This window comes from Psychrobacter sp. SCQQ22 (assembly GCF_015864605.1).
Classification (GTDB): Bacteria; Pseudomonadota; Gammaproteobacteria; order Pseudomonadales; family Moraxellaceae; genus Psychrobacter; species Psychrobacter fozii.
Window position 1 is genome coordinate 57,672 of the sequence record NZ_JADYWZ010000009.1, and the last position, 105,311, is coordinate 162,982.

The window sequence follows — 105,311 nt, forward strand, 5'->3', positions numbered from 1 at the left end:
ATTGGGTACATCTAAATGTTTTTGTGTTTTTAAAATAATAAAAAAGGCTGCGATATAGTATACCGTAACCTTTTTAGAAAATCAGAGTGCTGCTAAATAGTATTTATATTGAATACAATAAAGTAGGTCAATAGCAACTATTTGCTAATCAATTTGCTATTTAACGTTCTAATTATTTGTATCTGGTTATTTGCCCAGTTTGTGCTTGGCAACACCAATCCAATGGTTTGCAAAGTTTTGTGCTTTATAAGCATAAGGCTTGGCTTTGTCCAGATAAGGCTTGCACTCTTCTGGCACCGCTGGAACGATATGCTTGGCAAGCTTATTAAACCACATCATGAGGCTATAGTCGCCCTCGATGCTTAAATTTCCTTCTTGAACCGCTGTCATAAAGGCTGGAAGATTACCTTTGGTCAATAGCTTAACACCAGTCATAGAGTCTTTAAAGTTGATAGTCAGGTCTGCTGCTTTTGCATGACCACTATACTGGTTGAAGCTCCCATTATCAAAGACAAAATAACGAGCGATATCCGCTTCAGTGCTGGCAAGCTCAATCGTGACATTACGATCAGCGAATAGCTTTTGGACAGCGTCATCGTCGCTATCAGCTAGCATAGATAGACGGTAACCGATCACAGCCAATAACACGTCTAAAGGATCAGACTTAATATCTAGAACAGGAATAGTAAACATAATCGAACTCCTAAAAATGAGACGCAAAATAATGCGTACTTTATAACAATTTTTGCGACAAATATATAACTACATTATAAACGATGGATAGGTTGTTATTCTTTAGGAGTTACGTAGAGAGCGTTAAGTATCTTGTAACATTCGATGACGTCAGCATGATTGACTACATTAGTGAAAGCGCGGTTGGTAGTCATCATCGTAGACAGGCGTATGTTCGATATAACGTGCAGCCTCTAACTCACGCTGTAGCTGAACCGATTGACTGACGTCCTCATAACGAAGCGCTCGATACAATACCCAAGCCGCTAGAGGCAGCCAGCTGATACCCATGGCGATGATATAGCTGTGCCAGTCTGATAATTCTGACAGCATCAGCCAACTTGATAGTATGCTGTGGATGACTTCTACGCCTAGCCAATATGCCATACCGCCAAATAGATATAATAGCAGCCAGCGCTGTGACGAGAAGGCGAGTGCCGCTATTATCACTGCCAATAAGCCGTAACCAAGTAAAGCAGCATTGCTCCATGCCGCTATGTCGATAAAAGAAAATATAGTTAGTAACATCATTCATCTCGCTATTCATAAGGTGAATTCCAATAAGACCATTATGAAAGTTTGCGAGGCAAAGCTAAAGAGGGTACAGGCGAGTTTGCGACAACCGATGACGTTTGGTTTTTTAGCGTATTTTGATGATTTTCTATTGCAGATTTGGAGAGTAAGCGCCATAAGGATTGGCGCTTATTTTTAGAGAGGAATAAGATGTTTTTTAATTAATAGCGACTAAACGTTGTTATTAATGATGGTTATTACGCTTGCCCCACCACGATAAAAGCGATACCAACACAGCACCTAATAACATCAACCCCAGTGTGCTGAGCCAATGAGGACCAGTAGGGTAGTGCCATGGCATGACGTTGTTTATTGCTTCGTTATCTAAGGTGTTCAAGATATCTACTTTCCACGGCCATATCTTCATCAAAGAGCCAGCGATAAAGCCGGTGAGTAAGGCTAACGTTGCTTGATAGTAGCGAGCCAATAGCCATTTTAATGCGTGGGTGAACAGTAAAAGTCCAGTGACCATACCAGCCATAAGCGTAAAAATAACCGTAAAGTTGAGGGTATGCACGGCTTCTAATACTGTGTCATAAGCGCCCAATAATAATAGGATAAAGGAACCTGATATACCCGGCAATATCATGGCACAAATCGCGATTGCCCCTGCAAAAAACAAATAAGGCAAGCTTGGCGTGGTGGTGAGTAATGGCAAACTACTGATAACCACGGCACTGACGAGACCGATGCCAAATAAGACAATACGTCCTATGTTCCAACGCTTAATTTCAGTTAATAATATAAATATGGTTGCAACAACCAATCCAAAGAAGAACGACCAAATCAGCAGTGGTTGATTGTCTAGCAAGTACTTAATCATGCCCGCCAAAGTAGCAAAGCTGGTGGCGATACCTAATAACAGGAATAATAAAAATGTCGCATCGACCTGTCGCCACACCGCAAGCAAACCTTTGATACCACCTTCCTTTCGGAATATCTGCCAGAGCTTGGGTCCAATACTGCCAAGTGCATTAATCAATCGCTCATAAATACCAGCAATCAGCGCAATAGTACCGCCAGAGACGCCAGGTACGATATCGGCTGCACCCATGGCCATTCCTTTGATATAGACGCCTAGTAGCTGTTTTGGGTTGTCAGTATTAGTAACACTGCCATCTAATGGTTGCGGTGCTGACGACTCGCTTGGTTTGGATGATTGGGGTGCCGTCATGGACAGTCCTTGATTGATTTAAAATGAGCGTTGAAAGTGAGTGGTAATGGTTAGATTAAAGTTTAGTTAGACTGAAATCATGCTCAGGCAGCAATGTTAACAGTAGTTCTATCAAAGTAGCAGCATCGCTAGATTTTTTCATCAATAAAACATAGAAGCTAGAAGCTAGAAGTATAAAAGCTAGATCAATGACAAAGGCATTAACCTAGCTTTTTACAGTGTTTCTAGTTTTTAGACATTATTTGGTAGGGACAAGCGCTGGATAGCCAAGTGCATAAAGCGTGCCTTCAAGACCAGTCACATTTACCGCGGCATCAGCACGTGCTTGGACGATAGGTTTTGCGTGATAGGCAACCCCTAGATCAGCGATGGCCATCATCGGCAAGTCATTAGCACCGTCACCAATACAGACCACCTGTGACATATCAATGCCTAAGCGCTCTGCCGTGTGTTCGACGATGGCGGCTTTTTTGGCACCATTGACGATAGGTAATTGCACGTGACCTGTCACCATGCCTTCGTCAATATCTAAAAAGTTGGCATGAACTTCGTCAATGCCCAACTGCTCTGCGATATAGCGGGCAAAATAGGTAAATCCGCCTGATACCAATACAGTGTGATAACCCAATGCTTTGAGCGCACTGATCGTGGTGCGTGCGCCTACTGATAAAGTTAAGCGGCTACAAATATCATCCAGTACGTCAATTGGAATGTCTTTTAATAGTGCCACACGTTTGGCAAAAGATTCGTCAAAATCGATCTCACCGCGCATCGCCGATTCAGTGATGGCGGCAACTTCTTCACCGATACCTGCTGTTTTGGCCAGCTCAACGATGACTTCCTGCTCGATTAAGGTGGAGTCCATATCAAAGCAGGCAAGCTTGTGGGTACGTAGCATATGACCAACAGATAAGATATGGCAATCAACGACATTCAAGTTATCCGTACTATCAGCACTGCTCGTACTCTTATACGCTTCAGCCAAATCATGACGCAAGCGTCTGGTCAGCTGGTCATCAATGATGTGAGCGGCAGCGGTTTTTTTGGCGGGGTGCATGAGCGTATCGGTGACTGGTACCAGTAGATAGCGGAATACTTGTGTCTGTGTAAAAGGAAGGCGCTGTGCATTTCCGTCTGTTGGTTCTGTATCAGAGACAGTGATATTCACAAAACTTGCATCGGTATCTTCAGCGACAGTGACTAGATGCCAGTTCGGCTGCTCATCGACCCAAGACTGCACATATTGATGAATATCAAGGGTTGATACTTTGGTCGGTAGTACCACAATTAGCGCAAAAACAGGTAGGGACTGTAGCGCGTCAAAATCCTGTAGATCAGTACCATCAGGTAGGAGCGAGGCAATAGAGTCAACGGCTTGTTGCCATGCTTTGCTGTCTTTTGGTAACGAATAAGATGTATTGTTTGGCATGGCTTAATTGTCCCTTGTATGCTCGTATAAGATTGGGAATAATAGCAGCTTTCCTCGGCAGCGCCTATAGATGACATGCAAAGTATCACGGTTAACTAAAAAGGGCTGTACCAGACAGAAAAGCGTTTGAAATTGAATGTTATTATTATGACAAATTTATAAAGCTGCTAACGCTATAAGGTTTATTATGGTGATATAGTAGATAGGATAAGCGAGTTGCATTTATGATAATGTGTTCAGTCATAACAAGTCTACTATGCGGTCGTTTATCCTATAGTCATTCCACTATAAAAGTATGACAGCGTTAACCTCGCTTGAAGTATCGCATATACATCTACACTCGGTTGCCTTGTACTACTTTTGAATTGAATCGACTATAAGTGATGGTTTACCCAGATATACGTTATAAAGACACGCGTTACAAAAAGATGCCTGCGTTACCGTTTTTTAAAATAGCCAAAAAATGAGCAATAGTCTTGTTTTTTAATTTCTTTTATCCAAAAAAGTTTAACATATCATGACGTATTTAGCGCCGCGGCAAGGGTTGTTTGCCATTATTCTTCTGGTTAGTTTTTGTTTGCAGACTCTATTGTTGGTTATCAGCACCGATCAACAGTTGAGCAACAGTCGTGCGTTAAAAGGCGAGCAGATGGTTGCTCAGCTGATTGATGAGGCAAGGTTGTCTTTAGAGAATAAAGACCGTGTCAGTCTAAGCGTGATTGCCAATCGCTATACCAGCGAGCAAGACGTGACGAAGATATTGATCACAGACAATAACGACGATATCTTGGTGCCAGTCGGCAATGCGCCTATGCAGCAAGGTGATACGATTCGTCAAATTGCTACCAACGGCGATGCTGTGATTGGTAGTGTGGCACTGACATTAAAGGACATTAGCAAAGGTGAAATTATCGCCATGCAATGGCCATTTGTCATCGGTACTATGCTACTGCACTTATTGCTTTGGTTAATTTACGGCTATCTTGCCCGTCCTACCAAAGAGCAAATCAATGCCCTCAGTCGTGATATCCAAGATTTGCACCGTGAGCAATATATGCAAATTGATCAGCGCAGCCGTAACCACGAGCGCCGCACAGCTGACCGTCAAACAGACGATCTCCAAGCCAATGACTCTCAAACAATGGGCAGCTTGGATGAAGGCGGTGCAGAGCATAAACCAGCTGACCTTCGTAAGTTTGATGTAAACAGCGAAGTAAACCAGTATTTAAGAACACAACAGAATCAAAGTTCGGGGAGCGATACCGCTCATTCTAGTACGACTATTGATGGTGCGGCAGATGACCAAGTAGGAAATCTAGCAGCGGAAAGCACGCAAGATGAAATGAGCGGCAGTAGTACTCAGAGATCTAGCAGCGCCTCGCGATTGTCTGCCACACGAGCATTTGACAGCGTAAGAGTACAGATTGTATTCCATGACGAGTTCAATATGCTTGAGCGTCTTGCACCTGCCCAGCGTTTGCCTTATTTGGCATTATGCACTCAGCTATTAAACCAAGCAGCGACCGAGCTACTCAAGCAGCCATTGTTGCTAGGTGTCAGCATGATAAATGAGACTAAGTTCGATGACAGCGGTGCGAGTGTGCTATTAAAAGCTGATAACAGCCATGCCAAAGTGGCGTTAGCAGGCGTGATGCTTGGTAAGTTATATTTAATGCTTAATAAGATTATCCATGACAAGCATATCGAGCTGTCGCGCTTTGCATTACCTGCCAAAGCGGGTGTCAGTGATGATGCACAAAGTGATGCGATGACGCAATTACTGCACAGCGTTGGCAAAAAAGAGCAGATGCTGATCTTGCTACCGAATGCTGGACTCAAGCAAATCAGCCATCATGTACAAGTACAGAGTATCATGCGCCCAACCACCGTTTATGAGCGTGAATGTGCGGTATTCGATGGTGGGAATGATTCAATGATTCAACGCTTGGCTGATGTCCGAAATTCGGTACTGATGATTGAAAATGAAGATGAATCACATATTTAATAGTATCTGTGTAATGATGTTTCATTAACTACAATTGTTTTTGTTTTTATGTACACAATTGTCTGTTATATTGCCTGCATCATTACCTTGGTATTATAGGCGAAATAGGCCATAGTGATAAAAAGCATTGACAACGTTCAGTAGAGACTTTATAAGGCATATATATATTAATGTATTCTTAATACCTTTGCCAAAAATGATAGGAGTTTGTCATGAGTGACGCTGATATTGACAACGATTTTGATGATGATTTCATCGATGATGATGATGCAAAGATGGTGGAAGAGGCTGAGACGAGTGTACGTACGCGCTTAAGCAGTCTTGAAAAACGTCGTCTAATCGATAATTTGTTAGAAGAAAAACGGTTAGCTAAAGAGCTAAAAGACGATTTAGATGACATCGATAACTTCGATGAAGATGGCGATGACTGGGACGATGACGACTTTTAAATTTTAGAATAAAGGTCTCACACAATATAAGAAAATTCAGTCGTTTAAGCCGACTAAAGCCACGTAATAATGGCTTATTATCTAATGGTATTAGGTTGATGATATCTTATTTATCACTTTTCTATGGTTGCCAGCAGCCCATTCTATGCAGTAATTCTGACTTTATAATGGTTGTTTGAATGTTTATTCGAATGACCTTTACCCTCAAATTATCACTGATTTTGCACGTAACTGAACGTTTATTGCGCACTTATTAAGACTGTCGCAATCCACCTTTCAAGGACAATTACACCATGAGTAACCAATTAAGTTTTGACGAATTACTAGACTATATGGACAATCAAGAGAGCCAGTTTGTGCTCGACAGTGTCGCTGCGCATGGTTTTTTGACGGCGACAGTCATCGGTCGTCCATTGCCTAACTGGATGGATGCATTGTTTGAAGGCCACACTAGTGAGATTCCAGAAAACGTGATCGATGGCATCACACGCTGGCGTGATTCGATCATCGCTGAGCTAAAAAACGAGACGCCTATCGAGCTACCGTTTGGTGAAGACGCTGGTGACGAAGAAGTAGCCGTCGACTTTTCAGATGATTCAGACATCGTTGCTTGGTCAATCGGCTTTGTCGATGCGATGTATGGTGATGAAGCCAGTGATTGGTTTGAAGATGAAGAAACCGCAGAAGACGTAGCAGTGTTGACCTTACCAATGATCGTATTGAGCGGTATTGATGACGAAGATCCAGAGCTTGCTGAGATGCGTAAAGATGAAGATAAGCTGGTGCAAATGGCCAATAGCATTGAAGGCAATTTGACTGAGCTGTTTTTGTTGTTTCATACCAACGATTAATATTTTTGTATTTAATAAGCAGTACTATCAATAGCGCTGCTTATTATATTTCATGCAGTTTTACACCTCTTTAACTCACCGATAAGGTCGTAACATGACTGTACAGCTTTCCAATCTTGAGCACTTGCCTAACTATCAAATCACCGAGCGTTTAGATGTGGTGTACGGCAGTACGGTACGCTCAAAGCACGTCGGTAAAGACTTGTTTGCTGGACTAAAAAACATCGTCGGTGGTGAGCTGACCGCTTATACCGAGCTGTTAGAAGAGTCGCGCCAAGAAGCGATAGACCGCATGATTGTCAAGGCAGAGTCTTTGGGTGCTGATGCAGTCGTTGGTTTGCGTTTTTCGACCTCTAGTATCGCACAGGGAGCCTCTGAGCTATTTGTTTATGGTACTGCTGTCAAAGCAATACCGATACCGCAGCAATCACCTCAAAACCCGCCAAGCGATTCTCATTATCAAACGGGTCAATCGCATCACTCAGGTCAACACCCAAGCACGCAAACCCCATCATCAGAACCTACTGATGAGTTGCCACGTTTCAATCCTTTTGGTTAAATAACCGAATCTTAAAGCATTGATGCTTTTGTATGATAAGAGACGTGCCATGAACAACTCCCTTACCCAATTCCTCATCAACTATGCACCGTTTGTTTTATTATTTGCGGCTGGTTGGTTTTTTGGCACGCGTCACGAGCGTCAGCATTTGGCACAGTTGAGCATCGACGAGCAAGCACTCAGTCATATCATTGTGTCAAGTGAGCGCTTTTATCGTCCCAATATTGCGGCTAATAGTCAAGGTGAGCTAGTACTGGGTAGTGTGGTGATTGGTCAAGATTATTTCAAAATGATTATCGCCCGTGTCTTAAGTATCTTTGGTAAAAACCTCACCACCTACGAGACGTTATTAGATCGCGCCCGCCGTGAGGCCATCGTACGGATGCGTACTGAGGCCAATGCCAAAGGTTGTAATCATATTTATGGTCTGCGCCTTGAGGTGACTAACGTCAATCAACTAGGCAGTATGGTAGAAGCTATCGCCTATGGTACGGCAGTCATCAGTACTGACCGTCACTAAAGTCCTGCCAATCTAAGGTATATCCTTAATCTTATCTTCCTTTTTATCCCCAAAATAATCACTTGTCTTAGGGTGTGTCCTCATTTTAAAAATGATGATCAAAATAAGATAAATTGCAGTCAAACGAGGAGAATAGCGCAGATAATATCGGGATATTAACCAGATATTTGACGATGTTTGGCAAAATTTAGCTATTTTTAGCCCATTTAGAGGGCACTCGTTTGAATTGAGGACACGCCCTAGTTATCCTTGCGTTGCTATCAATGTCTAACAAGAAATTATAGAGGGTCGACTATATTATGCTTGAACTTTTCTTCTGGGGCTTCCTGCTACTTTTACAGATTGTTTTTGGGCTATTGATGTTTTATGGTGTGTTTAAAGTGATGCTCTGGTCTAGTCGTACAAAGCTTTCAAAGCGTACTTCAAGCTCATCTTCTGAAGATGACATCAACAACAGTAACAGTAATCATAGCGGATATAGCAGCAATGATTCTTGTGGTGACAGTGGTGGAGATGGCGGCGGGTGTGATTGATTACTTTCTTAGCGGCAAACCTGCTCGTGTTAAGCCTAACAATATAAATAATGGGATACCCTAAAATTTTCTGTACTTTTATATGGCGAATATCCTACGTTTGAATACTGACTGGTGAGTAGTTGAATAAAATAGATAAAACTGCCTTTACAACGATATACTTTATGTTACCGCTCTATTACGATTACTGAATATATGTGAAAGATGGCATGGAATGCTGTCAAGTAATGTTGTCATACAAAACGTTGATGACGTCGATGGCTTTTACCCAAAATCTCAGCAGGATTGGCTGATTAAGCATCACAAAGTTGTCATAAAACTGCCTATGTAAGGGCTCTATCTACAAGGATGTAGTTATGGAAGGTGTGGAGTTAGTCACGTTTGTAAATTCAAAAGTCATTCCCATTGGTATCTTTTTGATCATGATGGGGATGGGTCTGTCCTTAGTTACCAATGACTTTAAAAGAGTCGTCAAATACCCCAAAGCAGTCGCAATAGGCCTAACCAATCAGCTGATCTTCTTACCATTGGTTGGTTTTGCTTTGGCAACCTCGATGTCCCTAGAACCTGAATATGCCGTTGGGGTTATGTTACTGGTGCTTTGTCCTGGCGGCACCACCTCCAACCTATTCACTTATCTGGCCAAAGGTGACGTTGCACTTTCGGTCACCATGACCGCCATTGCAAGCGTCATTACCGTGTTTACCATTCCTATCGTCCTCAGTTTTTCGCTCGTGTACTTCATGGGCGCGGGTAGTGAGTTTCAGTTGCCAGTGGTTAAAACCATGGTCAGCTTGATTGCTCTAACTATCTTACCTGTGAGCGTTGGTATGCTGATCAAACGCTATGCGCCTACGGTTGCAGATAAAACACAGGTCATGGTTTCTCGTTTTGGCGTGATATTCCTGAGCTTCTTGGTTCTATTCTTAAGCTATGTGCAAAAAGACATCATCGTAGAAGCCTTGATAGCCACTGGCCCTGTATCATTGATATTGAACGTGTCAACGATGGCGCTTGGTTATTACACCAGTAAATGGTTTGGTCTGAATCCAGCACAAAGAAGATCGATTACCATGGAAGTCGGTCTGCAGAACAGTACGCTTTCGATGTTTATGGCATTGACACTATTGGCCAATTACAAAATGTCGCTGACGCCAGCTATTTATACGCTAATCATGTTCTTAACCGCAGGTATTATGGTGAGAGTATTCAGTGCGCAACACAATAAGGCGAAGCAAACTGAAATAGACAGTAGTGTGATGGCAGCACGCAGACTTTAAACTTAAGACTATAAATCACTCAATCGTCTTTTAATTGACTGAACCCCATAACTGGCTTGATGTTTCAACGCTTGTTATGGGGTTTTTGCATTTATGGCGACTATATTTCATTACATACAATCTATAGAACATAGCGCAAGACAGGGTTAATAACAGAGCTTAACGATGACGTATATCTACTCTTTCTTTAGCATTGGCTGTCTGCTCTTTTACTTTCTCAATTTCAAACAAGAACGTGCGGTTTTTCAGTACTGCGACAAACACCACGCCACCGACCGTATTGCCCACCAGTACCACTGCCAAGAAGACTAAATAGCGCCATAGGCTGACGGTATTGCCGTACAGTAAGGCAGAAAATACTTCGATATTACCTACGATACTGTGATGTAAACCCAAAAATCCGATACTGCCCGTAATGATGGTAACTAAGACAATGCGGCTCAGGGTATCGCGTGCCGAGGTCACCAGCCATGCCGTCACGCCCATCATCCAACCTGCCAATACTGCGCTACCAAATATCACCCACCACTCAAATCCTAAGACATGCTCGGCATACGCGTCAATGTCGCTGACGCTGAACAACTGCATGTTCAAACCGAGGCCAATCATTAACGCAGCAAATAAACACCCACCCACCACGTTACCAGCGATCACGATGCCCCATAGACGTAGCAACTTAGTTAACGGTTCAATGCCGTTGAGTACTGGTAGACTTAAGAGGGAGGTTTGTTCGGTAAACAATAGCGACTGACCAATGACAACGATAATAAAGCCGATGGGGTAAAGTAACGAGGCGAGTACAAGAGCGTATTCACTGGGTAGTACTCTGCTGAGGAGCGCAAAAGCCGATAAAATCATAAAGAAGCTAATACCAATCTCAAGCCCAGCGGTAAAAGCACTGGTGAATAGCGAGCCAAGCGAGCGCTCAAAGGTTTCTTTGGCGTCCATGACCTGCTCGACTAAGATACTGGCATAGCTTTTTGCATGACTCAAATTGTCATCATTGGCGACTTTTTTGATGGTTTCTTTGTCTTCGTCACTGATTTCTTCTGGCAGATCATTATCTTTGAGGTCTTCAGTGACTTTCGTCTCATTGGCGTTCTCATTATTATTGTCAGTAGCGTAATCCTTAGGACTGCTTTCTTGAGATTCTTTTTGACTGTTTTCTTGATGGTCTTCTTTCTGGCTTCTTTGAAATCCTTCTTTATGACTGTCATCAGCCAAGTGCTCATAATCTGTAGATGAGGTCTGCAAGTCTTTCTGATGTTCAGTATGACTATCAATATCTTGGGGCACGGTAAACTCACTGGTTAAGAGATAATAGTTTTGCTATATAAGAAGTATCGAACGTAGAGACAGAAGCTATATTGAGACAGAAGCTATATTCTATCGTACGACAATCGCTGATTATGTTTAGCATTGAGCCGATTGGTGTTGTTAATTGTTTAATAATTTGCTCAAAAACTGCCTTCAGGCTTTATAAATTGCCTTACCATCTAACAAAATCTGCCTATCTGCGTTAAAATCACTCTATTCATTATTTTTCTAATTTTTATATTCGCTTTAATTCAATTAACTTTGATCACATTCAATCAATAAAAGATAATGCCATTATGAGTAACCACAACCTAACCGCCTCTATCCAAGCGGCCTTAAGCCAACTTGAAAACGCCTATAATCCTGCGGAAGTCGAAGCAGGCATGTATCAGGGCTGGGAAGAAAGCGGCTATTTTCAGCCGACTTTTGACAAAGACGAGTCATTTTCTATCGCGCTACCACCGCCGAACGTCACTGGCTCACTACACATGGGTCATGGTTTTAACAACGCGATCATGGATGCGCTCACCCGTTATCACCGCATGGATGGTGACAATACGCTGTGGCAGCCAGGTACGGATCATGCGGGTATCGCGACTCAAATGGTCGTTGAGCGTCGTTTGGAGGCGCAAGGTATCAAGCGCCGTGATATGACGCGTGAAGACTTCATCGATAAAGTATGGGAATGGAAAGAAGAGTCGGGCGGCAATATCACCAGCCAAATTCGCCGTTTGGGCAGCTCGGTTGATTGGTCGCGTGAGCGCTTTACCATGGATGATGGTCTGTCTAACGCGGTAAAAGAAGTGTTCGTACGCCTGTTCGACGATGGTTTGATTTATCGTGGTAAGCGTTTGGTCAACTGGGATCCTAAGTTCCAAACCGCATTATCTGATTTAGAAGTAGAAAACCACGACGAAAAAGGCAGCTTGTGGCATTTCCGCTATCATTTCACAGATACAGAGCTAACCACTCAAGATGGCAAAAACTATCTGGTCGTCGCAACCACACGTCCTGAAACATTACTCGGTGATACGGCTGTCGCAGTTAATCCTAGCGATGAGCGTTATGCGCATTTAGTCGGCAAAACCATTACCTTGCCAATTACGGGTCGTGTCGTGCCTATCGTCGCTGATGATTATGTCGAAAAAGACTTCGGTACGGGCTGTGTCAAAATCACCCCAGCGCATGATTTTAACGATTATGAGTTGGGTCGTCGTCATAGCTTGCCATTGATTAACATCCTTGATGAGCGCGCTAATATCTTAGCAGCGATGGAAGTTTATCCTGATCTGCAAACGCGTGAGCCAGAGTTGGAAACCACTCCAAGCGAGTATGCAGGACTTGAGCGTTTTGCCGCTCGTAAGTTCCTTGTGGAGCAAGCAGGCGAGCAGGGCTGGCTAGAAGACATCGAAGACTATGCGCTAAAAGCCCCACGTGCTGAGCGTGGCGGTACGATCGTTGAGCCGTGGTTGACCGATCAATGGTATGTCGCTGTTAAAGAGCTTGCCAAGCCTGCGATTGACGCGGTAGAAGACGGTAGCATCGAGTTCGTCCCTGCGCAGTACAAAAACATGTATATGTCGTGGATGACCGATTTGCAAGATTGGTGCATCAGCCGTCAGTTGTGGTGGGGACATCGTATCCCTGCATGGTATGACGATGCGACGGGTGAAATCTATGTGGCCCGTGACGAAGCCGAAGTACGTAGCAAGTACAGTCTCAGCGATGATGTCGTGTTACGCCAAGATAATGACGTGCTCGATACGTGGTTCAGCTCTGGTCTATGGACGTTCAGTACGCTTGACTGGGCAGACGTCAACGCCGATCCACGCGTGATGGATACCTTTCACCCAACCAGCGTGCTCGTGACAGGTTTTGACATTATCTTCTTTTGGGTTGCTCGCATGATCATGATGACCATGCACTTCGTGAAAAACGAAGACGGCACGCCGCAAGTACCGTTTAAGACCGTCTATGTGCATGGTCTGGTACGTGATGGCAATGGTCAAAAAATGTCAAAATCGAAAGGTAACGTCTTAGATCCGATTGACCTAATCGACGGTATTGATCTGGAAGCGCTGGTAGAAAAACGCACCAGCAACATGATGAATCCAAAAGACGCGGCCAAAATCGAAAAGCAAACGCGTAAAGAGTTCCCAGAAGGCATCCCAGCCTTTGGTACGGATGCACTGCGCTTTACCTTTACCTCCCTTGCTAGTACCGGTCGCGATATCAACTTTGATCTAAAGCGTGTCGAGGGCTATCGTAACTTCTGTAATAAAATCTGGAACGCCAGCCGTTTTGTACTCATGAACTGTGTCGATAGCGAAGGTGCTGCCAAGCCTATCGATCAAGCGGCCAACCCTGACGTGTGGGAATTACCAGAAAAATGGATCATGAGTCGTCTGAACTCTACCATTGCCGATATCCATCAGCATTTCGCTCAGTATCGTCTCGATATGGTCAGCCAAGATATCTATGAGTTCATCTGGAATGAGTACTGTGATTGGTATGTTGAGCTTGCCAAAGCCAGTCTGAATGATGACTCGGTGTCTGACGAGCGTAAAGCGCAAATCCGCTATGTGCTACTGCACGTGCTAGAGACGGCGCTACGCTTTAGCCATCCAATCATGCCGTATCTGACCGAGCAAATCTGGCAGACGGTCGCACCGCTACTGGGTCGCAAAAACACCGATAGCATCGTGGTCGCTGACTATCCAAAAACGGATGAGGCACAAATCAGTGAGCAGGTTGAGGCGGATATGGCGTGGCTACAAGAGCTAATCGCTAGCGTCCGTAACATCCGTGGTGAGATGAAACTGGGTAATGCGGTACGTCTGCCAGTGCTACTACAAAATATCTCTGCTGATGAAGATGCGCGTCTGTCACGTATCAAAAACCAGTTCAAAGCGCTTGCCAAAGTCGATAGCTTAACCATCCTAAAAGAAGGTGATGAAGTACCATTGTCATCATCAAGTATGGTCGGTCAGCTACGGGTACTCGTACCGATGAAAGGGCTAATCGATCCAACGGCTGAGCTGGCACGCTTGGGTAAGTCATATGATAAGTTGAAAGGTCAAGCCGAAGGCATCGCTCGTAAGCTAGGTAATGAAGGCTTTGTCAGTAAAGCACCTGCGGAAGTGGTCGATGCTGAGAAGGCGAAACTGGCCGAGCTAGAAGGTCAGTTGACCGCGATGACGGCGCAGATGGAGCAGTTGAAAGCGTTGTAATAAAACTGACTATAACCAGTATAAAGGTCTAGATAATGTGGGGTGAATTTGTCAATAGAGGTAGCATTTTTGCCAATATATGGCATGGCTCCAAAGTTATACTGGTTTTTTGCTTACTATTCTTAATCATATGGAAATTTGCAGGTATGGTAGCAGCGATAGGAACTATTGCTGTTGCTATTATTATGACCATTGTTATTACTTTCGCTTATGAAAAATTATATAAAGATCTTGATAATTTAGAGTAGGGTGCGTTCCATGCACCAATGGTTGGTGATAGTGCTATTATCGGTGCATGGAACGCACCCTACAAAGATACGTGTACTCGTACCGATGAAAGGGCAGTTGACCGCGATGACAGCACAGATGGAAGAGTTAAAGAACCTGTAATTGCTATGACAATAGCTGTATGAATAAAAAACGCCATCACAACTGTGATGGCGTTTTTTATTGTCAGGATGACGTTCAGTAAGATGGCTACCTGATGTACGTAAGATATAGTCAAAGAAATCTAAAATAGCTACAAGGCAGCCGACCGCAGATTGTATATATAGTACCTCTAGGGAGGGTAACACCGTAGCGGTTAGTAGTTCGCTGACGATAGCGTCGTCCAAACGTACACTGTTAAAGAGTAGTAATACCTTAGTAGCCAAATAGGAATGACTCCTCAGCGTTAAGGGGTGTATATTGCATGCTGTTTTTTTTATTTTTTAGTTCACTTTACCCATTTGATTTATTTGAAACATTATTTTGAGGGATATTATGTTAGCTGCTTATCGAGATGATACGTTTTTTCTTAATCGAGCGTTACCTGTACTGGTTGCTTTAGCGGCTATTTATGGGCTGTTGTCGCTGCTGTCTATTCCGATCAATGCTGTGGTGTTGGCCATTGTACTCATGGTTGTATTTTGTCTTATCAAGATTCCTGTTGCGGTATCCTTGGTATCAGCGGCTTTGCTAGGTGGTCTGCATGCACAAATGGCGTTTCCAGATATCTTGCAAGTATTGAATGACAACTTGCTCAGTGGTGCGCAGGTAGGTATGACCTATATCATGGTCGGTGCATTTGCCGTTGCACTGTCGAGGAGTGGTGTGCTTGATTGGGTGGCGCAAAAAATGGCTCGTAGCCTAAATCGTGAAGGTGCTCATGTACGCAAACAGGTCAAATGGATGCTGTTTATACTGTTCATTGTCGCCTCATTACTCTCACAAAACTTGATTCCAGTACATATTGCTTTTATTCCAGTACTTATCCCGCCATTACTTGGATTGATGAATCGTCTACAAATTGACCGTCGTGCCATCGCTTGTATTCTGGCTTGTGGCATCAGTGCGTCTTATCTGTTGTTGCCGTTTGGCTTTGGTGCGATTTATCTCAATGAAATTTTATTAGAAAATTTTAATACGGTGGGTGCGGCATCTGGGTTTGTTGCCACAGCGAGTATGGCGCCTAAAGCGATGTTTTTTCCAGTGATGGGTATTTTGGCTGGCATGCTGGTTGCTGTCTTTATCACGTATCGTAAGCCACGCGCTTATATCGAATCACAAAAACAAGAAATGTCAGCATCTACCGATCAAGAAAATATAGAAATAGGGTTACAGCCTTTACTATTTACTGCATTGGCCGTGATAGTGGTATTGCTGTTCCAAATGTATTTTGATTCTTTGTTTATCGGCGCAATGATAGGGTTTATGATTCTTGGCTTCTCTGGTATTTATCGCTGGCGGGCTCAGGACGATGTCTTTACTCAAGGCGTTCGATTAATGGCTGAAATCGCCGTGATTATTACTGTTGCTTCCAGTTTCGGTGCGGTATTAACGGCCACAGGTGACATCGATCCATTAGTGGCTTCTGCGACTCAGATTTTAGGTGATAATAAGCTGTTCGGTGCTGGGATGATGCTGATCGTGGGCTTGTTTATCACTATTGGTTTTGGTGATTCATTTGCCTCTGTACCGATTCTGGCACCGATTTATATTCCATTATGCGTAGCGCTTGGTTTTTCTCCATTAGCGACACTGGCTATGCTTGGTGCGTCTGCGGCATTGGGTGATGCGGGTTCGCCTGCGTCTACACTCACGCTTGGTGCGACTGCTGGTTTGAATGCTGATGGACAGCATGACCATATTAAAGACAGTGTGATACCGACTTTCTTCCATGCCAATATTGGTATGCTGTTATTTACTTTGGTCGCTGTGGTATGGTTGTTGGGCTAAACTGACTGAGGGTGAAGGGCAGTTGACGGCGCAGATGGAGCAGTTAAAAGCGTTGTAAATAAAGCGTAAATATCTATAGTAATAAAGAACGCTGTCACAATTGTGATGGTGTTTTTTATTGCCTACTGGTTAGTTCTCTAACCAACTCTTAGTTCTGATAAATAACTGAATATTTGTGTATTAATATCTATTATACTGCACATTAAAGCATTATTTCTGAAGAATGAAGTTATACCAGCACAAAATAATTTATTTGGTTTAGACTAATTAACGGTTATGATCTGTATTGCATTAGTTGGCTTCGAAATATTTGTTGATATAAATTAACCGTTATAGTGTAAATATATGAAAAGTATAAGACATTTATGAATACAGACTTTATTAAATCATTGGGTATGAAGTTATTTAAAGGGAGTGAAGATAACCTAACTCTCGATGAATGGAATATTTTCCACACGTATACGAGTTTTTTAGATGTGAAAAATCTAAATCTTGAAGAGCTTGCTATATCGTTAGTTGATAATGATTTTGCACCTTGTGTTTTGCATAAAAATGGCATGACTTGGTTTAAGTCGGATGGCGAAATAATATCCGGAATAACAGTTCTTGGCGGCGATCCTAACCGAGTAGAAGTAAGTTTGATTGGAAAGGACTCTGAGAATAATTTAGGTAAGCTTAGTAGTTACGCTAAAGAGTCTTGGCATCAATCGATACAGTTTAGAATGAATGAACATATAGTTTTTGAAGATAGCTTTTTGACCGACTATATAAGAATCTCAGTAGGTTTGGTTCGAGTATTTTCAAGAGTTGATAAAATCAATTACGATTTATACTTAACGATAAAGTTACATGAAAATGGAGTTATTATTGTTGAGTTTAGGGCAATATCGCCTCAGAAAAAAATTCACTATTCGGATTTCATTAGTTTATATTTAAATCTTGGCCTAATTGAATTTGAGTCTGTTGAAATAAATTCTGCCATAGTTAATTTAAGTGCTAAGGCTTATAACGATTTTTCATTTAAGGCTAAGTTCTATCAAAGATTGAAGATGATCAAAGCAAGTAAGGTACATAATGAAGCTATTCAAGCTAATAAGAAAAATGTAGAAAGTGGCGACTTTACTTTTGATTTAGCTGAATTAACACATTCGAATAATAGTTACGATACTTTAAGTTCGATAGCTCAAACTATGTTCTCTACAATTGGGTATGTAGCAAGTAATCCTAGAACAGGATTAAAGTATTTGTTATTTGGACAGAAAAAACTTATTGAAAATGGTAATTTTTGGACTGGTAGGCCTTATACTTTTATTACTCGTTTTGATGGACAGAGGATGTCAGCTAAAGAGAATATTAATGTTTTTGGAAATAGTTTAGGCTCTATTCTAGTTAGAAGCATTGCGTATGAGGATTCTAATCCTAAGCAGTATCTCTCGAAAGATTATAGGTATTTAGATGACTACTCAATCCTATTGAGTAAGGGGTTTTCGCTGTGTATTTGGTCAAAAAAGGGCGTTGATTCACAAGACGAATGGAATGATACGAATAATGGTAGTTTGATTTATGGACAGCAAGCAATACATGAGTTCTTAGAATATGGATATATAATAAATAGAATGTTGCTCCAGAAAGTGGACAGTTCAAAAGACTTAAAAGCTATTAATAGGCTAAGAAATGAAATACTGGATTTCAAAACTTCTATAAAAGATGCTCCAAAGTATGGTGAAATTCGAGAGTTTGTTGAATCTTCATTAGAAGAGTATGAAGTACCAGATTTGGCTGATCGAATAAATCAAAGACTTGATATCAGGTTAGATGAATTAGGTCGTATATATAGTTCTAACAATAATTTCTCAAACAGGCTAATTGCTATTACTTTCGGCTTGATAGCTTCTTTTTCTTTATCCAATAGACTCGTTGAGCCAAGTTGGGTATATATGGAATTACCATTAAATTCTAACCCAAATCTTCAAAGCTTAATATTTGTCATGCTATCGCTTGTAATATCAATATTGCTCATATTATTAGTTCTATTGGTTAATAACTATGTTGCCAACAGGAACAGTCGAGAGGTCTTAGGAAGACGTTTCCCTTGAATAAAAACTGTCACAGCAAAAACTATGGCGGTTTTTTAATGTCAGTAATTAGTCTATTATCTCTAAAGAAATAACAAGCTAACGTAAGGAACACCATGAACCATCTCACCGTTGGACAACGATCGCCTTTGGGCAACCTTGCTATTGACGACACCGCACCCATCACGCTTAAATTCACTCGGCAAAGCCCGATAGAGATGGACATCAGTTGCTTTGCCTTAGACGCAGCGGGCAAACTGATCAATGATGATTACATGGTGTTTTATAATCAGCCGACTTCTCCATGCGGACAAATCAAGCTCACCCATTACGAGTTGCAGCCAACGGCAAATAAAGGCATCCAAGCCGAGTTTGAGGTCAACTTATCCAAACTGGATGCGAATATAGACAGCTTGTTTTTTGTGTTATCAGCCGACGCGCCGCTGAATCAAATTCAATCGTTAGAGATTGGCATTTGGCAGCAGTCGCAAAAAGCACAGGCAGAATATCAAGCAGCAGACTTTGCCCAGCAGCAAGCCAGTATGCTCATGCAGCTGTATCGTAAAAGTGGCGTGTGGCGAGTATCTAACGTCGCGCAAGGCTTTAATGGTGGGCTTGCCGCCATCGTGCAGCATTTCGGTGGTGATGTAGAAGAGGGAAGCTCGCAAGCAGCCGAGGCAACCGCAGCACCAGTTCAAGCAAAACCATCGCTAGAAAAGGTCATGCTAGATAAAGCCCCAAAGCTCGTCAATCTGGCCAAAAAAGCCACGATATCGCTTGAGAAACGCCAATTGCAGCAATTAACCGCAAAAGTGGCGTTGGTGCTAGATGCCTCAGGCTCAATGAATAGACAGTACAAAAAAGGCCGCGTGCAAGAAGTGGTCAATCGCATATTGCCATTGGCAGTGAGCTTCGATGACGACCAAGCACTAGACTGCTGGGCGTTTGCCCGAGATCCGCAGTATTTGGGTGAGATTGGGCTGAGCAACTATGACGGTTTCATTGACAATGCTCATGGCGGCTGGCGCAAATGGGCACTTGGCCCGCGCATTAACAATGAAGCAGAGGTCATGAAAGCGGTGACGGAGTTTTATCAAAAAGACGGACTGGACGTGCCTGTATACGTGCTATTTATCAGTGATGGCGGGGTGAATGACAATCGCGGTATCACGAGAGTCATGACGGAAGCGGCGAAACTGCCGATATTTTGGCAGTTTGTGGGCTTGGGTGGTCGTGGTTATGGCATCCTAAAAAAACTAGACGATATGGAAGGGCGCGTGATTGATAATTGCGACTTTTTTGAATTAGATGACTTGGATGATATCAGCGAAGAAGCCTTGTATGAAAACATGCTAGAAGAGTTTCCAAGCTGGCTAAAAGAAGCCAAGCAGCTTGGGATAGTGATTGGCGGTAACTAATAACAAATCGATAAATACCTAGATAGGTATCCATAAAGGTAACGTAAGAGATAGGTTTGGCTGTTTATTTACCCACCAATAACCAAACCTACTTATCTATAGCAAAAACCTCGCAAAAATAGTCTTGTATCGCTGTCGGTGATATTGCATGCTTAATGACCTATATAGGTAGCTATTTTATAAAAGAGCAGTAGCTGCTTGCCTTTATCGCCTTACTGTCTAATAACATGACTTCTATGACTCAATCAAAAAAAACGTTTTATCACCGTCCAAAGACCAACCAATCCAAGAGTCCAACAGTGCGCTGGACGTTTCTAACGCTTGGTTGGATATTTTTTGTGTTGGGGATTATTGGGGCATTGTTGCCTGTCATGCCGACCGCGCCTTTTATATTATTGGCAGCAGGCTGCTGGGCGCGTAGCTCGCGGCGCTTTCACTTTTGGCTGATTAATCACAAATATTTTGGTAAGTTTGTTCGTGATTGGGAAAATAATCACGCCGTACCTTTCTATGCTAAGTGTTTGGCAACAATAATGATGACAATATCGACAACGATGTTATTTTATCGTTTGCCTGCTGATATGATGTGGATGGCATGGGTGGTAGCTGCGGTGTGTAGTGGGGTAGCGGTGTATTTGTTCCGATTACCCAATGCCTAAAAAACAGTGCAATTGGGGTCAAAAACAGTGAAAAATCGTCTTTAGTTACACGAAATGTCAGATAAGACTTGCGATATGCAGATATTCTGCTTATAATACGCCCAAGCTTAAGAGCAGTTCTGCACCAAATCATTACCTCGTAGTATTAGTTATAATCCTTCGTTTTAATATTTATCGTTCAGTAGCTATTTGCAAGCGTTACCGGTCACTAGGCCATTAATAAATTAAAAAGTAGGATTATCAATATGTCAGATACTCAAAAAGGTACAGTTAAGTGGTTCAACGAAGCTAAAGGCTTTGGTTTTATCGCTCCAGAAACTGGCGCAGACGTTTTTGCTCATTACAGCGAAATCACTGGTTCAGGCTTCAAAACTTTAGCTGAAGGCCAAGAAGTTGAGTTCACTGTAACTCAAGGTCAAAAAGGCCCACAAGCACATAACATCGTTGCTATCTAATTTGTCTTTATAGACAGATAGATGAATAGATGTAGAAAAGCGAACCTTCGGGTTCGTTTTTTTTCGTCTGTCATTTGTCATTTGATAGGAGCCGTTAAATATCAAATGGCTTTGACATCAAAATATAGAATCAAAAATGCCTACATACTATTTTGATAGTTGTAGGCATTCTTGTTTTTATGGAGTGTAATGAATAATAGGGTACTAAAGCTTAGAGCTAGTGTAGCGCTAAAGAAGTGAATCTATCAGATAGAGCCAATACCAATATTAATCAGACCACCGCCAATGATTAACCAAGCAAACATAATAGCCCCCAAGATAAGCGGCTTAACGCCAGCTTGCTTAATCGCGCTCAGATGAGTCGTCAATCCTAGTGCAAACATAGCCATCGTCAGCAAAACATCATCAAACTTGACCATACTTCGCTCAAAGCTGTCAGACATCGGCACCCATGTGTGCAATACAACGATAAGAATAAAAATAAAGGCGAACCATGGCACGTTGACTTGTTTGATGCGGTCTACAAATGACAATGTCTCGCCATGACTGTCATTGTCACCCTTGGTTAAAGCAAAGGATAAAATCAGTAGAAAAGGGGCGAGCATCATGACGCGTATCATTTTGGTCACGACGGCTGTATTGCCAACTTCAGGATTGATCGCGTTACCTGCGACCACGACTTGCGCCACTTCGTGTATGGTCGAGCCAGTGTAAATGCCGTATTGTTGAGCATTTAGCCAAGGCTGTAACCAGCCAAGATGATACAAAAATGGATAGAGCAGCATCGCAATAGTACCAAAGACGACGACAGTTGCCACAGCGATAGTGACTTTATGAGCTTCTGCTTTGACCACTGGCTCTGCAGCAATGACTGCGGCTGCTCCGCAAATGCTCGCGCCTGAACCAATCAATAGAGTCGTTTTTTTATCGACTTTTAGCCATCTAGTACCCAGCCAATAGGTCAATAGAAAGGTCGATGTCAGTACCAGTGCATCGGTCATAATTGCTGGCATACCCACGCTAGCCACTTGCGTCATCGTCAGTTTAAACCCATAAAACATAATGGCTAAGCGCAAGATTTGACCTTTGGCAAAGCATACACCAGCATTTAGCTGCTCGGCGAAATTAGGGTATACCGTATTGCCCAACAGCATACCGAGCAAAATCGCTAATGTTAAAGAGGATAATCCGACGATGCGCCCGTTCGACCAAGTGTCTAGACCATTATTGAGCCATAAACAAAATAAGCTACCGACCAGCACCACGAGCAATCCTGCTAAGTGCCGATTGCTTGGGAGATAGTTGGTCACTGTTTTGGTTAAGGCATTCATGACAGGTTGTCCTATTGTCATTAATCGAAATAAGCATAAGTTTATGAATGGACAGTATAAGATAAGCTGATTTATAATAAAAACAGATTAATAAGATACAAACTATCGATTTTTTAGGTTAATACTGATGGTTCAAGATTGATAGTAAAAATATTGAGATTGAAACAAGATAGGTATAGCGAATAAAACAGGCTAAAAACTGACATAAGGCGTCATGAACTAATGAAAAAAGCGATGCAGACGCTACCTAAGATTACGCTAAAGCAATTGGCGGTATTTGTGAGTATTTATCAGACAGGCAGCACCAGCCGTGCCGGTGAAGAGCTGCATTTATCACAGTCAGCGGTCAGTAGCGCGCTGACTGAGCTGGAGTCTAGACTACAGATGCCGCTATTTGAGCGCGTTGGACGTCGGCTCAATCAGCATCCTAATGCCCATCCTATTTATGTGCAAGCGCAAGCGATATTGGGACAGTCATTGACGCTTGAGCATTATCATAAGCATCAAGCAGGACAGATACATATTGGCGCGAGTACCACCATAGGCAATTATGTATTGCCACCGCTGCTGGCTAAATTATATAAAGCACTGCCGGATGCGAGTGTGAACACTTATATTGCCAATACTCAAGAAGTGGTCGCTGAGGTTGAGCAACTCAACATCGATATTGCCCTAGTAGAAGGGATGCCGCGCCCGACAGATATGAAGGCCATCGAACAGCGAGAATGGCGAACGGACAAATTAATGATATTTGCTAAGCGTGACAGTCAGTGGCTAGTAGATATAGCATCCTATAATGATGCGGGCGATTGCTACGAGCTTAGTATCGAACAACTGGCACGATTGCCATTACTGGTGCGAGAGAAAGGCTCAGGTACGCGGCAGATCATCGATGAGCAGTTGCTAAAGCATTTACCCGATGCGGACGTCATTATGGCGATTCAACAATCAGAAGCCATCAAGCATATGGTCAGTGTCGATATCGGATTGGGTTGTTTGTCGCAGCATGTGATTGAGCCAGAGCTGGCAGCAGGTACATTGGTACAAGTGAATGTGGTAGGAATTGATCTGTCGCGGACATGGTGGCTAGTCTGGCACAAAGCTCGCCATCAAAGCCCCATTTGGCAGACTTTCATTGATATTTTGACATCAGAGTAAGGGTCAAAGCGTTAAAGACAGACAATAAAAAGCGTTCCATAGTAATTTTCTATGAAACGCTTTATTAGAGGCTATTTTGATACAAGTTATCTAACTTAGTTCTCGTCACTTGATCTTTGTCATATAAGCTATTTTGTGACAGGCTTATCCAGTCTGACCACCAAGCTATCACAAGGCACGTTCGGTAGGATATTATCTGCCGTAGCGCCACTTAACCAAGCGACAATGCCATGGCGTTCGTGACGACCAATGACCAATAAATCCACATCGTGTTTATGGCAGTAATTGACGATACCTTCGCTGTTTGAGATAGCAGTGGTTACCTCAGAATTGACGGCATTTAACTGGTTGCGTTCCAAAAATTCTGCCAATTTAGCGCGGGCTTCTTGGCAACGTTCATCATCAATCTCATCGTATAAGCTTGAGGCGGGCACCAGCTCATAGCCAAAACCAACCATTGTATCTTTGACAATATGTAATACCGATAACTTAGAGCCAGGACGATTATCGACGATACGTTTGGCTTTTTGGGCGACCACGTCAGCATCAGATAATAAGTCGGTAACCAGTAATATATGTTGATAACTCATGAGATTTTCCTCGTAGCAGATAGTCTTAACTATAGCACTACCCATGGCCGCTGTTAAGTAAGCGTTGGCTATCTTTTTCTGAATAATCGATTACTGTGTTACAGGCTGATCAAGCTTTACCACTAGGCTGTCGCAAGGTACGTTTGGTAGTATGTTGTCTGCAGTCGCCCCGACTAACCAAGCGGCAATACCACGTCGCTCGTGGCGTCCGATAATGAGTAAATCGACGGCTTTTTCTTGGCAGTAATTGACGATGCCTTTGCTATTGGATATGGCGGCAGTTACCTCAGCGTCGACTGCACTCAGCTCATTGCGCTCCAAGAACTGTGCTAGATTCGCTCGAGCTTCTTGCCAGTGTTCACCATCGACATCTCCTGATAAGCTAGAGGCAGGAACCAACTCAAACCCAAAGCGTACCATATCATCCTCAACGATATGTAAGACTGTCAGTTTGGCTTCAGGAGAGCCTGCAAGGATGCGTTTGGCTTTTAGTGCAACCTTATCAGCATCGGACAATAAGTCTGTGACCAATAAAACATGTTGGTAGCTCATTAGATGTTCCTATTAATAGTTAACTTCATAGTAACAGTGGCGACTGGCTTTGTTAAGGGTTAAATCCATTATTTAATTGTGGTAATGATTGAGTGCTGTTATATGATTTTGATCACAAAGGTTTTAACCACAAAAGTCCGAGGCAAAAAGGTTTAAGGCAAAAAGGCTTTAATAGAAAAGAGAGTCAACCGAGTGCCGATTTATTTGGAATACTTCAAGCAAGGTTAATGCTGGCACTAGTCTATAGAGAATTGACTGTATTATTGCCAGATGGATGGCTTGACTTATGACAGTGCAAACCCCATCTACTTCCGTTAGGCAAATTCTTTTTAATTTATACGAGCGTATCGCTATCATTTAAAATGATGTATTGATACCTGGCATTAAATTTGAATATTACTCATAGGTTAATCACAATAATACTCACAATATTTTATATGAATAGCATATAAAAACGACCCTACGATAAGTATGACATTCACTATTTATCTATTGTTTACCTTGATTTTATTTGATCGCTACTGGCTAGATTTGGTCATAAATAGCATATTATTCTAAATAAAATAGGGCAATCCATAAGGAAAATTATGACCGACACGTTATTTACTGCTGATCTAACTTTGCATCCTGCATTTGAGCTGCTAGAGCATCGCCATATTGATGCGCTCTCGATGGACGTATTGATAAGCCAACACGTCAAAACAGGCGCCATGCATTATCACTTGGCGCATCCAAGCGACGAAAATGCTTTTTTGGTTGGCTTTCGCACACAGCCGATGGATTCAAAAGGGGAAGCCCATGTGTTAGAGCATGTAGCGCTATGTGGTTCTGAAAAGTTCCCTGTCCGTGATCCGTTTTTCTCAATGATTAAACGTTCGCTCAATACCTTTATGAATGCGATGACCGCCGCTGATTGGACGGCTTATCCATATGCAACACAAAACAAAAACGACTATTTTAACTTGCTTGCTGTCTATCTTGATGCCTCGTTTTTCCCTAATATTCATCCGCTCGATTTTGCCCAAGAAGGCATTCGCGTGGAGCTTGACGAAAATGACAAGCCACAGTTCAAAGGTATTGTCTTTAACGAGATGAAGGGCGCAATGAGCGGTGAGATTGACCAGTTGTATCATACGGTCGCTCATCATTTGTTCCCAACGACGACGTATCACTATAATTCAGGCGGCGATCCTGCGGATATTCCTGATTTGACGCATACTGAACTGGTTGAGTTTCATCAGAGCCATTATCACCCATCAAACAGTGTGATTATGAGCTTTGGTAATATTCCGGTCGCTGAAACGCAAGCCAAAATTCATGACGATGCCTTAACTCAGTTTGAAGCTGGCAAAAAGCACGTATCGCGTCCAGAGCAGCGTTTGTCTGCGCCTGTTAGTGCGGTAGATACTTATACGGCTGACGAAGCAGGCCCTGATCAAACCCATCATGTCGTGGCGTGGTTATTACCATCGATTACTGATCCCAAGCAGCGTTTGGCATTACGTCTATTAGAAGGCGTATTGGTTGAGCATGCTGGCTCGCCGCTGCGTGCCTATCTTGACAGCCATCCACTGGGTAAAGCGCCAAGTCCGCTATTGGGACTTGATGATAGTCATTACGAGATGGTCTTTTATACGGGTCTACGCGGTTCGAACCCTGAGCATGCCGAAGCGGTAGAACAGGGTATTCTTGATTTGCTCACAGAAGTTGCCAGTTCACCAGTCGATGACGAAACCATCGAAACTATTTTGCACCAGATCGAGATTGATCAGCGTCATATCGGCGGTGATAGCATTCCTTACGGTCTGAACTTGATGCTAGAGGGTTTTAGTACGGCGATTCATGATGGTAATCCTATAGATGTGTGGGAAGTTGATGAGCATTTGCAGTGGCTGCGCGAGCAAGTAAAAGATGCGCAATGGCTACCGAATTTAATTAAAACGCATCTGTTAGACAATCAGCATCGTGTCCGCGTCACATTGACACCTGATAGTGAAAAGACCGCCCGTCTTGCTGCTGCTGAGCAGACACGTCTGGATACTATCGAGATGGATTTGACCGCCGATGATAAAGACATCTTGCACAAACAAGCATTGGATTTAGCAGCACGCCAAGCGGCACCTGATGATTTGAGCTTGTTGCCAAAAGTAGGTCTAGAAGACGTACCAACGGACATTAGCTTTAAACAAGGCACGCAAAAGCAGGTAAGTTTAAGTGGGCAAGACAGTACTTTATTTGAATATGAAGCAGGTACCAACGGTATTTATTACTATCAAGTCATCATCCCGTTGACTGATGCGATTGGTAATGCAAACGCAGATGAACTGCCAGTCAATGACGTGATTAATCATCCATTGCTGCCTATCTATTTAAGCCTATTGTCAGAATTAGGTACGGACACGCTCAGTGCTCATGAAATGCAAGCCAAGCAAGCGGCGCATTCATCAGGGGTCACGGCTCGTATCAGCCAACGTACCAATGTTGATGATAGCCAAGCGATTAGCAGTTATTTCGTTGTGGCAACGCGTGCGCTTAACCGTAAGCCTGAAGCGATTGATTTGCTCAAAGAAGTCATGGAGCACAGTATCTTTTCTGAGCATGACCGTATCAAAGAAATCTTGCAGCAGCGTCAAGCAGGTTGGCAGTCAAACCTAGCAGGTTCAGGGCATTCTTATGCCATGCAAACTGCCAGTCGTGGTATGAGTCGCCAAGCACAGCTAGAATATGTTCGCAGCGGTCTGCCAGCTTTGAATGCGTTAAAGGACTTCTTAACGCATGCCAGTATGGATGATGCCCAGTGGAATAAATTGGCTACGAGCTTGATGGATTTACATCAACGCTTGATCAGCTTGCCTAAGCACGCCGTTATCATCTGTGAAGCAGAGCAAGGCGAACGCTTAAGCAGTTTGATTGTCGATAGTTGGAAAGACAGCCAAGCGCCAAAGATTGCCGAGCAGATCCGCAGTTCTGAGAATAGCATTGAAGACAGTATCCCGAGCGAGTTTGCAGATTTGCAACTTAATACAGCGTTAAACGGTGAGAAAGACACGGTCAAAGCACTAGAAAGTGGTGTGGCGCTCGATGTTGAGGATTTGGCTTGGCTAGTACCAACCAACGTCTATCATAATGCCAGTGCTTACACTGTACCTGCTGCCGATCATCCTGATACCGCTGCACTAATGGTATTAGCACCTTACTTACGCAACGGCTATCTACACAGTGCCATTCGTGAGCGTGGTGGTGCTTATGGTGGTGGTGCTGGTTATGATGCCAATGCGTGTGCGTTTAAGTTCTTTAGCTACCGTGATCCACAATGCGCTGAGACCTTTGCTCATTTTGATGCCAGTATCGAATGGTTATTGAATGAACCTCAGACCGATGAGCAGTTGGAAGAAGCTATCTTAGGTATTATCTCAGGTATGGATAAGCCAGGCTCTCCAGCTGGCGAAGCTGTCAAAGCGTGCTTCGCTGATTTACATCATCGCGGTGTCGATTGGCAGCGTAAAATGCGCGCGTCAATATTGGCAGTGACGGTTGCTGATTTACAGCGCGTTGCCAAGCAATATCTGCAAGGCCAGGAGCATGTACGTGCAGTATTAGCGCCTTATGATAAAGAAGAGGCTGTTAAAAATCTTGGCTTTAACGTTTGTAAAATAAAGAGCTAATATCGCTTTTTATATAAGAAATCTTTAAATAAAAGCCAAATTTCGGAATTAAGCATTAAATAAGCAGACAATACTAAATTATTGTCTGCTTTTATTTTGTCTGCAAATAATTTAAGATGGAGAAATTTTGTATTAGTAGTTAATTAATAGGAATCGACTTGGCAAATAAACCCATCATAGAAGTGACTGAGTACACTAAATCTTATAAAAGCTTGTTGGGGTATGCTGTTTTTTATGCATTTAGCTATGTGCTGTTGACGTATGTCTTAAACCAACTCAACTTTATAGTGGGCAGTATGCTCTTAACCGTTGCTATCATTGCTGTGCTAAATATGGCAGTGACGTTTTTATTTCGTAAGCGTCAACATCGAGGGTTGGATAAGGCTGAATGTGGTCGTATTGCCGTTCTCTCTGTGCTGATGATCACAGCTATATCAGCGGTTATGTTTGTACTAAATATGAATGTACTTATAACAAGTATGGACATCAATATCACATGGTCAGACATTCATAATAGTGGTATGCATAAAGTGATGGTAGTGGTGGGAATTATTACCTTAATTATTCATTATGCCGTCATCTTTTATAGTTTGTGGTACATGCAAAGGTTTTGGAAGACATGATAGGTTTTGCAAGGCGATTAAAGTGTTAGGCAATAAAAAGCCGCTATTTCTATTCGAGATAGCGGCTTTTTAACAGAAAGACTGGTCGTTGAGCCGACTTTTAAAAACGTTTGATACTTTGATCTTTACCGATATGATCTTGATGTATAGGGAAGTCAGCATGATCATCGAAATTTTTACGGTCTTCAAAATAGCTTTTTAAAGTGCGACGTATCGCTTCAAAGGCCAGTTTATCCCATGGAATATCTTCTTCAGCAAACAAAGCAGAGTCAAGGCTTTCAGAGCCAATCCCATAAGCACCATCTTTAAGGTCAGCCAAATAAATAGAGTATATTTGCCCGATATCTGGAATATCATATAGGCAATATAAGTGTGGATTGATAACGACCGCTTCAGCCTCTTCATAGCTTTCACGTGCAGCACCCTCTGCCATGGTCTCCCCATTTTCCATAAAACCTGCCGGTAAAGTCCATAAGCCGTATTGAGGCTCAATGGCGCGGCGACATAGCAACACTCGGTTTTTATGTACGACAAGTGAACCACAAATAACCTTTGGGTTCTCGTAATGAATATAGTTGCAGTTTGGGCATACCAAGCGCGGTATATTATCTGTGGGTGGTATCTTTCGTTCTGCTTTATGACCGCATTGGAGACAATAGCTCATATCAACTGCCTTGTATAATGATAGTAGGAATAAAAAATAGATAAGAAAAAGACGTCATTATTTTAAGAATTATCATTCTTATTGTAGGCTGATAGCCCATCTTGTTTTCATTTATGGCCAAACCGTTTATGGTTAAACCATTTATAGCCAAACCGTTTTATATTGGTTAGATCATTGCTTTAACCACTTTTAGCATTTGGCTGTCTTTTATTTAAACTGTTTAGACTTGCCTATAGTCGTCATGCTTCAGTCTAAGATACCACAAATTTTGTTGTACGAGCAGTGCTCGTAAAAACAGCCCGTTTGCTGCTGATTAATTTTGATACGCTTACTCTGTACTTGCGAGTGCACTAGATAAGGAGTCGCGGTCACATAAAGCATGTGCAGTGATAGGGTATACTGCGCTAATATCGTAAAAGAGATAACCTTCTTGTAATGATTATGAATACTGATAAAAATATAGGGCAATTATAATGTTACTTCCCCCACAGTCTGTGAGTTTGGATGAATTTTCAGTCGCTGTGCCAACCTTTATTCGTTATCCCACGCTCAGAAAGCTGGCTGAGCGGGTGCAACGTGAAACTTTAAATACCGTTACTGGTTCAATAATGCCTGACTCTTATCAGGGTTCTCACAGTGCTCGTCTCTTAGACAGTTTGTATCAAACACCGATTGCAGATGCCTCAGTATTGGTAGCCATTACTCATGAGCGTCACCCTAAGTTGCTACTGACGCTTCGGGCTGCGCACATGAACAGTCATGCGGGCGAAGTGTCCTGTGCAGGTGGTAAGCATGAAAGGGGAGACGGTAATAATGTGGTCACTGCTTTACGTGAAGCGTGTGAAGAGACGGCGCTACCGCCTAATAAAGTCCAGCTGCTCGGCCAACTGCCTATTCAGACTTCCAAGAGCGGCATGAGTGTCAGGCCTATCGTTGCGCTCATTGCGCCCGATCTGATATTGGTACCAGAACCTGGCGAAATCTCACGTATTTTTTGGGCGGATTTTGAGTCGTTAGTCACTCAGCCTACTGTAGAATATGCTGTGGAATATGCGATGCAAGATGAAAAAGCGACCATCCTCACGCCCAGCTGGCAAGTGGATGGTGAGACGGTATGGGGTCTGACAGGTCGAGTGATTGCTAGCTTATTAGAGACGGGCTTTGATCGACAGCTTGAATGGTATTACCGTATACAAGACACGCGGTTATAGTCAATCCTCTATAAATTGGCTACGGTATCAGTCTCACTTAGCCTACTAGCTGTAGTACTTTCACTCGCCTTCCTTGTATCCAAATTATATTGAACTGACTATAGTCAGCGAACTGCTAAACCGCTACGGCGTTACCCTGCTTAGATGTACTATTTGTACAATCTGCAGTCGGCTGCCTTGTACCCATTTTAGATTTCTTTGACTATATATTATGAGTATTTATTTATAGTAGTCATCATTTTTCTTTAGCCACCAATTCATATTATCTTGGCGCTTGAATCGGAAGGCTTCTAGTTTTTTAGCAACACTTTGATTGTGCTGGCGTGCGGTATCTAGTGCAAATAAAATAGGCACAGAAGATAAGACGCCAAATCTTATCTTAGATTTCGGTAAATCTAGCCCATCACCGATATCATCACCAACCAACGTACGTGTCACGCTAGCATTGACCATTTCAACGAAGCGTCCACGTCTATTGTCCTCACCCATAAGCTGGCGTGGTAAGTCATGTAGCGCTTTTGCCAGTGGTTGTCCCATCTTAAAATCAAGCTGTTGGATAGAGAGGTAGGTATAGAGCCACTCCCAACAGGCTGCCTCATCTTTTGGCAAGCGATCCAAATCAACGCCCATCCAGTAGCTGGCCAGATTCCATAAATGTAAAATCCCTTCTGCTTCTTCGGTGCTGATACGCGCGCCCAACAGTCGCAGCCCGCGCATAATCAACAACGAAAACTGCAAATGCGTAGCAATCATATCGGTTTGATTGATGGGAATGCCCCAATAGTCAGTATTCCAACTGCCATCAGGATTACGGTGCTGATCTACCTCTGCTATGACGCCAGTGGCCGCATTACCTTTCAGCAGGTTCTGACGTACCAAGGTATGAATTTGACGCACCTTGATAGACTGTCGCCAGCCTTCAGAGCCAATAGCTAGCACTTCATCAATAGGTTTTTGGTCGGTACTCATGCTCGACTGAGGATGTTCAGAGACAGCCAAGATATAAGCATAAGTACGCATCAAACGCGGTAGGGCATCGTGCATCAATGCGCCAGTCTGAATCAGTGGTAAAGACAGGGCAGGGATGCTATAGCCTGCCATCAATGCGACATTACGCAATAGCCAAATAAGCATGAGTGGATAACGGCGATAGGCGACTGCACCAATTTGCGCTAGCTTGGGATCGAACCAACCAGGATGGCTGCCAAACTGCGCTGTTAACGTATTGAATGAGGCGTTTTGTGTAAGGTCACTATCTACTTTTCCATCGATGATTAGTTGCTGTAATGGCTTTGCAAAACGGATACCATCATTAGCCAATGCATCTGCTAGCGGGTCGCCAATGTCGTATCCTGCGACTATTTCATCTAATAAGTCTTGCGAGATGACAAAGTTTTTGGGTAATAAATAGCGTTTGATGCGTTTTAGGACTTGTAGGTCGCTGTGGTCATCTATCGCAGTGGTACGCCCATGACGTAGATAAGACTCTACTGACGGCTGCTTGTGGGGTAAGGTGCTATCAGTTGCTGTTTTATTGATGTCGATTGAATCCATATTTATCAAGTGCCGTTATGGTTAGGCTTTCTCATCACGCCCTAATGTCTATTTTTCTGATTTAATGAGTCCAATTGTCTTTGCGTGTTATCGATACGACGTTTGGCTTGGCGTCGCTCATCAGCGAGTAATAGTAAACGTGCACGTGCCTCTTTTTCATTGGCAAAGCCTAGCATCGCACCACCTTCCAATTTATCGAATTCCTCTTTGTACTCTTCTAACAGTCTTTTATCACTATCTAGTTGGTTCTCTAGATTATAGTACTCTAAACCACGCTGATTGGCTTGTTGTAGCGTACTCGCTATGGCGACTGGACAGACATTATTGAGCTTACGTCCGCGTCTGCCAAGGTTATAGGCGTTATCAGTGATGCAGTATTGTTTGAGCCCTAACTGGCGACCGCGCTCCCATGCTTGATAGTCAGGAGCCACGCTGGCCTTGGCACAGGCTTTGGCATGTGATGCTAAGCGGTCTGATTGATAGCCTGCGACGCCATCATTGTAGCCAATAGCTTGCCAGTCGCCGATGAGGCATTCTTGCTTAGAGAGAGTGGCACATCCTGATAGTAGAGAAATGCTACCGATGATAGCCATACTTGATGAGAGTCGCTGTATAAACCGTCGCATCCTTATCTCCTATAGCGATGTGCCTGAATTTAAATATCCTTAAGTCAGAGCATCCTTAAGCAAAGCATCCTTAAGCCAAAAAACTCTTAAGCTAAAACACTTTGAAGGCTCGGGCAATGAGCCACTTATTTGCTATATCGCTCGTAAGTGGCTTGCCTTATCAATGCGGACGAGTCAAATCAACTGACGTACCACTTACATTGTCTTTTAAGCTGACTTTGAGCATTAAGTAACCTGCCACACCAGAGACGATTGAACCCATGATAATGCCTAAGCGCTCATCGAACAGCGCAGTTTCGCCAGCGAATGCTAAGCCACCGATGAATAAACTCATGGTAAAGCCCACACCGCATAGTAAAGCAGCACCGTAAACCTGCTTATAGTTCATGCCTCTAGGCATCGTTGAGATACCAAGTTTAAAGATTAACCAGCACATGACCATGACACCAACTTGCTTACCGATGAATAGACCAGCAGCGATACCGAGTGGGACAGAGTGGAACAATTCCGCCAATCCTGCACCTTTGAGTGATATGCCTGAGTTGGCAAATGCAAATAATGGCAAGATACCAAAGGCAACGGTATTGTGTAGATCGTGCTCTAACTCCTCAAGCGGTGAATGCTCAGGATCCGTACGGTCAAACATAGGAATAAACAGTGCTAAAACCACACCAGCCAAGGTAGCGTGAATACCAGACTTGAGTACTGCGACCCACATAATTACACCGATGAGTAGATAAGGTGTGATACTAGTGACATTGCGGCGATTGAGAATATATAAGAAAGGCAGACATAACGCTGCTAATGCCAATGACTGTAAGGACAAATCACTGGTATAAAATAAAGCGATAATCAAAATCGCACCGATATCATCAAAGATAGCAATCGATACTAAGAATACTTTTAGGGAGTTGGGAACGCGGTTGCCTAGTAAGCTTAAGATACCAAGCGCAAATGCAATATCTGTGGCCGCAGGAATCGCCCATCCTTTCCAAAACTCAGGCTCATTATAGTTAAAGAGTAGGTAAACGATAGCGGGGGCAATCATGCCGCCCAATGCCGCACCAGCGGGTAGTATGATTTGTTTGACGTTGGATAGCTCGCCAATTAAGACTTCGCGTTTGAGCTCAAGGCCGACTAAGAAAAAGAAAATCGCCATCAGACCGTCGTTGATCCAGTGATGTGCGTCTTTAGCGATAGCAAATTCACCGATTTGGATAGCAACAGGGGCATGAATAAAGCCTTCATACCACGTATTAAGAGGGGAGTTAGCAATAATCATTGCAGCAATCGCAGCCAATGCTAAGACGATACCGCCTGCCGCTTCAAACTCAAAAAACGCCTTAATCCTTCGTATTGCCATATCATCCTCATTTGCTAAATACAATTTACTAAATAGTTCAATAACTTCAAATATCTATCCTACTGCTCTCAACGATATAGTAGCCAGACAAGAACAGTTTCTCATACTCTTATTAATATACACAACAAAATACGTCAATCAAAAGCCATTAGCTCAGCACATTAGTAATAGCGATGCGACAAAGTTGAGGTCATAGATGAAAATATAGCCAGTCGATACATTCTTTAATCAGACTGCTTTTATCTTGCGTATTTGGTAAGTGGTTAGACAAATTTAACAGACTTTGCCATGTTTTTGGTTTTTTTTAGCCCTTTATCTCTATAATGAGCGACATTAGCAAAATCAATAGTTACCCCAAAAGCTACTTCAACAGTAACTTTAATAACAGTATCAATAACAATATTAATAGAAATACTAATAACAGTATTTTAAATCTAACTTCCAAAGCCGATTTTTAGGGCTTTCTTTTTTATTATAAATTTTGCAGGTCAGAGTCATGGACTTATCACTTTCACTAGAAGTCATTTTAATGCTTACGGCTGTGGCAGCGTTGGCAGGGTTTATTGATGCCATCGCGGGCGGCGGCGGTCTACTGACCATACCAGCCATGTTACTTGCTAATATCCCGCCAGTACTCACGCTAGGCACCAATAAGCTACAGGCTGCATCAGGTGCGCTTGCAGCGTCTATTACGATGATTCGAAAAGGTGTCGTAAAGCCGCAACGCATAAAGGTGGGTATTATTGCTGCTTTTATTGGTTCCGTTATCGGTACGATTGCCGTTCAGATGTCGCCACCGGATTTGCTCGAAAAGCTGATTCCGTTTTTGATTGCCGCTATTGGTATCTATACGTTGTTTGCGCCTAGACTGGGTGAGGTAGAAGCGGCACCGCGTATATCCGAAAGTAAATGGCAAAAAATCGTTGCGCCAATCATTGGTTTTTATGATGGTTATATTGGGCCAGGCACAGGCATGTTTTTTGCGCTTGGTAACGTGGCATTGCGCGGTCGTCAGATTATAGAAGCGACAGGTGCCGCAAAAGTATTGAACCTATCTACCAATGTAGGCTCGTTAATCTTCTTTATCATAGGCGGTAATGTCTTGTGGAAAGTGGGGCTGGCGATGATGGTTGGACAAACAATAGGGGCGTACTTTGGCTCTCACATGGTGGTCAAGGGCGGTAGTAAGCTGATTCGTCCGATGATTGTGGTGGTGTGTTTGGCGATGATTACTAAATACGTATTTGGTTAATCTAGGGCGTGTCATCAATTAGCACATTAATGCATTTAGTGGCCTTAAAATGGCTAAATTTTGCTAAACATCGTCAGTAATTTTGTCAATATGTTCATATTAACGGCAATTTCTTCCTTGTTTATCTACAATTTTTCTCATTTTAAGCCTCACAATCTAATTGATGACACGCCCTAGTCAATTCATTGGAAAAGAGTGACAGCATTCGCCTCGCTTGAAGTATGAAATATACATCTGAACTCGGTTGCCTTGTATCTGTTCTAAACTTCTTTGACTATACCTTTCTTAAATTGAGCCAGCTATAGTCAGCGACCAACAAAAAACCCCAGTCTCATAAAGTAGACTGGGGTTTTTTATGGAACAATGATACGGATAGACCGTTAGTCATTACTAGTCTTTTCTAACATCATCGTACTCGCTACCCATGATGCCATCGCTAAAGACTTCTGAGAACTCACGCTCATTGTCTTCATCGATATGACCATCGAACACATCTTTGGCACCAGCATTAGGATCGTTGTAAATGGCTACATCCATTTTACCTTCTGATTTTGCTACGATGGCTGTCACAGCAGCATCACCACCAACGTTCACAGCAGTACGTAGCATGTCTAGGATACGATCCACACCTAAGATTAAGCCAATACCTTCGATAGGTAAGCCAACTTGTGCAAATACCATTGATAGCATAATCAGACCAACACCCGGTACACCAGCGGTACCGACAGAGGCTAATACTGACATCAAGATAACGGTTAGATATTCGGTCACACCCAAATCAATACCATAAATATTGGCAATGAAGATGGTCGCTGTACCCTGCATGATTGCCGTACCATCCATGTTGATGGTGGCACCAAAAGGAACGGTAAACGAGGCAACAGAGTTATTCACACCCATACGCTTAGTAACGGTACGCAAGGTAATAGGAATCGTCGCGTTTGAGCTTGAAGTACTGAATGCAAAAATCTGTACTTCACGCATTTTTGCCAAAAAGGTTTTGATTGATAAACCTGAAGCAACTTTTAGGACAATCATCATGGTGATAAAGAAATGGAACGCCAGTGAGCCGATCAATACAGCCACATAACCAAGCAATGACCAAATCAAATCTAAGCCAAGCTCTGCCATGGCTTTAGTCAATAGTGCAAAGACACCATAAGGTGCTAGGTTCATAATGATAGTCACCATCTTTAAGATGACTTCATTGATGAGCTCTAAACTTTTAACCAAGCCTTTAGCAGGCTTGCCAACCATCAAGATACTGACACCAATCAAAATCGCAAAGAAAATGATGGACAACATATCGCCATTGGCCATCGCGCTGATGGGGTTTGATGGAATAATATTAGAGAATACATCAAGCAAAGGTGGCGCTGATGCGGCTTCAAAGGTAGCATCTGTACCAATGTCCATACCTTTACCAATACCAAACAGGATGCCAAGTCCAATCGCCGTTGCAATAGCAAGTGCGGTGGTGAACATGTAGATCATAAAGGTTTTGGTACCAATACGACCAAGCAGACGAATATCACCAATACCGCACACACCGCAAATCAATGAGATAAGTACTAGCGGTACGACCAACATTTTTAGTGAGTTAACAAATAGCTTGCCAATAATAGCGAGAAAGCCGTTTGTAATATACGTATTAACAAAGCCGCCTTCAGCGTTTAGTCCTGAATAGTTTATAAACAAACCCAGTATGATACCGAGCGCCATGGCAACCATGATCTTGCCCGTCAGTCCCATATTTTTCCACATAACCTCTATCCTTTTGTGTACAACGTCCAATAGCAGGTATGATAATAAATCAATGCGTAAATGATTGCTGTTTTTACACCCGATCTTGCTACGTCTGTAAATTTTGATTGGTCACTTTATGTCAGGCTCTTAAACAATATAAAATAATTGTTAAGGTTACTGCAACATTTTTTTATGATTCAGCCGAGATAAACCTAAGAATAAATAGGTTTATAAGGCTACCCACGATTTTAAGAAAGCAGATAATACTGCTTTTTTCCGCTAATGATAAGCAAAAGTTTTTGTTTGTAACCAAAAAAAAGACTGCCCGAACTGGACAGTCTTTTTAAATTAAACAATAGTCATGTGGTATTTGATATTTTTTATATCTTGAATACGGTCACATTTATAGATTGCCGTGCTTATACATTATCGCTTTCATCACGACGCAGACCATCTTGCCACTTGCTCTCGGATGTAGATGGTTTCTCTACGTTATCCTCTACTTGTGGGGTTTCAGTGCTATCCAGATAATTGGATTTTTGTACGTTGTCATGCGCGATTTCCAAATGGTCAGATTTGTCAGCGCTATCCAAGTTGTTAGAATTTTCAGCATTATATTTATTGAGACGATGATTGTTACTCATGCGTTCGCTTAAATGCGATTCTGCATCGCGGTAACGAGGATCAAGTGCTTCTGTCTCAGGATCGGAGTCTTCAAAGTCGGTCTGCGCCTGTACTTCTTCAACAGTATCCTGCTCAGCAACCATTTCGACATCACCGTCGACCTCATAGCCGTGATTTGGGTTGGCATCACCAGTTGGTTTATCGGTACTAGTAGAAACATCGGCATCAGCAAAAGTGTTCAAGTCATCATCTAGAGCATCGCTATCAGTCACAATACCATTTCTCGCTTGTGCGGCACTTTTTAATTGAGCATAGTCAGTCAGCTGTTGCACAGCATTGTCTAGGCTATGTGGATTGGCGCGTTCTTGCACCTGCGATAGATGTTCATCGAAGACATCGGTCAATAACGAGTCAAAGCGTATGGCATTGTATTGAATGAGCACTTCAGCTTCTTCTTCAGTGATGTCCTCATTTTGACTGGCATGCACAACATGATCTTCGAAGGTAAGTCCTTCAAAACTGTCTTGGTGCTCAGCCTTCTTAAACTTCTGCCATAACGGTTCGATACTGGTCAAGGTCTGATAAGCATGCTCCATACGGCCGGTCACATCGTCTTCTTCGGTCGTGTAGTAGACCATGGTTTTTAGATAATCGCGGAAAGGGTTGGCCTCAAAGTCATCCATGAAGGTATCACCCAATTGGCGTTTGAGTTCATCACTTGGCGGCGTAAAGATACGACCACTTGGGAAAGTCACAAAGCTGACCAATTTGGCTGCCATACGATTTGGGAAATTATCAAAGAATGATAAGAAGGCTTCTTGAATGGTGTACAAGCTGTTTTGCAAGGCAACCTCAGCATGTAAGCGCTCAGACTTTGATTTGGTGCCATGTTCATAAAACTGCAAAATAGCCGTTGCGATGAATAAATGACTATGAATATCGGCTAAGCGACCAGAGAGCATTTCTTTACGTTTTAAGTCGCCAGCCAACAGTCCTAGCGCCATATCGGCTGTTAAGGCAAAGCCCGCGCTTAAGCGGTTAATATGTTTGTAGTAGGGACGGGTAAAGCTGTCTGCAAAATTTGGGGCATTATTGCTACCCCCGACATACCCTGCGACGAAGGCTTTTGCCCCACGATTGAAGGTATAACCCAAATGTCTAAAGAAAAGCGTATCGAATTTTCGAGTCGCCCCTTCTTTATCTTTGCTTTGTAGCAGTTGTAACTCATCAAATAGATACGGATGGCAGCGCATGGCACCTTGACCAAAGATCATCAATGAGCGGGTCAGTATGTTAGCACCCTCAACCGTGATAGAGACCGGAATAGCTTGATACGGCGTCGCCAAAAAGTTACGTGGACCCATCTGTACTGCGCGTCCGCCAACGACATCCATACCATCGTTGATCACACTGCGCATGGTTTCGGTCGCATAGTATTTCGCCATGGCTGTCATAACCGATGGCGTACCACCTTGGTTCAATCCACATGTAACGAGATGTCGGAATGCTTCTAGCATATAAGTATTACTAGCCATACGGCTGGTGGCGTCTTGTACCCCTTCGAACTTGCCAACAGAGATTTTAAACTGCTCACGAACTTTGGCAAATGCACCAACAGACAGATACGTCATCTCACTAGCTGAGGTTGAAAGCGCAGGGAGAGAGATGCCGCGACCAACGCCCAAACATTCCATCAGCATGCGCCAACCGCGACCAGCGTTTTCGACACCGCCGATGATGTAATCTAAGGGAATAAAGACATCTTTACCATCGACTGTACCATTCATAAATGGCGAGCCGATTGGGTTATGACGTGGCCCTGTGATGACGCCTTGATGGCTGGCAGGAATGAGTGCACAGGTAATACCGTAATCGGTTTTTTCAGAATCTCCAAGCAGGCCTTCTGGGTCATGCATTTTGAATGCTAAGCCCACGACTGTGGCGATAGGTGCCAACGTAATCCAGCGCTTTGAGAAGTTCATACGTAGGCCGAGTACTTGCTCGCCTTCATGCATGCCGTAGCAGACTACACCTGTATCAGGAATAGCACCCGCATCTGAGCCTGCTTCAGGACCCGTTAGACCAAAGCAAGGTACTTCCTCACCTTTGGCGAGACCGGGTAACCAGCGTTGTTTTTGCTCATCCGTACCATAGTGCATCAACAGCTCACCAGGGCCGAGCGAGTTTGGCACCATACAGGTCACAGCAGCTGTAGGAGAGCGAGAGGCGATTTTGCTCATGATACGGCTTTGCGCATATGAGCTAAAATCTAGACCACCAAATTCTTTAGGAATAATCAGACCTAAGAAGCCATTGGCTTTAATAAATTGCCACGCCTCAGGCGACAGGTCTTTGTCTTCATGCTGAATTTTCCATTCATCAAGCATGGCGCACAGCACTTCTACTTCATTGTCTATAAAGCTTTGCTCTTCTTCTGACAGTTCTGGATACGGATAATTGGCAAAAGTGTCCCAGTTAGGCGCACCCATAAATAGCTCTTTTTCCCACCAGCTAGTGCCCGCGTCAAGTGCCTCACGTTCGGTATCACTCATGCTCGGCATCGCGCCGCCCAATGCTTTATAGACAGGCTTGGTAATCAGTGATTGACGAAGAGGAGCAACGAGTAGTACCAAGCACAGCAGCGCTATCGGCACACCTAATATAAGTGACCATGGACTGATAACGGCAGTAACGATAACAGTAACAAGGGCAGTAACGCTGCCAGTGACACGTGACAGGGACAACAAAAAGATGGCCAAAACCATGGCTAATTGAATGATGATTGCCAAAATAAATAAGCCAATTGCCATGACTGTCTCCTTTGTAACGCTGAACCAAAAGCGTGAGAAATGTAGGTATAAAAATGTTTGAATCTATATAGTTGTTATTTTTCGGACATTTAGTGGTTTTATAGCTAGGTTAAGCCAGCTACCAATAATTGGCTTTGAAGCCCAATTAGGAAAAGACACATAAAAGATAAAGATAGCCATCAATATGAAACAGTTGTCGGCGACTATCAACGGTTAAAATGCTACGCTGTGTCGATAATATGTATCAAGCTGCATAAAGTATATAGCTAGTGCGACCAAAGACCAAATAAGTCAGATAAAACTACCCAAAAGGTGCCAAACAGCTTTCGGCATAGGATAGAGTATCGTTGCGTCCGACGATGATATGATCGACTAAAGATATGTCTAATAAATCACAGGCCTTTTTTAGCTCATAGGTGAGTAAGTTGTCAGCTGTCGATGGCTTGGAGTCTGTATGAGGATGGTTGTGCGCGATGATTAACTGGCTAGCTGCATGACTTAACGCGTGTCGTAGTACGTGCTTCATACAGACGGAACATGATGAAATACCGCCCGTGAATAGTATCTCAAAATTTAACAGGTTGAGTGCATTGTCCAGACAAAGAACGGCAAAAACTTCACGATGCTCACCGCGCAACTGAGTGCTGATATAATCTTTGACTGCTTGAGAGCGTCCGAGTGCTTGGCCAGTTTTGAGCTGACTATCTAGATAGCGCGTACCCATCTCAAGCGAGGCTAATATCTGTGAGTATTTTGCAGGGCCGATACCATGACAGGCAAGGACGATATCTTGCGGGGCTGCCAATAGTTCTGCCAAGCTACCAAACTGCTCGATCAAATGACGAGCCAGTTCAATCGCTGACTGAGACTTGGTGCCTGTCCGCAAAAATATGGCCAGTATTTCAGCATCAGACAAATGGGCTGCGCCAAACTTCAATAATTTTTCTCGTGGCCTATCATCCTCATGCCAGTCTTTAATCGCCATTGTCACTCCTTGAAAATGGATTGCTGCCAGATATATTTGGTAAATATAGAAATTCTTACCCAACTTATCTCATAATTGTTACTATAAGTGCAATTTTATCTTCCAACTTTTTTATTGTTGCCATGCTTATGTCTAATATTGTGCTTGCTATCACTGGCGGTATCGCCGCTTATAAATCTGCTATATTTGCCCGCTTATTAATCAAAGCGGGCTTTAATGTGCGCGTCATTATGACCACAGGTGCACAGGCCTTTATCACACCGCTGACCCTACAAGCGTTGACTGGTAATGAGGTGCATATCTCACTACTGGATGAGCAAGCAGAAGCAGGGATGGGGCATATTGAATTGGCTAAATGGGCAGATTTAATCGTCATTGCGCCAGCCTCGGCCAATACGCTCGCACGTCTTGCGATGGGTATGGCGGATGATCTGCTAACCACCGTTTGTCTTGCTACCACCGCACCTGTCATTGTCGCCCCTGCGATGAATCAGCAGATGTGGGCGCATCCAGCGGTAAACCTGAATGTGCAAACGCTGGGCGACATGAATTATCATGTGATACAGCCTGCAAGCGGTGAACAGGCTTGTGGTGATGTGGGAGCAGGGCGACTACCTGAGCCTGAGCAGCTATTGGCCGAAGTATTATTATTCAATGCCATGCAAACGACGCCGCAATTGCTGGCAGGCAAAAGAGTGGTCATTACCGCTGGACCGACAGTAGAAGCAATTGATCCAGTTCGTTATTTGTCTAATCACTCTACCGGAAAAATGGGTTTTGCTTTAGCGCGTGCTTGTGTGGCTGCTGGTGCCGAGGTGATTTTGATTACCGGTGGTAAGGTGGCACTGCCTACACCGCTTAAAGTCACGCGCATAGATGTTTTATCTGCGCAAGAGATGCTGACTGCCGCGCAACAATGTGTGGATGGTACACATAGCGAGCTACAATACATATCTGAAGACGAGCATGACCACGACCATGATCATCATGACCACTCACATTCACATGACCACCACGGTGATTGCGATTGTGGGGACGAGCAGGATGTTGTCACGACTAGCACCGATGACAGCGTGAGAGTCGCTGATATCTTTATTGCGACGGCTGCTGTTGCTGATTATCGTACGGAAGAGGCAGCTCCGCAAAAAATCAAAAAAACGCAAGATGCAATGATGCTAAATCTGGTTAAAAATCCTGATATTTTGGCGACTATTTCTCTTGCTCATCCAGAATTGTTTGTCGTTGGTTTTGCAGCAGAGACCCAAGATGTCGAGCACTATGCTCGTGGTAAACTTATTTCCAAAAACTTAGATTTGATTGCTTGCAATGATGTCTCACGGGCTGATATTGGCTTTGCTAGTGACGATAATGCTATGCAGGTGTTCTTTTCAGAGCGTTATGAGAATGATAGCGTCATGCTTGAAAAAGCGAGCAAAGATAAGATTGCTGAGCAATTGGCTAGCATCATCGGTGAAACAGTTTGGCAGCGCCATAATAGCTAAGATATGCGTTCAATCTAAATTAGACAGTATGTGATGCGCCAAAACAAAACTGGCTAAGTCCACATTGAATGGCATTAAGGACAGGTAATATGAAAATATTATCTGTCCTTAGTTGCTTTACTTGACTAAGATTTATTGCGTTTTTATCGCCATTATTGAAATTAGGGCAGGCATTAATGCTGTCGCTATAAATGTAAATATAAAGCCCTGAGTGGTATGAAATATGATGGAAATGGTGGGTAACGATAGCACGCAGATGCTAATACTGACTTTGATTTTTGCAATGGCATCGCTGCTGCATGGTATTAGCGGGCTAGGTGTGACGTTGGTGACAACCACGGCACTTGCGAGTATTTACCCGTTGCCACACGCCATTGTGTTGGTTATTTTTCCCTCTATATTACTCAATGCGATGACTTGGCTATCTGGTGGTGGTCATACGATTTGGCAGAATTTTACTTATTATGGCAGGCGTTATTGGTTATTGGCATTGACCAGCTTACTTGGCAGCATACTGGGTGCCAAATTATTGCTATGGATAGATAGTGCTTATATTTTATTGACACTGGCAGCGGTTATTGCCTTTTATGTCATCAGTAGTTTACTTGGCAAACAAACCCGTCTACCAGATACCAAGCCTGTGCTGATTATGGTTGGTTTTAGCGCTGGCGTTATTGGCGGTGCGACCAATGCCATGTCGACTATCCTTATGATGTATCTACTGTCTGCCAGCGATGATAAAAACACCATCGCGAAAGTCGGCAATATGTGTTATTTTTTGGGTAAAGTTGCCCAGATTATTGTGTTACGTGAACCGATTATGGCGTTGACCAGTGGTGAGTGGCAGCTGATTACTTTACTTAGCGTGATATCTATCGTTACTCTTTTGGTTGGTATTCGCCTGCGTCGTTACTTGCCGCAAGCTCGCTTTCGTCAGCTTATTTTATTGATTGTCACGGTGCTTGGTATTCGTGTGGGCTGGCAGGGGATTACGGCATTTTTGTAGTAGCCAACGTCTTTAAGTTGGCATAGGTGCTGTTTACTTACCAAAGAATATCTGCTGCGCCAGACGAAAAGTATTACAGTGCGCTTCGACCACATCTTCGATATCTTCTGAATAGCCACCACCCATCACGATAGCAACAGGAATGTTGGCGGTTTTTGCTTGCTGCAACACATACTCATCACGCGCTTTACAACCTTCCATCGTCAAACCGAGTTTCCCTAATTTATCAGTGGCCAATACGTCTACCGCAGACTGATAAAAAATCATGTCGGGTGCAAAGTTTTTTATTAGGCGTGGTAGCGTATCCTTTAATATCTGTAAATACTCGGCATCACCTGTATCATTATCTAGCTCAATATCCAAGTCTGATACTTGCTTGCGAAAAGGATAGTTCTTTGCACCATGCATACTAAACACAAAAACACGTGGCTCGTCTGCCATGATGCTAGCGTTGCCATTACCTTGATGCACATCTAAATCAACAACCAAAATCTTTTGCGCCAATCCGCGATCTAATAATAAATTACTAGCAATACAAACATCGTTAAAGACACAAAATCCTTCGCCATGATCTGAAAACGCGTGATGTGTGCCACCTGCGACATTCATTGCTACGCCATATTGCTGTGCATATAATGCGCATTCATAGGTTGCATGAGCAATATAACGACCACGCTCTACCAGCTCGGGTGTCATCTTAAAACCGATGGCACGGGCTTCTTTCCGTGGTAATGTTTGCGTTTTCAATTGATACCAATAGTCATGCGTATGGGTGGTCAAAATCTCGTCTTCACTTAAGCTTGCAGGCGCAAAAAAGTTATCGGTCGTGATCGTCCCTTCGGCCAGTAAGCGCTCAGGAATCATGGTGTACTTCTGCATAGGGAAGCGATGCTTTTCAGGCACTGAGTAACGAAAAATATCAGAGTAGGCAATTTTTAGCATAAGGGCGATGGTTTTCTAAACGGGTGAGTGGATAGTAGGATAATGACTAACGATGGCTCTATTGTACAAACTGCGTGGGTAAAAAGAACGTGCGAGCGTCTGCTTGTTGGTGTAGCTCTGTAAGTAATGTTTGCATGTCTTCTGCAGGATCTTGATTGTTGATCAAATCACTAAATAGTTCATGGGCGACAGTAGTCATAGCAACCACACTTTGTAGTAAGTGTTCGATAAGCGCCTTGTCGATATCAACTGTCTCGACATCGATGGCGGTTTTGTAGCGTATTTCTCCATCATTGACATCCATCTCTAGATTACCAATCATCATGTCATAATTGATTTGAGTGATGAGTAGCATTGCAGCGCTTTGATGACTCTCTGGAATGGAAAATGGCAAAATCCCATAGACGGCCAGCAGTTTATTTTGCTCCTGCCAACGAAATAGATAAGCAGAGATCAGTTGTTTGTGACGCATCGAAAAAGACAAATGATGTGATTGCTGGTCATCATTGGCCTTCGGACGGTGATAAGTATAGTGCCATTTTTTGGTATGAAAATACTGCTTCAGACAGTCGATAATAAGTATGTCAGATTGCTCGGGTTGCTCTTTATCTAAGCTTAAAGCATCAGGTTGTACCTGCTCACTTTCATTTTCAGTGGGAGAGTTAGAATCACTCTTATTATGGTTGTTATGCGAGTCACTATGGTTATCATTATGGTCATGTGAGCTACTATAACCATGTAAGCCACTAGTCTCTCTGCCACTTATATCATCATTACTCATATCAGTATCAGCAACCGCCTGAGGCGCAGCAGCAGTCAATAACTGTTTGAGTTTTTGCCACAAGCTGAGTTTAGTCGTTTGGCTCATAATGTATGTTGCTGATCAATAAGTGAATGATAATGGCATCTGATGTATAACTCAAAATGTTGAGTTACTCGTTATTGAGTGCCAACCCTTCTTTAATATGCGATTGTGCATAAAACGCCTTTAACATCTCACGGATATGTGCCACAAACCATGGGCTATCAAGCGCATCGTGTACGACAGGCAGTAGCGCCGTACTAAACTGTGTCATGGCCTGCTCATCAATATGTAAACTGGCTGCAACGATCGCAATCGTGTCTGATTGATGATTGTCATACCAAGTATCGATGCTTGCTGCTGCTAGCGTATGTAAATACGGCGACACGCGCAGGCGATTATAGCTCTGCTGAATACTGGCTTCGATATGATCGATACTGCTGTTGTCAGGCTCGTCACGCAGATAAGTTTGCAGATGACTGACAGGCTGCTCTTTGATGCGCGCCCAACCAGTGACTAATAACCGTGCCACTTCTTCATTTGATAGATGTGCTTGCGCATTGGCTTCTGCCCGACGTGTTAAATCTTTAATATTACGGTGCAAATAGGCTTGCAGTTTTTCATCAAGGTTTCTGTTGGTCGCTTTTTCAAAAGAGCTACGTCCCAGTTTCATCAATTTACCAACACCGCCTGCTTTATCTAGTGTGCTTTCCATAAAGTCGTTGATCGCGTGATATAGCGTCTGGGTCAGTAAGTCTGCAAAGGTTTCATTGCCAACTAGCGTGTGAATTAAAACATTGCGCTGCTGTTCATGACTGCCTACATAGTTGGCTAGCGTCTCAACCTGTGTATCATCTACTAGCTCGGATAGGGGTACGTTATCATTGACTGGGTGATAAATAACCGTGTGCAAAATATCACGGATATCCTTACGCATCACCGCCGTCATGGGCTGACTTAGTAGCCAATCACCCATCAAATGCTGCAAGTTATCACGGCTGATGTATTTGTTAAGTGGTTGTGCGCCAAACCATTGCCAAGCTTCCATACTCAGTGGCTCAGCCTGCTGGCGTAACCAATGCTGCATAAAATCAACTTGGGCGTCGATTAAGCTATTAATAGTGAACGTCGACGTGTTTGTTTCTAAGTCTAGGTTTTGGTTATCTTTTGAAGTCTGCATAGGTTTTGAGGTCATAGTAATCGACAATTTGTTATACTGGGTGTTTGTGGTAAGCATAAAGTATTATGCCATGAACATCATATTTGTTTGTGGTGAATATTGATTACTGTTTGATAAATAATGAGAGGTTTTGATGACAGCTTTGGATATGCCTTTACTGGTGCTTGATGGTTTGACAGTCCAGCGCGGTGAAATACCTTTATGTGAAGAAGTCTCTCTCAATTTATCTGCAGGTAGCCTCTGTCATTTAGTTGGTGCGAACGGTACAGGTAAAACAACGTTACTGATGCAGCTGGCTGGATTACTGCCAGTCATTACTGGTGAGGTTGTTTACCAAGGGGCTGTAAGTCTGCCTATTCAACCTTTATATGTTTCGCACCAATTGGGTATTCATCCAAATCTCACCGTCGCGCAAAATCTAACATTTCTACTGAATTTATATGGTATCACACCAAGTGTCACTGATATCGATGATGCGCTCGCTTGGGTAGGATTACAAGGGTTTGAGACCGTTAGCTCCAGTCATTTATCTGCTGGGCAGACACGCCGTATTACCCTCGCAAGATTATATCTACTGACCCCTGATATCACACCTTTGTGGTTACTTGATGAGCCTTTTACTGCGCTTGATGTCGATATGGTGGTACGAATGGAAGACAGATTGAGTGACTTTGCTAATGCTGGTGGCTCAATATTAATGACCAGTCATCAGGCCGTTGGCGTTGCCAATCAAGTGCTCGATTTGTCAGATTATATGGTATGAATGCGATAACTGTAAGAAGTGCGATAGCTTCAATAAGTGTGATAACTATAAGCAGTATAGGTAAAAGGACGGATAATGACAGATAGCCCCGTACAAACAACAGATAAAGGCTCGAACGTTATCGTATCAGCTGTGCGCGGCATCAGTTTTATGCAGTTGTGGCGTCGTGAATGGCAAGTGAAGCAGCAAGGAGCAGTGCAATGGTTGTATCCTTTAGTACTATTTCTAGTCATTATAACCTTGTTTCCGTTAGCAGTTGGTAGCGAGCCTGCGCTATTGCAGCGGCTCGGTGTGTCTGCCGTATGGATTGCCGCTCTGTTATCACTAGTAATGGGCGTTGATGGACTATTTAAGCCCGCGCTTGATAATGGTACGCTCGCACAATTAGTCGTCGCCAACGCTTCATTGCCACTGTGGGTGTTGATACGTTTGGTGATTCATTGGATTTTTAGTAGCGGCATTGTGGCAGCGCTCAGCTTGCTTGCCGTACCATTGTTTCAGCTCAGTTGGTTTGAGGCGTGGATACTAATGGCCTCTATTGTGACGGGTAGTCCCATGCTGTTGATGCTGTCGGCAGTTGCCAGTAGTTTAACGTTATCATTAAAAAATGGCGCGGTGCTTGTGCCATTGATCGCTTTGCCTATGCAGTTGCCGGTATTGATTTTTGCGACTGGTGCCGTTGATTTATTCGCTTCTGGTCTAAATGGCCTGCCTATTTTAGCGTTGTTATTAGCAGGCAGTATTATTTCAGTTTTAATCATGCCATGGGTAATTGCGATGACCTTAAAAATGGCGTGGCTCAATTAAAAATCAAGTAGGATGCACCAACAGTCCTCATAAAAAACCTTTGTATTAACAGCCTGTTGAAAACGGGTAATTTTGCTATAATAGCCAACTTAATACGCAAACAATAACTTGTAGATTCTATCCAGTGTTTAACGCCAGCAGGTTCATAGATAATAGCGCCCATAGTGTGCTGTGTCCGTTATGACCAAAGAGCTGCGCAAATAGGTTTATCCCCATGCCCAACCTGAATAACGTCTCATCTCCTAGCCTGTGGCAGCGCATTTGGCAAGGCTTTTTGACCACTGTGGGTACCAAGGAGTTTTTCCGTATCTTTGGACCTTGGGTTAAGTGGTTGGCCATATTAGCCAGTATCTGTCTGCTGATAGGTAGCGTTTGGGGTCTTGCTTTTGCACCGCCTGACTACTTGCAAGGCAATAGCTACCGCATTATCTTTATCCACGTACCAGCTGCTGGTCTTGCAATTTCTATTTATTTTGCGCTCGCTATACTAGGGGCAATTTATTTGGTCTGGAAGATTAAGACGGCCAGTTTGGTGGCGCAGGCGATTGCTCCTATAGGCTTCTTACTCTGTATTATTAGTTTGATTACAGGCTCTATTTGGGCAAAACCCACTTGGGGCACTTATTGGGTCTGGGATGCACGCTTAACGTCTATGCTAATTTTGGCATTCTTATATGCCGGTGTCATGGCATTGTTCGCAGCCTTTGAGCATACTGCCAATCGCGGCAAAGCGGCAGCCATTTTATCGATTGTTGGTGCTGTGAACTTACCGATTATCAAGTACTCAGTACAGTGGTGGAATACGTTGCATCAGGGTTCAACTTTTAGTTTGACCTCAGCACCAAAGATGTCGGCAGATATGTGGATGCCATTGCTGCTGATGGTAATTGGTAGCTATTTACTGGTGGCAACATTAGCGATTTATCGTACCAATACTTTGATATTGTATCGTGATCAAGGCAAAGCATGGGTGAAAGAGTACATCCGTGGTCAACATAAATAACGGCTAGGAAACGATTATGCAGCCCTATTTTTACAGCGTATCTGAGTTCATCGCCATGGGTAAGCATGGTGTTTTTGTTTGGTCATGTTGGGCCATCACGGTTGGCGCGATGCTGATTTTTATTGCTTATAGTCGCCGCCAGAGACAAGCCCTTATCAAGCAGCTGACAATTCAGCAAGCACGTCAGGCACAGCGTACGACTAAAGCAACACCATCTGCAACCAAGCACTCTCGTTAAAAAAACATTTCGATATCATAACTTTAGTGCATAGATGGTCAGTAAGCCGTTTATCAATGGGTAACATCATACCTCACTATAATGCCTATTGATTTGTCCGAAAAATGCTACCATATAGCCGTTAGAAGAGTACGATTAGAAAGACATTTTTAGAAAGTTTTTCTAATGGTAGTTTCTTCAAATTTTTCTGTTTTATAGATTGATTATGGTTTGTAAAACAGCGACTCATCAATGAGGTAGTGGTATGAATGCAGTTCGTCGCAAAAAACTGATGTGGGTTATGTTTACGCTTGCAGGAGCCGCAATAGCCGTAGTGCTGGTGCTGTATGCTATTGGGCAACAGACGGACTACTACTTTGACGCTACTGCCATCGCCAAAGGTGAAGCGCCACAAGATAAGCGCATTCGTGCAGGCGGTATGGTAGTAGCGGGTAGCGTACAGCGTGCAGCAGACAATCCATTGAATGTTGAGTTTGCGATTACTGATTTTGAATCAACTGTTCCAGTAACTTATCAAGGTATCTTGCCGGATTTATTCGCTGAAAACTCAGGCGTGGTTGCCACTGGTAAAATGCAGGGTGACACCTTTGTGGCTGGTGAAGTATTGGCAAAGCATGATGAAAATTACATGCCTCCAGAAGTAGCCAAATCAATGAAAGAGAACAATCGTAGCGGTGCTGTACCATCTTCTGAGCAATACAATCCTGCTGAAAAGGTTCATGAGACTGATACGCTGCAGCAGTAATACAGTCATTCCACTATGAAAGTATTACTGCGTTAACCTCGCTTGAAGTATTTAATATACATCTACGCTCGGTTGCCTTGTACTACTTTTAAATTGAATCGACTGTATTTGAACAAGGTTAATCCCAAAAAAGAGCCGCTAAAATCAATTAGCGGCTCTTTTTTTATACGGGTTTTAGAGTATATCCTAGGGCGTGTCTTCAATTAACCCGATAGTCATCTAAATGGGCTAAAAATGGCTAAATCTTGCCAAACGGTGTCAAATAGCTGACTAATATCTCGATATTATCTGCGCTATTTTTCTTGTTTGACGGCAATTTATCTCATTTTTATCACCATTTTTGAAATGAAGACACGCCCTAATCAAATATGTGCTTTGCTCGTTTAGATTTAGAATACGCTCTAATATGGCGAAATATTAGTCATCCCATACTGGGCTGTAGTCAGGATGTTCGATTTTGCGACCAGCACTGCTAGCTAAGTTGCCAATCTTTTCTAATTCTTCAGCACTCAATTGCACATTGAGGGCATCTAAGTTGCCTTGTAAATGGTCAGGATTTGCAGTCTTCGGAATGGCGACACGATGCTTATCTGATAAAATCCAAGCCAATGATATCTGCGCTGGTGTCACATTATGCTTATCTGCAATTTCTTTGATGGTATCGTTATCAAACACATCACCACGCGCGAGCGGTGAGTAAGCTTCTAATAAAATATGGTGATTGTTCAAAAAAGTCTGCAAAGTGTTTTGCTTAATGAACGGATGAAACTCAACCTGATTGACCACAATTGGTACGTCAGCATACTTTTTAGCTTCAATAATGTTAGCGATATTAAAGTTAGAAACACCGATATGGCGCGTTAAGCCCTGTTTCTGTAGTTCACACAATGCAGGAATGGTTTCAGACAGTGGGACACGATCATCAGGCCAGTGTAACAGGAGTAAATCAACGTAATCAGTGTCTAAATCTTCCAAAGAGCGCTTAGCCGCTGCGATTAGTTTTTCTGGTTGAAACTTCATATCGTCAGGAAATATCTTCGTGGTCAAAAAGAATTTGTCGCGAGCCACACCAGATTGTTTGATACCTTGTCCAACTTCTTTTTCATTGCCGTAAGCCTGAGCAGTATCAATATGCTCATAACCCATTTCTAACGCTTGTTTGACGACGTCGATGCAATCTTGTCCAGTTGATTGCCATGTGCCTAGACCGAGTACAGGAATATTTGCTTGTCCAGCGGTACGAATTTTATAATTTTTAACGCTCATATTATTATCCTTATAGTTTATTATTTAATTTATCAGTAATAGTTATATTTAATTTTGCCTAGTAACTATTTACCTAGCAACTATTAAGCTCATCTACTATAAGAAAAATTTGTGTGAAGTGAAAGAGCGAGTGACGGTTTCCTACAAAGGACTAACAGGTTGTAACGTCATTTTTACTATATAAGTTATTCCGCTATAAAAGTATTACTGCGTTAATCTTGTTTAATCTCCCATTTCTAGTACTTTCACTGGGCTTCGTTATATCCAAATTATGTTGGATAGACTACGAGTAATTGTTTGCCGTTCATAAAATTGAGATCAAAAAAAGCCCATCATTCGTGAATAATGGGCTTTTACTACTTAAGCTCAAAAATGGTTTATTTAGAGCAACCATTTTTGAGTGTTAGTCTACTTACTGAGCAGCTGCTTCAGCTTCAGCAGGTGCAGCGGCGTCAGTGTGCGCACCATGATCAGCGCCCCAGATTTTTGGATATTTATAACCTGGGAAAGTGTCATGAGCGTACTTTTTGAAAGCTTCTGAGTTATAAGCGTTGGTTACGTCTTCAACCCATTTTTTGCCAGTATCAGCAGACTTAATCGCTGACCAGTTGACATAAGAGAAGCTTGGCTCTTGGAATAGAGCTTCAGTTAGCTCGATACCCGCATCCGTTGCATAGTTACCGTTAATAACGGCAAAGTCAACTTCATCACGGGCGCGTGGCAACTGAGCTGCTTCTAATTCAATGATATCGATATCGTATTTACTGTTATCAGCGATATCAGCTTTTGATGCAGTCAATGGATCGATGTTGTCTTTTAGGGTAATCCAACCAAGATCATTCATCATAACCAAAGCACGTGCAAAGTTACTTGGATCGTTTGGTGCAGAGATACTCATGCCTTTGAAAGCAGCGTCAAGCGTGTTCTTTTTACCTGAGTAAATGCCAAGCGGAGCCGTTGGTACTTGGAATGCTTCTACTAGATCAAGATTGTTTTCTTTTTTGAAATTATCAAGATAAGGCTTATGCTGGAAAATATTGATATCCAAATCACCTTCAGCCAATGCAAGGTTAGGGCGTACATAATCAGTAAAGGCAATCAGTTCAACTTCATAACCTTGAGCTTCAAGTGAGCCTTTTACTTGGTTACGTACCATATCGGCAAAGTCACCTTCAGTAGTACCGATAATGATTTTTGTATGCTCAGGATCGATATCACTAGCAGCAGTTTCTGCAGTTGATCCTTCAGTCACAGGCTCTTGAGTCGCTTCTGGTGCTGATGAATTGCTACAGCCAACTAACACTAGGCCTGATACACCAACAGCGGCAAATGCAGTCGCCAACTGACGGCTGATATCTGTTAATTTCATGGAACTTCCTTAATAAGAGGTATGGGATAAAGGGGTAAATAATGACCATTAAAAAAAGCAACATTATCAATAGTAATGCTGCTGAGTTAACGGCTGTTAATTTAGTAACAAAATTAAAGGGTCTCAGTAACAAAGTCAAGCGTTTTGCTTAGTATGAATCGGCATCAAGCCTTGGGTATTCTTCATATAAGCATTGTCTTACTTAGTTTTATTTTTTATTGGAACCGTTTTTAGCGTTTATCCAAGCGAGTGGCTAACCAGTTACCAGAGGCCTGAATAGAGATGACCATTATCGACAATACGATAACGATAAAAATCATAACCTCAGTTTGATAACGATAATAGCCATAACGAATGGCCAAATCACCCAGACCGCCACCACCAATCATACCCGCAGCTGCTGAATAAGAGAGCAGGCTGATACAAAGTATGGTCACGGACAATACCAGTCCTGAGCGGGCTTCATTGAGTAAAACTTTGATGATGGTAAAAGGACGTGCGCCCATCGATTCAGTGGCTTCGATAATACCGCGCGGCACTTCACGTAAGTTTTGCTCGACCAAACGGGCAAAGTAAAACGAACCCGCGATAGCGAGTACTAACGATGCAGCAATAGGGCCAATACCAGTACCTACAATGGCTTTGGTAAAAGGGCTCATAGCAATCATCAAAATCACAAAAGGGAAAGCGCGCATAAAGTTGGTGATACCACCAAGCACGCCATACAGCGTCTTATTTTGCAAGAACTGTCGATCACTGGACAAAAATAAGAATATGCCAAACAGTCCGCCAATGATAATGGCGACTGTTGTAGAGATACCGAGCATAATAAACGTATCAATAAAGGCACTTATAATTTCTTTGCGCAGCACCAACAGTTTATCTATCGAGGCGGATAATTCACTACCAGTTAACATGTTTTTTCTCCTGCCTCATTAGTCTTCGTGCACTAAGCCTTGGCCAATAGGGGTGGTTGCCTGAATCAGACCGTCTCTTACATCTGCAACTTCTAGTAGTTGTCCTTGATGTAGCAATGCAGCGCGATCACAGAGTCTACGAATGACACTCATCTCATGAGTCACAATGACAATGGTGACACCAAGTTGCTCGTTGATATCACGTAAGCATGTCAGCAAACTACGGGTCGTCGCAGGATCTAGTGCACTGGTTGGTTCATCGGCCAATAGTACTTTTGGACTGGGTGCGATTGCGCGGGCAATACCAACACGCTGCTTTTGTCCACCTGATAGCTGGGCAGGGTAGTGGCCAGCACGGTCGGTTAAGTCAACGATTGCTAGACAATCCATAACCCGTTTATGAATGTCACGGCTTGGATAACCAGAGATTTTTAAGTTAAATGCCACGTTATCAAAAACAGTTTGATTAGACATCAGGTTAAACTGCTGAAAAATCATACCAATATTATGACGTGCGATACGCAATTCACTAGCAGATAACGTCGTTAAGTCAGTACCATCGATGATGACTTGACCAGCATCTGGGCGTTCCAGCATATTAATCAGACGCAATAAGGTTGATTTACCGGCACCTGAATATCCCATTAGGCCGAATATTTCGCCTTGTTGGATAGTGAGGGATGTCGGCTCAACGGCAGTAAACCAATGCGGTTTGCCGTTTTTGTCCTTGATTGATCGGTCGCTTAAAAAGCTTTTGGTCACATCGTTTAAGACAATCATGTCATTCATGGAGGGCTCAAAATTCAATAATATTTTAATAGTCATGAACGTATTGTTTCGCCTCTACTACTGTGTAAGAAGCCAATTAAAAAACAATCGTTAATAACCCTATAATAAGGGGCGCTAATATAGCATATTATCAAGCACTTTGGATATGCACATCCGTGACACGCTTATGACTAATAGCTATTAGTAGTGAGAACTTTGAGGAAGTGAGAGGGTAGTGAGGTCGTGATAGGAAATGTGCATTTGATAGCACGATTAACTAATCATGCTGGTGGTAATGTGGATCATGCTCGACTGGTATGATGACTAAAAACCGAGTATGGCCATTCAGGGTATCAGTGAGAATACGGCCTTGGTGGGCAGTGACAATTTGCGACACGAGAGACAAGCCTAGTCCAGAGCCTTTGTTTTTTTGCTGCAAACGTACAAATGGACTGAATACTTCTTCACGTTTGTCTTCAGGAATACCTGTACCTTCATCAATCACTGCTAGTACGGCATATTTCGGTAATGGGCGTACAGGTTCCGCTTTGGCTTTCTTTATATGCTTGGCAAATAGGCTTTCTTTGCGTGGTGAACTCTGAGTTTCAACGACATTTTGATCATTATCTTTAGAGTCATTCTGCATGCTGGTTTTGGTGTTATTTTTCGAGATGCCAGAATAAATAGATGCCTTATTCGTTTTTTGACCGTCTTTTGAATGAATGCTTGTATCGCTATCAGTAGACACCTCAGTATCGGGGACGATTCTCCAAATAACTTTTTTGATTCTATCGGTCAAATCATTGGTAAAGCTATAATAGTCGGCAATCAATGAAGATTCGCTACTGGTCTCAACTGTGTCGCTGAGGTTTGTTGAATTTTTAGTAATATCAGCATCAGTCTGTTTATCGTTAGCATTGTCTTCTATAAGAGTAACACTAGTTTCTAGGTTTTCGTCATCAGTATCTGGCGTAATGCTTGTACCGTTTTTATAGATAGTCGGTGCTGGTAATATATCTTTCGTATCTGCTATTTCAGACTTGCTCTTATCGATAGTATTCAACGAATCATCTAAATCTGAAGCGTTGTGAGCGCCATTTTCGCTGACATCGATGGGTGCATCATATGATTCGAAATCAGAGCTACCATAATCAGCAAAGCTGTTGCATAACACGGTTTGTAGCAGATAATCAGGAACGTTATCAGCTTCATCGATCGTTTGAACACCGTACAGTAATACTGTCACTGGCGGTTTGCCATGTAACATTGCATTGGTTAGTAAGTTGCGGATTAAGTGAGTCAACATCGATGACTGGCCATCAATGACGATGTGCTCACCAATTAGAGTGGCTTCAGGGTAATGCTGACGCTCTTGATTGACTAAGTCGTATAAATCTAAATGCTCAACTTGTTGCAGGGCATGACCAGCATCTAAGCGGCTGACTAGTAATATACTCTCTACTAAATCATTAAGTCCTGATAAGTCGCGATTGATTGCATGAGCACGCTTATCAAATTTTGCTTTGGTATCGGTTGGTAACGCACCAGTCAGCATATCCATCATTTCGATTTGCAGGCGAATACGCGTAATGGGCGTACGTAGCTCATGAGAGGCATGTGCCAATAGTAAATTATTAGCATCGATAAGATGTTCGATTTTCTGTGCAGCTTGGTTAAATCCGCGTGCCAATGAAGCAATCTCATCGTTACCGCGAGCATTCACTCGTACCGTAAAGTCGCCATCACCCAACTGCGTCATCTGTTGGCTCATCTGATTGATACGCCAAGTAATGGTTCGAGCAATCCACCATAAGACACCTGCCATAATGAATAGCAGCAATAGCGTGCCTGTGAATAAATTCAGGGCAGCAGAGAGTACGGGTTTTTTGGGTGGTAAGCGTGATTCATATAACAGTGTATAGCCAGTGGTGCTATAGACCTGAGCTTGCTTGGTAGGAGACGTTTCTGCAAATGAAGGGAAAACACGAGATAACAAAGAAGGCGGTTCTGGCAGCTCTAGCGGTAGGTCACTGTTGTCTGTTTGCATGAGTAACCGACCTTGACTGTCATACAAGCCCATCTTAGCTTGTAACGACTCATCAAAGATATCAAAGCTTTTTTTAACCACTGCCAACATAAACCGAGACTGTAAGCGATTATCTCGGCTAATGGAAGTATTTAGTTCGTGCAGGAACGGGTCTATCTGTCCCAAAATTTGCGTGGCGAGTACTTCTGAGCGAATACCTGCATCTTTATCATGCACAAGTTGCGTCAACAGCACCATAGCCACTGCAAATAAGATAAGTGCCATCATGACACTGGCAAACAACTTGGCAAATACGGAACGAAAACCCAACTGCTGCATTAAACCATCTCTATTATTGGACGCTTATATCGATGCATCTTGTTGATTTTGTAAAACTGAATCAACAGGATGGTTGTTTTCTCGATCCGTCAGCTGTTTTCTATGATCAAACCTGATCAGTGGCAAATTGATAACCAACACCGCGTACCGTGATGATACGTTTTGGCTGGCGTGGATTGTCTTCAATTAGAGCTCTCAAGCGTGAGATATGAACGTCAATGGCACGATCGATATTGTCTGAGCTATCATCGTTTGGCATGGCTTGCCAAAGCTGCTCACGATTCAGTACTTTACCAGAATGTGTGGCAAAATAATGCAACAATTGGAACTGATGCGTCGTCAAACGTACAGCTTCATCATCGATAGTGACTTCATGGCTATCAGGGAATACGCTCAAACGGCCAAAGGTCAAACTGTCTGACTGGCTATCTGCTTGATTCGGTTGCTCGTGACGACGAATGACAGCACGAATACGTGCTAGCAGTTCACGCGGTTCAAAAGGCTTAGAGATATAGTCATCAGCACCCATTTCAAGACCTAACACGCGATCGGTTGTATCACCTTTCGCTGTCAGCATGATGATTGGCACTTTGTTGGTCATATTGTTTTTGTTGCCGCGAATTTTTTGACACACCTGCATACCATCCATATCAGGTAGCATCAAATCAAGAACAACCAAGTCAATATCACGCTCTTTGGTGTCTAATAATTCAAGCCCTTCCTGACCAAGACCGGCATGATGCACATCATAATAATTCATGGTTAGATAGTCGCTGATCAACTCAGCTAAATCAGGATCATCTTCAATCAATAAAATTTGCTTACTCATGGGTTATCCTCTAGTTGTTGTTATAGTTTATCAAAAGTTTAATATGCTCTGATATTTAAATCATGACAAATACATTAATGATTTCAATTTCTAAAGCATTCAAACCGTTAAGCCTCTAAGATTTCAAAGTTTCTTTCAAAAGTAATTGGTTTCAGAAGTAAAAAGTATCTAGCCAGTAGTTAGTTCTTAGTAATTTATAATACTTGGCTAATGCGATATATCATACTGCTATATTGCCTAATTAGGCTGTTACAAAACAAGAGAGGCTTTGTTAATATTTCTACACAATGTAACTGTCGGTATGAATGACTACGAAACATTGACCTTTTTACCATCAGAATCAAGCGGCAAATCAGCCAAACAAATCAGACTGTCATTGCTAATACCTGCAATCAAATATTGTTCTGTCGAGGGGTTGTACTCGACTACTTCAATAGGGTAGCGTTTTAAATGCTGATCTTGTCCGATAATCCACACATTAGCTGTCAGTGGCGTGAGTGGTTTATATGGTGGTGCTTGCAACTCTGTTAAGTCAACATCGTGTAGCGCACGCTTCGGCACAATAGTACCCACGTCTATCTGACCATAATTGACTCGCCCGGTTACTTTCATATTTGGTAATAACTGCTTACGACTGACCTCATTGTCAATAACATCAACATTGACCATGAGTCTTTTCGGTTGACTGGTCGCAGTCAGCTTACTGATTTGTCCCGTAAATTTTTCTAAGATATTTTCAGCAGTAAAATTGACAGTCTGACCTACCGACAGTTGCGGTTCAGCTTGAATAGGTAGCATAGCAGTAAAGTGTAATTTAGTCTCATCGCTAAATTTTATGAGTGGCATTCGAGCTTCTAGCTTTTGACCTGCTTTTGCATACAGGTTTTCTACACGTCCTGAAAAGCTTGCACGGATAGTAATCAATTTATACTGAGGCTTTGAGCTCTCTATGCTTTTACTATTATTAACCTCACCATCACTTGAGCTAGTTATAGCTGCATTTGTCGTTAATGGCTCTGTGCCATCAGATAAAGCCTTCTTAATGGTTGTATTATTATTTACTGCAGGTTGATTGGGTTTAGCGTTTGCGCTGGTATCTTGAGAATCAGTCCGTTTGGCAACATTAGTACCACTTTGCACCTCAGTGTCTTGATCAGGCTTACCTGAATCTGCCGCTGTATCGTCTGATGTATTAGATGAGTTGACCGTTTTACTTTCTGTTTCCAATCGTCTGACAATGAGTAGTGGTGTGTCTTTTTCTATCCATTGGCCTTTAGTAACCAAGATCTCTTCTACATTGATAGGATGTACTGTCACAAATTGGGTCTGCTTAATAGGTTCAATATTGCCTTGTAGGCCAAGACTAGGCTGGTAACGTGAAGGTTTTATACTCAATATATGATCAGGTGTAATGGTCACACTGTCATTGGTAATGATAACCGGAGTATCTACTGTTGGACTTTTTTCAGCAGCTAGTTCTTTGTCAGTAGGCGATGGTGGCTGACAAGCAGCAATGAGTAAAGCACTCAATAAATAGCTGCTGTTTTTTAAAATTTTGGAAACTGTCATCGCGTTCACCATAGTAGTTATCATTTTATTATATAGTGAATTACAGTGCGGTGAAACGGCTGCTAAACACTTACTTCATTTTATAAATATGCGATTACCAGACCGAATAATGTTAAAAATAGCAAATATAGCTAGCAAAAAAATGCTCTACATTACTGGTGAGTTCGTATATTGAGTCGATTATGACTAGAAAAGGATCGATAATTGTGCTAAAAACGAATCTAATAAAGTATATTGATACATTTATAGAACAAAGGAAGATTATTCAGCAATATTTCCATCGTTTCTATATAATGTAGAAATATCATAAAGTTGTCGACTATTTTGATTTGCACTATCTCTATTTAGATAGCAATTCAAACGGTTAGTGGGTGAAGTGCTTTACGTGATACAAAAAGAGCCCTATCTTAATTAGTGATAACGAAAGTTGAGTGGTTCACCTAAAAAGCTTATTTTTTTGGCTCATTTTTTTAAGTTTATTAATAAAAAAGTGCGTATAGTAACTCATGTTGACAGCATGTTTGATAGGCCGATACTGACAGATAGTAGGTTCGCTGTCATAACATCATGGTAATGCAAATTTAGCTGTTCGTATCAATCCGATAATAAGTGATATGACACGTTTAAATAACAGTTAAATTTTTGTATTGATCGATAGAATTACGAACAAATAGTCGTTTATAGGACAGTGATAATGGAAAATGATTTTAATGGTTTGAAAGTAATGGTTATTGATGATTCAAAAACCATTCGCCGTACCGCAGAAACCTTACTTCAAAAAGCGGGCTGCGAAGTCGTGACTGCTATTGACGGCTTTGATGCTTTAGCAAAGATTGTTGATAACAACCCAGACATTATTTTTGTCGATATTATGATGCCACGTTTAGATGGTTATCAGACTTGTGCTCTGATAAAAAACAACCCTGACTATGCTAACAAACCAGTCATTATGCTGTCTTCAAAAGATGGCTTATTTGATAAAGCACGTGGTCGTATTGTTGGTTCTGATGAGTATCTGACAAAGCCGTTTAGTAAAGACGAGCTGTTTGAGGCAATCAACCAGTACCGCTAATACGGCAAATGTCATTGCTAGTAGTAAAGTATGTACATCTGCAAATATAAAGTTTCGTTTAGGCTTATTGTTGGTATGATTTATGCATGTTTTTGTAGGTTGGGTTACAAAGTCAAAATACTTAACATGAGTGACAATTAATAATAATTGCTCAATATTTCACAACAACTGCTAAAAAAGTGATTTTGCCACTTATCTCTGGCAAATGATTTTTACTCTAGTTGTCTCAATAATATAACAACATATCCTCTTGGATATTTTCGAAAATAAAGGAAATTCCCATGACTACCGTTTTAGTCATTGACGACTCGCCATCTGAGATGGCGAAATTTCGCGATATGCTTGCTAGACATAACTTTCAAGTATTAGAGGCGACAAATGGTGAGCAAGGCTGTCAAATGGCAGTTGATCACTTACCAGATGTCATCTTGATGGATGTAGTGATGCCTGAGATGAATGGCTTCCAAGCCACTCGAAAAATTACTCGTGGTAAAACGACTGCTCATATCCCTGTGATTATGATCAGTACTAAAAATCAAGAAACAGATAGAGTTTGGGGAAAGCGTCAAGGCGCTAAAGAGTATATCGCCAAACCAGTTGATGAAAATAGCTTGGTTAATATCATTCGCAAAGTAATGGAGTAGCTTGTGGCTTCCAAAGGGTTTATTGAGCTTCTGCGTTTAGCAGATTTGGCACGCGCGCGCAAAAGTGGTCGCCGCGGTGGACAAGAGTATGATTGGCAAGGTGTGGTGTTTGAGATTGGTGGACAGCGTTTGGTTGCGCCAATGGGTCAGGTATCAGAAGTATTAGCCATGCCAGAGTATACCAGCTTGCCTTTAGTAAAACCTTGGATGCTGGGCATCGCTAATATTCGTGGACGTCTACTACCAATAACTGATTTGTCTCGGTTTCTACAGGTTCCTAGTGGCTTAACGCAAATGAGCCAACGTAAAGTCATTGTCATTGATCATGACAATCTCTTTTCAGGACTGGTAGTAGACCAAGTTATTGGTATCGAACAATTTACACATGACCAGTACCGTGCAGAGGCAATTGAGTCTAGTTCGCCTTTTGCACCTTATAATCATGGTAAGTTCTTTAAAAATGAACAAGACTGGTATGTCTTTATGCCCAGTTTACTCGCACAAGACTTACAATATACCGATGCTGCAATATAGCTATCGATAACAGATATCTGACTGTCACACAGGCTTTGTTAATCACTGTTGTTTTATAACAATAAGATTGTCAAAGTCAGTCACGATAAGACTTTGATGATTGTTTTAAAGGAATACGCACGATGAGTGATGTTATAAATAAACCTGTAGCTGGTACACCCAATGCAACAGCGGGTGGTGCAAACGCTAATAGTGAGTGGAAACTATTATTAGTGCTTTTTGTTTCGATAAGTGTGGCTTGTCTGATTTGGTTGGTAAACTCCTTATCATCAGTGAGTCAGTATTTTTCTGACTTTACTCAGTCAGTTGTTTTGCCTGTCGTCGTGTTCGTGATAGGGGTGTTAGGGATAATTTTTGCTCTGTACCAATTACTTAAACATCGTGGTGGCTCGGAAAGATTACTTATCGAAAAAGAAACATTACGTCGTCGCCAAGAAGCAGAAGCAGAGTCTGAGCGCGCGCGTCAAATCCAAGAAGAAAACGAGCGTAACCAGGTTGCTATTCTGCGTTTACTTGATGAGTTGGGTGATTTGGCGGAAGGTGATTTGACGGTCAATGCAACCGTATCAGAAGATTTTACTGGCGCAATTGCTGACTCAGTAAACTTTGCAATTGACCAACTTCGTCAGTTAGTACTGGTTATTAACAACACTGCTGATCGTGTCTCGCAATCTTCAGATCAAACGCAGATGAATGCGGTTGAGCTTGCTGAGGCATCTGAACATCAAGCGCAAGAAATTGCTGGTGTGTCAGCGGCCATTAATGAGATGACAATCTCAATTGACCAAGTTTCAAATAACGCCTCGGAATCTGCGACCGTTGCTCAGCGCTCAGTTGCCATTGCTTATAATGGGGCAGAAGTTGTACAGCGCTCTATTGAAGGTATGAACGTTATTCGTGATCAGATTCAAGAGACGTCAAAACGTATCAAACGTCTCGGTGAATCTTCGCAAGAGATTGGTGATATCGTTAGTTTGATTAATGACATTGCTGACCAAACCAACGTTTTGGCATTGAACGCCGCTATTCAGGCATCGATGGCTGGTGAAGCAGGTCGAGGCTTTGCGGTTGTTGCTGATGAGGTACAGCGTCTTGCTGAGCGTTCAGCTAATGCAACCAAACAGATTGAAACATTGGTAAAAACCATTCAGGCAGATACCAACGAAGCTGTTGTGTCGATGGAATCGACAACCTCTGAAGTTGTGCGCGGTGCCCGGTTAGCAAAAGATGCTGGTGAAGCACTAGAAGAAGTCCAGAGCGTTTCTAACACGTTGGCTGATTTGATTCAAAACATCTCAAATGCTGCAATACAGCAGGCTGAGTCTGCTGGGCATATCTCTCATACCATGAATATCATTCAAGATATTACTTCACAAACCTCCTCTGGTACGATGGCAACTGCACGATCTATTGGTGAGCTGAGTGAAATGGCTGCAGCACTACAAGAATCAGTAACAGGCTTTAAAGTACTAAGTGATGATGAGTTACTAGATAACGAGCAAGCATTATCAGAAAATGTATGATGATAAGTTTGAACACTATAAGTTGAGCCTTAGAGGCTTTACAGTATTTTTATTAATATGTTAATTATATTGCTATGTAGATAATAATGGTTTGCAGCAGCAATTATAGCGGGTGACATGAATAAATTTATTCAGCTAGACAGCCATGCTAACAAGCACATTAAGCCAATACTAGTTGAGGCCTCTTCGCAGAACAATAGCTTTGATGTGCAGCAATGGCGACGATACATAGAACAAGAAATAGGTTTTGTTCTACCCGATGTTCAATTGCAGTGGTTGATTAATGCGATTGACCATACGGCATCGTCGTATGGATTGACCCCTAAAAATTTATGGCATCGGTTGCCAAAAAACAACGAGATGCGTCAACAGCTATTAGATAACGTACTGATTCACGAAAGTCGTTTTTTTCGTTATATACCTTCTATTAATTTTGTCACAGAGTGTGCAGCGCAACATCAGCGACTCCGGTTAGCTGCTACCAATACTGATAATAGTGCTGAACGTAATTTTGATGAGTTATTTCGCATTTGGAGTGTTGGCTGTGCAAGTGGACAAGAAGTTTGGTCCTTAGCGATGAGCTTAATATCAAAGCAATTAAAAAATTATACGATATTGGGTACAGACATTAGCCATCGAGCTATCAAAAGAGCACAGTTAGGACATTATGATCAGCGGCAGAAATCTTTAATTCCAGACATCTGCCAGCAATTTATACAGCCATTGTGTGCTAATAGTGCAATTAGAAAACCAAGTTTTTGCGATTCAACAATAACGAAAGAAATGATCGCAAGTAATCAAGCACATTGGCAAATAGCACCGAGCTTGAAACAGTATGTTAGCTTTGCTTTACATAATATTATTGAACAAAAGCCACCCACTTCGCATCTCCAAAATGTCATTATTTGCCAAAATATGTTGCTGTACTTTCGTAAATTTGATCAACGCGATATTTTAGCAAGGCTATCAGAGCAGTGTGCATTAGGTGGTTATATTATATTGGCTCCAGGTGAGGCGTTGTTTTGGCGTCCTTCGAATATGCGCCGTATTGCGCACCCACAGGTTAATGTGTGGCAAAAAATAAATGCCTAAATTAGTGCTTAGACGAGTTAGGATAACCCTATGAAAAACCAGCCCAATGACATCGTGACGCTCGAGTGGTTATTGCCACTTTTGAATCAGCAACTATTACAGATAGCTGATGGCTGGCAATTAGGTGATGAAAGCACTGATTACGAGCAGATGGTGCAGAACTACCATCAAGTGGGCGGCGCGCTGACGATGATTCGCTTGCCTCTGCTAGCAGATCTTGCCAATAAACTGAGTTTATTGGTAGAAGCAAGTGGTCACGATAGTATTTCTATCAACAACAGCCATATCGGTCAGTTTGCTCATAGATTGTTAGAACGTGAGCTGAATCAATATGTACGTACCACTAGCCACAACACAACGCTGATTAATAATGCTGCTAATGACCTTGCCCAAGCACTATCAGAACTAGGCATAGCGACAGAGTCCCTAGAAATGCTTGCAGCTAGCCAGAATGAAGGCTTAGGCAGTCATACTACCGATGAAAATATCATTGATAATATTAAAGTGGTATTTCCAGAAAGTAGAATGACCACAAATCTAGAAAATCATCATTACCAACAGTTATTATTGGTTTGGCGACAGCAAGTACAAGCGTTATTGGTGGCCAATACCAATGAATCTCCTTTATTAAAAGTATTAGGCAGAGTTAGTCAATATTTATGGCAAACCTCTCAGCATGAAGATGAGCAACGTCTTTGGTATCTAACAGACTTATGGCTCAACGATCTTGTAAATAATGAGACACCACTACCTGAAAACTATGCTCCACTATTGGGTCAGTTGGATCAAGTGATAGAATTTTATGCGGAGCAAACCGAACTCTCGTCGAACGCTATTAGAAGCTTGATTATCAGAGTATATATCGAATTAAGCAATCTTACACAAAATAGCAAAAGCACTCAGTCCATACTAAATAATTTGCCGCACAGTGCGGTTACTGTATCGCGTTTTTTACCGCGAATACTCAATGAGCTTGAAACACTTATTTTTAATCTGGATAACCCAAACACAATTTTAGACCCTCTACAAAAAATACAGCATCAACTCGAGAGTCGAGGTTGGATATATTATGTCGCACAAGTAGAGTCTATTCTGGTAAATTTAGAGTACGCACTGTCATCCGAAACAGGGTTTGCACAAGAGCAATGGCAAATCGAGCGTCAGCTTCAAGAGCTATATAATGCGCTCTATAATACCGAACAGACGATATCTCTAAAAATCGGAGATGCCGCCACTTTTGTCACTATACCTGATGATATCGATACACAAGCTGAAAATAATCAGGTTGTGAATGCTACCGATGGTAACTTGCGTGAGCTTCGCATTGCAGTAGAAGATGTCAAGCAAAGCTTTCATGAATATGTACAACGTCAAGATATTCATTTGCTGCCTAAGGCTACTGATTTTTCTAAGATTGGTGATGCTTTTGTTGATATGGGTTTGCCAGAAATTCGTGAAACCATCAATGCGCTATCCAACGTGTTTACACAGTTGGTAGATCATGAAATTGCAACGCTTAGTTGGGACGTCACTCAGGCATTGGCTGAGGGATTGACATCTATTGAGCTACTACTAGACTATCTTGCGCAGCAGGTTTTTGATCAAAAGTTATTGACTCAGGCATATGAGTACACTCTTAAAGCCACAGGTCTACTTAATGACTATATTGCCGCACCAAGTACCGTCAAAGAGACTTTTCTTACTCGAAAGCAAGCCGCAACTAATGTAATTCGTTACGATGATAGTGGTGAGTTGGCTCCTACTACTGCTCAGTCTATTCATGCTGAATCTTTGACTGATACCAGTGTTGATGATGTTCTTTTGCAAGAGAAAGATGGTGTCGAGAGTAATAGTCTAGAGAGTGAGTTATTAACGAAAGCTCGCACGCAAGTTCAACCCGATAACTTCGAGATGGATGCGGATATTCGTGACATCTTCATTGAAGAGGCGATTGAAGTCATCGCTGATTTAGATGACTTTCTACCTATTTGGCAGCAGGATGCACAAGATTTAACACCACTAACTGAAGTGCGTAGGGGTTTCCATACTTTAAAAGGCTCAGGCCGTATGGTAGGTGCTTTTAGTATCAGTGAGATGGCTTGGTCAATCGAAAAATTGCTCAATCGTCTTTTAGATAAGACACTGCCTGTCACTGATAATGTTGTAGATTTAGTCATTGAAACAGCAAAAAAATTGCCTGCATTAGTCACAGATTTTGAAGCACAGAAATCACCGAGTTTTGACCCTGCTGTTACTGTTCTACAGAGTCATAATTTAATGGCGCAGCAACCTATGAATGCTGGGTTAAGCATGTCTGAGCCTGTTGAAGCCGAGTTGTTAGTTACTCCCGATACGATTTGTGACTCTCAAACGACAGATGATAAAGATGAAAGCAGACATATAGTTGCTTCATTATCTGATATCGAGATTCCCGCAGTACTCGTACCATTCATGCAAGCTCCAGATCAGCTCGCAGCTGATGCTAACGATGCAGACCCTGATATTAAAGAAATATTTATAGAAGAAGCCAATGAAGTGCTGGCTGAAATTGTACCTCTATATGAAAATTGGCGCCTATCACAAAGCGACTTAAGCGGGTTGACAGATATTCGTCGCGGTTTCCATACCTTAAAAGGCTCAGGCCGCATGGTAGGTGCCAATTATACTGCTGAGCTGGCTTGGGCAATAGAAAACATGCTCAATCGAATCTTAGATAATAGTATTGCCATTTCAGCAGATATGAGTCAGCTTATTGCAGATGTGTTAGCTGCTTATCCTTCAATGCTAATAGTGTTTGAAAATGACAGTCAAGATTACCCAGCGACGCTACCACTTTGGATTGCTTGCGCCAATGCTTATAGTAAGCAGCATGGTGATGAGTTCAGCTATTCTGCTTTACATCAGAATGACATAGTATCTAATGGGTCTGATCTTGAAAGCACTCAAGCATCACTGTTGTCGTCTGAGCTAGGCGAGACCAATCTTGTCCATGATAATGGCAACAAAGAAATGGATGCTACGCTGCAAACGATTAACTCTGTTAATGAAATGATAGCAGAAGCATCTATTATCATAGTGCCTCAAAGCGATGAAGAGAAAGAGTTTTTTGAGATTTTTATCGACGAAGCAGAAGAGTTATTACAGGAAATAGACCAATTCGTCGATGAGCATCAAGATGAGCCTCATATTGAAGTCACGGATGATATTGTACGTGCATTCCATACTCTGAGAGGTGCTTCTGGTTCTAGTGCTCTTGCGGCTATTAGTGAAGTAAGTGCGACCATAGAGCATAGTTTAGAGTTGCTACAGCAAAAAGATAAAGCCATGAATGCTCAGCATTTAGAGGCGTTAGCAAAGTCATCTACGCTTATGGATGGTTATTTGAACAGTTACAAGCAAAACGTTCAACCAAAAAACATATTAATAGAAGACGTACAAAGCCAACAAGATCTAGCCTCATTACAGGCGATGCTTGGTAAACAACATGTCGCTAGTGATACTGAGTTGATGTCTGATAATAAACCGACGATAGAGCAATTATTAGATGATAATATTGATGAATTGTTAGATGCTCAGTGGGAGTTGGATGATGCGCTGAACCAAGCTGAAACAGCCAATATTCAGAAATATATAGATCAGCAAGTCTCACAAATAAAATATTTAACCAATAAAGCACAACCATTTCCCAAGTTCATCTCAATTCTTGATGAGTTGGGTAATACTTATAGCTATCTAAACGATAATCCTGAAAAAGCAAGAGATAAAGACATTCAAGCTATTTTGCATACTGGTCATGCTCAGTTGGTTGGTTTGTTTGATGCACTAGCGGGTAGTACCTCATTGAAGGTAGATCAGAAAGTTCTGGCTAATCTACAAAGTATCTACCACACGGATAGCGGCAGTGAAGATGAGGATGTTTTCGCGGTTCGAGCCATCTCGTCATCTGATCTAGAACTCGAGTCTATCGATACTGATGCTGAGCTATTAGAAATATTTTTAGAAGAAGCGCAAGAGCTAGACGCTGCGTTAGATGAGAGCTTTAACAAATGGCGAGCAGATATTAGCAACGTCAATGCTCTAAAAGTTTTGCAACGGCATCTGCACACTATTAAAGGTGGGGCACGGATGGCGGGCATTCGCAGTATTGGTGATCTGACCCACGAAGCTGAAAGTGTTTATGAAGCATTTGTAGAAAACAGACGAGTACCGACAGCTCAATGGCTCGAAATTATGCAAATGGTGCAGGACACAATGTCATTGCAAGTCATGCATATCGTGAGCTATAAAAAATCATTTTTTGCATCAGAGCTTATTGAGCAGTTACAACAGCTTCTAAAAGCACGAGTCTTGCCAGAAATGGTAGAGTTAATCATACCTGTACCAAAAAATCATTTTGAACCTGAGGCGCAAAGTAAGGTTGTCAGCAGTACGCATAGTAAAGATGATGTACTAGATAGCTCAAGCTTAGATAGAATGATTAAACAGTCATGGGCTAATGGTTTACCAGACCCTGATATATTAGCGGTATTTTTAGAAGAAGCAGAAGCCCTTACCAATCGCAATAAGTATCTGCAATTATTTTTAGAAAACACGGACAATAGAACAGCATTACAAGCGTTACAGCGTGACTTGCATACTATCAAAGGTGGTGCACGAATGGTCACTGCTACTGGTATTGCAGATTTGTCTCATGAGATGGAGTCTGTCTATCAAGACTTTATAGACAACCGCCGCCCTGCCACCAAAAAAGTATTGGAATTACTAGTTGCCAGCCATGATTGGCTAGCTGATGCGGTGTCTATTCTTAGACATCATGTCAATCCGCCAACGCCTGCGTTACTCATTGAAGCATTACAGCAATTTAGCAAAAATCCTGATAGTTTAAAGCAAGTACCTAAAGAGTCTTTACAGTCTCAACGTGAAGCAATCTTGATTGCTAAAGAAAATCGAGATTCACAATATTTGGCAAAAGATATTAGTGAAATGCCATCTATGATCCTCAGTACAAGCGAAGAAGATCAGAGTGCTAGCAACAATGAAATGATTCGTATCTCAGGTGGTTTGATTGAGCATATGATTAACTTGTCTGGTGAGTCAGCCATTAACCGTGCTCGTATCGATATGGGCATGAGTAGCTTGACTAACAGCATCGAAGATATGGGTATTACGGTGCAGCGATTGGCTGATCAGTTACGCCGAATGGAAATCGAACTTGAAGCACAAATTTTATCTCAAATAGATGATGAGTTGATTCAAAACGAAGACTTTGACCCTCTTGAGATGGATCAGTATTCTTCTCTAAATCAATTATCGAAATCTTTGACAGAATCAGCTTCGGATTTAATTGATATTAATCATACGTTATTAGAAAAGACACGAGATAGCGAAAGCCTGCTATTGCAATTATCACGGACACAAACTGAACTACAAGACGGTCTTATGAACTCGCGTATGGTGCCATTTACGCATCTGACACCACGTCTCGAACGTATTGTACGCCAAACTGCGAATGAGCTTAATAAATCTGTTGAGCTAACGATTATTAATGCTGATGATGAGATGGATAGAACCATCCTCGAGCGTATGACTTCACCACTTGAGCATATGCTACGTAATGCTGTCGATCATGGTATCGAAAATACTTCGACACGTCTCAGAGCAGGTAAGGAACGTAGTGGGCATATTACTCTCGAAGTCAGTCGAGAAGGCGGTGAAATTGTCATTCAGTTAACGGATGATGGTCGCGGAATCGACGTAGAAGCCGTTCGTAATAAAGCTATTTCTCAAGGGCTCATTGATGCTGGCGATACCAGTCTAACCGACCTTGATATCATGCAATACATCTTTAATGCTGGATTAAGTACCAGCAAACAAGTCACGCAGATTTCTGGACGCGGCGTAGGCATGGATGTAGTGATTAGTGAGATCCGTCAGTTAGGCGGTTCTGTGTCAGTTGTCTCAGAGCTCGGTAAAGGGTCTCGTTTTACGATGCGCCTACCGCTTACGGTTGCTGTATCTGATGCTTTGGTTGTGCGTGCAGCGGATCGTTATTATGCGATACCACTGGTACAGATTGAGCGCGTGGTTCGCGTTAATCCAGAAAAACTGTACGACTACTACCAATCTGGTGATTCAACGTTAAATTTTGAAGATGTTGACTATCGGGTACGCTACTTGAATGAGATTTTGTCGGGCAATAAGCTGAACGAGTTGGTTGTCAATACCAATACAAGTTTACCACTCATTATTATTAAGAACCGTACTGGACAGAATATCGCGTTGCAAGTTGATCAGATTGCAGGATCACGTATTGAGGTAGTCGTAAAACCTTTAGGGCAACAACTATCACATCTATCAGGTATCTCAGCTGCTACTATTATGGGTGATGGCTCGGTGATGTTAATTTTGGATCTAATCGCTTTAATGCGAAATGCACAGATGACTCAAAATATACCGCAACCTATCGACTTTAAACGAAGCGGTTTAGAGGCTAAGTCTACTATCTTAGTAGTCGATGACTCAGTCACCGTACGCAAAGTAACGTCACGCTTCTTAGAACGTCAAGGATTCAATGTAGCGCTTGCGAAAGATGGTGTTGATGCGATTGAGATATTACAAGATATGATACCAGACATGATATTGTTAGATATTGAGATGCCACGCATGGATGGTTTCGAGGTGGCTACCCAAGTCAGATATAGCAAGCGCTTACAGCATATTCCAATTATTATGATTACTTCGCGTACTGGTGAAAAGCATCGCGAGCGTGCACTAGAGATTGGTGTGAATGATTACATGGGTAAGCCTTTCCAAGAACAAGTACTGCTCAATAAAATCCAGCACATACTGGGTCAGAGGGTCAGTCTAACTCATGAAGGATAATACAGGTGTTTTGGCACTGAGGAATAAAAAAAAGAATGATATTAAGGTGATGGTCGTGGCAGAAGACCATCATCAGCGTATGGCATTTTCGGATACTGTCCGCAGCTGTGGTTTTACTCTAGTTGGGTGTATGTCACGGGCGCAGTTGCAAGCAAAAACTGTACTCTCTGATGTGGTCATTGATATTTGGCTGATAGATAGTGACTACGATGATAATATTGTGACTGCAACGACCGTCTCTAAACCTGCTGCAGTACTGGTGGGCTTTAGTCAGGCACCTTATCTCAATGAAGCCACGCAGTATGCAAAATGGCAGCGTAAGCTAAAACGTAAGCTTGCACAAATGCTTGAACTACCTATGCTAATAGATGCGCCAGTTCATAAGCATGATAGTACTGATACCGATTGGCATTATGTGGTTTTTTTGGGTGCCTCTATGGGTGGTCCAAGTGCGATCAAAGAATTTTTAGACAATTTGTCAGCCTCGCTGCCAGTTTGTATCTTATTGGCACATCATTTTAATGTAACCATGATAGATACCTTACCACGCATTCTAAATCGTCATAACGATTGGCAATGTCAGGTCATTACTTCTTCGCAGCGTTTGCGAGCCGGTCAGTGTCTCATAGCACCTATTGATAAACAGATTGTCTGTGACTCGACAGGTCGAGTCATACTGTTAGAGCAAGCTTGGGAAGGTGAGTATAAACCTGCCATCGGTCAAATCCTGAAGAACACCAGTGACGTTTATGGTAGTGATCTTATTAACATCATATTTTCAGGTATGGGTAATGATGGGTCTCAATATCTTGATCTCATTCAAGATAATAATAGTCAACTTTGGGTGCAAGACCCTAGTATGAGTGCTTGTCCTAGTCAGCCTCAGGCCATTATCGATTCAGGATATTGTGGTTTTATTGGTAGTCCGACAGATTTGGCACAAAAACTGACAGACTATATTGGCGAAAGGGCAGTCAAAGCCTCTTCACCCTAACTTATTGTGAGTGATGTATGAAACAAATTTTGAAACATTCGTTTGAAGCTGTGAGCTTGTTGACCACTACCAACGGGATGCTCGACGTTACTATTGTTCCTGCATTCAACCAGCCTGATTGGTTGATTCCAAGTAGTCTGATTTTGAGTGTGGATGAGCATGATCAACATACATCAATTTATGATTGGCAGGATCAAGAAGTTTCTGTGTTTCATTTGCTACCACAAGATAAGGCAGTAGATAAAATAATCGTACTAGAAGGTAATACCTCAGAGCATCGCTTAGCGTTGCAAACGGCAGGTGAGCTACACCAATTACAAGTACGTATTTCAGATGTCAAAGATATAGAAGTACCTGAAAATTTCGATAAAACAAACATCAACGAAACAGCAGTACCCTTTAATGAAAACGTTATGCTATCCTACCTTTTTCAGACCGTTATGATTGAGGACAAAGTCTATTTAGTACCAGACTTAGACAAAATTGCTCATCAGTTGGTTGATGTAAGCAGCTAGATTCGCTTCTATTTTTTATTCATTTACTATGAATTGAATGTTTAAATCATCTCAATGGCTTTTGAATGCTAAATGAGTAGCTGTTTTTATCTATATTGCTGATGACAGATAACTAGTAATGAAGGTGATAGGGTAGCTCATGAGTAATACGAATTCAAAGTGGTCAGTCAGTAGTCGAATTTTTCACTGGATCAGTGCAGTTTTATTATTGATTACGTGGATAATGATGCTGTTAAATAATAATCTTGATAGTAATATTTATATTGGGCTGCACAAAGCTTTTGGCGTTAGTTTATTGTTTTGGATGATAGCACGAGTGATTAATCGTGTATTTACTAAAGCACCACCACCTATATCGATGCCAAAATGGCAGTTATTATTGTCTCACTTGTCGCATTTTGGACTATATGCTTTGCTGATAGCAATGCCAACGGTTGGTTTGCTGATGACGGTCTATGGTGGTCGACCTGTTGATATTTTTGGCTTGTTCCAAATCCCTGTATTTGTCACGCCAGACAGAACTTTGGCTCGTTTCTATAACAACCTGCATACGGACGTTATCTGGCAAGCTATTATTGCCTTTACGGCTGTTCATATTAGCGCGGCTTTGTATCATCAGTTTGTCAAAAAAGACAATCTGATAGCACGTATGAAGTAGTCCGTTGTAAAATAGCTGTGTGTTAAAAAAATTCTGTGTGTTATCAAAAGTAATGTCATGACTTAAACTAAAAAAAGCCCTCAGTAATAATACTGAGGGCTTTTTTGAAATCCAGCATAAAAGCATCAATTGAAACTCTCTGCTGTTATATATCGCTTCAATTTAAAAGTAGTACAAAGCAATCGAGTGAAGATATATATTAAATACTTCAAGCGAGGTTGACGCAGTAATACTTTCATAGTGGAATGACGATAACTTTACTTTTTGTGCTCAGGCAAGCTGATATTCATCTCTAGTACGTCTAGGCTATCTTCAGAACGATGATTGATATTGACATCATCAATCTGCACGCCATTGACATACTTATTGACCACTTCTAAAATTTCACGCTTCATCTTTTCGATACGATCAGCAGTGAGACGGTTATTTAAGCGATTTTCACTAGCGACAATAACCTTAAGGCGTTCAGTCGCCAAATTAGCGCTACCTGCTGTGCCATTGCTGTCATCAGTACCAAATAGGCTACTCCAAAATCCTTTTTTCTTAGTCATCATTAACCCCCAAACCAGCGCTGTAATAAACTTTTCTTCTTCACGTCAAGATGACGGAGTGGACGCTCTTCACCCAAGAAACGGGCGACAATATCATCATAACACTGACCAGCAACCGAGTCGGTATAATGGATGACAGGCTCGCCATGGTTAGATGCTTCAAGCACAGCATGGCTCTCAGGAACAACACCAAGCAAAGGTACTTTCAGAATATCATTAGAAATCGTGTCGATATCCATCATTTCATTAGCCGCTGCACGTTCAGGGTTATAACGAGTAATAATCAAGTGCTCACGTACAGAGCCTTGGTTTTCTTCAACCTTTTTGGTCTGACTTTGCAAAATACCAATAATACGATCTGAGTCACGTACTGAAGAAATCTCAGGGTTTGTGACGATGATCGCTTCATCAGCATGATACATAGCCAACTGAGCACCGCGTTCGATACCAGCAGGTGAATCGCAAATAATATAGTCAAACTGTTTAGACAGCTCAGCCATGATCTCTGCCACACCTTCATCTGTCAGCGCGTCTTTGTCACGCGTTTGACTGGCAGGTAGGATGAACAAGTTTTCAAGCTGTTTGTCTTTAACCAACGCTTGCGATAAACGTGCATTGCCGTTAATAACGTCAACAAAGTCATAAACAATTCGGTTCTCACAACCCATGATCAAGTCTAGATTACGTAGACCCACATCAAAATCGATAACGACTGTTTTATAGCCACGCAATGCTAAACCAGCGGCAAAAGAGGCACTTGTTGTGGTTTTGCCCACACCGCCTTTACCTGAAGTGATTACAACTATCTTCGCCACAATGGCACACTCCTATGAATCAATGGGATATCTTTATATAAATAGCGCAATTATATATTACATTTATAGCATATATACGCTACCTGCGAAGCTAGCCTAGCATAAATAAACAAAAATTTATAGCGAGTCTGCACTAAAGCAGGGAAACTGCTCATATATAGGCTACAAGGTAATATTGCCTAAAATTTATTAGTCAATACTGCCTATGATGAATAATAAAATAAACACTTACGAAAGATACAAATAGTGGCATAGCCAGTGAATCATCATAGAACAGTTTTGTTAAATAAACTTACTATAGTATTTGAGAGTTTATTTAAAAGCCATTCAAATTAGGTGTCACTTATCACAGTAAACACCAAGCCTTCACCTTCTACAAATCTTACTTGTACGGCTTTATCAACGACATGTGGCGGTAAGTTATCTCGTAAGCAATAAGTACCTGCAACCGAGACCAATGAAGGATTGAAAACCTGACAAAAAATGCGAGCATCTTTGTCACCAGTAGCACCTGCAACCAAACGCCCTTGAGCACGGCCATAGACATGTAGGCTATTGTCCGTAATCGCTTCAGCACCGCTATTGACACTGTTGGTCAAAATTAAGTCACCACCGACGTGATTAAGACTTTGTCCTGAGCGTAGCATTTGGTCATAGATTAGGCTAGTGATATGATCATCACTTGCTAGTGACTCTGTTGATGTATCAGATATGGTTGTCTCAGTAAGTGGTTCGTTGACAGCAGTCGCAGGGTCATTACTGGTTGACTCTGTTCTACCGTCTTCTGGAGCTTTACTCACTTGAGCAGTGGGCTTTTTAGTGGGTACGATACGCTCGATACGTTTGCCATCGGCAGGGAAAATCGCCAACCGTTGCGCACGCGCTTGAGAATCCATCATACCCGTGACTACGCCGATGGGCTGTAGACCACATGACCATAACAGTTCTACTAACGCTGACAAATCTTGCTCGACTTCACTATCAATAAGAATGGGAATGTTGCTAGATTTGTTGCTAAAAGTCTCATTAAGCTGTGATTCAATAGCGCTCAAATCATTTGTATTGAACTGCAAACGTGAAAAGGTCAGCATCTTGCCATAAAATGCCAGTGCTGGCGTTGGTGCGGCGTTCGAGGTCTGGTTGTCACTATCTAAAACTGTCATATATAAATCCTCAAAAATTCATTCTATCGCTGTGTTCACGGTGCTGTTTTTATTATGGAGCCATACTGTTTTGTGCTGTGACTTTAGTCTATGTTATGGCTCTGCCATACTATTTTATCATCGAAGCATATTATTAGCAGTAGGGCTTATAGGTTAAGCATGTCTTGGTGTTTCCACTGTTGCACTTTTACCTGAGCTTCAAACTCAGTCAAACTGTCTTCAATGATACTCGAAATCAAAGTATCTAGTGCTGTATTATCCGTATTTATTTGTGCAACACCACGGGCAATCGCGACCATTAATGAATCGAGAAGCTTAGGGTCAAGGAGACGTTGATTCAGTGCGTAAACGACATTTTCACCTATATTATGCCCAACATGTTGCAATTGTGATTCAATCAAACTGCCAGCGATAGGAATCATGCGTAGATAACGACGTAGCTCAGGCGTATTGGCCAAGCCTTCTTCAATGGCATTGCCAACCTCGGCTGCTAAGATACTGCCACCACCTGATGCTGCCGTTAATTCCTGCAATTTTGGTGTCAGCTCTGTACGTAGTAAAGACAACAACACCGCTTCGATTTCATCACGATTTCGTGAAATCGTCGATTCAATAAATGATTTGTGCGCTTCAGGGTCGGTCAGCTCTTGCCGAAAGTTTTGGATGGTGGTCAATATGACACGGTCCGATAACTCTTCTAACAGTAAGTCGATATAGAACTTGATGCGATTAATCCACGGCTGCGGCAGCACTTGGTAGCCAAGCTGGTATAAGCGTCGTCCGATGACCACTGCTCGAAACAAACGTAAGGCGCGTAGTTGCGGAAAGCAACCTAGTACTTCATACCAGTGTACAAAGGGAAAAAAGAACCAGCGGTAGTAGGCTTTTTCTTTAATAGCAATCATCCAACGCAGTAATAGCTCAACGATTAAGAATATCGTAAAAAACCCACCAGCAGTACGCAAAGGATCATGCAAGGTATTTTGATACCAACTGAGAGCCTCACCAATGGTCAGCCATCCTGCGATATGAGCACTAAAATTACTCATTAAAATAGCATCAATACTAATCAATAAGAGATCAATGCTGATGATGATCATCATTACGATGTCGTAAGTCAGCTTTAGGCGATTTGGCTTGGGGCGATTTGGTCGTGACGGCTTATTATCCGACTGATTAGGGGATTGGTCCGGTAATGACGCTGAGTCGTCTAGCGGCGGGCTAGTAGTAGGAGAGGCGGGCACAGTCAAACCTTATAAATAATAAATGGCATAAGAAGTAAGCGGCTTAGCGAGGGCGTGTCATCAATTAGATTGTAAAGCTTAAAATGAGAAAAATTGTAGATAAACAAGGAAGAAATTGCCGTTAATATGAACATATTGGCAAAATTACTGACGATGTTTAGCAAAATTTAGCCATTTTAAGACCACTAAGTGAATTTATGTGCTAATTGATGATACGCCCTAATATAGCGTTATAAAAGTCGCTATTATTTAGAAAGTCATACGCTCATGACTGTTCACATTATCAATGAATAGGGCTAAAAAACAACCCATCTTTCATTATAATTAAGCATTACTATTTAAGAGTTATCATTTAAGGTCAGTGTTTAAAAAAATAGTGATTAATCTTGATACTGATATGCGCTGAATAAGGTTGCCGTTTGGTTTTTATTTTCCTAATGGTTTTAAGTATCTTTGATTTTGGGACTGGTATCGAAATCAGCCAGCATATTGGTAATGAGTTGGTCTTTTTCGCGCCATATCTGCTCAACCCAATCGAACATTTGGGCCTTTACCGCATCATCATTTTCGTAGCCACCATTTTTGATACCAGCAAATAATGAATCAGGTATCTCGATGTATCTGACATCAACACCCAAGCGCTTGATATTACCTTTCCATAGATCGCTATAGGTCGGTACACCATCGGGATAAACAATCGTCATATCGAGCATGCCATCGATATCTTCACCTAGTGCGTTAATTGCTAATGACAGTCCACCCGCTCGTGGTTTTAACAGGTGAGTATAGGGTGACTGCTGCTTAGCGTGTTTGGCTTTGGCGAAGCGCGTGCCTTCTAAGTAATTTAATAAGGTAAACGGCTTGTCTTTTAACAGTGCACAGGCGCGTTTGGCTTCTTCGATGTCTTTGCCTTTTAATGCAGGGTTTTTTGCGACGGCTTCTTTGGAATGTCGGCGCATCATTGGAAAATCTAAAAAGTAAAAAGCTTGACCAACAATGGGGATATAGATTAATTCAAACTTGGTAAAGAACCGTGTCAGCGGCAGGCGTTTTTCGCTGATGTACTGCACGATACTGGTATCGACCCAAGACTGATGATTGCTGACCAGTAGATATTTGCCATTGATATGAACATCATCGGGTAAGTTAATACGCCAATCTTTACGCGGCAACATGTTGTCGATTAAATCATTATTACTACTGATCCAATAAGTGGCGATTTTTATCACGGTTTTATCCGCAATAGGAGCACCAGTGATAATCTTGCCAACGCCCATCAACCATAGAGGAATACTACCGCCGAAACTATTGGCTGCGATAACGCCAGTTGCCGTCGCAAGTGAAATCGCTTTTGCTAGTTTAGGCGTGCGTTTGTGTATTTTTTTAATAGTGGAGGTCAGTCGCATGCTAATCCTTTTAGGTCAGTCTTATTGGTCTATAAGTTATTCAGTGCTTTACTAGGGCGTGTCATCAATTAGCACATAAATATATTTAGTGAGCTTAAAATGGCTAAATTTTGCTAAACATCGTCAGTAATTTTGTCAATATGTTCATATTAACGGCAATTTCTTCCTTGTTTATCTACCATTTTTTCATTTTAAGCCTCACAATCTAATTGACGACACACCCTAGTGACTATTTCGTCAGATATGCTTAAAAAGATAAATAAAGTTAAAATTCCGACGAATATGGGTGTTTATTTAGCAAGGTTGTTCATATTTTTGGCTCTGAGTATTGCTGCAGCATAATTCTAGCAGAAACAAATCATAGTGTACGAATACAAACGTGACTTGTGATAACACCTTATAGTCAGTAGCTAAAGGTCTCATGTTGATGGCTAGAATCATGAAAAGTTACTAGTCACTTCTCGTACACAGTTGTGACAAAATATTACACATAGTTAGACTGCAATTGCCATAATGATGAAAGTGCATGTAACTACATAGCGTCAATTAATAGACAATATTTATAAAAAGCACAATTTTTTAAACTTAAGAGGAAATATTATGCGTAATACATTAATGATTGCAGCAGTAGCATCAGGTTTAGTTCTTAGCGGTTGTGTTACTGATCCAACTACTGGGCAACAAAGTTTGAATAAAACAACGCTTGGAGGTTTAGCTGGTGCACTTGGTGGTGCCGCTATCTCTAAAGCGACTGGTGGCGATGAGACTGGTCGTGATGCTGCTATTGGTGCAGCTTTGGGTGCTGGCGTTGGTTACTATATGGATCGTCAAGCCAAGCAGCTTGAGCAGCAAATGGCTGGTACTGGTGTAACTGTTGAACAAAATCCAACAACTGGTAACATCGATCTAGTAATGCCAGGTAGCATCACATTCTCTTTTGACAATTCAACACTAAGCTCATCTTTCAAGCCAACGCTTGATAAGCTTGCTACTACTATGAATCAGTATAACCAAAACACGATTACTATCGCAGGTCACACTGATAGCCAAGGTTCAGATTCTTATAACATGGGTCTATCACGTGATCGTGCTTACTCAGTTGCTAACTATCTAACGGCTCGCGGTGTTGCTTCTAATCGTGTTAATGTTGTTGCTTATGGTGAATCACGTCCAGTAGCAGATAACAGCACTGACTATGGTCGTCAACAAAACCGCCGTGTTGAGTTAACTGTTAATGCGCCACAGAGCGTAAACTAATTAGTAGTTCTATATAATTATTGTTTAAATAATCTTTATAAGTGCTAAGATTATTCATAAAAAAGATCAGCGATAAGCTGGTCTTTTTTTTGTGGATTGAATTTGATAATTTTATTTATTTTCAGACTATGAAGCATCGATAGCATGAAACCAACATAGTAGGTAGGCGCTTAAATAGTGCTTTCAATATGATTACTTTTGCAGCTCAAAGGCTAGTGAAAGACCAGTTCAAAATTAAATATTGATAATGATTATCAATACTACTATAATTTGTAAAGTTTTCTTAATGTTTTAATGCTATATGTTTTAGTTGTGCATAATAAAAAATCTATGCATGGATAAACTAGCTTGCCGTAACATGCACTAATATCATTGATGAGCTTTCATCAAAACCAATTTTTTTGCTATATTCTGAGGATATGTATGACGATTACTACCGTAATGAGCCGCAAGACTTTACCAACTACTTTAGCTGCTGCGCTTGCAGGGTTGTTATTGGTGTCAGGTTGTACCAAGCAAACCGAAGAAAATACTGATACTAGTGTGGATACTCAAACAGAAGTACAAAACGCAGAAGCTACTGACAATACAGATCTATCAGCTGCTGATAAAGCGCACAATGACAGACTGATCAGCAGTTATGCAAATATGGCACACGCTGCGTACAAAGACTCGCTAGATACGGCTAAATTGTTGCAAACAGCAGTAGAAGCATACGTAGCAACACCAACTCAAGAAAACCTTGATGCGGCAAAAGCTGCTTACAAAGCCGCTCGCCAACCGTACTCACAAACTGAGATTTTCCGTTTTGACGAAGGTTTTGTGACTGCAAACGACAAACGTGCTATTGGTAGCATCGATGGTTGGGAAGGACAAATGAACGCTTGGCCACTTGACGAAGCATTGATTGATTATGTCAGTGACAGCTATGAAGGCGAGTACAACAGTCAAGACAACATCATCAATAGCGATACTATTACGGTTGGTAGCATCAATCAAGATACCAGCACTATTACGCCTGAGCTGTTAGCAGAGATGAATGAGATTGGTGGTAGTGAAGCCAATGTGACGACTGGCTACCATGCCATCGAATTCATGCTATGGGGTCAAGATACCAATGGCGTTAACGAAGGTGCTGGTAATCGCCCTGTGACTGACTATGCAACAGAAGCAGGTCAATGTACCAGTGGTGATACTGTCAATGATGATGCTAGTACATGTGAGCGTCGCGGCGAATTTTTGACATCCGCTACTCAATTGCTAGTAGATGATCTAACCGCGATGGAAGCCGAGTGGCAGCCTGAGAGCGAAAACACCTTGCGTAGCGATCTAATGGCACGTAAATATGACAATGGTCTGCGCCAGATTATGTATCAAATGGGTAGCTTAGCACTGGGTGAGCTTGCCTCTGAGCGTATGCAGGTTGCGTTTGTGACTGGCTCTACTGAAGATGAGCATGAGTGCTTCAGTGACTTAACACATCTAAGCTATGCCAATAATGCTCGCGGCATTCAAAATGTCTTTAACGGTAACTACAAGACAGTCACTGGTAAAACGGTTGGCGGTTATGGCCTAAAAGACTACCTCGTTGATACTGATAACAAAGCGGCTGCTGATCAATTGGTTACAGATTTTGCTAAAGTAGAAGCTGCCTTTAACGTGATTGTTGAAAAAGGCGAAAAAGAAGGTATCAAAATCGATCAAATGATTGCTACTGCAGGTCAAGTAAGCAAGCAAGGTATCTCTGCTGAAGAACAAAACGTTCGCCGTGGATGGGTTGAGGCTGGTATCACTAGCTTACAAGAGCTGACCGTTGGTATTGAAAATGCGGCAAAAGCAGTTGGTATCGATAATTTAGATGCTGATGCAGGTTCGCAGTTTTAAGTTGAGAGCTATACATTCTCAGGATGTCAAAAGCCTAACTGTATTTGTTTATAATTCCTGATAAGTCGCTATAAGCTAGGGCATGTCCTCAATTCAATCGATAGTTATCTAAATGGGTTAAAAATGGCTAAATCTTGCCAAACAGCGTCAAATAGCTGACTAATATCTCGATATTATTTGCGCTATTCTCCTTGTTTGACTGCAATTTATCTCATTTTTATCACCATTTTTAAAATGAGGACACGCCTTAATGAGAATTATTTTCCTAGCAAAATAATTTAGGTATAATACGCACGTTGTCGACCAAGTTGGCAACGTGTTTTTTTGCCGTATTAAAATAGCTTGAGAGGTCGGTGTCTAGCTGTGCCTTATCGACTAAAAGTGAAGAACTTTATAGCCCGCGATTTTAATGGTTCTATGCTAGAACTAAGGTACTTTTTTTATGAACACCGCAAACGTCTTAAAAATCAAAAAACCTGCCTCATTTTATTCTTCTTTTATCAATAAAAATATACCGTCAAAACTGACAATTGGTATCTTCTGTGCGCTGTCTCTCAGTGCTTGTCAGCCGAATGACAGTACGTCTGATGGTTCTGATGAACAAGCTGCAGTAGAAAATGGTGAAAACCAGGCAGTCGCTCCTGAGCGTATTGAGACGATAGAAACGCTCGCTGGCGTGCCAATGCAGCAGTTAGCAAGTTTTGATCCACAAGAGATCAAACAGGGCGGTGATACTGGTATCAGCATCAGTAGTGCGGAGAGTTATTCGAAGCCGTCATCAAACCTGACGGCATCACGTAAAGGCTCGTTTTTTATTGGTAATGCGTTCTTTAAGCAGCCGTGGGTCATTGCACCTGCCAGCACAGACAGTCGTGATGGTTTGGGAGCACTATTTAATGTTGCTGCTTGTCAGTCTTGTCATGTAAAAGACGGGCGTGGTCATGCGCCTATGAACGCCGATGATGATGCCGATAGCTTGCTCATTCGTCTGGCGATGCCTGCGACGACCGATGAGCAGCGTCAACAGCTAAAAGATTCTTTGATCGAAAAAGTAGTGCATCCCATGTATGGTGGTCAGCTTCAGGATCGCGGCATCCAAGGTGTGCCTGCTGAAGCGAGGATATCGGTACAGTGGATAGATAAGCCAGTTACTTTTGCTGATGGCTACGTCGAAACGTTACGTGCACCTACTTTTAACCTAACCCAACCTGGTTACGGTAAATTAGATGATGAATTGATGGTATCACCGCGTGTGGCTTTACCTATGATTGGGCTTGGGCTACTGGAGCAGATTCCAGATGAGGCTATCAAAAATCAAGCTATGAAGTCAAAAGGTGATATTAGCGGAAAATTCAACTGGGTAATGGATCCACAAACGGGTAAAAATGCACTCGGACGCTTTGGTTGGAAAGCGGGACAAACCAAGTTGATTACCCAAAACCAAAGTGCCTTTAATGAAGACATGGGGCTGACGTCAAATATCCGCCCTAATGAGTCTTGTATGCCGACGCAAACCGCTTGTCTGAATGCGACGACGGGTGCTGATGAGCAAGGTAACGGTAAACCACCTGTTGAAGTTAATGATGACGTGGCAAAGTTTGTAGAATTCTATACTCGTAACCTAGCGGTTCCAAATCGCCGTGATGCGGATAATGAATTGGTCTTGGCTGGCAAAAAACGATTCTATGACATTGGCTGCCAGAGCTGTCATACGCCAAGGTATCAGTTGCCAAAAACCGACGATGATCGTCTTGAGCAGCATGGGCAAGTGATCTATCCTTATACCGATCTACTGATACATGATATGGGTGATGATCTTGCTGATCGTACAATTGCTGGCAAGCTACCACCAAAAGAGGCGCAAGTTGAATTTTTGGCCACTTCTTATGAATGGCGTACCCCTGCATTATGGGGTGTGGGTCTTGCTCAGATTGTGGATCCACAAGCGACATTCTTGCATGATGGTCGTGCTCGCACCTTGATGGAAGCCGTTCTATGGCATGGTGGAGAGTCTGAAAAACAACAGAAAGAAGTGCTCAAACTTGATAAACAAGGGCGTGCTGAATTGAATGCGTTCTTAAAATCATTATAAAAGCGCGGTTGTTTATTTACGTTTAATACCTAAATAGGGCAGATATTAATAAAATAGTCTGCCCTATTACAGATACAACGATTGAAATAATTACTTATATAAATACCGAGAAACCTATGAAAATAAACCATGCTTTGGCAATGGCGTTATCTGCATTAAGCGCTGGATTGCTAATCAGCTGTGTTAAGCCTGCTGATGACAATAAAGCACAAGAGACGGATAGCCAAGAAGTTGCGCAAGACAGCGCTGCTGCCAGCAGTCCAGCAGAAGAGAATGGTGATATTACTGCTAAGATTAATGCAGTAGACATCAGTACCGATACCGAAACCGCTTATCTGACCCATGTGGCTGATGACATTGTCATTCCAGCGTATGCTGATGTGGCCAAGCAAAGTGACCTATTGCATGATTTGGCACAAACGCATTGCCAGTCAGGACCAGTCAGTGGTGAGGAACTACAAGCGCTGCGCGATCAATGGCTCGTTTTAGCACAAACATGGGCAAGCGCTGAGATGATTAACTTTGGTCCTGCGACTGCCAGTATGAGTAATTTGTACATTAACTATTACCCTGACGAACGTGGCTTGGTACATAGTGGCGTTGCAGATCTCATCACTGCTAATCCGCAGCTGACCGCTGAGCAACTCGCTAACGAAAGTGCGATTGTCCAAGGTGTCCCAGGACTAGAAGAAGCACTATATGCGAATGACAGTTTAGACGCTGGCCAATGTGCTTATGTCATCAGTGCAAGCAGTGCGTTGAGCACACGCCTAAAAGAGATTGAGAAAAACTGGCAGCAGAATTCAACGAAGTTATTGGCAATCGATAAAGTAGCTGACAGTGACCAAGGACTGAATCAATGGTTCAACTCTTTGCTATCGTTGGTCGAAACCATGAAGTCTAACGCCATCGATCAACCATTGGGTCTAACCGGTAAAGCGAAAGGTCACCTACCTGCTGCTACTGCCGCACAAAGTCGCGCGATTATCAATGCGAAGCTTGCGACATTGAATAAAGTGCTGACTGACCCAGTATTGACCGAAATACTAAATAGTAATAACGACAGCGAAGTGGGTAATAATTTATCAACCGAACTGGCTGAGACCACCACGCTACTAGCGCAAATGCCAGAGGACTTGGCGACGGCAGATAAAGACTCGCAGCAAGCGTTGTATGATCATCTAACGACGATAACACGCCTGATTAAACGTCAATTGATTCCAACACTCGGTATTCGTGTCGGATTCAATAGCACAGATGGTGATTAAGCGATGCAGACACAGGGTGATACAGTAAAAGACGCTACCGAAATAGATGCTACTGAAACAAACGGTATCAAGCGTTTAGTTCTATTGGATAGATGCTTTAAGCAGGAAGTGCTTAAAACGTCGGCATTGACAGCGCTTAGTACGGCAGCGTTGGTTGGAATACACCATCGCTACCGTAAGCAGCGTTATCCATCTGCGCGTTTGCAAGACTATGTGGTCGGGCTAGGTACGCAGTTTCAGTCATTGTCGTTACAGGTGTCATCACAGCTATCATTCCTAACGTCACCCCAATCCGCCGCTACGCAACAATTATCAAGGCTACAGTACGCCTATCAGCAGACTACCAATACTTGGCATCAGGCTTATCAAAGCTACTCATCGAGCATGGATTATGATGGCGATAGTTGTGTTGATAGTCATGTTGATAGTCGTATTAATAGTGCTGATGTAATTCCGGATTTTTCTACAGTTCATACCACCACCATGCTGGCACGTCCCGTATGTTGGGTGAGTGGTGTCGCATCAATGCCACAAGTGGCAGCATTGACGAGCGATGAGGAAAGCGTTGATGGCTACGGTGTAGTCGGCATCGATGCAGATCGCCAAATTGTCTGGCAAACGACTATGCCAGAGCGTGTGCATGATATTGTCGTTCAACCAGTGTTGTCTGACTCTCATAGCCAAGCAACTCGTGATGTCGTCGTCATGGGTCGCCGTCCCAGTGAAAAGTTTTGGGTATTGGATACGGCAAGTGGTCAAGTAAAGCATGCTATCGAAGCATCCGTTAATCGTCATTTTTATGGTCATGCTTGCTACAGCTTGGATGGCAAGTTGCTGTATGTCACCGAAAATAATACGGTAGATTTAGCGGGTAAAGTTGGTATCTATGATATCAATCAAGGCTATCAAAAAATTGTAGAGTTTGACTCACATGGCATCGGTCCACATGAGCTGATTATGCATCCAGATGGCGAGACGCTCGTTATCGCAAATGGTGGTATTAAGACTGAGCAAGCTTCTCGTGAAGAGCTAAATTTAGATACCATGCGACCATCGCTGGTGTATCTGAACCGTCATGACGGCACATTGCTTGAACAGGTCCTTCCTGAGCATAATCAGATGAGCGTACGCCATTTAGCCATGCATGATGATGGTACGGTGATGATTGGTATCCAGTTTCAAGGTGAGAGACATATCAATGTGCCATTAGTGCTCACACATAAGCGCGGTGATACTGATTTTGAGCCGCTTACGATGCCGAATAATCAATGGCAACGCTTTCATCAGTATATCGCCAGTGTGGCGGTCGATAGTGAGCGCAATCTATTATGCGTAACGACACCTATTGGTGGATGTGCGGCTATTTATGATTTAACCACTCGCGCGCTGATTGATACAGTAAGTTTGCCAGATTGTGCAGGGGCATCGGTATCATCTCGTAATAGTTATAACGAGTCTAACGGGCACAATGCGCTGTTATCAGAAAATCAATTACTAGGTTTTATCGTTAGCGATGGGCAAGGGCAACTGACAACTTTGAATGTGGCTCCATCAGCTCAAGCGGCAAACCAAGCAGATGAACAATTAGATAAGAGAGTGGCGTTAGCTGATCGAATTATTCAAGACAGTCAGCGACACAAAATGTCTTTTGATAACCACTTGCAGGCATTGTTGTGATAAGTGAGAGAGGCAATAGATAACGATGGCGACACAAGATACGACATCGATATCAATACTCGCCAAGCAACAACTTGCACAAGCAGGCATTGAGCTACAGGTTACTAAAAAACGTGTCAAAAATATTAATTTTCGTCTAAAGCCTTATCTGTTGATGGTATCTGTGCCAGTATCTATGAGTGCTGCACAGATTGTACAGGCTGTTGCTCAGCGCGTATCGTGGGCAGTGGCTAATCATGCACAAGTATTGGAACAGTATAAGCGCAAACAGCACACCTTAACCGAGTCCTCAACTACCAATAGCCCACTATTATTATGGGGTATAGCGCAGACCTTTACACTCAGCCCCGATGAAAAAATCGCCTATTATCGGCAACAGCTCTCCGACGTTATTCCTACTTTGTTTGACAAATGGCAGCCCATCGTTGGTGCCCGTGCTAATGAAATACGCCTAAAAAAAATGCATACACGCTGGGGTAGCTGCAATACGCGTGTGCGTCGGGTCTGGTTATCTGTCTATCTTCCCGCTTATCCCATTGAATGTACCGAATATGTCATCGTCCACGAGCTGTGCCATTTGCATCATACCAACCATAGTTCTGCATTTTGGCAGACAGTAGCGACAGCGATGCCGGATTATCAGCATTGGCATAATATGCTGGCAGGTAAAATGGGAAAGTTAGATTAAAGATATACGTCAGAAAATAAATAAGACTGATATGATAGGTGAGAACGGTGCGTTTTGTGTCGTTGTAATTGTTTGTGTTTCAATGATTAAACCAGATAGATAAGGATGTCATATGGAGAGTGTCAATCAGGCTGATTTTTGGCAGCAGCGTTATGAGCAAGACAGTATCGGTTGGGACATGGGCGAAGTGTCGCCACCGCTCAAAGTATACATTGATCAGTTACCTGAGACTGCGAAAGGTCAGGCGATTTTAGTTCCGGGTGCGGGCAATGCATACGAAGTAGGTTATCTACATGAGCAAGGTTTTACCAATGTTACCTTGGTTGATTTTGCGCCTGCCCCGATTCAAGCATTTGCTGAGCGTTATCCTGACTTTCCAACTGAGCATTTAATCTGTGCAGATTTCTTTGGTTTATCACCTGAGCAACATCAGTTTGATTGGGTGCTTGAGCAGACGTTTTTTTGTGCGATAAATCCAGCACGCCGAGATGAGTATGTCGAGCAAATGGCTGCGTTGCTAAAACCTAAAGGTAAGCTGATCGGCTTGCTGTTTGATAGAGATTTTGGGCGACAAGAACCACCATTCGGTGGCACGAAAGAAGAATACCAACAGCGTTTTGAGAGCGTTTTTGATATAGAAATAATAGAGCCGAGTTATAACTCGCATTCTGCACGGCAGGGTAGTGAGCTATTCGTTAAGCTGCAAGTGAAGTAGCGACTTAATCTCACGCTTGATATTATCCCGAGCTTGCGTTTCTGACTGCTCATAGTAATGGTCACTCAGATAGAGTTTGGGATGCGCTAATAATCCTTTTAAGACTTCCGTTCGTCCAACGCAGTAATCTGCCATTGAAACATGTATGTATTCTTGGCGTACTGCTTTAGCGTATTTCTCATATTCAGGCCATGATGCACCCAAAATACTTAAATCCATATCCAATAAGTACGCCGCATCGCTATAGCTGTTTTTCTCTTTAGCTATGCCTGACCATTCATCAAACTTATTAATTTTATGGTTAGCAGTCATCATAATCAGAGCGTATATATGTTGGCATTGTTCAGCATTTAAATAAGGCCCTAACACATCTACAGCAAATTCTGCACTTTTCAGCTCATTGTCTGAGCGTGTTGGCTCATATATCACATCATGATAGTACATTGCCAATGCGATAATATTTAGCTCGTTAAGGTGGTGCTTAATCTGTTCGAACTGTCCAAATAACTGCTGAATATGTTGAAGGGTATGATAAGCACGTTGGTGTTCACTATAACGCACAGCGATATCTTGCCAGAGTACTTGTGCGTTTTCTGGCGTGACATCGCTATTCATAGCAGATAGATGCAAATAAAAACGATTGCCCAGCTCAGTGTGAATTTGCGACAACTCGTTCATATTTACCCTTCATAATCTACTATTTATGCTTTATTAGCCGCATCTTCAAAAGCTTGCTTGAATACTTTGCCAAGCAGATTGACATCATCGACACGAGCGTAATTCAGACGGGTGACAAAGGCAATATGGCGATGAGGGCCTTGCTCAGCTAATGGTACCGCAACGGCATTTTGGTTTTGTAGATGAAGTTGATCTAATGCCATCTCTGGTACCAATGTTGTGCCCATATTGGCAAGGGCCATTTGAATAAGTGTGTTCAAGCTGGCATCTGAAAAGCTTGATTTCATCTGTGCACGATCAAAATGACAGACAGAAAGCGTCTGATCGGTCAAGCAATGCCCTTCGCCCAGCAGCATGAGGTTGGCAGTTGCTAGCTCATCTGCATTGATGGTTTCAAGCTTGGCATGCACGTCCTCTTTTGGGAAGACAGCAAAGAAATCTTCGCTCCAAAACTCAAAGCTATGTAGCCCATCTACCGCATAAGGTAATGCAATAATAGCAGTATCGATATGACCGTAACGTACTTGCTCTAGCAAGCGCTCTGTCTGTTGCTCAACGATGGTCATGCGAAACTCTGGATGGTGAGCTCGCAGGGCAGGTAACACTTTTGGTAGTAGGTACGGCGCAATCGTTGGAATAATGCCGACGGTCATCGGATACGCAAGCGGTGATTGATGGCTATGGGCACGTGTGGTCAAATCACTAACTTCAGAAAATACTCGCTGCGCCCGCGTTAGAATGTCTTCGCCAATAGGAGTAATCAATACTTGCTTATTATTACGTTCAAAAATCTGTGTATCCAACTGCTTTTCTAACTCGGCAATACCCAAGCTCAGCGCAGACTGAGAGATGTTACAGTCTTCCGCTGCACGTTTAAAATGACGGTGTTTGGCCACTGCTAAGGCAAACTCAAGCTGACGTAAAGTAATCATAAAACCTCTCTATTAATGGGCATTTAACAGGGTACACTGTAGTGACTTATTTGGTGTGTCCGTTCGATATCTGACCTTGGTGTCACCTTAATGTAATCTATGTGTTATATAGTCAATGACGTATCACGCACTGATGATAAAAAATAGAGATAATAGTTTAACAAGTTTAATAAAACAAAACATCACATTAAAAACTTTTAACTGGATTAACGATAGAATTCGCGTATAGTTTGTCAGGTAGCCCAAAGTACTAAAGGCTTAACAGAAACATCCATACCAAAAAATTCCAATTAACTTAACTATAAAGGAGCCAATCATGGCGTCTATCATCAATCAAGAAATCCCAGAATTTTCAGCAGATGCGTATGTAAACGGTGAGTTCAAAACCATCACTTCAGAAGACGTAAAAGGCAGCTGGGCTATTTTCTTATTCTACCCAGCCGATTTTACTTTTGTTTGCCCAACTGAACTTGAAGACATGGCCGCTCATTATGACGAGCTAAAAGGCCTAGGCGTAGAAGTATACTCAGTATCAACTGACACTCATTTCACGCATAAAGCATGGCATGATTCTTCAGACGCAATCGGCAAAGTACAGTATCCAATGATCGGCGATCCTACTGGTAAAATCACCCGTGGCTTCAACGTTATGATTGAAGAAGCTGGTCTAGCTGAACGTGGTACGTTCTTAGTAGATCCAGATGGCTTGATTCAAGTTGCTGAAATCCATGCTGGCGGTATCGGCCGTAGTGCAAAAGACATGCTACGTAAAGTGAAAGCAGCACAGTACGTTCGTGAAAACGACGGCGAAGTTTGCCCAGCAGCTTGGGAAGCTGGTCAAGAAACGCTAAAACCAAGTCTTGATCTTGTTGGTAAAATCTAAGTAATGGCTTAATCAGTCAAATCATTTAGATATTCGTAGTGTTAGATATAGAGTTATTAGCTATATCAATGCTATAAATAAAGACCCCATCAGCATAAGTTGATGGGGTCTTTTTATGTCGTTTACTAATCAGTATTTTTAATGCTTAATCATAAATTAAGCATTAAGCATGAGATTGTAATTTGTTTTTATCGATTATTTTATAAATCTCATCTTTTAGTTGCAGCTTTCGCCGCTTCATTTGTTCTATTTCTTCATCACGGCTAGCATGCTTTACCAAATCTTTTTCCAGATGATTAATCTGTTGATCAAGCTGAGTATGCTCATCAAAAATACTGGCAAAATGGCTGTCTTTTTGCCTAAGTTCAGTAATAACATCTCGGTTGTCTTGCAAAGTATCAGTCTTTCTCATGTGTTCATCCTTGTTATGAAGCGCAAGCTAACAATAAGCATCCGCGCATTGTCGTTATGATTTTGAGACTTGATTTTTATTAAGCCAAAACGCTCACTCAATATTGATAAGGCTTAATACCAGCAGAGAGGCCTCATGGTAAACCTATGAAAAAGCCAATCTGTTACGAGACAAATAAGAATTTTTCTTATCGGCCTTACTTGATTGTAGCGAAAAAACAACCTCTATACTATGATAATTAATCTGCATGTGAATTAATATTTAATTTTAAATAATGATTTATGATTGGTTTTATAAAACATAAGGTTTGAGTTTCTCAGCTTGCCCAAATCCTTCGAACCTATGATAATAGAGACATCAAAGGGCATAAGCTTATTGCCTATAATATTTTAGACAACATTATTAATACTAAATAATCCATATTTGAACGCGCAATACAACAGTTGCCGTTACATATCCAGTAATGAAGAGGAACAAACATGATAGATCAAGGTTTATTAGACGCGATTAAGAGCTACAGTGAAAACATGACTCGTCCTATTACTTTTGTATTGGGTAGCGGTGAGCATAGTAAGCGTGCTGAGTTGATTGATTTTTTGACTAAAATCGCTGGTACGACGGATAAAATCAATTTTGATGCGACAGCGAATGATGACAGTTTGCCAAGCCCAATCAGTTTTAAAGTAGTCGGTCATATCGATGGCGCACTGACAGACACGGGTATCGTTTTTAGCGGTATCCCAGGTGGTCATGAATTTACCTCGCTCATTTTGGCTATCTTACAAGCGGGTGGTCATACGCTAAAATTGGATGAAGGTATCCAGAAGTTAATCAAGCGTTTTAATAAGCCCTTACAGTTCCAAACCTATGTATCGCTGTCGTGCCATAGCTGCCCAGAAGTGGTCCAAGCGTTAAACCAATTTGCGCTACTGAATGACGATATCAGCAATGAGATGATCGATGGTGCATTGTTCCAAGAGCAGGTAGAAGCGAACAACATTCAAGGTGTACCAGCGGTATTCTTAAACGGTAAGCCGTTTGCTAACGGACTAATCGACACTGCTAAATTGATCGGAAAATTGCAAGAGCAGTTCCCTGATTTATTGTCAGAAGTAGAAGGGGACGATGCTGATCAACTAGAGCAGCAAGACGTGACCATCATTGGTGCAGGTCCTGCAGGAGTGGCAGCTGCGATTTACACCGCTCGTAAAGGCCTAAAAGTGACGATGGTTGCTGATCGTATCGGTGGTCAGGTCAAAGACACGCAAGACATCGAAAATTTGATCTCGGTACCATTAACGAACGGTACTGATTTATCAAACAACTTTGTTAAGCATCTGCACGAATACAACATCACGTTAAAAGAACACGTGAGCGTGAAAGAAATCAGTGAAACTGAAGATGAGAACTACCGTATCCATCTGAATACTGGTGAGATATTTGAGACTCGTAGTATTATCCTAGCGACCGGTGCTCAATGGCGTAAGCTTGGCGTACCGGGCGAAGATGAGAACATCGGTAAAGGCGTGGCGTTCTGTGCTCACTGTGATGGACCTTTCTTCAAAGGTAAAGATGTATCGGTCGTTGGTGGTGGTAACTCTGGTATTGAAGCTGCGATTGATTTATCAGGTATCGTAAAACATGTCACGGTATTCGAGTTTGCTGATGATTTAAAAGCGGATCAGGTGCTCATCAATAAAGCCAAAGAAAAAGCCAATATTGATATCATTACTAGCGCAGCGACCAAAGAGATTAAAGCTACAGAGGGTAAAGTTAGCTCTATCGTTTATGAAGATCGCAATTCGGGTGATACCAAAGAATTAGATTTGGCTGCGGTATTTGTACAAATTGGTCTAGTACCGAATACTGGATTTATCAAAGGCTTTGTTGATTTAAATCGTTTCGGTGAGATTGAGATTGATGAGCGCTGCCGCACAGATCGCAAAGGTATCTTCGCTTGTGGTGATGTCACGACCGTGCCATTTAAGCAGATCAACATTGCGATGGGTGAAGGTAGTAAAGCAGCCTTGTCAGCATTTGAATATTTAGTCATGCAATAAGCTGTTCAGATCCAAACCGTAAAGTGCTAATGTTAGTCTAAGAAGCCACCTCTTTTGAGGTGGTTTTTTTATGTTCACTAAAATCAGTTCTTATTCCGAATCAACGCAATAACTGGCAGCGCAATTACATACATCAACACACCATATACCGCCGCAGGTAAAGCGATGGCAGGCAAGCCAACGGCTGTTCCCATAATGATAGGTGCTAAAGTAATCGCAGTCGTACTGTTCTGAATACTGGTCTCTATTGAGATGGTTTTGGTATCAAACCAGCTCAGCTTTAATAACTTAGAGGTTAAGATACTAAATATAAATAAAGCCATAATAATAAGAACAAGTTCAAGCCCCATTGACGTCAACTGTGACTTTAGCAGCTCCCAGTTAGAAGCGATGGCAGCGAATACTATCAAGACAAAAAATATACTGGCCAAGCCATTTAAGATATTGCTTCTGCGTACCATAAAATCAGTGAATTTATAGCGAGCGAGCATACCAAGGGTAACCGGTAACGTCGTCAAGAGAAACATGACAGCACCGATCTTTACTGCGCTGATAGAGCCAGTTTGGTCTTGCATAAAGTGGTTAAAAGCTAAAGTAATTAAGATGGGCAAGGTAACGACTGATAACAGGCTGACCACGCCAGTGAGCGCGACTGACAGCGCGACATTGCCTTTGGCATAATAGGTGAGCATGTTACTCGTGACACCGCCTGGACAAAAGCTAATCAGCATAATACCAAAAGCGATTTCTGATGGTGGTGCCATTACTAAAATCACTGCCAAAGCAATCAAAGGCACAAAAATGACTTGATTAATAAGTCCTACGAAAAAAGCTTTGGGGTGATTGACGATAACCTTAAAGTCACTGGGCTTTAGCCCTGTTCCTAAGGTAAACATAATGTAGGCAAGAGCCAGTGGGAGTAAAGCCAGAGCAGTACCGCTCATAAAACATTCCTTGTTGAATTAAAAGCCATATTAAAATGGCTTTCTAAATAGATCACATTCCTTGTGTCTCTAACATCTTAAGTGTTATTAAAAATTTAGTAAACCTTTCACCTAAAGTTTGATGTGGGCTTGATTCAGTTTTACTCTGCCAATGCCCCAACCAATGAGACTATCTGGCCCGCTTCATCTTCTTCAATGATACGAGTTTCTGTAAGCGCAGCATTTCGCCAAGTTTGTATATGAGGGTTGTTTAGCATTGCCTCACAGTACTGTTTGGTCATCGGTTGTAACTTTATGCCTGAGGCATCCGCATAAGTTTGCAAGCGTAGAACCACAGGAGCGAAAAAAGCATCGGCAGCAGTAAACTGACCAAACAGATAGCTGTCTGTTGAGCGAGATTTTAAACAATCTGCAAAGATATCTTCTATACGGGCGATATCACTCAAACATGCAGCACTTGGCTGTATTTTTGCAGTGGCTCTGATATTCATCGGCATCTCACTACGAATACCCATCAGCCCTGAATGCATCTCAGCGACGATACTCTGGCAATAGGCGCTATTTATTCTGTGGCTATTATCATTAGTAGTGTCAGCGTCAGATTTGCCTAATCCGGTCCAAATATCTATATCTGTCAGGTAATCATTGGCATGAATGGCAATCGCTAAAGTATCCCATACCGTCACCTTATCATCACCTTGACCATATACTAAAACGGGCACTTTTCCCGTTGGGGCGTGCTCGTCGAGAATTTGTGTAGATGACGGATGAAGCAACTCAATCAGCTGTTCATCGAAATCAATGTCGAATGCCTTCAGCAATAACCAAGCCCGCAATGACCATGACGAATAGTTTTTATTACCAATAATGAGTAGAGGTTTTTGTGAATTGCTCATAATGATGTCCTATTAAGTTTTATAAGTAGCATTTAATTATATTCTCAGCACTACAATCTTATTAGTACGATATTCTATTAGTATTGGAGCAATAGCAAATTCATTATTAGCGATAGCTCTAACAGAAAACGCCCATCCAAATGTTGGACGGGCGCAATTATTAATGGTCTGTGACGATTGTCATAATTCATCAATCAACGAATTAGTCGTCTAACAAATCCATTTGCTTGGCTGCTTCATAGATACCGTTTGAGCGGTTACCCGTACGGCAGAATATCAGCATTGGCTGCTCAGCTTGATTGAAAAAGTCCGCAAACGTTTCGACGTGCGTTTGATTTAGCTCATTACCAGCAAAAGAAATCTCTTTATAAGCAAGTCCTGCTTCTTTCGCAGCGGCTTCAATATCAGCGCTGGTCGGTTGATTTGGTTCTTCACCATCTGGACGGTTATTGATAATAGTTTTGAAGCCGTTTTCGGCAATCATTGGTACTTGATCAGGGGTGATTTGTCCAGTAAAACTAACTTGATGGCTCATAGGAGCTCCTTGTTATTTTTTATATGAAAGAGTGAAGTGTTTGGTCTGTAACGACTGTACTAAGCCTAAGCTGAATGCGCAAAATTCTAAAGATGAGCTATGTAAACATCGTAACAGTTTTTATAAATACAACGGTTTTTATGAATCCAACAATTCTATAGCAGACCTTGCATTAACGCACTTTGATAAAGCAATTTGGCGCGTGCACCAGTACCACAGAACATAAGTATAGGCTTGGGCATAGAGTGATAAAAATCGGCAAACTGTTTGACAGTTAGCATGCTCAAGCGCTCATCATCAAATGGTAGGTGATGATAGGTCAAATTTGCGTTTGCAGTTGCACTGGCAAAGTCACAGCTATTCGGCTGCGTTTCTGTCTCAGCATCAGGACGAATATTGAGCACAGAGCGGTAGCCAAGTTCAGCAATTTTGAGACATTGGCTTGGATAGATTTGCTTATAAATAGTGATGTTATCGGTCATAAGTCGCTTCGGTTACGGATATAAAAAGGCATTTGAAGATAGAAGTATGGCTAGATGCCGCTTCTCTATAGTATGTTTGATGACTAGCATAACACAGCTTTTATCATAGCTATATCTTGCCACAGACAATAATGGCTATTGATTTAGTCTATAAGCGTTGGTTCATATATCCTTTAGCGCATCTACTGCATCCATCGTACTTAAATAGACGTGTCCTGAGAGGTCGGTGATCACAGGGGTATTTTCAATGATATCCATGACCGGCCCTTTAATAAAGCTAAAATTTAAGTGCTTATCCTGAATCAGCAGCTCTTTATTTAGGCTGATGAGCATCTCTTGTCCAGTCAAATCAATGTGATTGACGGCTGACATGATAAGGACGATCTCGTACGCTTGCGGGTATTGTTGTGTGGCGTGTATCACGCGGCGGTGCACGGATTCACTATTACCAAAAAACAAGCTTTCATCGACACGTAACATCAATAAGTGACTAAATGTCAGCACATCATGACGATTGATATTGCGAAAATGCCCCGTGCCGGCAAGCTGTCCGACGATTGCCACATGCGGTTTGCTCGATTGCCAAATCAGGCTAGCAAACGAAACCATAAGACCAATGACTAGGCCTGTATTTAGCCCAAATATCAGCACGCCTATAAATGCCGCCATAAAGCTGGCAGCATCTAAGCGGTCTCGTTGCCATGCTGACTTCAATGTCGTCATATCAATGAGGCCGATAATAGAGGCCATGATGGTTGCGCCTAATATCGCATAGGGCAGTGGCGCTAGCACGTTGCCAAAAGCAATCAAAGCCGCAATCATTACCAGCACCGTTACCAAGCTAGCAACAGGCGTTTTGGCACCTGAGTCAGCATTGATAGCAGTACGAGAAAATCCGCCAGCGACTGCAAAGCTTTGAAAGAAACCACCTGCGATATTGGCAAACCCAAGTCCAGTCAGTTCGCGGTTGGCATTGAAGCTCTCACCGCGCAGACGGGCATAATTACTAGCGACTGAGCTGCTTGAGACAAATACAATCAGCGCCATTAGCCCCGCGCTAGGTAATAGGTTGAGGGCGACATCGAAGTTGGGTACATAAGGAAAGGTAAAGGTCGGTAGCCCTTGCGGAATACTACCAATCGTTGCGACACCGCTTGTGGTCCAATGCAAGCTCATACTCATGACAATCGCAATGCCGAGCAGAATAAGCGGAAATAAGCGCTCTGCCCATTTGGCATATGTAGATGGCAACCAAGATCTCCATACCCATTGGCTGCCGTAACGATTGGCAACCAACAGTGCAAAAGCGATCACACCAATGAGTAAGGTGAGCGGATGCAGCTGACGGGCATACAGTTGCATACTGGACAAATAACCGAATAAGCCATTTCCTGCTATGGGAATAGCCGTTAGGTATTTCAGCTGACTGATAAAGATAAGCACCGCGGCACCACTGATAAAACCAGCAGAAACCCCTCGACTGATAAATTGCATGATCCAGCCAAGCTTTAGCCACCCAGCTAGCGATAACATCGCCCCAACCATCAATGATAGCAAGCTGGCCATCAACACATACTGTTGAGCGCCTTCTGCTGCATAAGGATGCAGACTACTGGCGGTCATAATCGCAGTGATAGCGACAGGCCCCACTGCTTGAATATTACTTGAGCCTATCCATGCATAGACCATAACGGGCACGATAGCAGCGTACAGGCCATATACAGGTGGCAGACCTGCTAGCACCGAATAGCCTAAGCTTTGCGGAATCACGAGCACACCAACGACCAATCCTGCGATGACGTCAGTCGGCAGCGCAGATAGCTTGTATTGACGCAACCAAGCGGGAATTAGACGAGTGGCAATAGAAAGCATAGCAATACGTCATCATGATAAAAAAGTTAGAGTGTGTTGAACGTTATTACAGCCGATTCTTAAGCGGATAATCTATCCGTCTGTTTTGGCACAAAAGCGTTGGTAAAGGAGATCTAGAACCGCTAAAGCATCGTCACTGGCAATACTATAGTAGATGTTCTTGCCTTCACGGCGTGTCGAGACCAGCTCGTCTTTGCGTAGGATACCCAATTGCTGTGACAAGCTTGGTTGTCCAACACCGACTAAGCTTTGAAGTTCACTGACGCAATACTCTCCTTGAGTCAGCTGACATAGCAGTAACAGGCGATCAGGATGCGAGAGTGACTTTAATAGCTGGCTGGCTTGCATCGAAGCTTGTTTCATTTGCTCAGCAAGGTCTTTAGGTGCAGACTCTGTCTCACTAGGTGATATAGGGTCGCTCGGGCTAGTAGTTGATGTGCTCAATGCTGAAGGTTTCAGAGCGAGCTCCTTATATTAAGTATAAATAGTAGGGTATAGCATTTATAGATAAACGTGATTAATTATCAATGATACATGAGTCTTTATCAAGTTATGTTTATTTACATTATATAAATTTATAAAATGTATAATAACTGCTATGTTAGTATGCACAGTCAATTGATATGTCGCTGCAGATACGAGAGCTGAGCGCATATTATACTTAAGAATTTATTAAAAACTAAAATATTCATAGAAATACAAAGAGGCAGCCATGCAAGTCCATTCATTCTTACATAGCGATACAGAGACCTATACTCACGTACTGGCAGATGTTCAGAAGCAAGTATGTGCCATCGTCGATCCCGTATTAGACTTTGATGCCAAGTCAGGACGTACTGGCACTACGAGTGTCGATGAGGTGATTGAGTTTGTCCGTGAGCATGGCTGGGGGCTGGTCTATATTATAGAAACCCATGCCCATGCCGATCATATCTCAGGGGCTGCACACGTCAAAGAATTGTTAGGTGGTCAGCTCGTCATAGGGCAGCATATCACCGAAGTACAAAAAACATTCAAGCAAATCTTTAATTTCGATACCAGTTTTCGCACGGATGCCAGTCAGTTTGATATTTTGACAGATGATGGCGAGACTTTGGCGCTTGGCGATATTACTATTACGGTCATGTATGTGCCAGGTCACACGCGAGCTGACATGGCGTATGTTGCTGCTGATGATGAAAAAACAGTGGTCTTTGTCGGAGATACTTTGTTTGCGCCAGATGTGGGTACGGCTCGCTGCGATTTTCCCGGTGGAGATGCCAAAACCTTGTATCATTCAATCAAAAGGCTGCTGGCACTCCCTGAAGATACGATGATGTATCTGTGCCATGATTATCCAAGCAAGGGTCGAAAACACTGTCCAAGCACTACTGTGGCAGCGCAAAAACTGGGTAATATCCATGTGAAAGAGGGGATCAATGAAGCCGAGTTTGTAGAAATGCGTGAGCGTCGTGATGCTACGCTTGATATGCCGCGCTTAATTATTCCTTCGGTACAAGTTAATATTGATGCAGGTCATTTCCCAGAGCCGGAAGACAATGGTATCCGTTATCTGAAAGTACCGATTAACGCTCTTGGTAAATAAAAAAACGGTGTAGTAAGTAAAAGTTGTTACCCCGTGCAGCACGATGCAAGTATCGTATGCTAGATCTCTATAATAATGCTAATCTGTAGATGGTCCGCTATATAGAAGCTCGGTATATCTACCTGCAAGCGCTAATCTCGGCGATAACTGGAGAGAGCAATGAACCCTTACAAACGTTATGTATTGCCCAAGCTGATCGATGTCGCTTGTAGTGCGGGTAATGTGATGAAAGCGCGGTCTAAAATTGTTCCTCAAGCACTAGGCGAAGTACTCGAAGTTGGGATTGGAAGCGGTTTGAATCTACCGTTTTATAATGCCAAACGAGTCTCTTCTATTGTTGGTATCGACCCAGCCGCTCAGATGCAGACACTCGCACGTAAGCGGGCGAGTGACATCAGCATTCCAGTTGAAGTGATAGCCGTGGATGTCCAAGGCATTCACGCTGATACGGATCGATTTGATACGATTGTGATGACCTTTACTTTATGTAGTATCGATGATCCGGTATCGGCACTTCAAGAAATGGCACGAGTGCTAAAACCTGATGGTCGCTTGTTATTTTGTGAGCATGGATTAGCGCCAGATCTTTCTGTCGAGCGTTGGCAGCATCGATTGACACCTTTTTGGAAACCTATCGCAGGAGGGTGTCATTTAGATCGCGATATTCCAGCACTGATTAGGGCAGGTGGTTTTGCCATCGAGGAGTTAAGCGAAGCGTACTTGCCAGGTCCACGACCGATGAGCTACGTGTATAGTGGTGTGGCAGCGCAAGTGGTATAGAAAATGACCATAAATCATCATAATAAAGTTGCTTGTATAATCAATTTATACAAGACGAACTGTTAAGACAATAGAGTAATTAGAATAGGAATTAAATCATGAATGAGCAAAACTTCCATCTAGTCTGCCCACATTGCCACGCGACCAACCGTCTCCCTGCTGCACGGCTTAGCGCTGCACCAAAATGCGGTAAATGTGGCCAGCCACTACTGACGGCTAGCCCTCACGAATTGAACGCGCAAACGGTCAGCAAGTTCATTCAAAAGAATGATGTGTTGACCATCGTTGATTTTTGGGCAAGTTGGTGCCAGCCTTGTATTATGATGGCACCGCAATTCAAAGTGGCTGCCAGTCAGTTGCCGCAAGTAGTTTTTGCAAAGATACAAACCGATAAATACGAGCAAGCAGCAGCTCCTTATAATATTCGTAGTTTGCCTACTATGGTTGCCTTTAGAGGCGGTAGAGAAATCGCGCGGCAGTCAGGCGCACTGCCCAGTGACCAAATCATCCAGTGGGTGCGAAGCTTAAGCGTTTAAGCTTCAGAGAAGTTTACAGTCGTGATGATGAGTCATAAAAAAGCCAATACGTTGATTGCGTATTGGCTTTTTTAATCACAATAATCGTCTAACATTATGGGTACTCGAAGCTATCGAATATAGCTCATTTTATTTAAATGCTACTCACCATAAATTTTGATACCGTTGACGAAGCTACAACGTTGAATACGTGCAGATTGTACTATGGCATCACTCTCGCCATAGAGCCGTGATAACTTGGCATCGCGTGCTTGAGTACTGTTGCTTTTGCCAAGACCAAAACTGATGTTAGGAGAGATACCCCAACGTCCTGCAGAAATCCCAACCCCGACACCTGAGGCAGATAAGCTTGACTGCTCGTTACGTGCTGCGTCTGCATAGCGATTGACTCGAGTATATTCTTGGCTGAGTGCTTGGCAATCATAGCTTTGATAGGTGCTTGGCGGCACATACTGCGGTGTGACATTACCTGTAGAAGCACAGCCTGAGAGCCCCAAAATACCAGCTGTGGCTAGTAACGTCGCTGTAGTAAGAGTTTTCATGGTGGCTCCATTAGGCTGAATTATTGTCTTTGTATGTATTCAAGATAGCAAAAATAATGTGATTAAGATATTGAAAGTCCATCGATTATCCAATATTTTGCCTCTGAGTAGTCTTGCTATATGTGCAACTTTAATACGGCAGACGGATCAAAATAAGTTGCCAGGCTTTGTAAAGGCCAGTACTACAATACCAAAATACGCGATACTCGCAATGACAATACCCGCTTTTCTTTGGGCAGGTGTTGCATGATTTTTGAATGCTTTTACACTAGCGCTAATAGCAGTGAAGAGCAAAATTATTTTGGCGAAAGCCCATTGGACAGGGGCATTGACACTCATTAGCTGCATGAGCATCACTGCGCCTGATACGATAATGAGTGCATATAAAATATGAGACGCTATCTTCACCGCACGTGGCGCTCGTCTATTAGAGCTTAATACCAAATAACTCTGGTATATAAATACCACAATGATCAGTAATGCCATTAGCATATGTAAATGTTTCATTGAATATGGTTTTCCTTAAATTTGCATTGGTCAGCTTGTTTATAGCATTCAATTATTATATGAAAACATGTGATCTAAACAACAACATTCTAAGCTTTGTTTTGTCCAGCGCATAACGGGCTATCAGGGCTTTGGCCTTGCCACTCGACGGGCGTATAAGCATGAATAGCTAGAGCATGTACTTGACCACCTTGTGAGGTCAGTAGCGCATTAACCAATCCATATACGAGCTGATGGCGTGCGACCAAGCGTTTGCCTTCAAAAGCATCACTGACAATAGTAAGCTTAAAATGGCTTTCTTTACCATCGAAATAACCAGCATGATTCATTGACTCATTGACCAGTTCTAAATGTTGTGACTGCAGAACTTGTAGCTCTGCATTAAGTGCATTAGCAGTCGGTGTGGTAGTCATAACAATCCTTCCATATGTTTTGCTCAACAGTATTTTGCTTAATAATATTTAGCAATGTGTAGATTATATATTGTGGGCATTATAGCAGACACAATTATCCAGACTGCATGCTCTTGAAATGCGTAGACAAATAAATTGTTCTTACTTACCAAGTATAGGGCTAACAAATATAACCATCAGCAATAACGCGATTAATAGCGATACGCTCAATTGCCAAACTCAATAGTTATTGTCATTTCTTACTAAAATTGTCATTTCTTACTAAAAATGAAAAGAGCAGAGCACAATACTTCATGTGCACTCTGCTCTTATAATCTATAAACATTGACTCAAAACGTGACATCTACCAATAAGTTTTGATTAACGGCGGGCTTGCTGATACAGCGGCGTTACTTTAGGCATCAATGCCTGTAATTGAGAAATACGACTGCTACTAGATGGGTGAGTGCTTAAGAATTGTGGTGGCTCGCCTTCGCTTGCTTTCTGCATTTTTTGCCATAAGCTAACGGCTGCCTGTGGGTTGTAGCCTGCACGTGCCATCAGCTCAAGACCGATTTGGTCAGCTTCAGACTCTTGAGTACGACTGTGGGGTAGGCTCAAACCTAAATTGCCAGCAGTACCTGCTAACTCAGCCTGTCCTTGTGATAAGCCAAATATGCTAGCAGCCACACCGATACTTGTTTGCGTTGCATATTCACGCGACAGACGCTCACGTGAGTGTTCACGTAGCGCATGTGACATCTCATGTCCCATAATCGCTGCAATCTCATCATCAGTTAGGCTCAAGCGATCGATAATACCTGAATAAAACATAATCTTACCACCAGGTACAACAAAAGCATTCAGTTCATCAGATTGGATAGTATGCACTTCCCAGTCCCACGCTGCCGCATCTGTACGGTAAGTACCAACCTGGCCGATTAAACGATTAGCAATAATCTTTAGGCGATTAAGCTGAGCTGTATTTTTGTCTAGTACGCCCTTTGATTTGGCTTCTTTCAGTGTGTTCGCGTAGCTTTCTGCTGATAACTGAAGGACTTGCTCACTAGAAACTAATAGCAGCTGCTGGCGGTTGACACCAACGGCACCCGTGTTGGTCGTGCTAGTACAGCCTGCTAAAGTCAGTGTGGACAGTGACACTGCCATCACGGTAGTGGTCATTAGCTTTTTCATAAAAATATCCTCGCTGTAAATGATAAAAGTAAAAGTTGTACAAAGTATATATCTATAAAATAGGTCAAATGATAATTCTTAGCTGATATGTGGACAGCACTTATTACTCTATTTATCTGTCTTAATAGTAAAATTTTACCCGAACCGGCATTGCCCATAAGTATAATAATGTTAATAGGCTAAAACCAATGTAGAAACAGTAACAACACAACGTATGATTGTAAGTGGAATATCATCAAATCTTGATTGCTCTGCTACCGTATCGACTTTGCTATACTTATTATCTCTACTTGGTTTATTTGTATCGAACACCTTAAGCTTTGACTGTGGTCATATGCAGTAGAGTGGAATATGTTCTTAAGGTTTGTTTATAAAATAACGTAGCGGTGCACTACGAAAATAGCAGTTTGGTTGATGGGCATGGGCGTGATTAAACATAGTTCATGATGATGGTACATAATATTTTCATCACTAGTGAAAATAATGATTACTTCAGTAAATGAGATACTTATTATTAAATCAATTACTTATAGGTAGACTCTCTAGAAATAGAGACTTAAAGTGCAAATATTGGAAATAAATATAAAAAAAGGTGTTGACACACTCAGGAATTTTGATAGAATAGCCAGCCTATCGAGACGGAGTTGTTGTTAACAACACTGCAATTCGATAATCAGCGGGAATAGCTCAGTGGTAGAGCATAACCTTGCCAAGGTTGGGGTCGAGAGTTCGAATCTCTTTTCCCGCTCCAAATATGGCTTGAAAAAGCACTAAATCCTCACTTCTTATCATAAGAAGTGAGGATTTTTTTATGGATAAAATTTGGTCGAGACTAATCAAAGATAACCACTCATTCGCACCCAAAGAGTCTGGCCGATGAACTAATAGAAGTACGGAGTACTAATAAAAAGCCAGCAACCAGTCACGCGCGTGGCCACAGAAGAAACCAGTAAACCCTTAAATATCTCAAACCAACCTGCATCATAAGGGCGCATCATGCCTCCAAGAATTCTCACCCATATCTCCCCTCAGCAAGCCTTCATCATATCAGCCATCGTCATCGCCATTATGGGTATCACCATGATTGGCTTTGGTTGGGTGCCGCA

The 105,311-nt window shown here is 42.3% G+C and carries 90 protein-coding genes, 1 tRNA gene and 1 pseudogene; 49 read left to right on the top strand and 43 right to left on the bottom strand.

Annotation, left to right across the window (positions count from 1 at the left end; genetic code table 11):
* Positions 1-186: 186 nt before the first annotated feature.
* The 4 genes from I6E84_RS11810 to serB form a co-directional block, all read right to left on the bottom strand.
* Positions 187-693: an SCP2 sterol-binding domain-containing protein gene (locus I6E84_RS11810; RefSeq protein WP_197218166.1), complete on the bottom strand. Its 507-nt coding sequence runs from the start codon at positions 691-693 to the stop codon at positions 187-189.
* 168 nt (positions 694-861) lie between these two features.
* Positions 862-1,263, bottom strand: coding sequence for an AciT family ciprofloxacin tolerance protein (gene aciT / locus I6E84_RS11815; protein ID WP_227681489.1), 402 nt, complete (start codon positions 1,261-1,263; stop codon positions 862-864).
* A 226-nt stretch (positions 1,264-1,489) separates the two neighbouring features.
* Positions 1,490-2,479, bottom strand: a complete 990-nt coding sequence (locus I6E84_RS11820) for a DUF368 domain-containing protein (protein ID WP_197218168.1) — start codon at positions 2,477-2,479, stop codon at positions 1,490-1,492.
* 238 nt (positions 2,480-2,717) lie between these two features.
* On the bottom strand, positions 2,718-3,908 hold the full coding sequence (gene serB / locus I6E84_RS11825; protein ID WP_197218170.1) for a phosphoserine phosphatase SerB: 1,191 nt from the start codon (positions 3,906-3,908) through the stop codon (positions 2,718-2,720).
* 517 nt (positions 3,909-4,425) lie between these two features.
* On the opposite strand from serB, the gene I6E84_RS11830 reads away from it, so the two are divergent.
* The 7 genes from I6E84_RS11830 to I6E84_RS11860 all read left to right on the top strand — a co-directional run bounded on the left by I6E84_RS11830 (position 4,426) and on the right by I6E84_RS11860 (position 10,105).
* Positions 4,426-5,913 (top strand): hypothetical protein, encoded by a 1,488-nt coding sequence (locus I6E84_RS11830; RefSeq protein WP_197218172.1) that lies wholly within the window; start codon positions 4,426-4,428, stop codon positions 5,911-5,913.
* A 212-nt stretch (positions 5,914-6,125) separates the two neighbouring features.
* Entirely contained in the window at positions 6,126-6,362 is a 237-nt protein-coding gene (locus I6E84_RS11835) for a PA3496 family putative envelope integrity protein (RefSeq protein ID WP_110924075.1), read from the top strand.
* 293 nt (positions 6,363-6,655) lie between these two features.
* A complete protein-coding gene (locus I6E84_RS11840; RefSeq protein WP_110924074.1) occupies positions 6,656-7,213 on the top strand; it encodes a YecA family protein in 558 nt (185 codons plus the stop codon).
* Between the two features lie 94 nt (positions 7,214-7,307).
* Entirely contained in the window at positions 7,308-7,772 is a 465-nt protein-coding gene (locus I6E84_RS11845; RefSeq protein WP_197218173.1) for a YbjQ family protein, read from the top strand.
* A gap of 49 nt (positions 7,773-7,821) precedes the next feature.
* Positions 7,822-8,292, top strand: coding sequence for a YbjQ family protein (locus tag I6E84_RS11850; protein WP_110924071.1), 471 nt, complete (start codon positions 7,822-7,824; stop codon positions 8,290-8,292).
* 299 nt (positions 8,293-8,591) lie between these two features.
* Complete coding sequence (locus I6E84_RS11855) at positions 8,592-8,825, top strand: hypothetical protein (RefSeq protein ID WP_197218175.1); 234 nt, start codon at positions 8,592-8,594, stop codon at positions 8,823-8,825.
* Between the two features lie 356 nt (positions 8,826-9,181).
* Positions 9,182-10,105, top strand: coding sequence for a bile acid:sodium symporter family protein (locus I6E84_RS11860; RefSeq protein ID WP_110924069.1), 924 nt, complete (start codon positions 9,182-9,184; stop codon positions 10,103-10,105).
* Positions 10,106-10,264: 159 nt separating this feature from the next.
* Here the strand turns inward: I6E84_RS11860 and I6E84_RS11865 are convergent, their stop codons facing one another.
* Positions 10,265-11,401: a formate/nitrite transporter family protein gene (locus tag I6E84_RS11865; RefSeq protein ID WP_320158644.1), complete on the bottom strand. Its 1,137-nt coding sequence runs from the start codon at positions 11,399-11,401 to the stop codon at positions 10,265-10,267.
* 317 nt (positions 11,402-11,718) lie between these two features.
* On the opposite strand from I6E84_RS11865, the gene I6E84_RS11870 reads away from it, so the two are divergent.
* The 8 genes from I6E84_RS11870 (at position 11,719) to I6E84_RS11900 (ending at position 21,476) form a co-directional block, all read left to right on the top strand.
* Positions 11,719-14,652, top strand: coding sequence for a valine--tRNA ligase (locus I6E84_RS11870; protein ID WP_197218177.1), 2,934 nt, complete (start codon positions 11,719-11,721; stop codon positions 14,650-14,652).
* 35 nt (positions 14,653-14,687) lie between these two features.
* On the top strand, positions 14,688-14,900 hold the full coding sequence (locus tag I6E84_RS11875; protein WP_197218179.1) for a hypothetical protein: 213 nt from the start codon (positions 14,688-14,690) through the stop codon (positions 14,898-14,900).
* A gap of 10 nt (positions 14,901-14,910) precedes the next feature.
* The gene (locus tag I6E84_RS14225; RefSeq protein ID WP_265090870.1) at positions 14,911-15,042 is read left to right on the top strand and encodes a hypothetical protein; all 132 of its coding nucleotides are present in this window, start codon (positions 14,911-14,913) and stop codon (positions 15,040-15,042) included.
* Between the two features lie 372 nt (positions 15,043-15,414).
* A complete protein-coding gene (locus I6E84_RS11880; protein ID WP_197218181.1) occupies positions 15,415-16,869 on the top strand; it encodes a Na+/H+ antiporter family protein in 1,455 nt (484 codons plus the stop codon).
* 365 nt (positions 16,870-17,234) lie between these two features.
* Positions 17,235-18,965 carry a hypothetical protein gene (locus tag I6E84_RS11885; RefSeq protein ID WP_197218182.1) on the top strand — a complete coding sequence of 577 codons (1,731 nt, stop codon included), beginning with the start codon at positions 17,235-17,237 and terminating at the stop codon, positions 18,963-18,965.
* 95 nt (positions 18,966-19,060) lie between these two features.
* The gene (locus tag I6E84_RS11890; protein ID WP_197218183.1) at positions 19,061-20,362 is read left to right on the top strand and encodes a VWA domain-containing protein; all 1,302 of its coding nucleotides are present in this window, start codon (positions 19,061-19,063) and stop codon (positions 20,360-20,362) included.
* Positions 20,363-20,598: 236 nt separating this feature from the next.
* A complete protein-coding gene (locus tag I6E84_RS11895) occupies positions 20,599-21,021 on the top strand; it encodes a YbaN family protein (protein WP_197218184.1) in 423 nt (140 codons plus the stop codon).
* Positions 21,022-21,266: 245 nt separating this feature from the next.
* Positions 21,267-21,476 carry a cold-shock protein gene (locus I6E84_RS11900; protein WP_010201661.1) on the top strand — a complete coding sequence of 70 codons (210 nt, stop codon included), beginning with the start codon at positions 21,267-21,269 and terminating at the stop codon, positions 21,474-21,476.
* 245 nt (positions 21,477-21,721) lie between these two features.
* Here I6E84_RS11900 and I6E84_RS11905 read toward each other — a convergent pair whose 3' ends face one another.
* On the bottom strand, positions 21,722-22,807 hold the full coding sequence (locus I6E84_RS11905) for a YeiH family protein (RefSeq protein ID WP_197218185.1): 1,086 nt from the start codon (positions 22,805-22,807) through the stop codon (positions 21,722-21,724).
* A 222-nt stretch (positions 22,808-23,029) separates the two neighbouring features.
* Between I6E84_RS11905 and I6E84_RS11910 the strand changes: the two genes are divergently transcribed.
* Entirely contained in the window at positions 23,030-23,965 is a 936-nt protein-coding gene (locus tag I6E84_RS11910; protein WP_197218186.1) for a LysR substrate-binding domain-containing protein, read from the top strand.
* Positions 23,966-24,093: 128 nt separating this feature from the next.
* Here I6E84_RS11910 and I6E84_RS11915 read toward each other — a convergent pair whose 3' ends face one another.
* Positions 24,094-24,555, bottom strand: a complete 462-nt coding sequence (locus tag I6E84_RS11915) for a universal stress protein (RefSeq protein WP_197102196.1) — start codon at positions 24,553-24,555, stop codon at positions 24,094-24,096.
* A gap of 90 nt (positions 24,556-24,645) precedes the next feature.
* Positions 24,646-25,107: a universal stress protein gene (locus I6E84_RS11920; RefSeq protein WP_110924060.1), complete on the bottom strand. Its 462-nt coding sequence runs from the start codon at positions 25,105-25,107 to the stop codon at positions 24,646-24,648.
* A gap of 587 nt (positions 25,108-25,694) precedes the next feature.
* On the opposite strand from I6E84_RS11920, the gene I6E84_RS11925 reads away from it, so the two are divergent.
* Positions 25,695-28,772: an insulinase family protein gene (locus I6E84_RS11925; RefSeq protein ID WP_197218187.1), complete on the top strand. Its 3,078-nt coding sequence runs from the start codon at positions 25,695-25,697 to the stop codon at positions 28,770-28,772.
* 158 nt (positions 28,773-28,930) lie between these two features.
* The gene (locus tag I6E84_RS11930; RefSeq protein ID WP_197218189.1) at positions 28,931-29,395 is read left to right on the top strand and encodes a hypothetical protein; all 465 of its coding nucleotides are present in this window, start codon (positions 28,931-28,933) and stop codon (positions 29,393-29,395) included.
* Between the two features lie 100 nt (positions 29,396-29,495).
* On the opposite strand, the gene I6E84_RS11935 is transcribed toward I6E84_RS11930, so the two are convergent.
* On the bottom strand, positions 29,496-30,059 hold the full coding sequence (locus tag I6E84_RS11935; RefSeq protein ID WP_197218191.1) for an NUDIX hydrolase: 564 nt from the start codon (positions 30,057-30,059) through the stop codon (positions 29,496-29,498).
* 473 nt (positions 30,060-30,532) lie between these two features.
* Between I6E84_RS11935 and I6E84_RS11940 the strand changes: the two genes are divergently transcribed.
* Positions 30,533-31,270 carry an NUDIX hydrolase gene (locus tag I6E84_RS11940; protein WP_197218192.1) on the top strand — a complete coding sequence of 246 codons (738 nt, stop codon included), beginning with the start codon at positions 30,533-30,535 and terminating at the stop codon, positions 31,268-31,270.
* A 219-nt stretch (positions 31,271-31,489) separates the two neighbouring features.
* Here the strand turns inward: I6E84_RS11940 and I6E84_RS11945 are convergent, their stop codons facing one another.
* The 3 genes from I6E84_RS11945 to nhaA form a co-directional block, all read right to left on the bottom strand.
* The gene (locus tag I6E84_RS11945) at positions 31,490-32,824 is read right to left on the bottom strand and encodes an oxygenase MpaB family protein (RefSeq protein ID WP_197218193.1); all 1,335 of its coding nucleotides are present in this window, start codon (positions 32,822-32,824) and stop codon (positions 31,490-31,492) included.
* A gap of 41 nt (positions 32,825-32,865) precedes the next feature.
* The gene (locus I6E84_RS11950) at positions 32,866-33,450 is read right to left on the bottom strand and encodes a DUF2799 domain-containing protein (RefSeq protein WP_197218194.1); all 585 of its coding nucleotides are present in this window, start codon (positions 33,448-33,450) and stop codon (positions 32,866-32,868) included.
* Positions 33,451-33,610: 160 nt separating this feature from the next.
* Positions 33,611-34,813 (bottom strand): Na+/H+ antiporter NhaA, encoded by a 1,203-nt coding sequence (gene nhaA, locus I6E84_RS11955; protein WP_110924052.1) that lies wholly within the window; start codon positions 34,811-34,813, stop codon positions 33,611-33,613.
* A 496-nt stretch (positions 34,814-35,309) separates the two neighbouring features.
* On the opposite strand from nhaA, the gene I6E84_RS11960 reads away from it, so the two are divergent.
* Positions 35,310-36,065: a TSUP family transporter gene (locus I6E84_RS11960; protein ID WP_197218195.1), complete on the top strand. Its 756-nt coding sequence runs from the start codon at positions 35,310-35,312 to the stop codon at positions 36,063-36,065.
* A gap of 390 nt (positions 36,066-36,455) precedes the next feature.
* Here the strand turns inward: I6E84_RS11960 and I6E84_RS11965 are convergent, their stop codons facing one another.
* The 3 genes from I6E84_RS11965 to radC form a co-directional block, all read right to left on the bottom strand.
* Positions 36,456-37,829, bottom strand: coding sequence for a dicarboxylate/amino acid:cation symporter (locus I6E84_RS11965; RefSeq protein ID WP_197218196.1), 1,374 nt, complete (start codon positions 37,827-37,829; stop codon positions 36,456-36,458).
* Positions 37,830-38,230: 401 nt separating this feature from the next.
* Complete coding sequence (locus I6E84_RS11970; protein ID WP_197218197.1) at positions 38,231-41,245, bottom strand: acyl-CoA dehydrogenase; 3,015 nt, start codon at positions 41,243-41,245, stop codon at positions 38,231-38,233.
* Positions 41,246-41,546: 301 nt separating this feature from the next.
* Positions 41,547-42,230, bottom strand: coding sequence for a RadC family protein (radC, locus tag I6E84_RS11975; protein ID WP_197218199.1), 684 nt, complete (start codon positions 42,228-42,230; stop codon positions 41,547-41,549).
* Positions 42,231-42,358: 128 nt separating this feature from the next.
* Here radC and coaBC point away from each other — a divergent pair, with 128 nt between their 5' ends.
* Positions 42,359-43,732 (top strand): bifunctional phosphopantothenoylcysteine decarboxylase/phosphopantothenate--cysteine ligase CoaBC, encoded by a 1,374-nt coding sequence (gene coaBC, locus I6E84_RS11980; RefSeq protein ID WP_197218201.1) that lies wholly within the window; start codon positions 42,359-42,361, stop codon positions 43,730-43,732.
* A gap of 223 nt (positions 43,733-43,955) precedes the next feature.
* A complete protein-coding gene (locus I6E84_RS11985; RefSeq protein ID WP_197218202.1) occupies positions 43,956-44,738 on the top strand; it encodes a sulfite exporter TauE/SafE family protein in 783 nt (260 codons plus the stop codon).
* Between the two features lie 33 nt (positions 44,739-44,771).
* Here I6E84_RS11985 and I6E84_RS11990 read toward each other — a convergent pair whose 3' ends face one another.
* From I6E84_RS11990 to I6E84_RS12000, 3 genes are all read right to left on the bottom strand, one after another.
* Positions 44,772-45,680, bottom strand: a complete 909-nt coding sequence (locus tag I6E84_RS11990; protein WP_197218203.1) for a histone deacetylase — start codon at positions 45,678-45,680, stop codon at positions 44,772-44,774.
* Positions 45,681-45,738: 58 nt separating this feature from the next.
* Positions 45,739-46,548, bottom strand: coding sequence for a YbjN domain-containing protein (locus I6E84_RS11995; RefSeq protein ID WP_197102180.1), 810 nt, complete (start codon positions 46,546-46,548; stop codon positions 45,739-45,741).
* Between the two features lie 64 nt (positions 46,549-46,612).
* Positions 46,613-47,662 carry a hypothetical protein gene (locus tag I6E84_RS12000; protein ID WP_227681491.1) on the bottom strand — a complete coding sequence of 350 codons (1,050 nt, stop codon included), beginning with the start codon at positions 47,660-47,662 and terminating at the stop codon, positions 46,613-46,615.
* 133 nt (positions 47,663-47,795) lie between these two features.
* Here I6E84_RS12000 and ccmA point away from each other — a divergent pair, with 133 nt between their 5' ends.
* The 5 genes from ccmA (at position 47,796) to ccmE (ending at position 51,218) form a co-directional block, all read left to right on the top strand.
* Entirely contained in the window at positions 47,796-48,425 is a 630-nt protein-coding gene (ccmA, locus tag I6E84_RS12005) for a heme ABC exporter ATP-binding protein CcmA (RefSeq protein ID WP_197218204.1), read from the top strand.
* A gap of 150 nt (positions 48,426-48,575) precedes the next feature.
* Positions 48,576-49,232, top strand: coding sequence for a heme exporter protein CcmB (locus I6E84_RS12010; protein WP_110924123.1), 657 nt, complete (start codon positions 48,576-48,578; stop codon positions 49,230-49,232).
* Positions 49,233-49,446: 214 nt separating this feature from the next.
* A complete protein-coding gene (gene ccmC, locus I6E84_RS12015) occupies positions 49,447-50,235 on the top strand; it encodes a heme ABC transporter permease CcmC (RefSeq protein ID WP_110924043.1) in 789 nt (262 codons plus the stop codon).
* Between the two features lie 16 nt (positions 50,236-50,251).
* Positions 50,252-50,473 (top strand): heme exporter protein CcmD, encoded by a 222-nt coding sequence (gene ccmD / locus I6E84_RS12020; protein ID WP_110924042.1) that lies wholly within the window; start codon positions 50,252-50,254, stop codon positions 50,471-50,473.
* A gap of 244 nt (positions 50,474-50,717) precedes the next feature.
* Positions 50,718-51,218 (top strand): cytochrome c maturation protein CcmE, encoded by a 501-nt coding sequence (gene ccmE, locus I6E84_RS12025; RefSeq protein WP_197102177.1) that lies wholly within the window; start codon positions 50,718-50,720, stop codon positions 51,216-51,218.
* 417 nt (positions 51,219-51,635) lie between these two features.
* Here the strand turns inward: ccmE and I6E84_RS12030 are convergent, their stop codons facing one another.
* The 7 genes from I6E84_RS12030 to I6E84_RS12060 all read right to left on the bottom strand — a co-directional run bounded on the left by I6E84_RS12030 (position 51,636) and on the right by I6E84_RS12060 (position 60,301).
* Positions 51,636-52,484 (bottom strand): aldo/keto reductase, encoded by an 849-nt coding sequence (locus I6E84_RS12030; protein ID WP_197135027.1) that lies wholly within the window; start codon positions 52,482-52,484, stop codon positions 51,636-51,638.
* A gap of 412 nt (positions 52,485-52,896) precedes the next feature.
* Entirely contained in the window at positions 52,897-53,853 is a 957-nt protein-coding gene (locus I6E84_RS12035; RefSeq protein ID WP_197218205.1) for a MetQ/NlpA family ABC transporter substrate-binding protein, read from the bottom strand.
* Positions 53,854-54,083: 230 nt separating this feature from the next.
* Positions 54,084-54,740 (bottom strand): methionine ABC transporter permease, encoded by a 657-nt coding sequence (locus I6E84_RS12040; RefSeq protein WP_413786951.1) that lies wholly within the window; start codon positions 54,738-54,740, stop codon positions 54,084-54,086.
* 48 nt (positions 54,741-54,788) lie between these two features.
* The gene (locus I6E84_RS12045; RefSeq protein ID WP_194198161.1) at positions 54,789-55,559 is read right to left on the bottom strand and encodes a methionine ABC transporter ATP-binding protein; all 771 of its coding nucleotides are present in this window, start codon (positions 55,557-55,559) and stop codon (positions 54,789-54,791) included.
* Between the two features lie 256 nt (positions 55,560-55,815).
* On the bottom strand, positions 55,816-57,903 hold the full coding sequence (locus I6E84_RS12050; protein ID WP_197218206.1) for a sensor histidine kinase: 2,088 nt from the start codon (positions 57,901-57,903) through the stop codon (positions 55,816-55,818).
* Between the two features lie 106 nt (positions 57,904-58,009).
* Entirely contained in the window at positions 58,010-58,732 is a 723-nt protein-coding gene (locus I6E84_RS12055) for a response regulator transcription factor (RefSeq protein ID WP_110924036.1), read from the bottom strand.
* A 309-nt stretch (positions 58,733-59,041) separates the two neighbouring features.
* Complete coding sequence (locus I6E84_RS12060) at positions 59,042-60,301, bottom strand: HlyD family efflux transporter periplasmic adaptor subunit (protein WP_197218207.1); 1,260 nt, start codon at positions 60,299-60,301, stop codon at positions 59,042-59,044.
* Positions 60,302-60,995: 694 nt separating this feature from the next.
* On the opposite strand from I6E84_RS12060, the gene pilG reads away from it, so the two are divergent.
* The 9 genes and pseudogenes from pilG (at position 60,996) to I6E84_RS12105 (ending at position 74,215) form a co-directional block, all read left to right on the top strand.
* The gene (gene pilG / locus I6E84_RS12065) at positions 60,996-61,373 is read left to right on the top strand and encodes a twitching motility response regulator PilG (RefSeq protein ID WP_110924035.1); all 378 of its coding nucleotides are present in this window, start codon (positions 60,996-60,998) and stop codon (positions 61,371-61,373) included.
* 281 nt (positions 61,374-61,654) lie between these two features.
* A complete protein-coding gene (locus tag I6E84_RS12070) occupies positions 61,655-62,017 on the top strand; it encodes a response regulator (protein WP_110924034.1) in 363 nt (120 codons plus the stop codon).
* Between the two features lie 3 nt (positions 62,018-62,020).
* Complete coding sequence (locus tag I6E84_RS12075) at positions 62,021-62,551, top strand: chemotaxis protein CheW (RefSeq protein ID WP_110924033.1); 531 nt, start codon at positions 62,021-62,023, stop codon at positions 62,549-62,551.
* Between the two features lie 476 nt (positions 62,552-63,027).
* A pseudogene (locus I6E84_RS12080) lies at positions 63,028-64,074 on the top strand (methyl-accepting chemotaxis protein); the annotation flags it as partial.
* Positions 64,075-64,191: 117 nt separating this feature from the next.
* Positions 64,192-65,166, top strand: a complete 975-nt coding sequence (locus I6E84_RS12085; RefSeq protein WP_197218208.1) for a CheR family methyltransferase — start codon at positions 64,192-64,194, stop codon at positions 65,164-65,166.
* 30 nt (positions 65,167-65,196) lie between these two features.
* Complete coding sequence (locus I6E84_RS12090; protein ID WP_197218210.1) at positions 65,197-72,048, top strand: Hpt domain-containing protein; 6,852 nt, start codon at positions 65,197-65,199, stop codon at positions 72,046-72,048.
* Positions 72,038-73,042, top strand: coding sequence for a chemotaxis protein CheB (locus I6E84_RS12095; protein WP_197102165.1), 1,005 nt, complete (start codon positions 72,038-72,040; stop codon positions 73,040-73,042). Before I6E84_RS12090 ends, I6E84_RS12095 begins: the two co-directional genes overlap by 11 nt.
* Positions 73,043-73,059: 17 nt before the next feature.
* On the top strand, positions 73,060-73,557 hold the full coding sequence (locus I6E84_RS12100; RefSeq protein ID WP_110924028.1) for a hypothetical protein: 498 nt from the start codon (positions 73,060-73,062) through the stop codon (positions 73,555-73,557).
* Between the two features lie 139 nt (positions 73,558-73,696).
* Positions 73,697-74,215, top strand: coding sequence for a cytochrome b (locus tag I6E84_RS12105; RefSeq protein ID WP_197102163.1), 519 nt, complete (start codon positions 73,697-73,699; stop codon positions 74,213-74,215).
* A 257-nt stretch (positions 74,216-74,472) separates the two neighbouring features.
* Here the strand turns inward: I6E84_RS12105 and minE are convergent, their stop codons facing one another.
* The 5 genes from minE to I6E84_RS12130 all read right to left on the bottom strand — a co-directional run bounded on the left by minE (position 74,473) and on the right by I6E84_RS12130 (position 79,394).
* Positions 74,473-74,766, bottom strand: a complete 294-nt coding sequence (gene minE / locus I6E84_RS12110; RefSeq protein WP_110924026.1) for a cell division topological specificity factor MinE — start codon at positions 74,764-74,766, stop codon at positions 74,473-74,475.
* A gap of 2 nt (positions 74,767-74,768) precedes the next feature.
* The gene (gene minD, locus I6E84_RS12115; protein ID WP_110924025.1) at positions 74,769-75,581 is read right to left on the bottom strand and encodes a septum site-determining protein MinD; all 813 of its coding nucleotides are present in this window, start codon (positions 75,579-75,581) and stop codon (positions 74,769-74,771) included.
* Between the two features lie 332 nt (positions 75,582-75,913).
* On the bottom strand, positions 75,914-76,744 hold the full coding sequence (gene minC, locus I6E84_RS12120) for a septum site-determining protein MinC (RefSeq protein ID WP_197218212.1): 831 nt from the start codon (positions 76,742-76,744) through the stop codon (positions 75,914-75,916).
* Positions 76,745-76,890: 146 nt separating this feature from the next.
* Positions 76,891-77,988, bottom strand: a complete 1,098-nt coding sequence (locus I6E84_RS12125; RefSeq protein ID WP_197218214.1) for a hypothetical protein — start codon at positions 77,986-77,988, stop codon at positions 76,891-76,893.
* Positions 77,989-78,431: 443 nt separating this feature from the next.
* A complete protein-coding gene (locus I6E84_RS12130; protein ID WP_197218216.1) occupies positions 78,432-79,394 on the bottom strand; it encodes an acyltransferase in 963 nt (320 codons plus the stop codon).
* Positions 79,395-79,994: 600 nt separating this feature from the next.
* Between I6E84_RS12130 and I6E84_RS12135 the strand changes: the two genes are divergently transcribed.
* The 7 genes from I6E84_RS12135 (at position 79,995) to I6E84_RS12165 (ending at position 88,975) form a co-directional block, all read left to right on the top strand.
* The gene (locus I6E84_RS12135; RefSeq protein WP_110924021.1) at positions 79,995-80,651 is read left to right on the top strand and encodes an OmpA family protein; all 657 of its coding nucleotides are present in this window, start codon (positions 79,995-79,997) and stop codon (positions 80,649-80,651) included.
* Between the two features lie 423 nt (positions 80,652-81,074).
* Positions 81,075-82,535: an imelysin family protein gene (locus I6E84_RS12140; protein ID WP_197218218.1), complete on the top strand. Its 1,461-nt coding sequence runs from the start codon at positions 81,075-81,077 to the stop codon at positions 82,533-82,535.
* A gap of 442 nt (positions 82,536-82,977) precedes the next feature.
* Positions 82,978-84,627, top strand: coding sequence for a di-heme oxidoredictase family protein (locus I6E84_RS12145; RefSeq protein ID WP_197218220.1), 1,650 nt, complete (start codon positions 82,978-82,980; stop codon positions 84,625-84,627).
* A 116-nt stretch (positions 84,628-84,743) separates the two neighbouring features.
* Positions 84,744-85,895, top strand: a complete 1,152-nt coding sequence (locus tag I6E84_RS12150) for an imelysin family protein (RefSeq protein ID WP_197218222.1) — start codon at positions 84,744-84,746, stop codon at positions 85,893-85,895.
* A gap of 3 nt (positions 85,896-85,898) precedes the next feature.
* Complete coding sequence (locus I6E84_RS12155) at positions 85,899-87,572, top strand: DUF1513 domain-containing protein (RefSeq protein ID WP_197218224.1); 1,674 nt, start codon at positions 85,899-85,901, stop codon at positions 87,570-87,572.
* 25 nt (positions 87,573-87,597) lie between these two features.
* Positions 87,598-88,260 (top strand): M48 family metallopeptidase, encoded by a 663-nt coding sequence (locus I6E84_RS12160; RefSeq protein ID WP_197218226.1) that lies wholly within the window; start codon positions 87,598-87,600, stop codon positions 88,258-88,260.
* Between the two features lie 112 nt (positions 88,261-88,372).
* Complete coding sequence (locus I6E84_RS12165) at positions 88,373-88,975, top strand: methyltransferase domain-containing protein (protein ID WP_197218228.1); 603 nt, start codon at positions 88,373-88,375, stop codon at positions 88,973-88,975.
* Here the strand turns inward: I6E84_RS12165 and I6E84_RS12170 are convergent.
* Entirely contained in the window at positions 88,949-89,653 is a 705-nt protein-coding gene (locus I6E84_RS12170) for a hypothetical protein (protein ID WP_197218230.1), read from the bottom strand. The two genes, I6E84_RS12165 and I6E84_RS12170, sit on opposite strands and share 27 nt — an antisense overlap.
* Positions 89,654-89,676: 23 nt before the next feature.
* On the bottom strand, positions 89,677-90,585 hold the full coding sequence (locus tag I6E84_RS12175; protein WP_110924015.1) for a hydrogen peroxide-inducible genes activator: 909 nt from the start codon (positions 90,583-90,585) through the stop codon (positions 89,677-89,679).
* Between the two features lie 316 nt (positions 90,586-90,901).
* Between I6E84_RS12175 and ahpC the strand changes: the two genes are divergently transcribed.
* Entirely contained in the window at positions 90,902-91,468 is a 567-nt protein-coding gene (gene ahpC, locus I6E84_RS12180; protein WP_197102143.1) for an alkyl hydroperoxide reductase subunit C, read from the top strand.
* A 163-nt stretch (positions 91,469-91,631) separates the two neighbouring features.
* On the opposite strand, the gene I6E84_RS12185 is transcribed toward ahpC, so the two are convergent.
* Positions 91,632-91,880, bottom strand: coding sequence for a YdcH family protein (locus I6E84_RS12185; protein WP_197102141.1), 249 nt, complete (start codon positions 91,878-91,880; stop codon positions 91,632-91,634).
* A 479-nt stretch (positions 91,881-92,359) separates the two neighbouring features.
* Between I6E84_RS12185 and ahpF the strand changes: the two genes are divergently transcribed.
* Complete coding sequence (ahpF, locus tag I6E84_RS12190; RefSeq protein WP_197218232.1) at positions 92,360-93,940, top strand: alkyl hydroperoxide reductase subunit F; 1,581 nt, start codon at positions 92,360-92,362, stop codon at positions 93,938-93,940.
* 83 nt (positions 93,941-94,023) lie between these two features.
* Here the strand turns inward: ahpF and I6E84_RS12195 are convergent, their stop codons facing one another.
* The 6 genes from I6E84_RS12195 to I6E84_RS12220 all read right to left on the bottom strand — a co-directional run bounded on the left by I6E84_RS12195 (position 94,024) and on the right by I6E84_RS12220 (position 99,113).
* Positions 94,024-94,884, bottom strand: a complete 861-nt coding sequence (locus tag I6E84_RS12195; RefSeq protein WP_197218233.1) for a bile acid:sodium symporter family protein — start codon at positions 94,882-94,884, stop codon at positions 94,024-94,026.
* Between the two features lie 140 nt (positions 94,885-95,024).
* Positions 95,025-95,780 carry a glutathione S-transferase family protein gene (locus tag I6E84_RS12200; RefSeq protein ID WP_197218234.1) on the bottom strand — a complete coding sequence of 252 codons (756 nt, stop codon included), beginning with the start codon at positions 95,778-95,780 and terminating at the stop codon, positions 95,025-95,027.
* Positions 95,781-95,982: 202 nt separating this feature from the next.
* Positions 95,983-96,315 carry a TIGR01244 family sulfur transferase gene (locus I6E84_RS12205; RefSeq protein ID WP_110924009.1) on the bottom strand — a complete coding sequence of 111 codons (333 nt, stop codon included), beginning with the start codon at positions 96,313-96,315 and terminating at the stop codon, positions 95,983-95,985.
* A gap of 155 nt (positions 96,316-96,470) precedes the next feature.
* Positions 96,471-96,797 (bottom strand): beta-lactamase hydrolase domain-containing protein, encoded by a 327-nt coding sequence (locus I6E84_RS12210; RefSeq protein ID WP_197218235.1) that lies wholly within the window; start codon positions 96,795-96,797, stop codon positions 96,471-96,473.
* 162 nt (positions 96,798-96,959) lie between these two features.
* Entirely contained in the window at positions 96,960-98,669 is a 1,710-nt protein-coding gene (locus I6E84_RS12215; RefSeq protein ID WP_197218236.1) for a SulP family inorganic anion transporter, read from the bottom strand.
* Between the two features lie 72 nt (positions 98,670-98,741).
* Positions 98,742-99,113, bottom strand: a complete 372-nt coding sequence (locus I6E84_RS12220) for an ArsR/SmtB family transcription factor (RefSeq protein WP_265090873.1) — start codon at positions 99,111-99,113, stop codon at positions 98,742-98,744.
* A gap of 268 nt (positions 99,114-99,381) precedes the next feature.
* Between I6E84_RS12220 and I6E84_RS12225 the strand changes: the two genes are divergently transcribed.
* From I6E84_RS12225 to I6E84_RS12235, 3 genes are all read left to right on the top strand, one after another.
* Complete coding sequence (locus I6E84_RS12225; protein WP_197218237.1) at positions 99,382-100,254, top strand: MBL fold metallo-hydrolase; 873 nt, start codon at positions 99,382-99,384, stop codon at positions 100,252-100,254.
* A gap of 159 nt (positions 100,255-100,413) precedes the next feature.
* On the top strand, positions 100,414-101,034 hold the full coding sequence (locus tag I6E84_RS12230) for a class I SAM-dependent methyltransferase (RefSeq protein WP_197218238.1): 621 nt from the start codon (positions 100,414-100,416) through the stop codon (positions 101,032-101,034).
* 98 nt (positions 101,035-101,132) lie between these two features.
* Complete coding sequence (locus I6E84_RS12235) at positions 101,133-101,570, top strand: thioredoxin domain-containing protein (protein WP_197218239.1); 438 nt, start codon at positions 101,133-101,135, stop codon at positions 101,568-101,570.
* Between the two features lie 140 nt (positions 101,571-101,710).
* On the opposite strand, the gene I6E84_RS12240 is transcribed toward I6E84_RS12235, so the two are convergent.
* The 4 genes from I6E84_RS12240 to I6E84_RS12255 all read right to left on the bottom strand — a co-directional run bounded on the left by I6E84_RS12240 (position 101,711) and on the right by I6E84_RS12255 (position 104,205).
* Positions 101,711-102,112 carry a hypothetical protein gene (locus I6E84_RS12240; RefSeq protein WP_197218241.1) on the bottom strand — a complete coding sequence of 134 codons (402 nt, stop codon included), beginning with the start codon at positions 102,110-102,112 and terminating at the stop codon, positions 101,711-101,713.
* A gap of 147 nt (positions 102,113-102,259) precedes the next feature.
* Positions 102,260-102,619, bottom strand: coding sequence for a SirB2 family protein (locus I6E84_RS12245; protein WP_197218243.1), 360 nt, complete (start codon positions 102,617-102,619; stop codon positions 102,260-102,262).
* A gap of 89 nt (positions 102,620-102,708) precedes the next feature.
* A complete protein-coding gene (locus I6E84_RS12250) occupies positions 102,709-103,032 on the bottom strand; it encodes a BolA family protein (RefSeq protein WP_197218244.1) in 324 nt (107 codons plus the stop codon).
* Positions 103,033-103,392: 360 nt separating this feature from the next.
* Positions 103,393-104,205: a M48 family metallopeptidase gene (locus I6E84_RS12255; protein ID WP_197218245.1), complete on the bottom strand. Its 813-nt coding sequence runs from the start codon at positions 104,203-104,205 to the stop codon at positions 103,393-103,395.
* Between the two features lie 676 nt (positions 104,206-104,881).
* On the opposite strand from I6E84_RS12255, the gene I6E84_RS12260 reads away from it, so the two are divergent.
* Positions 104,882-104,956, top strand: a tRNA-Gly gene (locus I6E84_RS12260).
* Positions 104,957-105,311 lie beyond the last annotated feature (355 nt).

Coding starts and splice junctions, on each gene's coding strand:
- I6E84_RS11810 (WP_197218166.1), bottom strand. CDS start 693: ATGTTTACTATTCCTGTTCTAGATATTAAGTCTGATCCTTTAGACGTG.
- aciT (WP_227681489.1), bottom strand. CDS start 1,263: ATGATGTTACTAACTATATTTTCTTTTATCGACATAGCGGCATGGAGC.
- I6E84_RS11820 (WP_197218168.1), bottom strand. CDS start 2,479: ATGACGGCACCCCAATCATCCAAACCAAGCGAGTCGTCAGCACCGCAA.
- serB (WP_197218170.1), bottom strand. CDS start 3,908: ATGCCAAACAATACATCTTATTCGTTACCAAAAGACAGCAAAGCATGG.
- I6E84_RS11830 (WP_197218172.1), top strand. CDS start 4,426: ATGACGTATTTAGCGCCGCGGCAAGGGTTGTTTGCCATTATTCTTCTG.
- I6E84_RS11835 (WP_110924075.1), top strand. CDS start 6,126: ATGAGTGACGCTGATATTGACAACGATTTTGATGATGATTTCATCGAT.
- I6E84_RS11840 (WP_110924074.1), top strand. CDS start 6,656: ATGAGTAACCAATTAAGTTTTGACGAATTACTAGACTATATGGACAAT.
- I6E84_RS11845 (WP_197218173.1), top strand. CDS start 7,308: ATGACTGTACAGCTTTCCAATCTTGAGCACTTGCCTAACTATCAAATC.
- I6E84_RS11850 (WP_110924071.1), top strand. CDS start 7,822: ATGAACAACTCCCTTACCCAATTCCTCATCAACTATGCACCGTTTGTT.
- I6E84_RS11855 (WP_197218175.1), top strand. CDS start 8,592: ATGCTTGAACTTTTCTTCTGGGGCTTCCTGCTACTTTTACAGATTGTT.
- I6E84_RS11860 (WP_110924069.1), top strand. CDS start 9,182: ATGGAAGGTGTGGAGTTAGTCACGTTTGTAAATTCAAAAGTCATTCCC.
- I6E84_RS11870 (WP_197218177.1), top strand. CDS start 11,719: ATGAGTAACCACAACCTAACCGCCTCTATCCAAGCGGCCTTAAGCCAA.
- I6E84_RS11875 (WP_197218179.1), top strand. CDS start 14,688: ATGTGGGGTGAATTTGTCAATAGAGGTAGCATTTTTGCCAATATATGG.
- I6E84_RS14225 (WP_265090870.1), top strand. CDS start 14,911: ATGCACCAATGGTTGGTGATAGTGCTATTATCGGTGCATGGAACGCAC.
- I6E84_RS11880 (WP_197218181.1), top strand. CDS start 15,415: ATGTTAGCTGCTTATCGAGATGATACGTTTTTTCTTAATCGAGCGTTA.
- I6E84_RS11885 (WP_197218182.1), top strand. CDS start 17,235: ATGAATACAGACTTTATTAAATCATTGGGTATGAAGTTATTTAAAGGG.
- I6E84_RS11890 (WP_197218183.1), top strand. CDS start 19,061: ATGAACCATCTCACCGTTGGACAACGATCGCCTTTGGGCAACCTTGCT.
- I6E84_RS11895 (WP_197218184.1), top strand. CDS start 20,599: ATGACTCAATCAAAAAAAACGTTTTATCACCGTCCAAAGACCAACCAA.
- I6E84_RS11900 (WP_010201661.1), top strand. CDS start 21,267: ATGTCAGATACTCAAAAAGGTACAGTTAAGTGGTTCAACGAAGCTAAA.
- I6E84_RS11905 (WP_197218185.1), bottom strand. CDS start 22,807: ATGAATGCCTTAACCAAAACAGTGACCAACTATCTCCCAAGCAATCGG.
- I6E84_RS11910 (WP_197218186.1), top strand. CDS start 23,030: ATGAAAAAAGCGATGCAGACGCTACCTAAGATTACGCTAAAGCAATTG.
- I6E84_RS11915 (WP_197102196.1), bottom strand. CDS start 24,555: ATGAGTTATCAACATATATTACTGGTTACCGACTTATTATCTGATGCT.
- I6E84_RS11920 (WP_110924060.1), bottom strand. CDS start 25,107: ATGAGCTACCAACATGTTTTATTGGTCACAGACTTATTGTCCGATGCT.
- I6E84_RS11925 (WP_197218187.1), top strand. CDS start 25,695: ATGACCGACACGTTATTTACTGCTGATCTAACTTTGCATCCTGCATTT.
- I6E84_RS11935 (WP_197218191.1), bottom strand. CDS start 30,059: ATGAGCTATTGTCTCCAATGCGGTCATAAAGCAGAACGAAAGATACCA.
- I6E84_RS11940 (WP_197218192.1), top strand. CDS start 30,533: ATGTTACTTCCCCCACAGTCTGTGAGTTTGGATGAATTTTCAGTCGCT.
- I6E84_RS11945 (WP_197218193.1), bottom strand. CDS start 32,824: ATGGATTCAATCGACATCAATAAAACAGCAACTGATAGCACCTTACCC.
- I6E84_RS11950 (WP_197218194.1), bottom strand. CDS start 33,450: ATGCGACGGTTTATACAGCGACTCTCATCAAGTATGGCTATCATCGGT.
- nhaA (WP_110924052.1), bottom strand. CDS start 34,813: ATGGCAATACGAAGGATTAAGGCGTTTTTTGAGTTTGAAGCGGCAGGC.
- I6E84_RS11960 (WP_197218195.1), top strand. CDS start 35,310: ATGGACTTATCACTTTCACTAGAAGTCATTTTAATGCTTACGGCTGTG.
- I6E84_RS11965 (WP_197218196.1), bottom strand. CDS start 37,829: ATGTGGAAAAATATGGGACTGACGGGCAAGATCATGGTTGCCATGGCG.
- I6E84_RS11970 (WP_197218197.1), bottom strand. CDS start 41,245: ATGGCAATTGGCTTATTTATTTTGGCAATCATCATTCAATTAGCCATG.
- radC (WP_197218199.1), bottom strand. CDS start 42,230: ATGGCGATTAAAGACTGGCATGAGGATGATAGGCCACGAGAAAAATTA.
- coaBC (WP_197218201.1), top strand. CDS start 42,359: ATGTCTAATATTGTGCTTGCTATCACTGGCGGTATCGCCGCTTATAAA.
- I6E84_RS11985 (WP_197218202.1), top strand. CDS start 43,956: ATGATGGAAATGGTGGGTAACGATAGCACGCAGATGCTAATACTGACT.
- I6E84_RS11990 (WP_197218203.1), bottom strand. CDS start 45,680: ATGCTAAAAATTGCCTACTCTGATATTTTTCGTTACTCAGTGCCTGAA.
- I6E84_RS11995 (WP_197102180.1), bottom strand. CDS start 46,548: ATGAGCCAAACGACTAAACTCAGCTTGTGGCAAAAACTCAAACAGTTA.
- I6E84_RS12000 (WP_227681491.1), bottom strand. CDS start 47,662: ATGCAGACTTCAAAAGATAACCAAAACCTAGACTTAGAAACAAACACG.
- ccmA (WP_197218204.1), top strand. CDS start 47,796: ATGACAGCTTTGGATATGCCTTTACTGGTGCTTGATGGTTTGACAGTC.
- I6E84_RS12010 (WP_110924123.1), top strand. CDS start 48,576: ATGCAGTTGTGGCGTCGTGAATGGCAAGTGAAGCAGCAAGGAGCAGTG.
- ccmC (WP_110924043.1), top strand. CDS start 49,447: ATGCCCAACCTGAATAACGTCTCATCTCCTAGCCTGTGGCAGCGCATT.
- ccmD (WP_110924042.1), top strand. CDS start 50,252: ATGCAGCCCTATTTTTACAGCGTATCTGAGTTCATCGCCATGGGTAAG.
- ccmE (WP_197102177.1), top strand. CDS start 50,718: ATGAATGCAGTTCGTCGCAAAAAACTGATGTGGGTTATGTTTACGCTT.
- I6E84_RS12030 (WP_197135027.1), bottom strand. CDS start 52,484: ATGAGCGTTAAAAATTATAAAATTCGTACCGCTGGACAAGCAAATATT.
- I6E84_RS12035 (WP_197218205.1), bottom strand. CDS start 53,853: ATGAAATTAACAGATATCAGCCGTCAGTTGGCGACTGCATTTGCCGCT.
- I6E84_RS12045 (WP_194198161.1), bottom strand. CDS start 55,559: ATGAATGACATGATTGTCTTAAACGATGTGACCAAAAGCTTTTTAAGC.
- I6E84_RS12050 (WP_197218206.1), bottom strand. CDS start 57,903: ATGCAGCAGTTGGGTTTTCGTTCCGTATTTGCCAAGTTGTTTGCCAGT.
- I6E84_RS12055 (WP_110924036.1), bottom strand. CDS start 58,732: ATGAGTAAGCAAATTTTATTGATTGAAGATGATCCTGATTTAGCTGAG.
- I6E84_RS12060 (WP_197218207.1), bottom strand. CDS start 60,301: ATGACAGTTTCCAAAATTTTAAAAAACAGCAGCTATTTATTGAGTGCT.
- pilG (WP_110924035.1), top strand. CDS start 60,996: ATGGAAAATGATTTTAATGGTTTGAAAGTAATGGTTATTGATGATTCA.
- I6E84_RS12070 (WP_110924034.1), top strand. CDS start 61,655: ATGACTACCGTTTTAGTCATTGACGACTCGCCATCTGAGATGGCGAAA.
- I6E84_RS12085 (WP_197218208.1), top strand. CDS start 64,192: ATGAATAAATTTATTCAGCTAGACAGCCATGCTAACAAGCACATTAAG.
- I6E84_RS12090 (WP_197218210.1), top strand. CDS start 65,197: ATGAAAAACCAGCCCAATGACATCGTGACGCTCGAGTGGTTATTGCCA.
- I6E84_RS12095 (WP_197102165.1), top strand. CDS start 72,038: ATGAAGGATAATACAGGTGTTTTGGCACTGAGGAATAAAAAAAAGAAT.
- I6E84_RS12100 (WP_110924028.1), top strand. CDS start 73,060: ATGAAACAAATTTTGAAACATTCGTTTGAAGCTGTGAGCTTGTTGACC.
- I6E84_RS12105 (WP_197102163.1), top strand. CDS start 73,697: ATGAGTAATACGAATTCAAAGTGGTCAGTCAGTAGTCGAATTTTTCAC.
- minE (WP_110924026.1), bottom strand. CDS start 74,766: ATGACTAAGAAAAAAGGATTTTGGAGTAGCCTATTTGGTACTGATGAC.
- minC (WP_197218212.1), bottom strand. CDS start 76,744: ATGACAGTTTTAGATAGTGACAACCAGACCTCGAACGCCGCACCAACG.
- I6E84_RS12130 (WP_197218216.1), bottom strand. CDS start 79,394: ATGCGACTGACCTCCACTATTAAAAAAATACACAAACGCACGCCTAAA.
- I6E84_RS12135 (WP_110924021.1), top strand. CDS start 79,995: ATGCGTAATACATTAATGATTGCAGCAGTAGCATCAGGTTTAGTTCTT.
- I6E84_RS12140 (WP_197218218.1), top strand. CDS start 81,075: ATGACGATTACTACCGTAATGAGCCGCAAGACTTTACCAACTACTTTA.
- I6E84_RS12145 (WP_197218220.1), top strand. CDS start 82,978: ATGAACACCGCAAACGTCTTAAAAATCAAAAAACCTGCCTCATTTTAT.
- I6E84_RS12150 (WP_197218222.1), top strand. CDS start 84,744: ATGAAAATAAACCATGCTTTGGCAATGGCGTTATCTGCATTAAGCGCT.
- I6E84_RS12155 (WP_197218224.1), top strand. CDS start 85,899: ATGCAGACACAGGGTGATACAGTAAAAGACGCTACCGAAATAGATGCT.
- I6E84_RS12160 (WP_197218226.1), top strand. CDS start 87,598: ATGGCGACACAAGATACGACATCGATATCAATACTCGCCAAGCAACAA.
- I6E84_RS12165 (WP_197218228.1), top strand. CDS start 88,373: ATGGAGAGTGTCAATCAGGCTGATTTTTGGCAGCAGCGTTATGAGCAA.
- I6E84_RS12170 (WP_197218230.1), bottom strand. CDS start 89,653: ATGAACGAGTTGTCGCAAATTCACACTGAGCTGGGCAATCGTTTTTAT.
- I6E84_RS12175 (WP_110924015.1), bottom strand. CDS start 90,585: ATGATTACTTTACGTCAGCTTGAGTTTGCCTTAGCAGTGGCCAAACAC.
- ahpC (WP_197102143.1), top strand. CDS start 90,902: ATGGCGTCTATCATCAATCAAGAAATCCCAGAATTTTCAGCAGATGCG.
- I6E84_RS12185 (WP_197102141.1), bottom strand. CDS start 91,880: ATGAGAAAGACTGATACTTTGCAAGACAACCGAGATGTTATTACTGAA.
- ahpF (WP_197218232.1), top strand. CDS start 92,360: ATGATAGATCAAGGTTTATTAGACGCGATTAAGAGCTACAGTGAAAAC.
- I6E84_RS12195 (WP_197218233.1), bottom strand. CDS start 94,884: ATGAGCGGTACTGCTCTGGCTTTACTCCCACTGGCTCTTGCCTACATT.
- I6E84_RS12200 (WP_197218234.1), bottom strand. CDS start 95,780: ATGAGCAATTCACAAAAACCTCTACTCATTATTGGTAATAAAAACTAT.
- I6E84_RS12205 (WP_110924009.1), bottom strand. CDS start 96,315: ATGAGCCATCAAGTTAGTTTTACTGGACAAATCACCCCTGATCAAGTA.
- I6E84_RS12210 (WP_197218235.1), bottom strand. CDS start 96,797: ATGACCGATAACATCACTATTTATAAGCAAATCTATCCAAGCCAATGT.
- I6E84_RS12215 (WP_197218236.1), bottom strand. CDS start 98,669: ATGCTTTCTATTGCCACTCGTCTAATTCCCGCTTGGTTGCGTCAATAC.
- I6E84_RS12225 (WP_197218237.1), top strand. CDS start 99,382: ATGCAAGTCCATTCATTCTTACATAGCGATACAGAGACCTATACTCAC.
- I6E84_RS12230 (WP_197218238.1), top strand. CDS start 100,414: ATGAACCCTTACAAACGTTATGTATTGCCCAAGCTGATCGATGTCGCT.
- I6E84_RS12235 (WP_197218239.1), top strand. CDS start 101,133: ATGAATGAGCAAAACTTCCATCTAGTCTGCCCACATTGCCACGCGACC.
- I6E84_RS12240 (WP_197218241.1), bottom strand. CDS start 102,112: ATGAAAACTCTTACTACAGCGACGTTACTAGCCACAGCTGGTATTTTG.
- I6E84_RS12245 (WP_197218243.1), bottom strand. CDS start 102,619: ATGAAACATTTACATATGCTAATGGCATTACTGATCATTGTGGTATTT.
- I6E84_RS12250 (WP_197218244.1), bottom strand. CDS start 103,032: ATGACTACCACACCGACTGCTAATGCACTTAATGCAGAGCTACAAGTT.
- I6E84_RS12255 (WP_197218245.1), bottom strand. CDS start 104,205: ATGAAAAAGCTAATGACCACTACCGTGATGGCAGTGTCACTGTCCACA.